Annotated in this window: 109 protein-coding genes and 9 pseudogenes (1 of these 118 only partly in view); 55 read left to right on the top strand and 63 right to left on the bottom strand. The window is 68.5% G+C overall.

The genetic code is table 11. The features are described 5' to 3' along the window. The 4 genes from AB0P41_RS32210 to AB0P41_RS32195 form a co-directional block, all read left to right on the top strand. Window positions 1-1,017 carry the 3' portion of an ATP-binding protein gene (locus tag AB0P41_RS32210; protein ID WP_356714279.1) on the top strand. It extends 615 nt beyond the left edge of the window, so only the last 1,017 of its 1,632 coding nucleotides appear in the window; the start codon falls outside the window, past its left edge; it ends in the stop codon at window positions 1,015-1,017. A 95-nt stretch (window positions 1,018-1,112) separates the two neighbouring features. Further along, entirely contained in the window at window positions 1,113-1,757 is a 645-nt protein-coding gene (locus AB0P41_RS32205) for a hypothetical protein (protein ID WP_356714389.1), read from the top strand. Between the two features lie 120 nt (window positions 1,758-1,877). Beyond that, on the top strand, window positions 1,878-2,663 hold the full coding sequence (locus tag AB0P41_RS32200; RefSeq protein ID WP_356714280.1) for a hypothetical protein: 786 nt from the start codon (window positions 1,878-1,880) through the stop codon (window positions 2,661-2,663). Between the two features lie 97 nt (window positions 2,664-2,760). Then, window positions 2,761-3,525 (top strand): hypothetical protein, encoded by a 765-nt coding sequence (locus AB0P41_RS32195; protein ID WP_365935641.1) that lies wholly within the window; start codon window positions 2,761-2,763, stop codon window positions 3,523-3,525. Window positions 3,526-3,739: 214 nt separating this feature from the next. Here the strand turns inward: AB0P41_RS32195 and AB0P41_RS32190 are convergent, their stop codons facing one another. Together AB0P41_RS32190 and AB0P41_RS32185 are read right to left on the bottom strand one after the other, a co-directional pair. Continuing rightward, on the bottom strand, window positions 3,740-5,443 hold the full coding sequence (locus AB0P41_RS32190; RefSeq protein WP_365935640.1) for a hypothetical protein: 1,704 nt from the start codon (window positions 5,441-5,443) through the stop codon (window positions 3,740-3,742). 607 nt (window positions 5,444-6,050) lie between these two features. Continuing rightward, window positions 6,051-6,389 (bottom strand): hypothetical protein, encoded by a 339-nt coding sequence (locus tag AB0P41_RS32185; protein WP_356714283.1) that lies wholly within the window; start codon window positions 6,387-6,389, stop codon window positions 6,051-6,053. Window positions 6,390-6,435: 46 nt separating this feature from the next. On the opposite strand from AB0P41_RS32185, the gene AB0P41_RS32180 reads away from it, so the two are divergent. From AB0P41_RS32180 to AB0P41_RS32105, 16 genes and pseudogenes are all read left to right on the top strand, one after another. Beyond that, window positions 6,436-7,182: a hypothetical protein gene (locus tag AB0P41_RS32180; protein WP_356714284.1), complete on the top strand. Its 747-nt coding sequence runs from the start codon at window positions 6,436-6,438 to the stop codon at window positions 7,180-7,182. 130 nt (window positions 7,183-7,312) lie between these two features. Continuing rightward, window positions 7,313-8,083, top strand: coding sequence for a hypothetical protein (locus tag AB0P41_RS32175; RefSeq protein ID WP_356714285.1), 771 nt, complete (start codon window positions 7,313-7,315; stop codon window positions 8,081-8,083). Window positions 8,084-8,178: 95 nt separating this feature from the next. Next, a pseudogene (locus AB0P41_RS32170) lies at window positions 8,179-9,967 on the top strand (TraM recognition domain-containing protein). After that, complete coding sequence (locus AB0P41_RS32165; RefSeq protein WP_356714286.1) at window positions 9,964-10,194, top strand: hypothetical protein; 231 nt, start codon at window positions 9,964-9,966, stop codon at window positions 10,192-10,194. Before AB0P41_RS32170 ends, AB0P41_RS32165 begins: the two are co-directional and overlap by 4 nt. Then, window positions 10,191-11,363: a DnaB-like helicase N-terminal domain-containing protein gene (locus AB0P41_RS32160; protein WP_356714287.1), complete on the top strand. Its 1,173-nt coding sequence runs from the start codon at window positions 10,191-10,193 to the stop codon at window positions 11,361-11,363. The genes AB0P41_RS32165 and AB0P41_RS32160 overlap by 4 nt, the downstream gene beginning before the upstream one ends. A gap of 29 nt (window positions 11,364-11,392) precedes the next feature. Beyond that, window positions 11,393-11,968, top strand: coding sequence for a hypothetical protein (locus AB0P41_RS32155; protein ID WP_356714288.1), 576 nt, complete (start codon window positions 11,393-11,395; stop codon window positions 11,966-11,968). A gap of 1 nt (window position 11,969) precedes the next feature. Continuing rightward, window positions 11,970-12,152: pseudogene (locus tag AB0P41_RS32150) on the top strand (DNA cytosine methyltransferase); the annotation flags it as partial. A gap of 115 nt (window positions 12,153-12,267) precedes the next feature. Next, on the top strand, window positions 12,268-13,167 hold the full coding sequence (locus AB0P41_RS32145; protein WP_365935649.1) for a DNA cytosine methyltransferase: 900 nt from the start codon (window positions 12,268-12,270) through the stop codon (window positions 13,165-13,167). A 93-nt stretch (window positions 13,168-13,260) separates the two neighbouring features. After that, window positions 13,261-13,869 carry a DUF4913 domain-containing protein gene (locus AB0P41_RS32140; RefSeq protein WP_356714289.1) on the top strand — a complete coding sequence of 203 codons (609 nt, stop codon included), beginning with the start codon at window positions 13,261-13,263 and terminating at the stop codon, window positions 13,867-13,869. Beyond that, on the top strand, window positions 13,791-14,636 hold the full coding sequence (locus AB0P41_RS32135; protein ID WP_365935636.1) for a glycosyl hydrolase: 846 nt from the start codon (window positions 13,791-13,793) through the stop codon (window positions 14,634-14,636). Before AB0P41_RS32140 ends, AB0P41_RS32135 begins: the two co-directional genes overlap by 79 nt. Then, entirely contained in the window at window positions 14,633-15,109 is a 477-nt protein-coding gene (locus AB0P41_RS32130; protein ID WP_365935634.1) for a hypothetical protein, read from the top strand. The genes AB0P41_RS32135 and AB0P41_RS32130 overlap by 4 nt, the downstream gene beginning before the upstream one ends. Beyond that, window positions 15,106-15,774, top strand: a complete 669-nt coding sequence (locus tag AB0P41_RS32125) for a hypothetical protein (protein ID WP_356714292.1) — start codon at window positions 15,106-15,108, stop codon at window positions 15,772-15,774. The genes AB0P41_RS32130 and AB0P41_RS32125 overlap by 4 nt, the downstream gene beginning before the upstream one ends. Continuing rightward, on the top strand, window positions 15,771-16,583 hold the full coding sequence (locus AB0P41_RS32120) for a large ATP-binding protein (RefSeq protein ID WP_356714293.1): 813 nt from the start codon (window positions 15,771-15,773) through the stop codon (window positions 16,581-16,583). Before AB0P41_RS32125 ends, AB0P41_RS32120 begins: the two co-directional genes overlap by 4 nt. A gap of 26 nt (window positions 16,584-16,609) precedes the next feature. Beyond that, window positions 16,610-17,452, top strand: coding sequence for a winged helix-turn-helix transcriptional regulator (locus tag AB0P41_RS32115; protein WP_365935632.1), 843 nt, complete (start codon window positions 16,610-16,612; stop codon window positions 17,450-17,452). 118 nt (window positions 17,453-17,570) lie between these two features. Further along, window positions 17,571-18,512, top strand: a complete 942-nt coding sequence (locus AB0P41_RS32110; protein WP_356714295.1) for a DUF317 domain-containing protein — start codon at window positions 17,571-17,573, stop codon at window positions 18,510-18,512. Between the two features lie 68 nt (window positions 18,513-18,580). Beyond that, on the top strand, window positions 18,581-19,069 hold the full coding sequence (locus AB0P41_RS32105) for a hypothetical protein (RefSeq protein ID WP_365935630.1): 489 nt from the start codon (window positions 18,581-18,583) through the stop codon (window positions 19,067-19,069). Window positions 19,070-19,073: 4 nt separating this feature from the next. Here the strand turns inward: AB0P41_RS32105 and AB0P41_RS32100 are convergent, their stop codons facing one another. Beyond that, complete coding sequence (locus tag AB0P41_RS32100; protein WP_365935628.1) at window positions 19,074-19,337, bottom strand: hypothetical protein; 264 nt, start codon at window positions 19,335-19,337, stop codon at window positions 19,074-19,076. A 220-nt stretch (window positions 19,338-19,557) separates the two neighbouring features. Between AB0P41_RS32100 and AB0P41_RS32095 the strand changes: the two genes are divergently transcribed. Continuing rightward, entirely contained in the window at window positions 19,558-19,905 is a 348-nt protein-coding gene (locus AB0P41_RS32095) for a DUF317 domain-containing protein (RefSeq protein ID WP_356714297.1), read from the top strand. A 271-nt stretch (window positions 19,906-20,176) separates the two neighbouring features. Here the strand turns inward: AB0P41_RS32095 and AB0P41_RS32090 are convergent, their stop codons facing one another. Further along, entirely contained in the window at window positions 20,177-20,506 is a 330-nt protein-coding gene (locus tag AB0P41_RS32090; RefSeq protein ID WP_356714298.1) for a hypothetical protein, read from the bottom strand. Between AB0P41_RS32090 and AB0P41_RS32085 the strand changes: the two genes are divergently transcribed. After that, window positions 20,505-20,717: a hypothetical protein gene (locus AB0P41_RS32085; RefSeq protein ID WP_356714299.1), complete on the top strand. Its 213-nt coding sequence runs from the start codon at window positions 20,505-20,507 to the stop codon at window positions 20,715-20,717. The two genes, AB0P41_RS32090 and AB0P41_RS32085, sit on opposite strands and share 2 nt — an antisense overlap. A gap of 89 nt (window positions 20,718-20,806) precedes the next feature. Next, window positions 20,807-21,136 (top strand): esterase, encoded by a 330-nt coding sequence (locus AB0P41_RS32080; protein WP_356714300.1) that lies wholly within the window; start codon window positions 20,807-20,809, stop codon window positions 21,134-21,136. A 71-nt stretch (window positions 21,137-21,207) separates the two neighbouring features. Here AB0P41_RS32080 and AB0P41_RS32075 read toward each other — a convergent pair. From AB0P41_RS32075 to AB0P41_RS32030, 10 genes and pseudogenes are all read right to left on the bottom strand, one after another. Further along, window positions 21,208-22,381 (bottom strand): annotated as a pseudogene (locus AB0P41_RS32075) (IS30 family transposase). Between the two features lie 222 nt (window positions 22,382-22,603). Further along, on the bottom strand, window positions 22,604-23,008 hold the full coding sequence (locus tag AB0P41_RS32070; RefSeq protein WP_365935625.1) for a hypothetical protein: 405 nt from the start codon (window positions 23,006-23,008) through the stop codon (window positions 22,604-22,606). A 108-nt stretch (window positions 23,009-23,116) separates the two neighbouring features. After that, entirely contained in the window at window positions 23,117-24,886 is a 1,770-nt protein-coding gene (locus AB0P41_RS32065; RefSeq protein WP_356714302.1) for a relaxase/mobilization nuclease domain-containing protein, read from the bottom strand. After that, window positions 24,886-25,554, bottom strand: a complete 669-nt coding sequence (locus tag AB0P41_RS32060) for a MobC family plasmid mobilization relaxosome protein (RefSeq protein WP_365935623.1) — start codon at window positions 25,552-25,554, stop codon at window positions 24,886-24,888. The genes AB0P41_RS32065 and AB0P41_RS32060 overlap by 1 nt, the downstream gene beginning before the upstream one ends. Further along, the gene (locus tag AB0P41_RS32055) at window positions 25,551-25,775 is read right to left on the bottom strand and encodes a hypothetical protein (RefSeq protein ID WP_365935622.1); all 225 of its coding nucleotides are present in this window, start codon (window positions 25,773-25,775) and stop codon (window positions 25,551-25,553) included. Before AB0P41_RS32055 ends, AB0P41_RS32060 begins: the two co-directional genes overlap by 4 nt. A gap of 90 nt (window positions 25,776-25,865) precedes the next feature. Further along, entirely contained in the window at window positions 25,866-26,873 is a 1,008-nt protein-coding gene (locus AB0P41_RS32050; protein ID WP_365935621.1) for a DUF2637 domain-containing protein, read from the bottom strand. Next, the gene (locus AB0P41_RS32045) at window positions 26,870-27,436 is read right to left on the bottom strand and encodes a WhiB family transcriptional regulator (protein ID WP_365935619.1); all 567 of its coding nucleotides are present in this window, start codon (window positions 27,434-27,436) and stop codon (window positions 26,870-26,872) included. Before AB0P41_RS32045 ends, AB0P41_RS32050 begins: the two co-directional genes overlap by 4 nt. A gap of 117 nt (window positions 27,437-27,553) precedes the next feature. After that, complete coding sequence (locus tag AB0P41_RS32040; protein WP_365935617.1) at window positions 27,554-28,255, bottom strand: ATP-binding protein; 702 nt, start codon at window positions 28,253-28,255, stop codon at window positions 27,554-27,556. Then, complete coding sequence (locus tag AB0P41_RS32035) at window positions 28,255-29,274, bottom strand: hypothetical protein (RefSeq protein WP_365935615.1); 1,020 nt, start codon at window positions 29,272-29,274, stop codon at window positions 28,255-28,257. Before AB0P41_RS32035 ends, AB0P41_RS32040 begins: the two co-directional genes overlap by 1 nt. Before the next feature lies 1 nt (window position 29,275). Next, a complete protein-coding gene (locus tag AB0P41_RS32030) occupies window positions 29,276-29,602 on the bottom strand; it encodes a transcriptional regulator (RefSeq protein ID WP_365935614.1) in 327 nt (108 codons plus the stop codon). 416 nt (window positions 29,603-30,018) lie between these two features. On the opposite strand from AB0P41_RS32030, the gene AB0P41_RS32025 reads away from it, so the two are divergent. Further along, a complete protein-coding gene (locus AB0P41_RS32025; RefSeq protein ID WP_356714310.1) occupies window positions 30,019-30,465 on the top strand; it encodes a Secondary metabolite protein in 447 nt (148 codons plus the stop codon). Between the two features lie 42 nt (window positions 30,466-30,507). Here the strand turns inward: AB0P41_RS32025 and AB0P41_RS32020 are convergent, their stop codons facing one another. Beyond that, a complete protein-coding gene (locus AB0P41_RS32020; RefSeq protein ID WP_365935613.1) occupies window positions 30,508-31,353 on the bottom strand; it encodes a helix-turn-helix domain-containing protein in 846 nt (281 codons plus the stop codon). Between the two features lie 341 nt (window positions 31,354-31,694). Between AB0P41_RS32020 and AB0P41_RS32015 the strand changes: the two genes are divergently transcribed. The 3 genes from AB0P41_RS32015 to AB0P41_RS32005 are packed head-to-tail and all read left to right on the top strand — an operon-like array spanning window position 31,695 to window position 34,604. Continuing rightward, the gene (locus AB0P41_RS32015) at window positions 31,695-32,240 is read left to right on the top strand and encodes a regulator component (protein WP_365935611.1); all 546 of its coding nucleotides are present in this window, start codon (window positions 31,695-31,697) and stop codon (window positions 32,238-32,240) included. Further along, window positions 32,237-33,421 (top strand): MAB_1171c family putative transporter, encoded by a 1,185-nt coding sequence (locus tag AB0P41_RS32010; protein WP_365935609.1) that lies wholly within the window; start codon window positions 32,237-32,239, stop codon window positions 33,419-33,421. The genes AB0P41_RS32015 and AB0P41_RS32010 overlap by 4 nt, the downstream gene beginning before the upstream one ends. A gap of 4 nt (window positions 33,422-33,425) precedes the next feature. Further along, window positions 33,426-34,604, top strand: coding sequence for a cytochrome P450 (locus tag AB0P41_RS32005; RefSeq protein ID WP_365935608.1), 1,179 nt, complete (start codon window positions 33,426-33,428; stop codon window positions 34,602-34,604). A 242-nt stretch (window positions 34,605-34,846) separates the two neighbouring features. Here the strand turns inward: AB0P41_RS32005 and AB0P41_RS32000 are convergent, their stop codons facing one another. After that, the gene (locus AB0P41_RS32000; protein WP_365935606.1) at window positions 34,847-35,395 is read right to left on the bottom strand and encodes a GNAT family protein; all 549 of its coding nucleotides are present in this window, start codon (window positions 35,393-35,395) and stop codon (window positions 34,847-34,849) included. A 20-nt stretch (window positions 35,396-35,415) separates the two neighbouring features. Next, on the bottom strand, window positions 35,416-36,765 hold the full coding sequence (locus AB0P41_RS31995; RefSeq protein WP_365935604.1) for a hypothetical protein: 1,350 nt from the start codon (window positions 36,763-36,765) through the stop codon (window positions 35,416-35,418). Window positions 36,766-37,152: 387 nt separating this feature from the next. Here AB0P41_RS31995 and AB0P41_RS31990 point away from each other — a divergent pair, with 387 nt between their 5' ends. From AB0P41_RS31990 to AB0P41_RS31970, 5 genes are all read left to right on the top strand, one after another. After that, window positions 37,153-37,542 (top strand): ATP-binding protein, encoded by a 390-nt coding sequence (locus AB0P41_RS31990; protein ID WP_365935603.1) that lies wholly within the window; start codon window positions 37,153-37,155, stop codon window positions 37,540-37,542. Next, window positions 37,539-38,081, top strand: coding sequence for a hypothetical protein (locus AB0P41_RS31985; protein WP_356714318.1), 543 nt, complete (start codon window positions 37,539-37,541; stop codon window positions 38,079-38,081). The genes AB0P41_RS31990 and AB0P41_RS31985 overlap by 4 nt, the downstream gene beginning before the upstream one ends. A gap of 124 nt (window positions 38,082-38,205) precedes the next feature. Next, on the top strand, window positions 38,206-38,712 hold the full coding sequence (locus tag AB0P41_RS31980; protein WP_356714319.1) for a hypothetical protein: 507 nt from the start codon (window positions 38,206-38,208) through the stop codon (window positions 38,710-38,712). Continuing rightward, window positions 38,696-39,436: a hypothetical protein gene (locus AB0P41_RS31975; protein WP_356714320.1), complete on the top strand. Its 741-nt coding sequence runs from the start codon at window positions 38,696-38,698 to the stop codon at window positions 39,434-39,436. Before AB0P41_RS31980 ends, AB0P41_RS31975 begins: the two co-directional genes overlap by 17 nt. Before the next feature lie 598 nt (window positions 39,437-40,034). Next, window positions 40,035-41,774, top strand: a complete 1,740-nt coding sequence (locus AB0P41_RS31970; protein WP_365935601.1) for a hypothetical protein — start codon at window positions 40,035-40,037, stop codon at window positions 41,772-41,774. Here the strand turns inward: AB0P41_RS31970 and AB0P41_RS31965 are convergent. Then, window positions 41,769-42,197: an NUDIX hydrolase gene (locus tag AB0P41_RS31965; RefSeq protein ID WP_356714322.1), complete on the bottom strand. Its 429-nt coding sequence runs from the start codon at window positions 42,195-42,197 to the stop codon at window positions 41,769-41,771. The two genes, AB0P41_RS31970 and AB0P41_RS31965, sit on opposite strands and share 6 nt — an antisense overlap. 44 nt (window positions 42,198-42,241) lie before the next feature. Between AB0P41_RS31965 and AB0P41_RS31960 the strand changes: the two genes are divergently transcribed. Further along, window positions 42,242-43,039, top strand: a complete 798-nt coding sequence (locus AB0P41_RS31960; protein WP_365935600.1) for a sugar phosphate nucleotidyltransferase — start codon at window positions 42,242-42,244, stop codon at window positions 43,037-43,039. Between the two features lie 43 nt (window positions 43,040-43,082). Here the strand turns inward: AB0P41_RS31960 and AB0P41_RS31955 are convergent, their stop codons facing one another. The 4 genes from AB0P41_RS31955 to AB0P41_RS31940 all read right to left on the bottom strand — a co-directional run bounded on the left by AB0P41_RS31955 (window position 43,083) and on the right by AB0P41_RS31940 (window position 46,977). Next, on the bottom strand, window positions 43,083-43,940 hold the full coding sequence (locus AB0P41_RS31955) for an alpha/beta hydrolase (RefSeq protein WP_356714324.1): 858 nt from the start codon (window positions 43,938-43,940) through the stop codon (window positions 43,083-43,085). After that, window positions 43,937-44,479 carry a hypothetical protein gene (locus AB0P41_RS31950; RefSeq protein WP_356714325.1) on the bottom strand — a complete coding sequence of 181 codons (543 nt, stop codon included), beginning with the start codon at window positions 44,477-44,479 and terminating at the stop codon, window positions 43,937-43,939. The genes AB0P41_RS31955 and AB0P41_RS31950 overlap by 4 nt, the downstream gene beginning before the upstream one ends. 1 nt (window position 44,480) lies before the next feature. Beyond that, window positions 44,481-45,176 (bottom strand): protocatechuate 3,4-dioxygenase subunit beta, encoded by a 696-nt coding sequence (locus tag AB0P41_RS31945; RefSeq protein ID WP_356714326.1) that lies wholly within the window; start codon window positions 45,174-45,176, stop codon window positions 44,481-44,483. Between the two features lie 301 nt (window positions 45,177-45,477). Beyond that, window positions 45,478-46,977, bottom strand: coding sequence for an MFS transporter (locus AB0P41_RS31940; RefSeq protein ID WP_365935598.1), 1,500 nt, complete (start codon window positions 46,975-46,977; stop codon window positions 45,478-45,480). A gap of 108 nt (window positions 46,978-47,085) precedes the next feature. Between AB0P41_RS31940 and AB0P41_RS31935 the strand changes: the two genes are divergently transcribed. The 11 genes from AB0P41_RS31935 (at window position 47,086) to AB0P41_RS31885 (ending at window position 57,179) form a co-directional block, all read left to right on the top strand. Then, complete coding sequence (locus AB0P41_RS31935; protein ID WP_356714329.1) at window positions 47,086-47,868, top strand: helix-turn-helix domain-containing protein; 783 nt, start codon at window positions 47,086-47,088, stop codon at window positions 47,866-47,868. Window positions 47,869-48,006: 138 nt separating this feature from the next. Next, complete coding sequence (locus tag AB0P41_RS31930) at window positions 48,007-48,750, top strand: response regulator transcription factor (protein WP_356714330.1); 744 nt, start codon at window positions 48,007-48,009, stop codon at window positions 48,748-48,750. 68 nt (window positions 48,751-48,818) lie between these two features. Next, window positions 48,819-50,225, top strand: coding sequence for an ATP-binding protein (locus tag AB0P41_RS31925; RefSeq protein WP_356714331.1), 1,407 nt, complete (start codon window positions 48,819-48,821; stop codon window positions 50,223-50,225). Between the two features lie 157 nt (window positions 50,226-50,382). Continuing rightward, complete coding sequence (locus AB0P41_RS31920; RefSeq protein ID WP_356714332.1) at window positions 50,383-51,264, top strand: intradiol ring-cleavage dioxygenase; 882 nt, start codon at window positions 50,383-50,385, stop codon at window positions 51,262-51,264. A 210-nt stretch (window positions 51,265-51,474) separates the two neighbouring features. Next, on the top strand, window positions 51,475-52,320 hold the full coding sequence (locus AB0P41_RS31915; protein ID WP_356714333.1) for a triphosphoribosyl-dephospho-CoA synthase: 846 nt from the start codon (window positions 51,475-51,477) through the stop codon (window positions 52,318-52,320). Between the two features lie 351 nt (window positions 52,321-52,671). Continuing rightward, on the top strand, window positions 52,672-53,046 hold the full coding sequence (locus AB0P41_RS31910) for a DoxX family protein (protein ID WP_356714334.1): 375 nt from the start codon (window positions 52,672-52,674) through the stop codon (window positions 53,044-53,046). Between the two features lie 45 nt (window positions 53,047-53,091). Next, window positions 53,092-54,042 carry an NADP-dependent oxidoreductase gene (locus AB0P41_RS31905; RefSeq protein ID WP_356714335.1) on the top strand — a complete coding sequence of 317 codons (951 nt, stop codon included), beginning with the start codon at window positions 53,092-53,094 and terminating at the stop codon, window positions 54,040-54,042. A gap of 80 nt (window positions 54,043-54,122) precedes the next feature. Next, complete coding sequence (locus AB0P41_RS31900) at window positions 54,123-54,977, top strand: SDR family oxidoreductase (RefSeq protein WP_356714336.1); 855 nt, start codon at window positions 54,123-54,125, stop codon at window positions 54,975-54,977. 151 nt (window positions 54,978-55,128) lie between these two features. Further along, on the top strand, window positions 55,129-55,593 hold the full coding sequence (locus AB0P41_RS31895; protein WP_356714337.1) for a DUF6069 family protein: 465 nt from the start codon (window positions 55,129-55,131) through the stop codon (window positions 55,591-55,593). A 130-nt stretch (window positions 55,594-55,723) separates the two neighbouring features. Beyond that, entirely contained in the window at window positions 55,724-56,215 is a 492-nt protein-coding gene (locus AB0P41_RS31890) for a MarR family transcriptional regulator (RefSeq protein ID WP_356714338.1), read from the top strand. Between the two features lie 82 nt (window positions 56,216-56,297). Next, window positions 56,298-57,179, top strand: a complete 882-nt coding sequence (locus AB0P41_RS31885; RefSeq protein ID WP_356714339.1) for a class III extradiol ring-cleavage dioxygenase — start codon at window positions 56,298-56,300, stop codon at window positions 57,177-57,179. A gap of 33 nt (window positions 57,180-57,212) precedes the next feature. On the opposite strand, the gene AB0P41_RS31880 is transcribed toward AB0P41_RS31885, so the two are convergent. Genes AB0P41_RS31880 through AB0P41_RS31860 form a run of 5 tightly spaced genes read right to left on the bottom strand, consistent with a single transcriptional unit; the run spans window position 57,213 to window position 61,839 of the window. Continuing rightward, entirely contained in the window at window positions 57,213-58,469 is a 1,257-nt protein-coding gene (locus tag AB0P41_RS31880) for an ABC transporter substrate-binding protein (protein WP_356714340.1), read from the bottom strand. A 29-nt stretch (window positions 58,470-58,498) separates the two neighbouring features. After that, window positions 58,499-59,506: a branched-chain amino acid ABC transporter permease gene (locus AB0P41_RS31875; RefSeq protein WP_365935592.1), complete on the bottom strand. Its 1,008-nt coding sequence runs from the start codon at window positions 59,504-59,506 to the stop codon at window positions 58,499-58,501. Beyond that, window positions 59,503-60,381 (bottom strand): branched-chain amino acid ABC transporter permease, encoded by an 879-nt coding sequence (locus tag AB0P41_RS31870; RefSeq protein ID WP_365935590.1) that lies wholly within the window; start codon window positions 60,379-60,381, stop codon window positions 59,503-59,505. Before AB0P41_RS31870 ends, AB0P41_RS31875 begins: the two co-directional genes overlap by 4 nt. Before the next feature lie 14 nt (window positions 60,382-60,395). Beyond that, window positions 60,396-61,043, bottom strand: coding sequence for an ABC transporter ATP-binding protein (locus AB0P41_RS31865; RefSeq protein WP_365935588.1), 648 nt, complete (start codon window positions 61,041-61,043; stop codon window positions 60,396-60,398). A 43-nt stretch (window positions 61,044-61,086) separates the two neighbouring features. Beyond that, complete coding sequence (locus AB0P41_RS31860; protein WP_356714344.1) at window positions 61,087-61,839, bottom strand: ABC transporter ATP-binding protein; 753 nt, start codon at window positions 61,837-61,839, stop codon at window positions 61,087-61,089. A gap of 289 nt (window positions 61,840-62,128) precedes the next feature. Between AB0P41_RS31860 and AB0P41_RS31855 the strand changes: the two genes are divergently transcribed. Beyond that, window positions 62,129-63,187, top strand: a complete 1,059-nt coding sequence (locus tag AB0P41_RS31855; protein WP_356714345.1) for an alcohol dehydrogenase catalytic domain-containing protein — start codon at window positions 62,129-62,131, stop codon at window positions 63,185-63,187. 193 nt (window positions 63,188-63,380) lie between these two features. On the opposite strand, the gene AB0P41_RS31850 is transcribed toward AB0P41_RS31855, so the two are convergent. The 32 genes from AB0P41_RS31850 to AB0P41_RS31695 form a co-directional block, all read right to left on the bottom strand. After that, window positions 63,381-64,046: a TetR/AcrR family transcriptional regulator gene (locus tag AB0P41_RS31850; RefSeq protein ID WP_356714346.1), complete on the bottom strand. Its 666-nt coding sequence runs from the start codon at window positions 64,044-64,046 to the stop codon at window positions 63,381-63,383. 49 nt (window positions 64,047-64,095) lie between these two features. Continuing rightward, a complete protein-coding gene (locus AB0P41_RS31845; RefSeq protein ID WP_356714347.1) occupies window positions 64,096-64,872 on the bottom strand; it encodes an enoyl-CoA hydratase/isomerase family protein in 777 nt (258 codons plus the stop codon). After that, window positions 64,869-65,600, bottom strand: a complete 732-nt coding sequence (locus tag AB0P41_RS31840) for a hypothetical protein (RefSeq protein ID WP_356714348.1) — start codon at window positions 65,598-65,600, stop codon at window positions 64,869-64,871. The genes AB0P41_RS31845 and AB0P41_RS31840 overlap by 4 nt, the downstream gene beginning before the upstream one ends. After that, complete coding sequence (locus AB0P41_RS31835; protein ID WP_365935586.1) at window positions 65,597-67,564, bottom strand: dehydrogenase E1 component subunit alpha/beta; 1,968 nt, start codon at window positions 67,562-67,564, stop codon at window positions 65,597-65,599. Before AB0P41_RS31835 ends, AB0P41_RS31840 begins: the two co-directional genes overlap by 4 nt. After that, complete coding sequence (locus tag AB0P41_RS31830) at window positions 67,558-68,325, bottom strand: SDR family oxidoreductase (RefSeq protein ID WP_356714351.1); 768 nt, start codon at window positions 68,323-68,325, stop codon at window positions 67,558-67,560. The genes AB0P41_RS31835 and AB0P41_RS31830 overlap by 7 nt, the downstream gene beginning before the upstream one ends. After that, on the bottom strand, window positions 68,322-69,851 hold the full coding sequence (locus AB0P41_RS31825; protein ID WP_356714352.1) for a long-chain fatty acid--CoA ligase: 1,530 nt from the start codon (window positions 69,849-69,851) through the stop codon (window positions 68,322-68,324). The genes AB0P41_RS31830 and AB0P41_RS31825 overlap by 4 nt, the downstream gene beginning before the upstream one ends. Window positions 69,852-70,100: 249 nt before the next feature. Further along, a complete protein-coding gene (locus tag AB0P41_RS31820) occupies window positions 70,101-71,078 on the bottom strand; it encodes an alpha/beta hydrolase (protein ID WP_356714353.1) in 978 nt (325 codons plus the stop codon). A 110-nt stretch (window positions 71,079-71,188) separates the two neighbouring features. Further along, window positions 71,189-72,067 (bottom strand): ABC transporter ATP-binding protein, encoded by an 879-nt coding sequence (locus AB0P41_RS31815; protein WP_356714354.1) that lies wholly within the window; start codon window positions 72,065-72,067, stop codon window positions 71,189-71,191. Next, a complete protein-coding gene (locus AB0P41_RS31810) occupies window positions 72,064-73,860 on the bottom strand; it encodes a dipeptide/oligopeptide/nickel ABC transporter permease/ATP-binding protein (RefSeq protein ID WP_356714355.1) in 1,797 nt (598 codons plus the stop codon). Before AB0P41_RS31810 ends, AB0P41_RS31815 begins: the two co-directional genes overlap by 4 nt. Further along, the gene (locus tag AB0P41_RS31805; RefSeq protein WP_365935648.1) at window positions 73,857-74,792 is read right to left on the bottom strand and encodes an ABC transporter permease; all 936 of its coding nucleotides are present in this window, start codon (window positions 74,790-74,792) and stop codon (window positions 73,857-73,859) included. The genes AB0P41_RS31810 and AB0P41_RS31805 overlap by 4 nt, the downstream gene beginning before the upstream one ends. 123 nt (window positions 74,793-74,915) lie before the next feature. Beyond that, a complete protein-coding gene (locus AB0P41_RS31800) occupies window positions 74,916-76,586 on the bottom strand; it encodes an ABC transporter substrate-binding protein (RefSeq protein ID WP_365935583.1) in 1,671 nt (556 codons plus the stop codon). 517 nt (window positions 76,587-77,103) lie between these two features. Further along, complete coding sequence (locus tag AB0P41_RS31795; RefSeq protein ID WP_356714358.1) at window positions 77,104-77,967, bottom strand: alpha/beta hydrolase; 864 nt, start codon at window positions 77,965-77,967, stop codon at window positions 77,104-77,106. Further along, a complete protein-coding gene (locus AB0P41_RS31790; protein ID WP_356714359.1) occupies window positions 77,968-79,074 on the bottom strand; it encodes a hypothetical protein in 1,107 nt (368 codons plus the stop codon). 32 nt (window positions 79,075-79,106) lie between these two features. Then, entirely contained in the window at window positions 79,107-80,459 is a 1,353-nt protein-coding gene (locus AB0P41_RS31785; RefSeq protein WP_356714360.1) for a CoA transferase, read from the bottom strand. Continuing rightward, the gene (locus tag AB0P41_RS31780) at window positions 80,456-81,616 is read right to left on the bottom strand and encodes a CoA transferase (RefSeq protein WP_356714361.1); all 1,161 of its coding nucleotides are present in this window, start codon (window positions 81,614-81,616) and stop codon (window positions 80,456-80,458) included. The genes AB0P41_RS31785 and AB0P41_RS31780 overlap by 4 nt, the downstream gene beginning before the upstream one ends. Continuing rightward, window positions 81,613-82,089 carry a hypothetical protein gene (locus tag AB0P41_RS31775; RefSeq protein ID WP_356714362.1) on the bottom strand — a complete coding sequence of 159 codons (477 nt, stop codon included), beginning with the start codon at window positions 82,087-82,089 and terminating at the stop codon, window positions 81,613-81,615. Before AB0P41_RS31775 ends, AB0P41_RS31780 begins: the two co-directional genes overlap by 4 nt. An 11-nt stretch (window positions 82,090-82,100) precedes the next feature. Next, a complete protein-coding gene (locus AB0P41_RS31770) occupies window positions 82,101-82,628 on the bottom strand; it encodes a MaoC family dehydratase N-terminal domain-containing protein (protein ID WP_356714363.1) in 528 nt (175 codons plus the stop codon). 46 nt (window positions 82,629-82,674) lie between these two features. Beyond that, window positions 82,675-83,364, bottom strand: coding sequence for a dienelactone hydrolase family protein (locus AB0P41_RS31765; RefSeq protein WP_356714364.1), 690 nt, complete (start codon window positions 83,362-83,364; stop codon window positions 82,675-82,677). Window positions 83,365-83,369: 5 nt separating this feature from the next. Continuing rightward, window positions 83,370-84,611: an acyl-CoA dehydrogenase family protein gene (locus tag AB0P41_RS31760; RefSeq protein WP_356714365.1), complete on the bottom strand. Its 1,242-nt coding sequence runs from the start codon at window positions 84,609-84,611 to the stop codon at window positions 83,370-83,372. A 358-nt stretch (window positions 84,612-84,969) separates the two neighbouring features. Next, entirely contained in the window at window positions 84,970-85,395 is a 426-nt protein-coding gene (locus AB0P41_RS31755; RefSeq protein WP_365935580.1) for a Zn-ribbon domain-containing OB-fold protein, read from the bottom strand. A 97-nt stretch (window positions 85,396-85,492) separates the two neighbouring features. Then, window positions 85,493-86,656, bottom strand: coding sequence for a thiolase domain-containing protein (locus AB0P41_RS31750; protein ID WP_356714368.1), 1,164 nt, complete (start codon window positions 86,654-86,656; stop codon window positions 85,493-85,495). Beyond that, window positions 86,653-87,432, bottom strand: coding sequence for an enoyl-CoA hydratase/isomerase family protein (locus AB0P41_RS31745; RefSeq protein WP_356714369.1), 780 nt, complete (start codon window positions 87,430-87,432; stop codon window positions 86,653-86,655). The genes AB0P41_RS31750 and AB0P41_RS31745 overlap by 4 nt, the downstream gene beginning before the upstream one ends. Next, window positions 87,425-88,573, bottom strand: coding sequence for a CoA transferase (locus AB0P41_RS31740; RefSeq protein ID WP_356714370.1), 1,149 nt, complete (start codon window positions 88,571-88,573; stop codon window positions 87,425-87,427). Before AB0P41_RS31740 ends, AB0P41_RS31745 begins: the two co-directional genes overlap by 8 nt. Beyond that, window positions 88,573-89,382 (bottom strand): alpha/beta hydrolase, encoded by an 810-nt coding sequence (locus tag AB0P41_RS31735; RefSeq protein WP_325747420.1) that lies wholly within the window; start codon window positions 89,380-89,382, stop codon window positions 88,573-88,575. Before AB0P41_RS31735 ends, AB0P41_RS31740 begins: the two co-directional genes overlap by 1 nt. Next, window positions 89,375-90,157: a hypothetical protein gene (locus tag AB0P41_RS31730; protein ID WP_356714371.1), complete on the bottom strand. Its 783-nt coding sequence runs from the start codon at window positions 90,155-90,157 to the stop codon at window positions 89,375-89,377. Before AB0P41_RS31730 ends, AB0P41_RS31735 begins: the two co-directional genes overlap by 8 nt. Window positions 90,158-91,243: 1,086 nt before the next feature. Continuing rightward, the gene (locus AB0P41_RS31725; protein WP_356714372.1) at window positions 91,244-92,365 is read right to left on the bottom strand and encodes a nitronate monooxygenase; all 1,122 of its coding nucleotides are present in this window, start codon (window positions 92,363-92,365) and stop codon (window positions 91,244-91,246) included. 141 nt (window positions 92,366-92,506) lie between these two features. Beyond that, window positions 92,507-92,908, bottom strand: a complete 402-nt coding sequence (locus AB0P41_RS31720) for a hypothetical protein (protein ID WP_356714373.1) — start codon at window positions 92,906-92,908, stop codon at window positions 92,507-92,509. Further along, entirely contained in the window at window positions 92,905-93,399 is a 495-nt protein-coding gene (locus tag AB0P41_RS31715) for a MaoC family dehydratase N-terminal domain-containing protein (RefSeq protein WP_356714374.1), read from the bottom strand. The genes AB0P41_RS31720 and AB0P41_RS31715 overlap by 4 nt, the downstream gene beginning before the upstream one ends. Beyond that, window positions 93,399-93,800, bottom strand: a complete 402-nt coding sequence (locus tag AB0P41_RS31710) for a zinc ribbon domain-containing protein (RefSeq protein WP_365935576.1) — start codon at window positions 93,798-93,800, stop codon at window positions 93,399-93,401. Before AB0P41_RS31710 ends, AB0P41_RS31715 begins: the two co-directional genes overlap by 1 nt. Before the next feature lie 10 nt (window positions 93,801-93,810). After that, window positions 93,811-94,926 (bottom strand): lipid-transfer protein, encoded by a 1,116-nt coding sequence (locus AB0P41_RS31705; protein WP_356714376.1) that lies wholly within the window; start codon window positions 94,924-94,926, stop codon window positions 93,811-93,813. Window positions 94,927-94,976: 50 nt separating this feature from the next. Then, the gene (locus tag AB0P41_RS31700; protein ID WP_365935574.1) at window positions 94,977-96,140 is read right to left on the bottom strand and encodes an acyl-CoA dehydrogenase family protein; all 1,164 of its coding nucleotides are present in this window, start codon (window positions 96,138-96,140) and stop codon (window positions 94,977-94,979) included. Window positions 96,141-97,165: 1,025 nt separating this feature from the next. Beyond that, complete coding sequence (locus AB0P41_RS31695) at window positions 97,166-98,617, bottom strand: SLC13 family permease (protein ID WP_356714378.1); 1,452 nt, start codon at window positions 98,615-98,617, stop codon at window positions 97,166-97,168. A 518-nt stretch (window positions 98,618-99,135) separates the two neighbouring features. Here AB0P41_RS31695 and AB0P41_RS31690 point away from each other — a divergent pair. Continuing rightward, on the top strand, window positions 99,136-99,459 hold the full coding sequence (locus AB0P41_RS31690; protein WP_356714379.1) for a hypothetical protein: 324 nt from the start codon (window positions 99,136-99,138) through the stop codon (window positions 99,457-99,459). 678 nt (window positions 99,460-100,137) lie between these two features. Next, window positions 100,138-102,276, top strand: coding sequence for an acetate--CoA ligase family protein (locus AB0P41_RS31685; protein ID WP_356714380.1), 2,139 nt, complete (start codon window positions 100,138-100,140; stop codon window positions 102,274-102,276). Window positions 102,277-102,622: 346 nt separating this feature from the next. Here the strand turns inward: AB0P41_RS31685 and AB0P41_RS31680 are convergent, their stop codons facing one another. Further along, window positions 102,623-103,513: a transposase family protein gene (locus AB0P41_RS31680; RefSeq protein WP_356714381.1), complete on the bottom strand. Its 891-nt coding sequence runs from the start codon at window positions 103,511-103,513 to the stop codon at window positions 102,623-102,625. Window positions 103,514-104,125: 612 nt separating this feature from the next. Here AB0P41_RS31680 and AB0P41_RS31675 point away from each other — a divergent pair. The 3 genes and pseudogenes from AB0P41_RS31675 to AB0P41_RS31665 all read left to right on the top strand — a co-directional run bounded on the left by AB0P41_RS31675 (window position 104,126) and on the right by AB0P41_RS31665 (window position 105,384). Next, entirely contained in the window at window positions 104,126-104,740 is a 615-nt protein-coding gene (locus AB0P41_RS31675) for a TetR/AcrR family transcriptional regulator (protein WP_356714383.1), read from the top strand. Window positions 104,741-104,903: 163 nt separating this feature from the next. Continuing rightward, window positions 104,904-105,005, top strand: a pseudogene (locus tag AB0P41_RS31670) (IS5/IS1182 family transposase); the annotation flags it as partial. Between the two features lie 52 nt (window positions 105,006-105,057). Continuing rightward, window positions 105,058-105,384, top strand: a complete 327-nt coding sequence (locus tag AB0P41_RS31665; protein ID WP_356714384.1) for a hypothetical protein — start codon at window positions 105,058-105,060, stop codon at window positions 105,382-105,384. 698 nt (window positions 105,385-106,082) lie between these two features. Here the strand turns inward: AB0P41_RS31665 and AB0P41_RS31660 are convergent. Further along, window positions 106,083-106,625 (bottom strand): annotated as a pseudogene (locus AB0P41_RS31660) (transposase); the annotation flags it as partial. A 9-nt stretch (window positions 106,626-106,634) separates the two neighbouring features. After that, entirely contained in the window at window positions 106,635-107,837 is a 1,203-nt protein-coding gene (locus tag AB0P41_RS31655) for a cytochrome P450 (protein WP_356714385.1), read from the bottom strand. Between the two features lie 289 nt (window positions 107,838-108,126). Here AB0P41_RS31655 and AB0P41_RS31650 point away from each other — a divergent pair. After that, a pseudogene (locus tag AB0P41_RS31650) lies at window positions 108,127-108,762 on the top strand (transposase). Window positions 108,763-108,958: 196 nt separating this feature from the next. On the opposite strand, the gene AB0P41_RS31645 reads toward AB0P41_RS31650, so the two are convergent. Then, complete coding sequence (locus tag AB0P41_RS31645; RefSeq protein ID WP_356714386.1) at window positions 108,959-109,642, bottom strand: maleylpyruvate isomerase N-terminal domain-containing protein; 684 nt, start codon at window positions 109,640-109,642, stop codon at window positions 108,959-108,961. 226 nt (window positions 109,643-109,868) lie between these two features. Between AB0P41_RS31645 and AB0P41_RS31640 the strand changes: the two are divergent. The 4 genes and pseudogenes from AB0P41_RS31640 to AB0P41_RS31625 form a co-directional block, all read left to right on the top strand. Further along, window positions 109,869-110,321: pseudogene (locus AB0P41_RS31640) on the top strand (GNAT family N-acetyltransferase); the annotation flags it as partial. Between the two features lie 11 nt (window positions 110,322-110,332). After that, window positions 110,333-111,014 (top strand): annotated as a pseudogene (locus AB0P41_RS31635) (M15 family metallopeptidase). A gap of 169 nt (window positions 111,015-111,183) precedes the next feature. Next, window positions 111,184-111,749: pseudogene (locus tag AB0P41_RS31630) on the top strand (MerR family transcriptional regulator). 74 nt (window positions 111,750-111,823) lie between these two features. Next, entirely contained in the window at window positions 111,824-112,390 is a 567-nt protein-coding gene (locus AB0P41_RS31625; protein ID WP_356714387.1) for a GNAT family N-acetyltransferase, read from the top strand. Window positions 112,391-113,154 lie beyond the last annotated feature (764 nt).

Below are 113,154 nucleotides of genomic sequence, written 5' to 3'. Positions count from 1 at the left end.
CCCGCCTCCGTCAGCGAGGAGGACTGGTCGACCGAGGTCCGAAAGCGCCGCCTGCTTCTCCTGGCCGGCCTGGCCCGCACCGTGCTGAAGCGCGATCTGCTGCCGATGGAGCACACCGCCCTGGATCTCGCCCTCGACCTGGTCGTCGCTGACGCTGCCGCCCGTGGCACGGTGCCCCTGCTCGGCGAGATCGCGCACGCTCTCGGCTCTCCGGAACACCTCGACCGGGCCTTCGGCCGCCAGTCGGGACACCTCGGATCTGCCGCTCAGGACCTCGCGCACGCCCTGCGCCGCCTGGTGCACGGCGACCTCAGCGGCATGTTCGACGCCCCCTCAACGGTGGCCTTCGACCCGTCCACGCCGATGCTGTCCATCGATCTCTCCCAGCTCGGAGGGAGCGGCGACGACACCGCGCTGGTTCTCGCGATGACCTGCGCTTCAGCGTGGATGGAGTCCGCCCTCGCCGACCCCGACGGCGGTAGGCGCTGGGTGATCTACGACGAAGCATGGCGGCTGATGCGGCACGTCGGCCTGCTGGAACGCATGCAGAGCCAGTGGAAGCTCTCCCGAGGACTCGGCATCGCGAACCTCATGGTCATCCACCGCCTCAGCGACCTGCTCAGCGCGGGTGACGCCGGCTCACGCGGCCGAGTGCTGGCCGAGGGACTCTTGGCCGACTGCTCCACCCGCATCATCTACCGCCAGGAGCCCGACCAGCTCGCCGCCGCCGCTTCCCTGCTCGGCCTGACCGGCGTAGAGACCCAGGCGGTATCGGCCCTGACCAAGGGCCGGGGCCTGTGGAAGGTCGCCGGTCGCTCCTTCATCACCCAGCACATCCTGCACCCGGCCGAACGCGAACTGTTCGACACCGACGCCCGCATGTCGGCCAAGGTCCGTGAGTTCACGAATACCGACGTCCTGATCCCCGTGAACCGAAGGGTGGACCCCCACCGACCTGCACCTGCAGGTCACCACAGCGTGCCTCCGGGGAGCGAACCTGCGGGAGTAGAGACATAGCCCAACGACCGGCACAGGAACAAGGATCGATCATGTCTGCTTCCTCCACTTCTCCCGCCTCCGGCGGAAACCAGCCGCCCACGGCCAACGATCCCCTGGCGTGGCGGCGGCACCTCCCGGCGCTGGCCTCAGCCGCCGCCGGCATCAATGAGGCGTGCGACGCCTGGGACGCGGTCTCGGACTCCCTCTGCGACGCGGACGGCTGGCCGCTGGACGACGAGGTGTACGCGGACGGCAAGGTCAAGCGAGACGCCGCAGCGTGGAAGCACGCCGAGGTGTTCCTCGACCACGGGCCCGAGGTGCTGGCCGGGGTCCGCGCCGCCACCGACGGCCCCGACTACGTCGAGGGACCGATCAGCGACGACCTGCGCCGACTGCGCGGAATCGACACCACCCTGGCCCGAGCGCATCAGCTTCGGCATGAGTGGGACCAGATCATGGCGCTCATGGACGGTTCACAGCCGAGCGTGCTCCACCTCTACCAGGAGCGCGCCGAGGAGCACCGCAACAGCGAGGGCTGGCACTACGCGCACGAGCTGTCCTACCAGGGCCCGGCACTCGTACGGGCCGGCGAGTACCTGGTCGGCCGGGCGGAGGCGGAACGGCCCGCGCAGACCGAACGGGCGCGCGTGGCCCTGACCCGGTCCACGCCCGGCGCCCGCAGTATTCCGCCCGCTTCGCCTCCCACTCCCCCGGTGGCCAATCCGGCGGCCCCCGCTCACCACCGCGGACGCTCCTAGCACCGAGTTACGGCAGCGCCAAACCGGCTCACCGCCGGATCCTCATGGACCACCCCCTTTCCAGCCCCCGGGCCTGCGGCTCACGCCACGGCCCCGGGCATCCGGCAACGGAGAAACCCCATGCAATCCGACAATGTCCTGGTCACCTTCGAGCGGGAGGGCTCGCACATCCGCGCGTGGATCAGCGCATCGTCCTCCCCGCCTGCGGCTTCCGAACAGGACCACCGGTACGCCACCCTCACCGCTGCCCTACGGCAGCGCGGCTTGAAGTGCACCGTCGAGTACGGGCTCAGCGACTACATCGTCCACGCCGAACTCCCAGACGGCAGTTCACTGATCATCTCGCCACCCCAGGAACCGCCCTCCGAGAACCCCGAGATCCCCGAGAGCTGGATGGCGACCCGTCACCGGTCCGCCGAGCCCGCAGTGTACGAAGTGATCTACGACTCCGAGCCCGACGGCCCCGACGCCCGGCACGGCGGCAGCGTCCCTGATCTCCTCTCCGCCGTCGACGCCCGCCTGGACCGGCTCGGCGTGCCCCCGCGCCAGGAGCGGGGGCACGCCGAGGAGCACGCCGCCGGCGCCGTGCTCCACCGCGCCGGCTTCGTCCCTGCCGCGGCGGTCGGCGGTGCGCACTATTACCGGCTGCCCTCTGCCATGACCGACCCGGCCGAACAGCGACTGGCGGCGACCCGGGCCTTCGACATGCTGCAGACCGAGGGCTTCCGGGCCCAGACACAGACGGGCAGGACCTTTCCTCCGACCTCTGTCTCGTCACGGGTGAGTGCCGCTCTCGCCTCTTCGCCGTCGGCCGGACAGCATGCGCTCCCGGCCGGTCCGCCGGCGGAGCCGTCCGCAGGCGCCGCGCCGCCACCCACACGTCCCTCGTCCACCCCCGGTCGCTGACCATCCACCGTCTCGGAGACCTTCGTGTACCGCACCGGCAGAAGCGAACCGTCCCCCGCCCACCACTGCACCCGAGCCCACCCCGGATGGATCCGTCATGCCCAGCCACTACGACGTGTTGCCCGATCTCGCCTTCGGCCACCACCCCGTCTACGGCATCGTCGCCGCGAACCCGAAGAACCTCGCGGCCAGCACGTGGATGCTGAAAGGGTTCGATTTCCACCCCATTCCGGACCAGCCGACGCTGTACGCGCTGGCCCATCAGGAACGTGACGGGCACGGCCGTACGAGCCGAGCAGTCGAGCTGCTGCGCAAGGCCGGCTACCGAGTCGACGTGGACGCCGCGCTCGATCCCTCCTTGGCACCCGAAGCAGCACCTGCCCGCAGCCGGGGCCCGCAGGGCGAGCCCGATGTCGCCTTCGCCGAACATCCGCAGCTCGGCATCGTCGCGGCCATCGACGACCGTGCCTCCGGCCTCAGCGGACTTGCCTTGGCGGAGCACGGCTGGCGGCACAACCCGATCCTGGACATCTACACGTTGCCCGTCACCACCGGCCGTGACGAGACGCTGGGGAAAGTCGCCGACGCCACACTGGCCCTGCACCGGTCCGGCGTTCAGGTCGCAGTGCACCCTTGCCTCGCCCAGGAGGTAGCAGCACGCCCCCGACCTGTCGCCGCAACGGCCGCTTCCCCTGTTCGCGGCCAGGACGCCCCCCGTGCATCTCCGGTCAGTGCCGCCGCGCTCGCTGCCAGCCCGGCCCGCGCCGGTCTCCCGGGCAAGGCGCCGGTCCCCGCCCCCGCCGCTCCCACAGCGGCGGTTCGGCCGGTCGACCCCCGTATCGCGTTCTCCCGCGACCGCTGACCCAACCTCCGTGAGGAGAAGGCCTCATGGCCGTTGCTGGCACTTCCGCCTATTACAACTTGCGGAATGCTGCCCGCCAGCCTGCCCTGGAGGTGCTCCAGAGATCTACTTCACCACCATGAAGTCCCTGCGATCTGCGTCGGGCCGCCAGCGCGGCAAGGATATTCTCCCGCGTTCGGCGATCTTTCCTCTCGCAGATAGGCGCATGAAGACATCAGCTGCGCTTAAGACGGCCTCGAACGGCGAGCACGGCGAGGCCGAGGAGTACCGGTTCGACGACCCGACTGATCATTTCGGTGTAGGTACCCCATGCCGTCAGGTTCTGCCCGCTGGAGCGGAATATGGCGGAATTCAAGACTATTCTCAGGGATTTGTCCAGCCGTTCCACACTGAAGCGCCGTCCCATCGGTAGCGTTAGCACCGGATCCGGGTTCTCGACTCGGAGCTCGATACGGCCCGCAGGTGTCGTAGTTTCGGTGACTATAGGTCGGGGTGTCGAATTCGGCAGACCGATGACCATTATCAGGACGACGGTGACGGCTACTGTGGCTGCGAACCAAACCACGGCACGAGACGCTCGCATCCCGTAACCAGAGAGGGCCCAGTAGAGGTGCAGAAGCAGGCGCTCGCCGTGGGGGATGGTAGCGCTATGGCGGCGCATCTCCATCTCGCCGTAGTAGAAGTCGGCCGCGCCGGGCTCGTCCTTGCAGTCCTCAAGGTTCTTGCGGAGCTGACGGTAGATGGAGGTGAGGGTGGCCAGGCCCGGAGGCTCGCCGCCCGGCGGGGCTGACCAGCCCCGCCGGGCGGCGGCTGGGCGGCTGGGCAGCGCGCGCCAAGCGCATTCCTCCGCGATCACAGTTCGGTGGGACCACCAGAGAGGCAGGCCGGACCGCCAGTACAGCCCTGCGGGCGGGCTGGCAAATTCCCATCGGCCCTCGCGACGCAACTGGTCGAGGTGGTGCGCTCCGGTGAACCGGCATTCGCTCATGTCGACGTCAGACAGAAGGAGTTTGGCGGCGTCGATGCCGCTCAGTGACATGATCTTGGCCATGGGCTCGTGTCGTGCGGTCATAATCTCCTGCAGTTGAAGGCCGTCCCGCTGGTACCGCTCAGTGCGCACAGTGAACGGCTGGACAAATTCCGCTTCGGATAGGTCGACCCGGGCGTGCCGGACCCCAAGCGTTATTGGCCCTTCGAAGCGGGCTCGTTTGCAACTAATCTCCGCCGCAGAGATCACCAGGGTCGCTTGCAAGGAGAAATTCGCACGGAAAAGGCTCACCCTCTCCAAACAGGTCAAGGGGCCCAGGCGCTGGGTACCTCGGAAGGCGGCAGATCCGAAGTCCAGCTCACTCGCGAAGACGGCACCGTGGGACAGGACGTCTCCTGCGAATTCGGTGGTGATGAAGTTGGCCTTGCCGTCGAAACGCGCATCCACGAGCTGGAGGTCGCCGCCGAAATTCGCACCGCTGAACGTTGCCAGTCCAGCGAAGAGAGCCTCATTGAAATAAGAATGGCTATCGAACGACGCTCCTCGAAAGGTAGTTTCGCCTTCGAACTTTCCTCGGGAGAAGTTTGCCGCGGCACGGAATCGTACTTGCCTGAAATTCACCCCGCCCGTAAATATTGCGCCGTTACACAGAGCTTGCCCAACCACAGAGATGCCATCCGCAGGGTCCCGTAGAGCGTCCAACAGCTCGGTCAGCAGTTGCTCCGTAACGGAGACGGCACGCAAGTCGAGGTCTGCGCCTGGCGCTAAGGCTGCCAGGTAGGCGGCGCGCTCTGCATCGTCCAGATGTGCGAGACAGGCGCTTCGATTCTCAGCACGGACGCCACGACATCCCACTGAATCGCTGGCTGAGGTACCCCTGCCGCAGTAGGGCCATTGAGGAGGTGCGGCGTCGGGTTCGGCGTCGGTCATGGGAAGAATCATGTACGAACAGCCGTACGCACGTAGCCACTTCGGATAACCGGGCAGGTCCGCCTCGCCGCGGATATCGAGCTGTCCACGCCTCGACCGCCGCGATCCATCTGCTTTACCCCGAGACCTCGGGCACGCTCACCCACTCCGTTGTATCGGCCCTCCCTCATGATCGTCCATCGCTCCTCCCAACAGGACGACCTCACCGAGCTGATCCAGGCCGCCACCGAGGCTGACCGGCCGAGCGAAAACCCCTACTTCTGACCGACCGGGCGCCCCGCTGCGGCGGGGCACCCGGTCTCCTTCCGCTGCCGGCGCGCTGGGGGCTCCGAGTGGCCTGCGGTCTTTACCAGCGATCTCCGGCCGGACCAAATCCCGGATTCGCTGGATTCTCTCCCTGTCGGCCCGACCATCCGGGTCCCTCTCCGTCGATCCCCTTCGAGGTAGCCGCCGTGATCGCCCATCTACAGCACGCCAGCGACACCCCCGACCTGCTTGCGTACCTGTATGGGCCGGGTGAGCGCGGCAACCACACCGGCCCCCGGTTGATCGCGGGTGACGTTCACGGAGCCCCGATCGAGCTGCTCGCCGAGCCCAGCTCGCTGCCCTACCTGGCCCATGCGCTCGACGCGCCTGTCGAGCGCCTCGGAAGCCGCGCCCCTGCACAGCCGACCTGGTCCTGTTCGGTCCGTTCCGATCCGATCCGCGTCAGCCCGATCTCACCGACACGCAGTGGGCCACCGTCGCCCGCCGCCTGGTGTCCGCCGTCGGGCTCGCCCCGGAAGAAGACCCTGACGCCTGCCGGTGGATCGCCCTGCGCAACCAGCCCCGACAGGTACACATCGTGGCCACCCTCGCCCGCGAGGACGGTGGTCTCCACACCACCTACCGCGACATCTTCCACGTGCAGACCGAGTGCCGGCGTATCGCCGCCGAGCTGGGACATCTGCCCCCCGTTCCCGACCCAGGCCCCCCGCACCAAGGAGACTCCCGTGCCTGCCCGTTCGATCACCATCACGTCCGAGTTCAGCGGCAGCGTCGTCGCCAAGGGCGCCACCGATGACCTCTCCGCCCAGCTCCTCAAGCACGCCGGCTTCCAGCAGATCGACGACTGGCACGGCCGGCGTCATCGCCTTCCCACCACCACTCCTATCGCCGACAAGGTCGCCATCGCCACCCACGCGGCTGAGATGCTCCGCGCCGCCCGCTATGACGTCGAGCTTTCTCCCTCGCTCGATACGGCTCGCACAAGCCCTCCAGTACACCCCCTCGGGCCCTACATCGCCGGAGCGGAACTCCTCCAGATCACCGACCGGATCGGGGCAGCCCAGAACGGAGCCGACCTTCAGCATGCGGTCGACCACCTCCTTCACCCCGAGCACGGTGCCCTGGAGCGCGTCCGGGAAGCGCTGGAGGCAGCGGGGGAACAGGTCAACGACCTGGATGAGGAGGCGTACGCGCTCGCCGACCGGTTCGCCTTCGCTTCGGAGTTCGTCAGCTCGGCGCAGTCCGAACTCGTCGGCTCCGAGGCCGAGCTGCGCCGTGTCGGCACCGCGTCCGAGTCCCACACCAAGGCACGGACGCGGTCCTCGGCTCTGCCCGACCACCGAGATGCTGCCCTGGCCACGTCCCCCGCAGCGGCCAAGGCCAAGGTCGCCTCGTTCCCCGGCGCCGAGGCGACGAACTCCACCACGGCCGCGCGCCCGCCACACACCTCTGGTCCGCGGCGGACTGGCTGACCCTGTCGGTCACGCCGTGAATCCGCCGCTGCTTCCTTCCCTTGCCAGATTGAGCAGTTCCCGCAGGTGGGAGCAGGCAGTGCGCGTGCTCCCACCTGGCTCGCCCCAGGACAACCACCGAGGAGGAATCGTGCCCGAGTACTACTCCAGCATCGGCGAGGCCGTCGGCGCCGCCATGCAGCACAACATCCGGCTCGCCCACCGCAACGTGGCACCCAGCTCTGACACGCCGCTGCAGGTCCGGCACCTGCCCAGCGCTTCCTCCGACCCGTACTCCGTCCGCGGGATGATCGCCCGCCTTACCGAGGACGCGACGCCCGACGAGGTGGCCGGGATCCTTGAGGAGGTCAACGGTGCGCTGGTCGGGGCTTTGCCTCAGTTGACCGAACTGGTCGCCGCTGCCGCCGACTGGACCCGCGTTCGCCTGTCGTTCGAGGATCCACATCGCAATCCCACCTTCGAGACCTGGACGCGGCTGGCTGCCGCATACGGGATGCTCCAGGACGTCTGGGAGCAGTTGGAGGTCGCCGAGGATGGGGTTGCCGCGTGCCCGGCCGAGCGGACCGATCCCTGGTACCACAAGAGGGTCAACGTCCTGCGGACCCGGGATCTGCTCGACGATGTCTTCGGCGCCAGCCCGGTCGCCGCAGCGCCTTCCGCCCAGGATCCGGACGCCGACCGCCAACGTGCCGCCCGCGCCTCCCCGCCGCCCGGCACCGCAGAAGCCCCGGCCAACCTCGTCGTCCACTCCGTCGGCGAGAACGTCGATTCCGAGACCCGGCGGCAGGCCGCCGCCCGCCAGGTCTCACCCGTCGCGGCCAAGGCCAAACCCGACACCACCGCCCCCTCGCCCGTCGCGCCACCCCCACCTGTGGCACGCCCCGCCACCCATCAGCGCTGAAACGTCCCCGTTCGACCGCCAAGGAGGAGACCGGTGAACTGCACAAGAGCCGAGCGCGCTCCGCCCCTGCCCGTTCGCACACCCTAGGAACCGCCGTGCCCTCCCCGCGTACCAGCGCGCCGTCGACCACCACCGGCTCCGACGCGCTCCTCTACCTCCTGTTCGGCGTCATCGGCGCCGCTATGGTCTTCGGCTCCCTCGCCTGGCTGACCGGCAACTTCACCAACACCCTCGTCGGCAACGGATCGTGGGCTGCGTTTCGCGCCACCGAGGCCCTGCTACACCCCGAGATGATGTGGCCGGCCCTGAGCACCACCGCGCTGCTGGTCGGCGCCCGCGTCGTGCCCGGCCTGCTCACCCTGGCCCTGATCACCACCGGCCTGGTGCTGTGGATGCGCTGGCGTTCCGGCTCCAAGTCGGGTCTCGCCCGCAAGGCCGACCTGGCACCTCTGCTGGACAAGGAGATCACCGCCAAGGCGAAGAGCCTGCGCCCGTCCCTGGGCGGCCGGGAGGGTAAAAGAGGTCGCGCCTGCTGACCGCGGCATCCTGCTCGGCACCCTCGACCCCGGTCGGGTGGAGGTCCGCGCATCCTGGGAGGACGTGATCGTCGCGATCATGGCCCCGCGTTCCGGCAAGACGTCCGGGCTGGCGATCCCCGCGATCCTATCGGCGCCCGGTCCGGTCCTGCTGACCAGTAACAAGGCTGCGAACGACGCCTTCACCGCGACGGTGGACGCCCGTGCCGAGGTCGGCACGCTCTGGACCCTGGACCCCCAGCAGATCGCCCACCACCCGCGCGAGATGTGGTGGGACATCCTGGCCGACGCCCGCGATCTCGCCGGGGCGAAACGTCTGGCCGGGCACTTCGTCACCGCGAGCGTGGACGAATCGAGCGGCTCCGACTTCTGGTCCACCGCCGCGTCCAACACCCTCGGCGCCCTGTTCCTGGCCGCCGCCAGCCACCGACGGCCGATCACCGACGTCCTGGCCTGGCTCGCCATGCCGGCCGATCGCACCCCGGTGGACCTGCTCACCGACGCCGGCCACGACGCGGTCGCCGCCCAACTCCAGGGCACCGTCTCCGGCGCGACCGAAACACGTGACGGCATCTACGAGACGGCGCGGCAGTACGCGAGCTGCCTGCTCGACCCGGACGTCGCCGCCTGGGTCACCCCGAACGAGGACCTCCCCGAGTTCCAGCCGTTCGCGTTCGCCACGTCCCGCGACACCCTGTATCTGCTGAGCAAGGACGGCGGCGGCAGCGCGAGCGCGATCATCGCGGCGGCGGCCGACGCCGTGATGCGCGCGGCCGTGATCGTCGCCGAGCGCTCCGGCGGGCGGCTCGACCCGCCTGCCTTGTGCGTCCTCGACGAGGCCGCGAACGTGTGCCGCATCTCGGATCTCCCGGACCTGTACAGCCACCTGGGCAGCCGGGGCGTCATCCCCATGACGATCCTGCAGTCCTACCGGCAGGGCCAGCGGTGCTGGGGTGAGGCCGGCATGGACGCCCTGTACTCCGCCGCCACCATCAAGATCATCGGATCGGGCATCGATGACGCGGACTTCGCTGACCGGCTCAGCCGTCAGGTCGGTGACCACGACGTCCAGACCACCTCGGTGTCCACCAGCGAGAGCGGCAAGTCCACCTCGGTCAGCATGCGCACCGAGCGGATCCTGCCGCCGGACGCGATCCGCGCCCTGCCCAAGGGGAAGGTGCTGCTGCTGGCTACCGGCATCCGGGTCGCCATGCTCAATCTCAAGCCCTGGTACAAGGAGCCCTTTGCCAAGGTGGTCGGCCCGGCCTCCGCCCGCGCCACGAAGGCGATCACCGAGCGGGCCCTCGCGAAGAGCATCGGCCAAGAGGACTTCGGGCTGTCGGCATGAGCGCGCCCACGCCGCGTCCCGGGCGACTGCCGCGCTCGCCGGTCGTGCTGCGTGACGGTCAGTGGTGGTTGGTCAGCGGGGCCGGGTCGATCCTCGCCACCGATCCCGCGTTCACCAGCAGGCTGGACGCCTTCGCCACGGCGGTAGCCGCCGCCGACCAAGCAGTCGCCGATCTCCACGCCCGGCAGAACACCCCCTCCAGTTCCGACGCAGGAGGTGCGCGATGAACCCGCTGCTGGGTGCGGAGCAGGCACTCCTCGGCGCCGTGCTCCTCGACCCGGGTCAGCTCTCGCACCTGGACTGGCTCGCACCGGATCACTTCTACCGTCCGGTTCACCAGGCGCTGTTCGCCGCGCTGCGCAAGCTCCGAAGCGACGGCCACCCGGCGGTCGGAGCTGACGGGCCGGTGCCCCTGTCATGGGTGACCGACGCGGCCAAAGAGGCCGCCCTGCACGTTCGAGGGCTGACCCCGGTCTACCCCCACACCCTGATCCAGGCATGTCCGCGACCCGAACATGCCCCGGTGTACGGCCGTATGGTGCTGGAGGGGGCGATCCATCGCACCGTGGCCCAGCACGCGATCCGACTCCACCAGGTGGCTCGGGCCGACGCGTTGCAGGGGGAGGTCGAGGGGGCGCTGCGCTCGGCGGATGTCCTGACCGGGGTGCTCACCGATCTTGCACGGCGTTGGGGAACCGACCCTCGCCCGGTCGTGCCAGCCTCTGCACCGGCCACTGCCCCGGCCGCCTCGCCGCCCCTTCAGGCCGACCAGGTCGCCGAGGACGAGCGGCTCCTCCTGGCCGTCCTCGCCGAGCAGCCAAGGGCCATGGACGAGGTCGTGGCCTGGCTGCGGCCGGAGGACTTCGTCGACCCGACCCACGGGCGCCTCTACCGGTGCCTCGGTGCGCTGCACCACCGGGGCGAGCCCATTGACCGGATCACCCTGCTCTGGGAAGCCCAGCGGCGTGGTCTGCTGGCCGACGGCACCCTGTCGGGCGAGCGGCTGACCGCCCTCTGCGACGGCGTGGGTGCCGGCAGCGCCGAATGGCTCGGGGAACGGGTGATGCGCTCCTCCCTCACTCGTACCGCAGCCGCCTCCGCGCGTGCGGTGCGCGCTCTGGCCGAGGACGAAGCCCTGGTACCTGGCCGGTTGATCAACTACGCCCTGCACGCCCTCGGCCCGCTCGACGAGGTGCGCGTCCGCTGGGAGACCGCGAACGGCAACCCGGCACCGAAGACACCGTCTTCGGCGCGCGTGCCGGACGGGCCACTACCGGCCCGGGTGCGCGCCGCCCTCGCCCGGAGCACGCCGCGCCCAGTCCCGGCGTCCTCGGTCCGTCCCGGCTCCGCACCCACCCCCTCCGCCCCCAGGCCGCCCTCGCGCGGTCACAACTGACAACTCCTTGCTCTCCTTCTGGACATCACATGAACAGCACCCCCAGCTCTGACATCCGTGCCATGCGCGCCACGGCGTCGGCCCTCGACGCCCAGCGTGGCAAGCTTCCCGTTCTCGAAGATCCTCATCACTCGCCCGACGTGGTCGACGTTGCCAGGCAGATCTCCGAACTCGGTGAGCTGATCACCGATCTGGGCAACGAGGTGCGCTTCAGTGCCTCCCAGGAACCCGAAGCCCACACCGCCAAGGTCATCACCGGCTTCGCTGCCACAGTGCGGCCCACCGGTCAGGCGGCGTCCGCCCTCGGCGAGGTCGCCCGCCAGCTCTCCTTCCTGGACCGGACCGAGCACCTGCGCAACCAGCCCGACGCCGACGACGCGCGGGAGGCCGCAGTGCACGTGATCAACGACTCGCTCAACACGGCAGACATGGCGCTGCGCGAAGCCGCCGACTCTCTTCGTGCCGCGTCGGCAACCGTTTCGCCTCCGTCCGTGCGGCTCCGCGCTGCTCTCAGCCGGTCCGCGGCTGCCCCTTCTGTCGCGGCACCGCCTCCCGCCGCACAGACGGCAGCAGTTCCTGCGGGCGTGGTCCGACGGAGCCGGTGACATGCCCCCCCACGTCGTGCGCCCTCCGCTGATCGGCTCGCTCTGCTCCGGGTACGGCGGGCTGGACCTCGGTGTGCAGTCCGCTCTCGGCGGCACGCTGGCCTGGCACGCCGAGGTGGACCCGAACGCCTCGCGCATCCTGGCCCGCCACTGGCCCGGCGTCCCCAACCTGGGCGACATCACCACCGTCGACTGGTCCGCGGTCCCCCGGGTGTGCGTCCTGACGGCGGGCTTCCCCTGTCAAAGACGTCTCGGTCGCCGGCCGTCGCGCCGGACTCAACGCCCAGACCCGCTCCGGGCTGTGGCTGCACGTGGCCCGTGCGGTCGAGGCCCTCCGACCCTGCCTGGTTGTGATCGAGAATGTGCGCGGCCTCCTCACCTCCCCCGCCGGTTCCCCTGGCGACGTGGAACCCTGCCCGTGGTGTCTGGGAGACACCCCAGGCCAGCCTCCTCTGCGGGCACTCGGTGCCGTACTCGGATCCCTGGCCGACCTCGGGTACGACGCGAAGTGGCTCGTGCTTCGCGCCTCCGACATCGGGGCCCCACACCGACGCGAGCGGACCTTCCTCGCCGCCTGGCCCGCCGGAGACCCTGCTCAAGACGCCGACCAGCAACATCGGCAAGAACGGCGGCTCGCAACACCCGTCGAAGCGGAAAAGCGGGGGACACGGGCCGAACCTCGCCGACGAGGTGGAGTGGCTGCTGCCAACCCCGAAGGCGTCGGACGGGACCAAGGGCTCGCCGAACCAGCGGCACGGCAACGGGGACATGACCCTGCCCAGCGCGGCGGCATCGCTGCTGCCCACGCCCAAGGCCAGCGACACGAGCACCCCGGGCTGCCGCCCGGGGAAGGGGTGGCGTCCTCCCTTGTCGGCAGTGGTCCTGCCGCTCTGGACGGAGGAGTCGCCGGAGGCCGAGGAGCGGACCGGCGATGGGGGCCGTACGCAGCCGCGATCACCCGATGGGAGAGGCTCACCCGTCCCGCGCCCGCGCCCACCGATGCGGCCGGGCGGCTGCGCGCCGGTTTCGTGGAGTGGATGCAGGGTCTGGCCCCGGGCTGGGTCACCGCCACCCCGGGACTCGGGCGGCCGGCGCAGCTCACCGCTCTCGGCAACGGCGTCGTCCCACAACAGGCGGCTCAGGCTCTGCAGTTGCTTGCACCACCCTTCCCGCGCTGTCCTCGCTGCGCGGGCGGGTAGCGCTCCACTACCGGATTTTCCCAGCCGGGCCAAGCCGCTGTTTCTCCGGATCCTCTCGGATATGTCGCCGTCTCACAGATGGAGCACGCCTTCATGTCCGACACCAGCCCGACCACCGCCCCCGGCCCCGAGCCGTTCCGCGTCACCGACGAAAACCTCGATGACCTCGCCAGCACCCTCGCCAAGACCATGGCCGAGGTCAGGCAGCACGGCGTCATCCTCGACCGCCTCGGCTCCGAGCCCGAACTCCTACCCCCTGCTAACCAGCAGGCGGACGGTGCTCCGGAAGCCGGGGCGGCCGGCCCCGAGCAGGCCGACGGCCCCGCCTCGGTGTTCATCGTCGCTCTGGGCGGCGAGACGTACGCCACCGAACTCGCCGCCCTCAGCGACTGGGTGAACTACCTCTTCCTCCCGATCTACGGCCGGGAGATCAGCACGAGTCGTCCGTGGTGCGCGCAGTGGCACGAGCACCCCGAGGCGGTCGCCCGGCTCCACGCGCTCTGGCTCGCCTGGCAGCAGTTCACCGACACGGAGGCCGGTCTGTCCGGCCCGTCGACCTGGCACCGCGACCATCTGGACCAGACGCTGGCGCACCTGCGTGCCCCCGACGGGCCCTTCGCGGCGTGCACGACGAACCCGAACCGCCCCAACCATCGCGTGCTGGCCACCCCGGCACCCGAGCAGACAGGGCCGGCGGCATGAGCGACGTACTCGACTTCCATCTTGACGATCTCGCACCGTCGGACGCTAGTTCCGAGTTCGCGGAGCGAGACTTCTGGGCCGGCGACGTTACGGTCCTGGCTGAACACCACACCCCTCCCGATGGCTCCCACAGTTTCGTCGTCGCTCACGACGGATCGGTCGCCTGGGGTGCACCGGGTGAACCGCAAGTAGCAGCGATCAAGGTCGGGCGGGACCTCAGCCTGCACACGTTCACCTTCGAGCTGACCTATCACGCCACAGTGGCCTTCGCCCAGAACTGGTTGATCAAGCGCGGGTGCCCGCCCGAGCAGATCAACCAGACCGGTGGGACCCTCCTGAAGCCTGCCGATGACCTCACTCTCCAGGTCGAACACCAGATCCGGGAGTCGGGAACTCGGTATGAAGTGCTCGGCAGCCAAACCTCGGACTTCAACCCGTGTGAGGCGTGGACGCTCACCCGGAACTCCGCCGCCGATCAGGCACCGATCCGTGTCTTCCTCGAAGAGGGCAACTTCAGCACCCACACGTACACGATGCGCGAGGGCGCCTACGCCGACATCGGTGCAGCCCAGACCTGGCTGGATGAGCGCAGCGGTCCGCTGCCCGAACCGCCGGAGTACAGCGATCACAACGGCGCCGTGGTCCGGGCCCGCATCGCTCAGATCGCCCTCGCTCGGTCGTCCGGTGCCTCCACGACACCGAAGACGGATCCCGACGGCCCCCGCACCAGCCCAGTGCAGCGCCCGGTACAGGGGAGGCTGCTGTGAGCCGCGCCCGCTTCGCCTTCGCCGCACACCCCGACGCCATCGCCGACCTGCGGGAACTCCCCGACACGATCCGTGATCTGGCACTGCTGGAACTGCAGAACCTGGTGCACGGCAGCGACGACTGCCTGCCGTTGAAAGGCCGCCTCGCCGGCTTCCACAAGGTCTATGTCGACCCTTCCGTCGCCTATCGGATGGTCATCCAGTTCCGCCCGGCCCCGCCGACCTCGGCCCACAAGCGCGAGGTCTATCTCGTCGCCGCCGGCAGCCGGCAGGACTACGCGGTCTACCGCTCAGCCCACCTGCGCACCGGCCCTCAGCAAAGCATCGAGACCGACGCTGCGACCCAGGCCCGCGTACAGGCCGCCCGGTCCCGGTCGACGCTCAGCGTCGACCGGCCGACAGCGGGCCCGGCAACTGCTCCAACACCAGCCCCAGCCCCGGCAGCCGCTCCCCGAAAGGCCCCCCAGCGATGACCACTGACCGCGCACCCCTGACCTGTACCGAGCTGGCGGATCTTCTCACCGATGCCGCGCAGAGCGTCTCCGGCATCCTCACCGCCGAGTACCCCACCGCCGCCGGCTGCTCCTACCTGCACCCCGTGCTGGGCCCGCTGTCCGCCGGCCCCCGGGTGGTGGGCGAGCTGAACGACCGGCTCGAAGGGTTCGTCGCCGCCGAGCCACGCCCCGCCACACCGGCGGGCCTGTTCACCCTGGCCTCCTACGCCTCCGCGCTGGGGTGGCTCGTCGAGTCCTTCGCCGAGCTGACCGTCTCGGTCGACCAGATCTGCACCCGGGTGGGTCTCCCCACCAAGTCCCCTGGTCCGGTCGTCGCCGCCTCCGGTGGCGCCGAGCAGGACGACACGTTCGACTTCGCGTTCAGCGCGCTGGAGCTGGCGGCGATCCGCACCGCGGCCCAGGCCGCCGGCCTCGCCCCGGGCGACTACGTCGAGGTCCTGTCCCAGTCGCTGCTCGCCGCCTCCCGGTTCACCGACGCCTGCATGGAGATCTCCAGCGGCCTGCTCGAAGACGCCGCCTACGTCCTTGACGAGGCAACCGACCACGCCTGGATCGGCGACGGACCGGACAGCCTGCCCACCCTGGTCCGCTCCCTGCTCGCCCGGATGGAGACGCCCCGGTGAACCCCTACGACCCGAACATGCACCCCGGCACCCACCTCGTCTCCGAGACACTCGGCGTCTCGGAATTCAGCGCGCTCAACACTACGCATCACCACGGCGGTCCGCTGCACCAGGCCACAACGCGGATGGTCGGAGCCGCATACGAACTTGACAAGTGGCATGACCGGGTGACGGTCACGGCCAAGGACGCTCTCCGGCTACTCGAACCCGTCGGGCGCGGTGAACTCGGCGGTGCTCGCGTCTCATACGCGATCCTGCGGACCACAGTTCCGAAGCTCGGAGAACTCCTCACCCAGCAGGATCGGGCCTACGACCAGCTCTTCGAAGCCATCTCCGCTTACCAACTCCTTCTGCCCAGCACCGAGCGCTCGGCGGCGAAGACCCCCGAGCCGAACCGAGAACAGGGTTTCAGCCGGGACGACGGCTGGGCCATCGCGGGTGATCGCCAGCTCACGGCTCTTCAAGCCGTCGAGGCCGGCGGCCTTCGGGTCCGCCTGACCGGGATCGGTGACGACCCCTACCTCTCGGACGGCACGGACCGGCGCCCCCAGCCGCTGGCCGCGACCATCCAGCGGCTGGTCGCCGACGGACTGCTGCACCAGGACACCAGCGAGAACCCCTACCGGCCCGGCCAGCTCCTCTCGCTCACACCGCAGGGCGAGACCGCCCTCCGTGACGCGCGTACGGCGCCGCCACGCGTGTCGGCCGCCCTCCGCCGCAGCAACAATCCCGCGGGCCCCGGCCCCCTCGCCGACTCAACCGCCGCGCCCGTCGCCACGGCGCTCGGCCAGCCCTCCCGCACCCGCTGACCCCCTTCCAGAAAGGACGCGCTCCCATGCCTGACCCTGTACAGCCTCCCGTCTTCTCCATCGGCTCGATCGATGCTCAGCGGGTCGAAGACGCGCTTTCCCTGATCGGGCCGAAGTGGACCGCCTGGTCCGCGATGACCCTGGCCCAGGAGAGCCGCCCCATGCGGGTACGCGACGTCGCCGCCCGGCTCCCGTTCATCAGCGAGCAGTTCGTCAGCAAGCGACTGGCCACGATGCACGCTGACGGGCTGGTCACACGGCCCGACGACCGTCGAGGTGCCCCGTACCAGCTCAGCGCCCTTGGCACGTCGCTGGCTCCTGTCCACCGCACCATCTCGGACTGGTCCCATGCCTACCTGTCGCTCGGACAGATGGCCGAAGCCGAACGTGTTGAGGACGCCCTGCGCCGTCTGCATCTTCGGCAGTCGACCGCCGTGAGCCAGGTCCTCGACGCGGGCGGTCCGATGCGGTTCGTCCACATTGCCGAGGAGGCCGGCCTGGACAACAGCTACGCCCGGCAGCGTCTCCTGCGGTTGCAGGCCGACGGCCTGGTCACCCGCACAGGTCCGCGTCACGGCGACCCCTACGTGCTGACCGACGCCGGCCAGGCGCTGGGAGCCGTCTACGCGAGCGTCGAGCACTGGAGCAGCCCCATCGCCGAGCGGAGGACCTCATCGTCTCCGCGTCCCGTCGCGGCGGCCGTGCGCACCTACCCCAACGTCCCGCTGTCGGTGGACGGTGCCCGGACCGCTGCGGCCCTGCGCCGCAGCACTGCCGCGCCGAACGCCCTGTTCAGCCACGCACCGCAGCCACAGCCGCGGGTGCCGGCGGCCGTAACCATCCAGCCGGCACCGGGCCGGGGTCGGTGACCAAGGTGGTGAGAGCCAGAACCGTTTCGCCGCTGCCCCGGCGTCCACGTGCGCGCCAGTCATCCGTTCTGCTGCGCAGGCGGGCGCGTTCCCCTCCCCCACTTCCGGAGCCTCGCCCATGCACGCCCCTGATGTCCCGTACCTCTACCAGGAGGTACTGGTCAGTCCTATGTACCTGGCCGGGACCGGCGGGGCCGGAGACGCCGGCTTCGCACCGGTTACTCACTGGCCGCACCACGCTCTCGGCGACACTCCTTGCCAACTTCTCGTCACCAGCCCCGACCACCGCATCCGGATCGGCTGGTTCGGCGACGACTTCGAACTGTGGAAGATCAACGCATCTGAGGACGCCCTCTCCGCACCCCGCTGGAGGGCCACCTTCAACCACCTCACCCCGCCCGAGATCGTCGCCGGCCTCACCACCGCTCTGGCCCGCGACTACGCCGAAGCAGACGCCTATGACGACAACGCCCCTTTCCTCGCCGCCCCGTCGCTCTACTGGGCCGACGCCGTCCGGCCGCTGACCGACGCCGGCTGGACACGCGACGGCGGTGCCGAACGTGGCACCGTCGAGATCATCTCCCCTGACCGGCAGGCGGGTGTCCTGATCGACAACCGTCTCTCCGGCTGGGACGAGGAGACCGTCACCCTGTGGGCCGGTCCGCTGGGCTGGGGCACTCGGGCGGAGGCGGTCTTCACAGCTCGCACCCCCTCCCACCTGATCGCCGCGACGGCGGCCGTCATGGCGGATTCGGGCCCGGTGATCCGTGAACGCCACCAGATCGACCGCAGGTTGGAGCACCTGGTCACGCTGGCCCCGGTCGGCCCGACCGCCGGCCCTCAGGTATCCCGCGCTCCGACCCCTCTCGACGTGCGTCGCACGGCGGTCACCCAGGCCGTCCACCGCGCCACGAGCGCCCCGCGCACCGCAGCCGACCTCCGGGTCATGGCCGCGCGCAGCCGCACTGCGTCTTCGGCACAGAGCGGGCCGAGCAGCCTCGCGCCCGCAACCGCCGCCCGGCCCCCGGCCAGCTCGCCGGCGCTACGACACGGCCGCTGACCCCGCCCCGCACCTCTCCGGGACCGCCCACCCAATCGAAACCGTCCTTGTGCAAAGGGAGTTCCGCCATGCCCACCGCCACCATGCTCGACCAGGCCACAGCCATGATCGAGAAAGCCTGGGGCCAGCCCATCGAAGTCCTGGAAGTCCTGGCGGTCCGCCGTCCTTGCGAGGACTCGCTTCTGCGCGCGGCCATGCACACCCGTACAGCCCTGGCCGTCACCGACAACGCGGTGGCCGTTCACCAGGACCGTCTACACGCCCTGACCCGGCGCGGGTACGTTCCGGCTTTCTACGAACTGGACCGGATCACCGAATCGGCAGTCAAACTCCGCGTCGCCCACTCGGAGAGTCATACGTACGTCCAGGCGATCAGGCGCGTGGTCGAAGCCCGTGAGGCTGCCGCGCCTGCGTACCGGGCGCCGGCGGATCGCCTGGCCCAGGCCGCTGTCGCCCGCTCCGGGCACGCGCCCAACACCCCGGGCCAGATACCCGACCCGCCCGCTCCTTCGACCGTCGTCGGGCCGCCGACGCCCGCTGCGGGGCCGCGTCGCTGAACGGTCAGGCGAGATCGTCGCGGTGGGCGTCCTCGGTACGGGGGCCCACCGCGCGGGCCAGCTCCTCCAGCGTCAGCTCGACACGCAGGCCGTCCGTTGTTCGGCGCTCCACCACCGTCTCCTCCTCCAGCCACCTGTCGGGCTGTGCGCCGACGCCCCACTGGCCGTCGGCGACCATCGCTATGTCGCCCACGGTCCACGGCCGCCCGGCAGCGCGGATCTTGCGCTCCAGCCCGGATCCGTCCCAGTGGCTGCTCGCCTCGGCCATCCCTGCTCCCCCTTCGGTCCTGTGCGGCCCGCCGCCGCAACCCAGGTACGACAACCGTGTTCACCTATCCATTCCCCCGGCCTGCGGCCACCCGCTGGCGATCTCCAATTCGCCCACGGCAGACGTTTCACCCGGGGAAACGACTACGCACTTCGGCATGGTGCATGTCAACGTACGGGGGTCGGGAAAAACCGCAGGTCAACGAAGGAATCATCCAACCGTGAACACCTCCGCCACCCTCCTGCCCGCCGTCGTCCGCCCCGCTGTGGAAGACCGCCACTGGCTCTCCGCCGACCACTGCGCCGCCCCGGTGCTCGACCTCCTCGACGGCCTCGGCTGGGTGATCGTCGATACCCCGGAGGCCAACGTCCACGCGACCAGCCCCGACGGCCGCGTCTACGTCGGCTGGCTCCCGGAGGACACCACCGCCTGGAAGCGCGGCATCGTCTGGCACGTCCGAGTACAGCCCGCCCATGGCGACGCCTGGGTCCAGGAATTCGGCATCCACACTCCCTCCGAGGCCGTCGCCGGATTCCTCGCCGCCCTCGTCGCCCATTCCTCCCGCTGATCGCTGAACCACTGGGGCGGCCGGTACCGGCCGCCCCGTTCACCGGCGTGCTCGTCCGCCCGACAGGGGGTTTCGTCCCGTGAGCATGCTCCTGGCCACCCGCCCCGGCTTACGCCGTAAATGCACTTACGCCCGCCGCTGCTCCTGCTACTACCTGCCCGGCCAGTACGGCCGCCGCACCAAGACCATCCGCCGCCGTGCCCCCCGCCGCGCCGAAGCGCGCCTGTGGCGGCGCGACCTCACTGAATGACCGTGTGCCCCACCCCACCCACTAGGAGCTGCCCACCATGTCTTCCGCGCCCCGCTCACCAACCACCACGCCGACGACACTCTCTGCCCGGCAGACCACAAGCACACCAGCTCCGGCAAGCCGCTCCACCCCGACTGCCCCGGCCGTGCGTATACCAAGGCCGTCTGCTCGTGCGGCGACTGAGAGAAGAAGGATTGCGGCAAGGGCTACGTCAACGAATGCCGCAAGCGGCATCTCGCCGACCACGCCCAAGGGCCGGACGTCCTCCGCGACCTGCCCCGCCTCGACGCCTTCTGACGCGCCGCTGTCGGCCCGGCCCCGTCTTCCCGTACCGCTCTCGGAGGTTCCCATGCCCCAGTACCTGACCGTCGGCCACCTGCTCCGCCAGCTCCAGGGGCTCGACCCCAACCTGCCGGTTCGCCTCGCCGTCAACCCAGACTTCCCCTTCGCCCACTACGTGGGAGCCGACGTCGTCGTCCGGGACGGCACGGCGTTCATCGCCGAGAACGGCCAGGAGGGCTATCTCCCGGCTGGGGCCCGCGATGCCCTCGCCTGGGCCTGACCAGTTCCCTCAACACCACGGAGGCTTCCATCCCGTCGCGATCCCACCCTTCGCCCGTCCTTCCGCTGCACAGCCTCGCCGTGCGCCCCATGCCGGACGGCGTGCACGGCGCTCTGGTCCGGCGTGTATCCGCCCGGCCCGACGGCCCGCTCGACATCACGTGGCTCGCCACCGGAACACACAGACTCCCCCTCGGCCGTATCCGTCTGCACTGGGATCCCGCCCCCCTCACCGGCTGGGACGTCACCGCCCACCTGGGCTTGGCCACCACCGAGGTGCTCCTCGCCTCCTGGCCCGCCGCCCCGGACGACTGGCCACGCCTGGTCCGTCCGACCCTCCATGAGGTGACCGGCCTGTGCGCCGCCCTCACGTTCGCCACCAACGCCCTCGACCTCTCGAACCATCTCGCCGAGGTCTGACCGAGAACCGCAAAAGGCCGCCCCATGCCGAGGCGGTTTCTAGGGGTCGTTGCAACACGTGGTCGTGTTGGTCAGGCCGCGAGCAGTTTGTGCAGGCGCTCGGCTGGGGTTTCCCAGCCGAGCGTTTTGCGTGGGCGGCGGTTGAGCTGGTCGGCGACGGCGGCCAAGTGCCCGGGATCGTGGACGGACAGGTCGGTGCCCTTGGGGTAGTACTGCCGCAACAGACCGTTGGGTGTTCTCGTTCGAGCCTCTCTGCCAGGGACTGGCTGGGTCGCAAAAGTAGACCGGGATGTTGGTGGCGAGGGTGAACTCGCCATGCCGTGCCATCTCGCTGCCCTGGTCCCAGGTCAGTGACCGCTTCAGCTGGACGGGCAGAGTCTGAGCGGTCGATGTCAGGGCGGCGAGGACGGCTTCGGCGCCGTGGTCACCCGGCAGGTGCAGGAGCATGACGTAGCGGGTGGCGCATTCGACCAGAGTGCCGATCGCGGACTTCCCGTCCTTGCCGATGATCAGATCGCCCTCCCAGTGGCCAGGCAGGGCCCGGTCCTCGATCTCAGCGGGCCGTTGGCTGATCATGACCATCGGGGTGGTGAAGCGGGGCTGGCGGCAGTTGGCCTGCCGTTGGGGCCGACGACGGGCCCGCCCCGAGCGCAGGGCTCCGGCGAGCTCGCGTCGCAGTTGGCCTCGGCCTTGGACGTAGAGCGCCTGGTAGACGGTCTCGTGGACCACGTGCATCTCCGGCCGGTCGGGAAACTTCTGCCGCAGAGCCTGGCATATCTGCTCCGGGCTCCACTTCTCGTCCAGCATCGCCTGGACGGCGTCCCTCAGCTCCGGGTTCTGGCTGATCTTGCGTGGCTTGGGGCGGGGCCGGCGGGCGTCCGCGCGGGCCTGTGCCGCGTGCGGGCGGTAGTGCCACTGGTCGCGTGTGCCGTCGGTGCGGTTGCGGCGGATCTCGCGGCTGATCATGGACAGGCTGCGGCCCAGCTCGGCGGCGATCGCCCGCACGGTGGCCTTCTCCCGCAGGCGGTCCGCGATGTGAATGCGTTCTTCCTGGCGCAAGTACCGCGAGGACGCAGAGGGCGGCACCACCGTGGTGATCGGTGGTGCCGCCCCGCTCTTGCCGGACGGGTTGCGTCCGTTACTCCATCGCTGGCCGGTGCGTCGGTTGACCCCGAGGATCCGGCAAGCCTCCCGACCGCTCACACCCTGCTGCATGAGCTGGAAGTATGCCGCCCGCAATGCCATCGAGTCGGTCCACAGTGACGCGGCCTCTGTGGAGGAGGCGATCCTGCACGCAACGGGTCCACGGCTGGTACGAGGGCCACATCCAGGGTGAGGACGAGTGCCCTGGCTGTTCCTTTCGGGGCGAGCTGCCGAAGAACACCAAGCGCGGCTCACACATCTGAAACGCCGAGGAGCGCCACCGGTTCGTCGGTGGCGCTCCTCGGCGTTTGATTCCTTGCTCCTCTACTTCAGGTAGGTGCCGGCGAAGGAGCCGTCGAATCCGAGCGCGATCAGGCATTGCTCGATGGTGGGATAGTTCGTGACGTCCGGGCTGTCGATCAGGGCGTCGAAGTCGGCGCGGCTGATCTCGGGTTCGAGCCACTGGTTGCCGCACCGGCAGCGGATCCAGACGTTGCGGCCGTGGTTGATGAGCAGCCAGTCGCGTCGGGCCCGGCAGGCCGAGCACATCGCCGGGATGCCGCCGAGGGCCAGCTCGTGCGGGTGGCTGAGGCAGCGGGTCGCGTTGGGACCGGTTTGCTGCCGTGTCTCGTACTGGAGTTGCAGCAGGGGGTCGGTTCCGGCGGGGAGGACGGTCGGTACGGGGGCCGGCTTCGTGGTGTGGTCGGTGGTTCTGGGCACGAGCGTCATCTCCCGGTCGGGGGCTTCCTGTTTTCATCCGTAACAGCCAGTGGGTACGGCTGTCCAGGCATTTCGTGGCGTCCGGACGGTCGATGGCCGGCCTTCCGGAGGCGCTGGTCAACGGCGCGGTGGGCGGCTGCGCGGGTCGGGGGCCGCAGGGCGCGGTGGCGCTGCGGGGGTGTTCCGTTGGTTGGTGCGGTTGGCCGAGGTCTTCGCCGGGCGGATGCCGGCCGGCGGGCGACGGGGAGCTTCGCCGGGGTGGGCGGGGAGCTGGGCGAGGCGGCGAAGGCGCCACACCAGGACGTCGTTCACGTCCTCGGCAGTGTCGAGTTCTCGCATGGCGATGGCCTGCCGCAGGAGCGCCTCGGGGTCGTGGCCTGCCTGCTCGGCCTGGGCGAGGGTAGCGACCAAGGCGTCGGTCCTTGCCGGCGTGCCCTCTGCTTGTACGCCCGGTTTCGGCAGAACCGCACGGAGGGTGGCCTCGTGCGTCCGGCGTTGGGCCTCGGGGAGGGCACGGCCCTGGTCGTGCAGCACGCGCATCGGCGTGGCGGCGGCCTGGTGGTAGGCGGTTCGCAGGTGCGTGGCGGCCTGTCGGGAGGCGTGGGCCTGCTGGGCGTGGCCGCGGGCGGAGTGCCAGTGGGCGGCGGCGAGGGTGACCAGGACCAGGGTGGAGAGGAGCATGGCGGTGGTGCCGCCGTCCTCTCCCCGGCCGAGCGCGCCGCCGGCCTGGACGATGCCCCGGGCGGCCGAGCGGAGCGCCCGGGTGTCGGCGCGTTCGGCGCGGACGTGGCTGCGGGTTGCCCGCTCGAAGGCTCGGGCTGCGGCAGCCAGCTCGGCGCGGGTGGCGGCCGGGGAGGTCTGGGCGACCGCGTCCAGGAGTTCTCCGACGCCCACGAGCTGGGCGGCGGCATTGTCGTCGCCGTCGTCGAGGAGGCCGGCGGCACGCTCGGCGATGCCGGTGGCGCTGCGTCGCTCGCGGGCGGGCGGGGACCAGTCCGCCCGCCCGTCGGCGGCCGGAGGCGCTGCCTGCTCGACGGTACCGTCGGCCAGCCGGAGGCGGATCTTCGGCAAGGAGAGGTCGGGGGACAGTTTGGAACCCGGGTACCAGACCGGCTCGCCATGGCGGTTGCGGTCGCCGGGGAGGGCCACGTTGTAGCCGAGGGCGTCGCCGGACGGGGCGTGGCGCACTTTGACCCGCAGGCCCGCTTCGTGCAGCCGGGTGAAGAACTCCTTCTCGTCGTCGGCTCCGGCGAGGGCCTGGCGGACGGCTTCGCGGAGCGTCTCGCGGGAGGTTTCGGGTCGGCCGGTGCGTTCGGCCTTGAACTTTTCGGCGCTGGTGGGCTTCTTCGCTGCGGTGCCGTCGCCGGCGTTGAGTCGGCGCAGGCCCATCTCCTTCTCGATGCGGCGGCATTCGGCCTGGGCCTTGTTGAAGTCGTAGTTGAGACGTGGGTTGCGCAGGTCGCCGCGTACGAGGGTGGCGACGATGTGGATGTGGTCTTCCGCGTGGCGGACGGCGATCCACCGGCAGCCGTCGGGGTCCCCGTCCGGGGCGATGCCGGTGGCGTGAACGATGCGCTGGGCGACGGCGTTCCACTCCTCGTCGCCGAGCCACCGGTCGCCGGGGGCGGTGCGGACCGAGCAGTGCCAGACGTGCTTGGCGGGCGCGCGGTCGCCGGCCTGCTTGACCCGGAGGTCCAGGGCGGCGGTGAGCCGGGCGAGGGTGACCTTCGGGTCGGGGTCGGGGCTGGTGTCGCGGCCGGGGTCGGGGGCGAAGCCGTCCCAGGAGCCGACGAGGTGTGCGTCGGTGTGCTCCTCTCGTCGTCCGGGGCCGTACAGGTAGATGAGGAGGCCGTGGGTGCGGGAGCCGCGTCCGATGTCGGGAACCATCACAGTCGCCGGGTCACCAGGTCGTTCGCCGCGTCGTCGATACGGGCGAGAAGTCCGGTCAGCGTGCCCATCGCGTGTTCGAGTTCGCCGGCGCGCGGGTGGCCGCCGCTGTTGAGGACGAAGGCGATCTGGTTGATGTTGTTGCCGATGCGGGCCAGCGCGGTGCGCAGGGCGGCGAGTTCGTCGATGGCTGTGTCGAACTGGTCGTTGCTGTGCACGGCAGCACGTCCACGGGCGGCGGTCAGACCGGCGGTGGCGAGGAAGCGGGCGACGGTGACGCCGCGCTTGGTGGCGGCGTCGGTGATCTCGGCCTTCTCGGTGTCGGAGAGGCGGGTGGTCGTCTTACGGGTGCGCTGGCTCGGGTTGCGGCTGCGGCGGCGGCGCGGTGCGCGGTCGGGGAAAGCGGGCGTGCTCGGGCTCGGCGGCTCGTGGTGATCGTCGCGGTCGGCTTCTCCCCCGGTGACCGGCGCCCCCTGGTGCCGGTTGCCCGGCTGGTCCCCGTGCGCCCTCGCTCGGGGACCAGCCGGGCTTCCCCCGCCACCCTGGGCGGGGGCAAGTGCGTACGACGGGCCGTAGGACCGTCGTACGCGATAGCTTGCTCCGCCAGGAGCCGTCGTGGGGTCGCGCTGCTGTCCGGCCGTGGTGGCCACCGGGTCGTTGGCGGTCACCGGTGCGTCTCCGGGTTCTGCTGACGGATTTCGCGGACGAGTTCCTCGATCCAGTCCATGGCCAGGACCGGGTGGTGCAGAGTCCAGGGGCGAGTGTCCCGGGTTCGTTGCACGGTCCAGGTGTTGTCGGCGCCGGTTTGGGCGTGGTAGAGGTGGCCTCGCTGGTGCAGGACGGTCAGCAAGGAATCGACCTCGGCAGATGTGGCCGGGTGGGTGCGCATGCGGGGGCTCTCCGGTTCGCTTCGGAAGGATTTGGGGAGCGGGTGACCGGTCGGGGTTGCCGGTTCGGTCACCCGCTTTGTGGTGGCCGGTCAGTTCCGGGAGGAGGCGACCGGCTGTCCGTGCTGCTCGCGGAGCTGGGCCATCAGGGCGGTCAAGGTGTCGCTGGACAGCGGTATCTGCTGACCTCGGATCGCCTGGGCGACCACCTTGCGGGTCAGCTTGTCCTCGGCCCTGACCGCTGACCGGGCGATCTTCAGCAGCTCCTCGGTGTCCGGGTCCGGGCGTCGGTCACCGGCTGTCCGAGTGCCCCGGTCGGTGACCGCCTCGTTGCGGGCCGGTCGGTCTGTGACCGGCGGCACCGTGTCCGACTGTCCGGGCAGGTCAGCGGCCTTGTGCGGCGTCTCATGGTGCCCGGTGACCGGGTTGCCGCTGCCCGCCGGTGCCCTGTCCCCGGTCAGTGGCCGAGGGGTCGGGGTCTGCTTGTCCAGCGACAGTCGCGGCCGGTCGGTCAGGGCAGTGACCGGCTTCCCCGCCCTGACCTGACCGGACTCCCGCCGCTCCTGACCGGGCTGGTCAGTCCGGGTGACCGCGATGCCCTCGGGTCGGTCAGCCTGACCGACATGACCGCGCTGACCGGCGGTCTGCCGGTCGCTGACCTTGACCGGCCTCCGGGCGATGAGGATGTAGAGGTGGACCGCCCCGGCCAGGGCGAGCGGGGCGATGGTGGACAGCACCGCGACCACCGTGTCGCCGAGCCGGAGCCCGGTGCCGGTGACCGTCTCTTCGTTGAGCCTGACCGCGTGGAGGGCGTTGGCCCAGATGCTGGCGGCGGTGGCCGTGCCGAAGAGGGCCCAGACGTAGAGCCGGGCGCGCAGCGGTGCGTCGCGCAGGACCAGGAGTGCTCGGACGCCGTAGGCGATGAACCCGTCGATTACTAGGGGGAAGAGGTAGGTCAGGAAACCGCGGACGTGGATGGCGCCGGCCATCTGCTGGAGGGCGTCGTAGGACAGGGCGCATCCCGCGCCGCCCAGGGCGATGACGACCGCGCGGTCCCAGCCGGAGATGTGCGCCGCCTTCGGCGCGCTCGTGGCGCTCATGCCGCCGTCCCGAAGTCGTCGCGGTCCAGGCGTTTACCGTCGGTCGCGGGTGACGGGATGGTCTCCGCGTTCTGCGGCAGGTCTCGGTTGCGCAGGGCGCGGCGGATCTCCCGGTACAGCTTCTGGGCGTGCTCCTCGGTGATCTTCAGGAGCCAGGCCAGGCGCTGCTCGGTCACTCCGTGGCGGTAGGCGGCGTGAACGACTGCGCGCCGCTCCGCCGTGGTGAGGTGGACGTCGCGCCCGGCGATGGTGGCGTTGACGCGACTGTAGTCGAAGCGGTGGGCGAGCTTCTTGTGCAGCGGCTTGCGTTCCTCCTCGGTCAGTCCGCCCCGGATGCCGTCCGTGTCGCCGCCTTCCAGCGCGGCGTCCAGGCAAGCTCGGCGCACCGGGCACTGGCCGCACAACGACTTCGCGGCGGTGATCTTGTTGGTCTCGTCGGGCTCGGGGAAGAAAATCTCGGGGTCCACCGGGTTGTACTCGGTGCTCTGGCAGACAGCCTCGTTATGCCAGTTGTGGTCGCCAAGGACGCGGTGGGGGGCAGTGGCGATCTTCGTGGTGGTCACGCGGGGTGCTCCGATCGCTCTCCGCGCGCAGGGGCGTCGGCGGAGAGGTGCGCTGGGTCGGGAAGGTGCTCGGGGCGGCGCGCGCTGGGCGCGCCCGGCGGGGCGGCCTGCGGCGGGTCAGGCGGCGGCGCGGTAGCGTCTGCGGTCGACGTCTTCGAACTCGACCCGGGTGGTCATCTGTGCGAGCCGGGACGCGACCCTGTCGCCGAGGTAGGCCCGGAAGTCGCTGATGCGCAGGTTGGTAGTGATCAGGGTCGGGAGCTCGTAGTTGTACCGGCGGTTGATCAACCGATAGGTGATCTCCTCGGTCCACTCGCTGGCCTTGGCCGCGCCGAGGTCGTCGATGATCAGCAGTGGGCAGCGGCTGACAGCCGCCAGTTCCCGCTCGCTGTCGACCCCGGGCCGAGGGCGCAGGTCGGCGTACAGGTCGGCGGCGGTGGTCGCGCGCCAGCGCACGCCGACTCCGCCCTGCACCAGCAGCCGGACCGCGCCGTACGCCTGGTGAGTCTTGCCCGCGCCGACGACCCCCGCCATCAGCAGGCTGGGCCCGGTGGCGACCTGCCGCCGGGCACCTCGGCTGGGGACGACGGCCGCCTCGGCGACCTCCCGGACCCAGGCCAGGACCAGGGGGTGGTCGGCGATGGCAGCCCGGTAGCGCGGGGGCATGCCGGCGGACAGGGCGTCCAGCGGGGAGAAGGGCTCGGGCTCGTCGGGCGGCTCGGCGGCCGGGTCGATGTTGCGGGCAGCCAGGATCCGGGCCATACGGTCCAGGGTTCCCTCGTTGGCGAGGGTCTGCGGTTCGCGGGTACGGGTGCGCATCACAGCTCCTCGGCGTAGGCGGTGGCAGCGTTGGCCGGGTTGGTCCACGCCTGGTGGGCGGGCACGTTAGGCCGGATTCCCGGCCGGGCCAAACCGCCGGAGCGGACGTTCATGGCCTCGTTGACCATGCTGGTCAGCACGCTGGGGTGCTTGGGGTTGGCCGCGAAGTTCTGCAGCCCGGCCCGGATGTGCTCCGGCGCGATGCCCTCGCCCAGCAGCTTCTTGGTGATCCGCCCGAGGTGCCCGATCACGTCACTCGGGGGGCGCTCGTCGCACCCGGCGACGTACGCCCCGACGAGGTCCTTGGCGGAGACGCCGGCTGCGGGCGCTGTGCGCCCCGTAGGGATAAGAGATCCAGGATCCAAGATCCTAGATCCAGGCGCCGAGCCTTCGGAGAGGCTTCGGGGAAAGTTCGGGGAGTCCTCAGGGAATGCCCTCTGACCTGCGATTTTCGCGTCTTGGCGACTAGGGACGCCGACCATGTCGTCGAAGGCACCCTGCTGAACCGCAGGTGCCTGCTCGGCGTGGCCGCGAGGTGTCGCGGCGGGCTGCGCGGGCAGCTCGAGGGCTCGGGGAGGGTTCGGCGAAGCCTCGGCGAACCCTCGGGTAGGGATGAGCGACTCCTCGACCCGCTTGGTGCAGGTCCCCCTGCAGGTCCCGCACCGGTCGGCACAGTGGTGCTGCGGGCAGGAGGGCAGGCGGGACTGGCTCGGCTTGTCGATCTTCTGGTGCGCCGACCAGGTCACGATGTGGAGGTAGCGGCGGCCGTCGCAGCCGGTGTACCGGCAGATCAGACCGGCGGTGGCGAGCTGGTGAAGGTCGTCCTCGACGTGGACCGAGGTGTGCTCGGCGCGCAGCGGCCAGAGCAGCCCAGCGATGATCGCGGCGTTGTCCCGGTGGCGACCGTGGTCGTCGGCTTGGGTCAGCAGGCCGAAGAAGGTGCGCTCTGCCTCGACGCTCACTTCGGCGAGCGACTCGGAGACAAACGCCTCCGGCTTGATGGTGCGTATCCGCGCCATGTCAGCGGCTCCTACCGTCGGCGACCAGGTCGCTGCAAGTGAATGCGACGCGCTGGATGTCGAAGGTGTGCGGCCAGGTCCAGTCCGCGTCCGGCCAGACCCGCAGTATCCAGCGGGCTGCGACTGTCGCCGTCGTCCGGCTCACCTCCAGGGCCTTCCCGCCCTCGTCCCGGATAGCGGCACGCGGGTGGGGCCACGCCCGGCTCGGGTCGGTAAGGCTGACTCGGATCGTGACCGCGCCCGGGATCATCTCTGCGAGCTGAGAAGCGAGACGGTGCTGTCGTTGGGTATCCGGGCAGGCCGGGTTGACGCTCGGCGTGGCGAGCATGCGATACTCCGTCGTTCGTAGGAATGTTGGTGCGGCGGTTCTCGTGCAAAAGCCCCGCCGCCCGCGAGATGTGAATCGATGCCCCTCGGGGTGTCGGTCCGGTGCCCTGGGAGTTGGTAGCTCCCGGGCGCCGGTCTCCTTCACCCGTGCGCGTTCATGGCTCGTCTGGGCACATCGCCCCTCCTCTCTGGCTCGTGGTCCGTTTGTGCGGGACCAGGACCATATGGCGACCTCTGTCACAAGTCCAGCCTCTTCATACGCCCTGACCTGGGGTTGAACACCACACTGGATGAACTTGAGTGCCAACGTACACCGCAGTTGCGCCTCCTCGTCAACTGCGATGGCGGTAGCGCGACGCCGCCGACCATGATCACCACTGAAGTGGATACGATGGTGGTCATGACGAAGGGCTGGAGATGACCGAGGGGAACGAGCGCACCTTTGCGGAGCTGCTCGACTACTTGTTCCGAACGGTGCACCCCAAGGGGCGCAGTCCGTATACGTACGCGGAGGTATCGCAGGGCATCCGCGACACATCAGGCGTAGCCATCTCCGCAAGCGCCATCCAGCAGCTTCGAACCGGGACCAACACGAACCCGAAAATGCAGACCATCCGGGCGCTGGCCGGGTTTTTCGGGGTGAGTCCGGGCTACTTCTTCGATGAGGCGGAGGCCGAACGCCAACGTGCAGAGATCCAGGTGGTTGCCGCCATGCTCGATCACGGCGTGCGCCGGGTCGCCTTGCGCGCCAATGGGCTCAGCGCGTCCAGCCTGAGCATGCTGAACACCGTGATCGACCAAGCCCGCCGCCTCGAAGGCATGCCGGACGAGGCTGATGAATCAGGCCTGCTCGACGACGAGTGAGCACTCACGTACCTCTCCCGCAGGGCAGATTCCCCCTGCCGATCAGGAGCGGGCACTCTCTCTGTCGACCTCCATCAGCACGACCACCCGGAGGCGGTCGCTACGCATGGGCCGTAAGGCGACGATGCGAACCGCGACCTCCCGGCCTTGGTGATACGGAAGTCTGAGCCGGCGCAAGTCGCCGTGCGAATGCTCGGTCATCTCGCGACGCCCCCACATCTCCCGCACCTCCGGAGATTGCCCCAGGATGTCGCGCTCCAGTTCTCGCAAAGCCGCGTCCTCCGGGTGATGCGCGCGCTCATACCGAATCTGCCCCAGGAAGGGGCGCGCCCAGTCCTGTTCCCAGTCCACGAGTTGTTCGCGCGCCTCTGGCTCCAGAAGCGCCCACTTCATCTGATTGGCCTGACGGGCAACCCAGGGGAACCAGTCAGCCAAGGGTCCGTTGTAGCCAATCACGTTCCACGCGAGATCCGTGGCGAATGCGGGGTTGGGGACCTGAGCGTCTAAGAACCGCTGAAGTAACTCCTCGTCCACCTCCGTCGCCCGGCCCGCCTCCGGCGCGACGGCAACGGCCGGAGGGTGGCCGAGAGCCCTCAGGTACAGCGCCCGACGCTCCGCGGGACTCAACTCAAGAACCGATGCAAGCCGATCAAGGAAGTCGGACGAGTACTGGGCTTCATTGCCGCGCTCCAGCTCGCGATACCAACGCTCACTCACCCCTGTCAGGCGGGCAACGTCACGCTGCGTCAGCCCTTCACTCCGGCGCCCCACGGACACCAGGCCTGGAATGCGTCGAGGGTTTGCGCGCTTCCGCCACGCCCGCAGGAGCTCGGGCAGGGACTCCCCGGCGGGTTCACCGCCCTCGACCGGCCCACCCCGAGAGTCCATGACGTGAAACTAGAGGCCGCCACGGGTGATGTACACCACGACGTGCCCAGAATTCTCAGCAAATGATCACGGTCAGTCATTCAGCGTAGTCAGACATAACGGGTAGTCAATTCTTCAATTATTCATTGCGGCGCACTCCGCACCCCGAGATCGCGAGCGGAAAACCCCTTCGATGGAGCCCGAGAGGTAGACCCCCCGCACCTCCGAAGCACTGCGCGCCTCACCCTTTGTGACCGGAATTCCGAGTTCCGGGAAGTGTGAGTTCCGCCTTCCGCTTGGCATCCTCATCGCTGTCACTCATGAGTGAGTTGGCGCACCGCCGAGGTTGAAGGGGAACTTCCATGCCCTTGTCAGAAATCGACGTGAGTCGACTTCGCGCATCATGTGAGGAGCAGGTTGACCTTCTGCCCCTGCCACACCGCTTCAGCACCCGCGATTTGCGTGACGCGATAGCTGATCTCCGCGGCAAGCCGATCATCCTGGCGCCGTTGCGTACGCTCGGCGCAGTCGATGCGCCCTGCGGGATAAGGATCGAAACCCCGTCGGTCGACCTCCTCTATTACGAGGAAGGCACGTCAGTCCACCATCAGCGGCATATCCTGACCCACGAGCTGTGCCATGTGTTCTACGACCACCCAGGGAGTCTGGAGGTCGACACGAACACGGCACGGATCCTCGGTGTGAACCCCACGCTCGTCACACGCATGTCCGGGCGTACGAGCTACTCGACGGCAGACGAACGTGAAGCGGAGATGATGGCGACAGTCATCCGCCAGCGCATCTACCGCGAGCGCGAATCCCCTTCTCTACGGCCCAAACAGGGACCGGACAGCTGGGACGCACTTTTCGCCCAGCCCATCAGGAAAGGGCGGTTCCGCTCCCGATGAATGCTGTCTTCCTCGGCGTGGCTTGCCTGCTCGCAGCGGCTGCCGGCTACTGGGTGCTCGGGCGAGGCACTCCTCGTCCGACCGGCACGTGGGCCATGGGTGCGCTCCTCGGATCGTTCGCCTTGGCCTTCGCCTCCTACGCCCCGCTGTTCGAGGACGCTGCCGAGTCGGTCGTGCCGCACGTCGCACGGTTGCTCAGCAACAGCGCCTCGGTGGCGGCAGCCACGGCAGTTCTGGCCGTATCGTTCCAGCTGAACCTTGAACCTGCAGAGGCCCAGCGTCGTATTCGCCTGCGTCTGTTTCTCCTCACCGGGGCAGTCTTCGGCATGACCATCCTGTTCGCTTACGAACAGATGGCCCACCGCTCTCCGCGGGCGTACGCGCTCTATCTGCTCCTGTACATCTCCTACCTAGGCTTCGCCGTCGTGGACTTCTTGGTGCAGTCCGTGCGTCAGTCGAAGACAACGCGTCGCAGCAGCGTGCGCATCGGCCTTCGGTTGGCAGCAGCGGGCTGTGGATTCGCGCTCGTCTACTCGGCATACAAGCTGACGCGGCTCGTCGATCTCGGCCTGGGCCTACACCTCATCCCCGCCCACTCGGAATGCTCGTCGCTCTTCACGATGCCGTGTGTCTTCAGCGTGACATCGCCGGCACTCGCCGTTCTGCTGATCTGTCTCGGCCTCACCTTGCCCGCTGTGGTCTACCCGCTCAGCCAGACCCGCCGACGTCGCTGGGAGGCGCAGTCCTTCGAGGCGCTCGGTTCCCTCTGGCAGGATCTTTCGGCTGCGATGCCCGAGATCGTCCTGAGCACCGCGAACGACGCCCAGGGCTCTTCGAGCGACTCGGACTTCTTGCTTCAGCGGCGGGTCATCGAGATCAGTGACGGCAGCCTCGCCCTGCGGGCATACCGACCCCGTGCTGTGCAACAGGCGGCTCAGGATGCCTTCGGCACTGGGACGGAAGAACGTGCCGCAGCAGTCGAGGCGGCCGTCATGAAGGCGGCGCTGGCCGGATTGCAGTCGGGCCGACTCGCTGAAGATGTCGCCCCGCCGGCTGCGGAGGCCGCCTCCCGAAAGGATCTGCAGGCGGCCACGGAGTGGTTTCTCCTGGTAGCCGATGCCTACGTCAACCGTGTCGGGCGTGTCAGAGACGATGGCCGGCCAGAACTAGTTGGAGCCTGAGAGCATGACCGACCCGACTCGGGATCCCCGCTTTCTCCAGGATCCGTATCCCACGTACGCAGCCATGCGGTCCACGTGTCCAGTGCAGTCCGTGCACGCAGGCTCCGACGGGCGGACCAGTTACCTGGTCACCGGCTATGCGGAAGCCCGGGAGGCCCTCACTCACGCTGGGCTCTCGAAGGACACAGCGGTCTTCTTCGAAGGCAAGGAGTCACAGCGTCGGCTGCATCCTGCGGTGGCGCACACCATGCTGGCCAGCGACCCGCCCCAGCACACCCGGCTGCGCAAGCTGGTGACCAAGGCTTTCACGACTGGAGCCGTTGCAGAGCTCCGTCCATTCATTGCCCAGGTCACCGAAGAGCTGCTGCATCAGTGGCCCGTCGGCGAATGCTTCGACTTCGTGGCCGACCTCGCGGTACCGCTGCCGGTCATAGTGATCTGCGAGCTGCTCGGAGTTCCGGAGGAAGACCGGACCCATATCCAACGATGGTCCGGAGAGCTGTTCGCTGCAGGAAAGCCGGACGTCATCGACACGGCCTCCCACGCCGTGGCGGACTACATGACGGGCCTCATCGCCGCCAAGCGCCTGAACCCCGGCAGCTCTCTTCTCGACCGGCTCATTTCGGCTCGTGACGGAGACGATCAGTTGAGCGAGGAGGAACTAGTCTCTCTGGCAGTGCTGCTGCTCGTGGCCGGACACGAGACCACTACCAACTTCCTCGGGAACGCCGCCCTGGCGCTACTTCAACGCCCAGCTGCACTCGATCGCCTTCGGGAAAATCCGGACGAAGTCCCGGCTGTGTTGGACGAGCTGCTTCGGTTCGATTCCCCCGTCAGTACAGCGACCTTCCGGTTCACCACGGAGGCCATCATGCTCGGCGATACCCATATCCCCGCTGGCGTCCCGGTGCTGGTCGCTCTTGGAGCCGCGAACCGAGACCCGGAGCAGTTCTTGTCGCCGGATCTGCTCGACTTGGACCGGGACGCCGCTGCCCATCTCAGCTTCGGCCACGGCATCCACCGGTGTGTCGGCGCCCCGCTGGCCAAGGCCGAGGCGGAGATCGCTCTGCGGATGGTCTTGACGCGGTTCCCCGAAATGCGGCTTGCTGCACCGTCTGATCGACTGGAGTGGCGGCAGACCCGTCTCGTTCGAGGGCTGGCATCGCTTCCCGTCCTGGTATAGCCGCTCCGAGAAGCACGCAGGAGCAGCCACCCGATAAGCCATCGGCGCATACGCCGACGTGAGCCGTCTCGAACTGCGCCAGCATCGCCCTCGCCACTCAGTAGACCCGCCTCCTCGCTCGGCGCGCAGAAGTCATGCGTCTGAGCGCCGGGCGAGGAGAGTGCCTGCTCGCGAACAAATCCAGCGAGATGGGCCGGGCAAAGGTACGGCCCGCCGCTCCCGGCCTGCTTCGTACGACGTGGTTACGCAGTGGCCCAGTCGTCCTCGACGATCGCGTGCACCACCGAGTCGCGCCACTTTCCGGCTCTCTCGATGTGCTGCCGGATGATGCCCTCCTCTACCATGCCCGCCTTCGCCATGGTCCTTGCCGACGCCTCGTTCAGAGGCGATCGTGCACCCCAAATGCGGTGAAACTTCAGATCCTCGAAGCCAAGCCCGAGGAGGAGGCGTACCGATTCAACCCCGTACCCGATTCCCCAGACCTTGGCGTTCAGCGCGAAGCCGAAGGTGGCGCCGCGGGGCTGGTGTGGATCGGTCGCTATGCGGCCGAACCCAATCAGGTCACCGCTCTGGCTCTCGACGATTGCGAGGGCGTACTCAATGCGAGGTGACGCGCTGGCCGAGGCGACGGAGCGAGCGACAATCTGACCTACCTGTGCTCGCGTCCGCGGCTCGAACGACATGTGCTTCGTCGTCTCGCGGTCTCCGTAGATCGCGAGAATGGCGTCCACGTCATCGATGGTGAGTTCGCGAAGTTCCAGGCGCTCGCTGGAACGGCTGATCGGGTGCATGCAGGGACTGTATCCCGGCACTACCGAGGCAGAGCAGGGCGAGAGGGCTCAAACATCCCGATCTCGGTGCGCAGGTCGCTCGCCAGTGGTGTGGTGCCCATGGAGTTGCGGCCGAGCGCGCCCCTCACCCGCTCGGCGGACCTGACGATCCCGTTGTTCCTCAGGCCCGGGGCCAGGTCGAGGACAGGCCGGATCGCCGCTGCTGCACCGTCCAGGTCCTCGGCGTACAGCCGGACGAGAGCCAGGTTGCACTGCGAGCCGGCGAGATCGCCGAAGGCCCAGTGCGACTGCTCGCGATCGCTGAAGCCGCGCACTGCCTCCTCAGCCCGCGCCGCGAGTTGGGTGTCGCCGTGGCCGAGGAGCACTTCGGACTCGACCACGTAGTAGAGCTGCTTCAGCTCCGGGTAGGTGAGCAGGCCTCCCAGTGCGTCCAGGTCATCGGGCACCACCTGTTCGCGAAGAATCTCTGCCCTCTGGTTGGCTGCGCGTACGGCCTCTTCGTCGCCGAGGAGCGCCGCGGCGCGGGCCTCGAGTCCGGGGAGCCACACGCTGACCGTGCCCCTCTGGCTGGGGGCATGGGTCGCCCCCTGCCGGGCGTAGTGCAGGGCGTCGTCGGGCCGGCCTGCCCAGTAGGAGATGAGGGACTTGAGCCCGTCAACCACGGACATCAGGCCCGTGTGCTCGGTCTCCTTCGCGCAGAACGCGGCGACGCGGGCCTGCTGCAGGGCGACCTTGGACTCACCCATGTCGTGGGAGCCCTTCGCCATCAGGAAGGTGAGCACCGTAGCCATGAAGTGCAGGTCCCTGAGCTGGGAGGGGCGAGCTCGTCCGCCTTCGAGGATCCGGAAAGTGTCCTCCTGTGCGTTGGCCAGGTCCTCCCAGATCTCCGACAGGGGGATGCGGGGGTACAGCTCCACGATCCGGGCGACCTCGTCCTGGAGGAAGCCGAGAGCTTCGTCGCCTACCTGGTTGCGTTCCGCACCCAGGGCGAAATCCATTGCGCGTCGTGCTGCCATTACGCCCGTCCTTTTCATCTCGTGCATGGCCAAGCCGGTTTCGGCCGGACTTTCTGCGCGTGACGTGCCGAACAGCGGGGAGAGCTCCGGCACCGTACCGTCCGAGACTTCGGTCCACAGCTGGTCGATGCTGTAGCCCAGGAGGCGTACCAACACCCTCCGGGCCTCCCGTTGGGGTCTGCGGGTGCCGTAGTACCAGCCCTCGAAGGTTGCCTTCGCCGGGGTGAGAGTCGCGATGGCGGGGTTTTCTTCGAACGCCGCCAGCTCACGCGCAGCCTTCTTGAAGTAGGGCAGAAACGCTGCGAGGTCGCGGATCTCACGCTGGTCAAGCAGGTACCGGAGCAGCGTTGGCATGGTCTCCCTCATCTCCTGCTCGTTTTGCATGTCACTGACGTCGACGATAGAGCGCCGCCCTCAACAAATTGCCCTGGAACCAACGTACTTAGCGGCACCGAGGTAGGTCCGAGGAACGTGCGAGGTTCGGCGTCAACCTGCGTGCGCCTTCCGAGGGAGAGACGGGGCTAGGTATGGAAGCCGGGCGTCGTCAGGCTCGTACTCGTCCTTGCTGACAGTGCCGGTACGAATCATTCGCGTAATCAGGGAGTCCCTGTGTCCATCGAGACCGCACGGCCGCCAGCGCACCCGGACGGTGCGGCGGATCGCTGCTTACCGGTTGGCAGCCGACCGACGCCTTCGTCGGACCCCTTGCCCAGCTCCCCAGTCGATCGCGAGTGGAGCAGGGTGTTCCGGCTCGAACCCGGTGCAGCACTACTGGCGCGCCTACACGCCCGGACCCGACTGACGATGCTCCGATGGCCGGGGAACCGCGAGTCCGCCACGCAGGTCGTCGGCATCCTCATCGGTAATGCCGTCAAGCATGCCGACCTGGGCGCGCCGCACGATGAGCGGCTCCTGCGGCTGAGACTCGCCATTGCGGAAGACCACGCCCTTCTGATCGATGTCGAGGACTCTCTCCCCGAGTTCCGTCACTTTGAGCGGGCGCAGGCCGGCGAGATCGGTTGCGGGCTTTGGACGGTGCGCCGTCTTGGGGGTGCTCTTTCCTGGCACCTGCGCGAGGACGGTGGCAAAGCTGTCCGTGTACGCCTCGTCCCGGGCCTGGTGCAGCCGTGATTACCTCGACCGTTCCGCCGGCCCAGATCGCCGTCGCGATGATGCAGCACCTGGTCGAGTCCAGCGGGCCGGCCCGCGAGCCGACTGCCGATATGGCGGACCTCGCCGAAGTGATCCGGACACTCCTAGCGGTGGAGGCCAGGCGCGATGCGCGCGTGCGTCTCGGCGGCAACCTATTCGATGTCGTCATCACCGGTTTCAGTCCCCGGGCCCGCGCAGTCATCGACCGCATGGACGAGCAGCAGAACGGCTGTGGGCCGGTCATCGAGGACCCCGACGCCGAATGGCTGTACTGGCTGGTCCCGCCCGGATCCTCCGCCCGCTGGGAGCCCCACGAGTACGCCGTGTGCCTGGGCGCACCGCACACGATCACCCTGCCTTCCCTGAGCCGCGCCTCACCTCCAGGCCCGTACTGGCTCCGCCCGTCCGCGAGCGACCGCCTTGTGCCTCTCCAACCTCTCCGGAACGCCCTCGACGTGTGCCGCCCTGAGCCAACACCGCACGCCGCACTCGCGGCACAACTCGGCTTGACCCCCTGAACTCCGTGCTCGCCGACGCCGTCCCCCTGGACGTGGGCGAGCACGGACCCCCGCCCTGGTGCCGGCCCCCGAACCGGCTCCGGCACCAGGGCCCGCCCTGTGCAGAGCTGCACCGGAGGATGCTGTGCTGGAGATCGTCCCCGCCGACGAGATCGACGACGACTGGCCCCACTACGACCGCGAGGTACCCCGTCGACGCTTGAGTGCCGGCAGCCGACTCGCAGCCCTGCGCCGCAGCTTCTTCGAGAGCGCCGTCTCCACAATCGCACCGCACCGCCCCATCAGGGTCTCCACGTACGTGCTGGCCGCGCCCGGCATCGACATCGACGCCGAGCACGCTCTCCTCGGTGAGTTCGCTGCGGGCCGGAACTGGCGAGTGCACCGCGAACGCTTCACCGACCGAACACCTGGCGGCCCGACGCCGACCGACATACGGCCCGAGTTCAACCGGGCCTGCCGCCACGCGGGAGCCGGCTTCGTGGACGGCATCCTCACGACCAGCCGCCAGGCCATGCCCACCGCAGACGTCGCCTACGAGCACTTTCTGCACTGGTTGCACGACCGGCGCGCCTTCATCGCCTACGGAGAACTGACACTCGGGAGGAACCGTGAACATGCCAGCAACGGCTGACAGCATGCTTCCGGCCCGGGACCGGGTTCAGTACTACTGGAACGGCCTACACGTCCCGTTCGTCGCCCCGTGGAGCCATGAAACGGCCCTCCACCCCCAGGTGATCCGCGCCTCTTACCGCGGGGTGTGGGGCATCGGCTACCTCGACGAGCTGGAGGTCGCCGACCGGCGGCACGGCGCGCTGTGGGTGCGCCGGGCAGTCGCGCGCGGGAAGGGGATGCCGGCACTCGCCGGTGTGCACCCGATGCGCCAGCGCCAGGCGATGGCGCACCTGCTGTGCCAGGTCTGCGGCAACAGCACGTTCGACGAGCGCTGGCAGCTCTGGGGCGAGCGGCACCTGTTCCTCATGCGTGCTCTCGACCCTGGGCAGGTCATATTGGAGGCGGAAACGACAGACTCACCCCCCGTCTGCCTCCCGTGCGCGCTGGAGTCCACCGAGGCGTGCACGCACATCCGGCAGGGATGGACTGCCGCGCTGGTCAAGGACGCCCGGCCGTGGGGAGTCGCCGGTGTCCTGCACGATCCGGCAACGCTCGAACCGAAGCTCGACCCCCAGAAACGGCTGATCGAGCGGCCATTCGGCCACAAGGAATACGCGTGGATCAACGCCGCCCGCGAACTTGTACGGCTCGAAGGCGTCACGCCCGTCGACCTCCACGAACTCGCCGCAGAGACGGCGTCCGCAGGTATCAAGATCACCACTGCGGGCACGGACGAAGGCTGACGCGATGACCACCGGCGAAGACTTGGATCGGGTGCCGCTCGATCCGGTCTCCATCGTGCGGTACGCGGCCAACCTGATTGCCACCGGTCGAGTACCGCCGTCTTGTGGGTGCCTGGACTACGAGGTTGCACCCGAGCTGCAGGCCAGGGTCCTGGCCCTGCCGTCGGACACCGGCGGGGACGACTACATCAGTCGGTCGAGCTGCCCGTTGCCCCCGAACCACTGCGGCCCGCACTACGCGTGCCTTCGATACCTCGGCGGGGATCAGGTCGCGTGGCTCAAATGGCTCGGCCCCCTGAGCGCTGTCGTTGTCCTGGCCGACTGCGCGCAGTCACCCGAACCCGACTGTGCTTGCCCGCTGTTCGCCGGGCACCACGGCCCCTGCCCTGTTGTCCCCCCGGAGCCTGACGTGCGGCTGCCACCGCCGTGGTGACCGATGGGTCAGTACCCCGCCGGCCGCGCTGCCGAGATTCGAGGAGCCCATGTTCCGACGCGCATGCCAAATAGCAGTCTTCCTGACTGCCGTCGTCCTCATCATCACCGCAGCGTCCATCAAGCCCGTATAGCTTCCGGCACCTTCGAGTCTCCTGGAGGACGAATGCTCACATCTGATCTAACGGCCTTTGCCAGACGGGTGGCCGCGCTCAACGGACAGCACGAACCCGGTGGCCTGGCGCCCACGGCGCCGGTGCTGGCCCTGGGGACCTTCGAGCGCGTCGGTTCGAACTGGCTGTCCGACTCGTTACGCGCAGAGATGCCCCAGCACAACGAACCGTTCCGACAGCAGCTGAGCAGAAAGCACCCGACGTCCCCGCACAACCGCGTCCCGCTTGAACTGACAGGGGGCGCCTGGCTCGGTGAGCTCGAGCTGCACCACTTGGCCTGTGCACTGAGCGATCTCTACGGGTATCCACGGCACCTGGTCAAGGAGACCAACCTCTTCTTCTCCACGGACACCACGCTCACGCTCTTGCCATACTCTCCGGTGCTGGTCCTCACCCGTGCTCCGGTTGGGGTGGCGTCCAGTTTTGCCCGCGGACGCCTCTGGAAGCGCTGGGGCTACAGCGAGCGATACGCCCAGGTCGCAGTAACCGCACGCACTGCGCGGTGGCGCAAGGAGTTCGAAACGCTGCTGCCGCAGGACGACCCCGAGGAACCCGTAGCGCTGGGGCGCCTCATGGCCGTGAACGCGTTGCTGCTCGCCCGCGCTCTGAACGGACGCGAGTACACCGTCGTCTCGTACGAGCAGCACGTCAAGGACTCCACGGGGGCTCTGGGCCGGATCGCCGACCTGATGAACGTCGACCTGCCGGCCAATGAGCAGGTGCGGCCCACCGGCCCCACCGCCGCGGACTCCACGTTCGCAACCAACAACCACAAGAACGAACTCATCGCCAGCCTGGACCGTCACACTGCGGAACTGGTGAGCAAACACGCCAGCGACGCCCTCAGCCGGGCAGCACAGACTCTCGACCCGCAGGTCACCGCGACTGCTGCCGAATGGCTGGCTGGAGACGACCTGTACGAGCTGCACGAACCGGTCGCGCGCCCCCGCCAGGCTGCACGGCCAGCCGCAGCCGGGCAGAAGGTACCGCCCCCCAGCTACTGCCCGATGGCCGGTGTGTCCTGGCGGAACACACTGGTCACCAACAGTGAAATGGCTGACCTGCTCACCATGCTGCACGCAGCCGGGATGCCGAACACCCAGTGCGGTACAAACCTCCTGCTGTGCCCGATGCCGCACGGGCGCGGGAGCCGGCTGCGCTTCGACTCCAAGGGGCGGCGATGGCTGGTAAGTCCCGGCTTCGAGGCGCACCCGGCGTACTGGGTCACGTGGGTGGGAGCAGCCGTCATGGCCGCCTGGTCCGGGGCACGCCTGCCCACACGAGCTGAAGCGCTGGAGGCCAGCCTAGGAGCGCCGCCGGCACGGAACAGCGACTACGCGATCGGGGATGCGTCCTGCGTCGTCGAGCCTGGCCTCGGCGCCGGTCAGGTCCACCACCTGGTGGGGAACCTTCAGATCTGGTGCAGTGACGGCCCTGCCCAGGACGCAGACCTCCCCGAGCAGCGCTTTCTGTTCGGCGCGGCATGGAACACCCCGGGCACCAGGGCAGCGGTCACGGCGGAGCGGTCGAGGTACCTGCTGGGCTCCTCGCGTGGTGTCGGTATCCGCCTCGTGCGTGACCACGACACCACTCAGGCAACCGGGCTCGGCGCCTGGGAGCTGGCGCACCGCCTCAACGACTGGATTGACGACCTCGGCGGTCCAGCTCGCTCCCTGGGGGAACTGGACCACCGTTTGGTCACCGCACTGACTGCGACCGCGCCAATCTCATAGGCCGATTGCGGACTTGGGGCCCATGTACGAGCCGGCCCCAGGAAAGTTCTCCTGGCACAGCTTCACGAACATCTCGCTGAACCCCACGCCAGGCAGGTCGTCGAGCTTGACGAAGGCGACCTGCCGGATGGGGCGTGTATCCGCGCCCTCGGTAACGACCCCGATCTGCCCGCCGATCCGCCGGGCCTCGAAAGTGACGTGAACGACATGAGCCTTGACGTTGTCGCACAGGTACAGCAGCCGCCCGACCTCGACCTCGACGCCGGTTTCTTCTCGCATCTCTCGAACCAAGGCTTCGGCCAAAGTCTCGCCCTCTTCGACCTTGCCGCCCGGCAGGCTCCACGACCGCTTGCTGTCCGTGTCCTGGTCCAGGAGCAGGATCTCGTTGTCCTCGATGACGACGCCCGTCACACGTGTATGCATCCCCAGACCGTAGCGCCTGCCCACAAGGGCAAAGGGGATCTCCGATGAATGAACGACCCACCGCGGTTGTCATCGCTGCCGGAGGTCTCGGCACCCGCGTGTCGGGCTGGTCTCCATTTCTGCCCAAGGAACTACGCCCGGTCCAGGGGCGCCCCGGCCTCCTTCACGTGCTCGAGGAGGCCGCCAGACTCGGGGCCGATCGCGCGGTGGTCGTGCACCACCCGTACTACGCCCCGCTCATCGACTGGACCAGGCAGGTCCTCGCCCCTGGCGCCCAGGCCCGATACCGCCAACTCGCGCACCAACCGGCCGGCCATCACCCGCTCACCGAACGCATGCAGGTCGACTTCATTGCTCAGCACGGCCGCTACGCCGACATCACCTCCGCCCTCAATGGTGCCGAACACCTGCACGCCGGAGACATCTGCTTGGCCTTCGCTGACAACGTCGACCCCAGCCACTTGGCCCTCTCGGCACTCATGGCCGCCGCTTCCCCGGGCGCCCCGGCGGTGCTCGCTGGTCCGTTCAACCTTCAGGACGCCAGCAGTCACGGGGTGATCATCTGCACCGGCACAGGACCGGAACGAACCATGACGGCGCTGGTCGAGAAACCTGATCCCGTCCGCGCCGCGCAACTTGTCGCCGAGCATGGGCCGGAGAACCTCCGCCTGCTTCAGGGCCGCGCCCGACTCACTCCCGAGCTGCTGCGCTACCTGACCGCATCAGTGCGGCACACGGCCTCGGAGCCGAAACTGTCCCTCGCTCTCGCCGACTACGCCCGCCATGACGCGGTGGGTGTAATCACCAACACCAGAACCATGATCGATCTCGGCATCCCCTGACGCCGTCGAACTGGCACGTAACAGTAGGTCGAAGCCCTGCCCCTTAGGTGTTCTGTACGGCCACGTTGTCGCCTTCCGTCTGTGGACACGCATCGCACCCTTCGACGGTGCGGAGGAACGCGAGAAGAGCACCGTTGAACCGGTCCGGCCGTTCCCAGGGGATGGCGTGGCCCGCGTCCGGCACACTCACGTATTCGGCGCGTGGCAGCCTGGAAGCCGCCAACTCCATCAGCGGGGCCGGCACCAGCAGGTCGGCCCCGCCGCCCATCACAAGAGCCGGGGCCCGCAGTTCGCTCAGGGCGGCCCAGTTGATCTTGCTGACGGTGGGTTGCAGATGGAGTCCCTTGGGGCGCGCCGACTGCGCTATCCGGCGCCATGCCTCGACGCCCGAGGGATCCTCGGCGCGGTAGCTCGGCCCGAGCTCGAGGATTTCCGGCGGGAGCTCCGCCGAGTGCGGCACGCCGACGCGGGCCAGCGCCGCACGCCACGGCTCGTCGGAGACGCCGAGGATGCTTGCCGCCACGGTCAGCGAGCGGACCAGGTCCGGGAAGGCCAGTGCGAAGTCGACGGCGTAGATGCCGCCTCCGGCGGCGCCGACGAGGTGGATGCGGCTGAGCCCGAGGGCGTCGACCAGTGCTTTCAGGTCTTCGGCCGCCGGCACCGGGTGGTCGCGGTCCGCAGGCGTGGACCCGAGGTGGCCGCGCCGGGTGTAGGCGATGGCGCGGAAACCGGCGTCAGCCAGGGCCTGGCGCTGCGGGGACCACGTCTCCGCCGTTCCGGTCGCGGGATGGAGCAGGACGACGGCCGGCCCCGGCCCGCCGGTGTCCCAGTAGGCGAGCTCGCCGTTCGGGATCACGGCGACGTCGTCCGTGCCGGCCGCCGCGGCTTCGATCGGCCTCACTCAGCGTCCCCGAGGAGACCGGGCCAGCCGAGGAAGGTGGTCTCGGCGTCGCCGGCGAGATGGATGTCGAACTCGTAGCCGTCGTCAGCGGGGCGGGCGAGCATCGTGGCGCGCTGCTGTGGCGACAGCCGCACGAGCAGCTCGTCGCTGTCGTTGGCCTCGTCCGGGAAGTAGAGGCAGGTCACCGCCGGCCGGATCATGCTGCCGACGGTGACCAGCAGCGTCAGGTGCGGCGCTCGACCGGACGGGACCACCGGCTTCACGGTGGTGATCGAGTACGCGCCGTCCAGGCCGGTGAAGGTCCGCGTCAGGCCCTCCGGCTGATTGGTCTCGATCATCGACATCGGAGCCGGCCTGCCCTGCCCGTCGAGCACGCGCCCTCTGAGGGTGAAGCGGACGCGGTCGTCGTCGGGCTCCACCGCAGAGCACAGCGGCATACCCAGCGTGAAGTACGGGCCGAGAATGGTGCGCGGGGTGCGGACGAGCCGGTCCGTCGTGGGAACCTCCGAGCGGTTCCCGGCATCTGCAGTCGTGGTCATCTCAGTGCTCCGCAGGGGTCGCGTGCATACCGCCGAGGACGATGTCGAACCGGTAGGCGAGGGCGATTTCAGGGATGGCGGCCTCCCAGTCGAGGCGGGAGATGAGCCGCTCGCGAGCCTTCTCGTCGGGAATGGTGCTGACGACCGGATCGCGGCCGATGAGAGGGTCGCCGGGGAACAGCATCTGCGTGACGTGACGCTCGGTCAGGCCACCGCCGGACAGGGAGAGATGGAGGTGCTGCGCACGCCATGCCTCCCGATGGCTCGCCCAGGGATAGGCGCCCGGCTTAATGGTCTTGAACGAGTACGCGCCGTTCGCGTCGGTGAGCGTACGGCCCGCGCCCGTGAAGTTCGGGTCGAGCGGCTTCGGGGTCCGGTCGTGGTCGTGGACGTACTTGCCCGCGGCGTTCGCCTGCCACATCTCGATGAGCATGTCACGTACGGGACGCCCCCAGCTGTCGGTGACCCGGCCGTGGACAATGATCTGCTCGCCCATGGGCACACCGTCGTGCTGCGACAGGAGGTCGTTGTCACCCGCCTCGACCTTGCCGTAGCCGTAGACGGGCGCCGAAGCGTCGATCAGCCGCGAGGGGACGATGGCCAGTGGCTTCCTGGGCGTCCAGATCTCCGCTTGCTGCTGAAGTTCGGGCACCGAGAACTCATCCGGCATCTTGAAGTTCCATGGCTCGGTATACACGCGCTCACGCGCTCCTTCCTGCTCCGTCAGGCCGACGGGTGCCCGTCGGTTCCAGGAACTGGGACCAACGAGGTTGATGGGGTGAATGGTTGTGTCAAGGGGGCTGGCTGGACCCGTGTCTGGGTCTCCTCCTGGACCGGTTTCGCTTCGGCTGGCCGTGTAAGTCCACCTTTGCCGATCTACCTGAGACCCAACTGAAATGAACAGTGGCCCGGAGGGTGCGGTCGGCAGCTCCCGGTTCCGTGCCCGGGGGCAGGGAAGTCCACAGGGGGCCCGTACTTCTCTTCCCGACCCGGCCACGTCACATGTGGACGACAGGGGCGGCGTCCGGGTCCTGCACCGGGGCGCCGCGCCGGAAGAGCAGGCCGCAGATGACCGCCCCGGCGACGAAGAGGACGGCGGACCACAGGTAGGCGGTGGAGTAGCTCTCCAGGGCGGACTGTCCGATCACCTCAGGGGTGACCTCCTTCCCAGCGAGGTAGTCACTGGCAGCGCTCGCCGCGAGGGAGCTGAGCAGGGCGGTACCGATGGATCCGCCGACCTGCTGCATGGTGTTGACGCTCGCCGAGCCGACACCGGCGTCAGCCGGGTCGATGCCTGAAGTGGCGGCACTCATGCACGGGGCGAGCACCAGGCCGAGGCCGAGAGCGAAGACCAGCAGCGGAGGCAGGACGTGTGCGGCGTAGGTGGAGCCGGCGTCCAGTCCGGTGAGCCAGATGAGACCGACAGCCGCCAGGACCATTCCGACGGGGACCATCGGCTTGGGACCGATGCGGGGGTTCAGGACGCTGGTTGCCACGGTCGAGACCACCATGAGCACCCCGACCATCGGCAGGAACGCCAGACCGGTCTTCAGCGGCGAGTAGTGCAGCGTCTGCTGGAGGTAGTACGTGAGGAACAGGTTCACCCCGAACATGCCTGCCGCGGAGATGAAGATTCCGACGGAGGCGGCACCCCGGTCGCGGTCCAGAAGGACCCGCAGGGGCAGCAGCGGGTGCGCGACCCGCGCCTGCAGCCAGGCGAACGCCGCGATCAGCAGGACACCGACCACCAGGAAGCCCCAGGTGCCGGTGGCACCCCAGCCATCCGTCTCCGCGTTGGCGAACCCGTAGACCAGTGCGAAGAGGCCGACGGTCACCGTGAGGGTGCCGGGCACATCGATCTTCACGCCCCGCTCCCGGCGGTGGCGCGGCAGCAGCACCATGGCACCGACGAAGGCGACGGCGGCGAAGGCCAGGTTCACGTAGAGGCACCAGCGCCAGCTGAGGCTGTCGGTCAGCACGCCGCCCAGCAGAAGACCGACACCACCGCCCGCACCGGCGACCGCACCGAAGATGCCGAACGCCTTGGCCCGCTCCGCGGCGGTGGTGAACGTCGTCGTCAGCAGCGCCAGCGCCGTCGGGGCCAGCAGCGCACCGAAGACACCCTGCAACGCGCGCCCGGTCACCAGGACGCCGAAGCCCGTCGCCGCGCCGGCCAGGGCGGACGCTGCGGCGAAGCCGGCCAGACCGATCAGCAGGGTCATCTTGCGGCCGATGAGGTCAGCTATCCGTCCGCCGAGCAGCAGCAGGCTGCCGAAGGCCAGGGAGTAGGCGGTGACGATCCACTGCCGGTTCTCGTTCGAGAAGCCGAGGTCCTGCTGGGCGGACGGCAGCGCGATGTTCACGATCGTGGCATCCAGGACCACCATCAGCTGGGCGATCGCGATGACCGCCAGGATCAGCCAGCGCCGCCCGTGGTGTGGACCGGCGGCCCGATGTTCGGCCTTCGGCGGGCCTGTATCTGTCGAAAGGACACTCACAACGTCTCCGAACACGAGGAAACCAAAATGGAGAATTTTCTCCAGTTACAGATTCCAGGGTAGCAGTATGCGGAGACCCCATCTCCGGTTAGCGAGTAGAGTGGGGCCATGAGCCGCAGTGACGCCCCCGTTCAGCCCGCCGGGAGTCCGTCCCGCGCCCGCCCCCTCCGGGCCGACGCGGAACGCAACCGGCAGCGCCTCATCGCCGCCGCCCATCAGGTTTTCGCCGAAAGGGGGCTGGAGGTCACTCTCGATGACATCGCCCGCCACGCGGGCGTCGGCGTCGGCACCGCCTACCGGCGCTTCGCCGACCGCGAGGCTCTGATCGAGGCCGTCTTCGACAGCGAGGTACAGCGCATCGTCACGATCGCCGAACAGGCACTGCGCCACGAAGACGCCTGGGGCGGCCTGGTCGAATTCCTCACTGCCGCCGGCCGGGATTTCGCCGAGGACCGCGGACTGAGAGAGGTGCTCCTCGAAGGCACGCACGGTGCGAAGCGAGTCGCCGCCTCACGGAATCAACTCACACCCGCAGTCGGCGCCCTGATCACCCGCGCCCAGCGGGACGGCTCGCTCCGCGACGACTTCGAGGCGACCGACCTCCCTCTCATCCAGCTCATGATCGGGGCCGCAGCCCAACAGACCCAGGCCATGACGCCGGGCATCTGGCAGCGGTACCTCACCCTCATCCTTGACGGTCTGCGCACCGAGAGGAACGCCCCGAGCCCTCTGCCGCACCGCGCGCTGACGCAGGACGAGTTCGACCAGTCCGTACCCAGGACGATCCAGCCCCGGCCGCCGGCCGCCGCCACCCCGGCAGAACCACCGGCCGGCCACGGTGCGCGAAACCCGAACCGCGACGGACAGACACCTCCGGCACCGGAGAGGTGAGGGGGCCCGACGTCAGCCACAGTGTGACCGCTGAGACCAATCCAGCGATTACGCCCCCGTACCGACGTTTGAGACGTAAGGGCACCAGACGTAAATAACTGAGCAAATGGGCGGTCACCGTACGCTTGGGAGAGTTGCATGATCACCGTGCCTCACGGAGGTGCTGGGCAGGGCGGCACCATCCGCGTGCTGATCGTCGATGACGAGCCGGAACTGTCGGAGGTGTTGGCTGTCTCCGTCGCCGATGCGGGATGGCAGCCTTTCACCGCGGAGGACGGGCATGGTGCCGTACGGCTCGCGCGCGAGTGTGACCCGCACGTCGTGGTCCTCGACTGGATGCTGCCCGACCTCGACGGCCTGAGCGTCCTGCGGCGGCTGCGGTACGAGAACGCGGAGTTGCCCGTTCTCATGCTCACGGCCCGGGACGCGCTCGGGCATCGCCTGGAGGGCCTGTCCGCGGGTGCGGACGACTATGTGACCAAGCCCTTCGCCCTCGAGGAAGTGCTGCTGCGGCTACGCGGACTGCTGCGTCGCTCAGGGGCGGGCAACAAGATGCCATTTGCCGACGGTTCCGTGCGGAGGCTGGGCGATCTGGTGATGTCCGAACGAAGCCGTGAGGTGTGGCGGGGTGCGACACCTGTCTCGCTCACAGCCAAGGAGTTCGACCTGCTGTGGTTCCTGATGGGCTCTCCCCGACGGGTGTTCAGCAAGGCGCAGCTCCTCGAACACGTCTGGAACAGCTCGTTCGACGGTGCGGGAAACCTCGTCGAGGTGTACATCTACGGCCTGCGCTCGAAGATCGACAAGGGCCGGACCCCGATGATCCGGACAGTGCGCGGAGTCGGTTACGTGATCCGGGGAGCGGACGACGGGTCATGCTGACGTGGCTCGGCCGGCGAGCGAAAACCCGCACACGTGGCAGAACCCTACGGACGCGCCTGGTCCTCTCGATGTCCGCGCTGTTGGCCACCGTGTGCGCCGCCATGTCGTTCACGACGGTGTTCACGCAGAGTGAGTATTGGCGCGCAGATCTCGACCAGCGTGTCACCGAAGCCGCCGAACGGCACCAGGCGGCCTTGCGCCTGCGGACGGGCGGTCTCACGTATCTGGGTTTCCTCGGGCTGCCCGGCCAACCGGTCGGAACTCTCGGGGCCCGGATCGACTCCTCGAAGCATGTGCCCGCCGCCGGTGTGGTGACTGGCGAAGGCAGCCTGCGCAAGCTCTCCACCGCGCAGCAGGAGGCTCTGAGTGGGATCGCTGTGGACGGCTCTCTGCATACCCGCGTGGTTCCCGGCCTCGGTGAGTACCGGCTGACCGCGGTGGGCGACGACGGGGCTTCGGTGATCACGGGGCTTCCCACAGCCGACGTACAGCGCATGACGGGCCGCCTGGTGGTGGCCGAGGCGGTGATCGCCGGGCTCGGGCTCGCAGTTGCGGGCTGTGTCTGCGCGGTGGTGGTGCGGCGTCAGCTGCGCCCCCTCGGCAGGGTCGCCGCCACCGCCGCAGAGGCCGCCCGGGTGCCCCTGGACCGGGGGGAGGTCACGGGGCTCAGCCGCGTTCCCGCACACGACACCGATCCGGGTACGGAAGCCGGTCAGGTCGGCGTCGCACTCAATCACCTGATCGACCACGTGGAGACGTCGGTCGCAGAAAGACAGCGTACCGAGGAGCTCATGCGCCGCCTCCTCGCGGACGCCAGCCATGAGCTCCGTACCCCGCTGGCCTCTATCGCCGGGTACGCCCAGCTCATGTCGGCCGGGACCGGGAAACTCGACCCCGCACTGGCCTGGCGTCGGGTCTCCGCGCAGTCGGCGCGCATGACGGCGCTGGTGGAGGACCTGCTTCTGCTCGCTCGCCTCGACGAAGGCCGTCCCTTGCACAGGGGCGACGTGAACGTGGCGACCCTGGTCGCCGAGGCGGTGTGGGACGCCCGGGCCGCAGGAAGCGATCACCTGTGGCAGGTGGTCCTCCGCCTCGACGCCTCCGTGACGGTCGACGGCGACCAGGCCCGCCTGCAGCAGGTACTGGCCAATCTGCTGACCAACGCACGGGTGCACACCCCAGCCCGGACGAAAGTTACGGTCACCGCGGAGGCCACCGCCACTCGGTGCGTCATCCGCGTCCATGACGACGGCCCCGGCATCCCCACCGCGGACCTGCCCTCCATTTTCGGACGCTTCACCCGAGCCGACGACTCCCGCGCTCGCACTGCCGACCGGAAGGGCGGGACCGGTCTCGGGCTCGCCATCGCCTCCGCGATCACCGGGGCGCACGGCGGCCGGATCGAGGTACGCAGCGAACAGGGCGACACCGAGTTCACCGTACTGCTGCCGCTGACCCGGCAACCGCCGCAGTAGGACGACACAGAAGGAGGCGGTCCCAGGACCCCGGCGTCAGCCGAACAAGGCGCCCCGGAGCAGAGTCCGTTTCAGTTACGCCTCAGGTGGGTCCGCAATAGTGAGCGTCCACGGCCGGTCGAAGCGAACCAGCCCAAGCCGAAAGGATCCGTCGAGGATGACCCAGGACGGTGCGCGGCACAAGAGGAACACGTCACGTCGACAGGTGCTCGTCGCCGGAGGAGCCGCGATCGCAGTGGCCGGCGCGGGCGGCGTGCTGGCCACGAATGCTCTCGCCGGGGAGGAAACACCGGTCGAGGTGAAGGGATCGAAGCCTTCAGCCGGGGAAACCTGCTACCGGCTGAACACCGAAGCCATCGAAGGCCCCTATTACATCGATGCCGACAAGATCCGGACGGACGTCACCGAGGACAAGGAAGGCGTTCCGCTGACCCTGGTCATCAAGGTGATCGACGCCGAGACATGCAAGCCGCTGCGGAACGCGGCGGTCGACATCTGGCACTGCGACGCGCTCGGCATCTACTCCGGGTACGAGAGCATGGGTTCCGCCCTGCCCCCCGGCATGTCCCCCGACAACCCGCCCGCGTCCGGTGACCTGCACCTGGAACCCACCGACAACGAACGGTACCTGCGTGGCACCCTGCGTACCGACCACACGGGCAAGGTCCGGTTCACCAGCATCTTCCCCGGCTGGTACGAGGGCCGTGCCGCACACATCCACACCAAGGTGCACACGGACGGAACGTGGACCAAGGGCGGCTACGAGGGTGGCCGCACCTGCCACACCGGCCAGCTCTACTTCGAGGAGAAGGCTGTCCTGGCCGTCGCCGAGGTGAAGCCCTACTCGACCAGCACCGTCGACCGCGTCACCCTCACCGAGGACACGGTCTACGACGACAGCGGCGCCACGGGCGGCCTGCTCACCCTTCGCTACGACAAGAAGCGGATCACGAAGGGCGTCACCGCGTCGATCACCGTGGGCGTGGACCCGGAAGCCACCAACGACGGGGACATCCCCCTTTCGCCCCCCTCGGCGTAGGACGTGTTGCGGCGTGACCCGGCGGGCCTCATGGTCCGCTGAAGGCAGCCAGGATCCGCACGGGGCGGGCACAGGAACCGACCGGCCGCGAACCGACCGGACCGCCTGCGCCCGCCCTCCCGCATACGCCCCGAGCCGAGCAGCGCCCCGCCGAGGTCACGCTCCCGACGCGGCGGGGCCATCCGCCCTCCCGACTCCTTCCGCAGGGACATGACCAAGTACCACGACGAGCAGCTCGCCGACATCGCCGTATCCGCTCTGACTGATCAGCTGACCCTCGCCCCGAAGCCCGGGCTGGCGGACCCCCGTGATCTCGCTGCACGCACCACCCGCAAGGACCACCGAGCTCTGCTCTGGACGGCGAAGGCGCTGACGCCCGGGCTCGCGGCGATGGCTGCCGCAGCCCGCCGCACCGGAGAGCCGACGCCTCTGCTGCGCGAGGAGCTGGGCGCTGTCGGACGGTGCACCGAGCACTCGGCGGATCTGGCCGGGGGTGGCCACCGGGGTGCCCTGTGGACGCTCGGCCTGCTCGTCGCGGGCGCCGCGCTCCTCCCTTCCGCGACGGGAACCGAGGTCACCGCAGCCGCCAAGCGCATCGCCGCGCACCCTGACCGGAAGTCCCCCCGTCGGCCCTCGCACGGTTCGGCTGTGTCGGTGAAGTACGGGGCGGCGGGCGCCCGGGGCGAGGCACGCGCCGGCTTTCCCCACGTGCTCCGTGCGCTCCAGGCACTTGACGCCTCCCGGAAGGCGGGCGCCACCGAGACGCACGCACGGCTCGACGCCTTGCTGACCGTGATGTCGACCCTGCGCGACAGCGAACTCCTCTACACCGCCGGGCCCGGGGGCCTGCGCCACGTCCACGCGGGTGCACGCGCTGTCATCGACGCGGGCGGCACCGCCGCCCCCGCCGGCGCCGAGGCACTCGCGGCCCTGGACGCCGATTTGCACGCACGGGGCTGGAGCCCGCGCGGCAGCGCGGCACTTCTGACCGGAGCCCTGTTCCTGGACGCTCTGCCCTCCCTGACCCGGACGAGGAACGCACCCCCTCGGGGCTGACCACGTTGCCCGCCGCCGGGCAGGACGGCCGACGCAGGCCGCCCCGGCGCCGTGAACCCCGCCCGGGCACACGCGCGCGACCTCCCCGGAGCCCGATCCGTCCCCCTCCCCCGGCGCACCCATGGGCTCGATCTGAATCGCCGCCGAACCTGCAAACCGGGCTGAACCCACCCGGATGGCAGTAATACCGCTGCCCTGTCCGCGCTCAGGGGCCCCTGCTCCGGCCTCTGTGAGACCACCCCCGAAGATCACTTGATTCCTCAAGTAAACACGGCACATTTTCGCTTGACGCTTCAAGTGACTCGTTCTATTGTTACTTGAAAGCTCAAGCAATCACGGAGGCCCGTCCCCATGAACGTCACTCTCTGGATCATCGCGAGCGTCCTGGCCGTCGCGTTCCTCCTCGCCGGCTTGATGAAGGCGGGCCAGCCGAAGGAGAAACTGGCAGCCTCCGGCATGGCCTGGGTGGGCGACTTCTCGTCCGGCGCAGTGAAGGCCATCGGTGCGGTGGAGGTACTCGGAGCCCTGGGCCTGATCCTGCCCGCGGCCCTGAACATCGCCCCGGTCCTGGTGCCGCTGGCGGCCACCGGGCTGGCGATCACCATGCTCGGCGCCGCGGTCGTCCACGCCCGCCGCAAGGAGAACCAGATGATCGGCGCAAACGTCGTGCTGCTGATCCTGGCCGCCATCGTGGCGTGGGGAAGGTTCGGGCCCTACGCCTTCTAAGGTCGCCACAAACCACCCGTAACACCCAGATCCATGGAGCCTGTCATGCGCGCATTCAACGTTCCCGAGTCCGGCGCCCAGCCCGTCGTCTCCGACCTGCCCGTGCCTGAGGTCACCGATGGCGCCGTCCTGGTACGAGTGAAGAGCGCCGCCCTCAACGCCATCGACAAGACCCTGGTCGCAGGCATGATGGCCGAGATGATGCCCCACCTCTACCCGCTGGTGGTGGGACGGGACGCCGCTGGAGTCGTCGAGGCGGTCGGGGCAGGCGTCGACCACGTAGCGGTGGGTGACGAGGTCATCGGACACGTCCTGCTCGCCCCGCCGATCCAGGCAGGCAGCATCGCCGAGTACGCACTGATCCCGGCCGCCGCGGTAGCGGCCAAGCCGGCCGGCCTGGATTTCGACACGGCTGCGGCACTGCCGCTCGCCGGCACTGCCGCCCTCGCGTCCGTGGACGCAGTCGAGGCCGCGGAGGGCCAGGCGGTCCTGGTGGTCGGGGCCACCGGGGGCGTGGGCTCGTACGCCGTACAGCTGCTCGCCGCCCGCGGCGTCACCGTCGTCGCCACCGGAAGGGCCGCCGACAGCGACCGGCTCATCGGCCTCGGTGCGGCGACGGTGGTGGACCACAGGTCCGGGACGCCGATCGCCGATCAGGTGACCGCCGCCTATCCGGGCGGGGTCGACGCCCTCATCGACCTGGTCGCCTCCAGCCCCGACGCCCTGCCCCTGAGCGCCGTGCGCAAGGGCGGCAAGGTCACCAGCACCCTGGGTGCCGCAGACGAACAAGTCCTCGCAGCGGCCGGGCTGACGGGCAGCAACATCATGGCTTCTCCCCTCCGGGAAGCCTTCGAGCCGCTGGCCGCCCTGGCCGCGGCGGGCACCTTGCAGGTCGACATCACCAAGGTGTTCCCCCTGGAACAGGCCGCGGACGGCCTCGCGGCCCTCAGCGCGGGCGGCACACGCGGCAAGATCGTCATCCACGTCGCCGACTGAACCGTCCCGACACCACCCCGTCCGCCTCCGGGCGGAGCGGTCGGCGCTAGCCGGCCGAAGAACCGAAGTAAGGAATACCCATGATCGTCGTCACCGGTGCCACCGGCCAACTCGGCCGCCTCGTCGTGGAAGACCTCCTCACCCGGGTCCCCGCCGAGCAGATCGTCGCGGCCGTCCGCACCCCCGCGAAGGCCGCCGACCTCGCCGAGCGAGGCGTCCAGGTCCGCGAGGCCGACTACGACCGCCCCGAAACGCTGACGAACGCCTTCGAGGGCGCGGACAAGATCCTCCTGATCTCGGGCAGCGAAGTCGGCCGCCGCATTCCGCAGCACCAGGCCGTCGTCGACGCCGCCAAGAACGCCGGCGTCAGTCTGCTCGCCTACACCAGCGTCCTGCACGCCGACACCTCCACGCTGCCCGTCGCCCCTGAGCACAAGGTCACCGAGGAAGCGATCAAGGCCAGCGGACTCACCTACAGCCTGCTGCGCAACGGCTGGTACAACGAGAACTACGTCCCCACCGCCGAGCAGGGCGTGGCCACCGGCACCATCATCGGCAGCGCCCACGGCGGCCGCGTCGCCGCCGCCTCGCGCGCCGACTACGCCGCCGCGGCGGCCGTCGTCCTCACCGGTGACGGCCACGACAACACCGTCTACGAACTGTCCGGCGACACCGCCTGGACCATGGACGACCTCGCCGCCGAAATCACCGCAGCCACCGGAACGAAGGTCGTCTACCAGGACCTTCCGGCCGAGGAGCATGCCAAGGCCCTGGCCGGAGCCGGCCTGCCCGAGCCCGTCGTGGAGATGCTCGTATCGATCGACGCGGGTACCGCCGACGGCCAGCTGGCCGACACCACCGGCGACCTGGCCCGCCTCGCCGGCCGGCCCACCACCCCGGTGCGCACCACCATCGCCGCAGCGACGGGCAACTGAGCGCGTCACGCGGCATTTTCCGCCCGTCCTGGAGACGCCTGGATCAGGACGGGCAGCCCGGCCCGGGCGATCGCCTGCCGGTGCCTCTCATCCATCAGGCGGACCATGGGGCGAGCACGACCGCCCGCCCCCTCATCCAAGGAGCTTCCCTGTGTCCACGTCATCTTCACTTCCCCCAGCGTCCACGGTTCCCGTCCGCACCCAGCCGGGGCCGGCCGCTGTCGCCGGGTGGCTGATCGCGGGCATCGTGGCCGCAAGCGTCCTCAACGAGGTGATCGCTCTCCTCTCGGTCGCAGCCGGGGCGTCGGAGGACTTCCAGCCCCTCCAGCCGGGGTCGTTCATCTCGTTCACCTTCCTCGGCGTCCTCATAGGCGCGGCAGGCTGGGCCGTGGTCCGGCGGCGGTCAGCCGATCCCCGCGCCCTGTTGTCCCGCCTGGTCCCCGCGGTCGTGGTCATCTCCTTCATTCCCGACCTGATGATGTTCTTCAGCGACTACAAGGCGCACGCCGACGCCGCCGGGATCATCGGCCTGATCGTGATGCACATCGCGGTCGCCGCGGTGGCGGTGCCCGCGTACCACCGCGCTCTGCCTCTGAACGCCGCACCCCGAGGCTGAACCGCGGCCCCCGACCCCCGCTCGCCGGCGGGGAGTCTCCAGCACAGATCCGCCCATCCGCGGATTCGGAGGTACGCCGATGAACGACGCATCCGCCATAGGATTTGAAGCAGCAAATTATCGTGGGGGTATGGACACCGACGAACCTCGATGGCTGGACGATGACGAACAACAGACCTGGCTCGCCATGGTCACCATGCTCGTCAGCCTCCCCGCCGCGCTGGACGCTCAGCTGCAGCGCGACGCCGGCATCTCCCACTTCGAATACCAGGTCCTCGCCGGCCTCTCCATGTCACCCGAACACACGTTGCGGATGAGCGATCTGGCCGACTTCGCCGAAGCTTCCCTCTCCCGCCTCTCCCACACCGCGAAGCGTCTGGAGAACAAGGGCTGGCTCACGCGCAGCCCCGACCCCGCGGATGGCCGCTTCACTCTCGCCACCCTCACCGACGCCGGCTGGGACAAGGTCACCGCCACCGCTCCCGGGCACGTCGAGGAAGTACGCCGCCTGCTCATCGACCCCCTGACCAAGGCGCAGTCCAAGCAGTTGCGTGAGATCAGCCGACGCGTCACCGACGCCATCGACCCCCAGCGCACCTGTCCCCGGATGCCCACCACCTGACCGGCCCCGGCCTGCGGCGCACGGCTCACCCACCGACACCCCGACGACACACCCGCATCCGCGCCCGACCCGGAGGCCGATCATGCCCGACGTGCTGAATCCCGAGATACCCGCAGGCGCATTCGACGCCTTCCTGCCCGACGCCCTGACCCGGGCCGCCACCCAGCGGCCCTGGACTCCCGCCGACGGCCCCCTGCCGGCCCTCTACATCAGCCACGGCGCTCCGCCGCTCCTCGACGACGGTCAGTGGCTCCGCCAGCTGTTCGACTGGACGCAGTCCCTGCCGCAACCCAAGGCCGTCGTGATCGTCTCCGCGCACTGGGAGGACGCGCCGCTCATGCTGTCCGCCCCCGCGGCCAGGACCCCACTGGTGTACGACTTCGGCGGCTTCGCGCCCCGCTACTACGAGATGCAGTACGCCACCCCGGACGCTACGGGGCTCACCGCCCGCATCGCCGCGATGATGCCCGACAACGAGCCGCTCTACCAGCACCCTTCCCGAGGGCTGGACCACGGTGCATGGATCCCGCTGATGGCCATGTACCCGCTCGCCGACGTCCCGGTCCTGCAGATGTCCATGCCCACCCACGACCCCGATCGCCTGCTCGAACTCGGCCGCCGTCTGGCACCTCTGCGCAACGAGGGCATCCTCGTCGTGGGCTCCGGCTTCATGGTTCACGGACTGCCGTACATCACGCGCGAGATGATGGCCCACGGCACCGTGCCCGGTTGGTCCTCCGACTTCGACATGTGGGCCGCCGACGCCCTCGCCCGCGGCGACGTCGGCGAACTCGCCGCCTATGCCGGCCGCGCACCCGGGATGCCCTATGCCCACCCCACCCCGGACCACTTCCTCCCCATCTTCATCACGTTGGGCAGTGCGGAGAACCCCGAACAGCCGGCCCGGACAGTCATCGACGGTTACATGGCGGGTCTGGCGAAGCGCTCCTTCGAGATCAGGTGAGCCCACCCGGTCCCGGGAACGGCGGAGCGGCGCTCAGTCCAGGTCCGGCTCCCGGCCGGCCAACAGCGGCGGGTAGACAATGACGCGGGTGCCGTTCTCCTTCCACTGGTTGAAGACGGGCTGAGCGCCCTTGATGGATCCGTCCTTGTAAGCGATTCCGTCCGGCGCGGTCGGCAGGTAGTGGTAGGCGCTCCCGGGCGCGATACGAACCCGGGACATGGCCGCGTTGACGTCCTGCGGGCGGGCCGAACCCGCCTCCTCCAGCGCCGCCTGCACGATCCGCGCCGTCTGGGCGCCGATCACGAAGTGCTGGTCGAGCGGAACGTCGGTCCTGCCTTTCGCCTCGGCGAGCAGCTTCTGCAGACCCGGCAGGCCGGCCGACGGGTTGAACAAGGACTCGCTGACCGTCCGGTGGGCCAGTGTCGCCCGGGCGGCCCGTGGGCCGAGCGCCTCCCACACGCCCGGATCGTCACAGCCGCCGATGCCGCACAGGAAGACGGGTTTGTCGTACTGCAGGTTGTACCGGGCCTGGTGGAACAGGATCCCGTCGCGGTCGTACAGCGCGGACACCACGACGTCAGGGTCGGCCGCCCTCACCCGCAGCATGGTCGGGGTGTAGTCGTCGGTCTGCGGATCGACCGCGATGGAGTCCTTCACCACGTAGCCGAGCGCCGTCAGCCTCTTGTCCGCCGCCGCCGACGCGGCCTTGCCGTAGTCGTTCTGCGGATAGGTGATCACGACCGTTTCGAGATCTTCGCCCTGGTCGTCGACGAGGTGGTCCACGAAGTCGCCGTAGGCGGCCCCCATCTGGGTCGCCTCCACGCTCACGATGTAGAACGACCGGTCGCCGTAGACGCCGGTCGTCTCCATGGCGATCACCGGCATGCGCGCCCGTTCGGTGACCGCGGCCGTGGCGCTGGCCTCGGTCGAGCTGATCGGGCCGAGGATCGCCGACACACCCTCCTTGTCGATCATGCGGCGGGCCTCGTGGGCGGCGTCGTTCGGCTTGCTGGCGGAGTCGCCGACGACGAGTTCGATCCGGCGTCCGCCGAGACTGCGGATTCCACCCGAGGCGTTGATGTCGTCGACGACCATCTCGATGCCCGCCACGGCGCCGTTCCCGTACGCGGCCAGCGCGCCGCTGCGCGGCACGACCACGCCGATCTTCACCGGGCCGTCACTGTCGGTGTAGCCCGCCGCGGTGCACCCGGCAGCCAGCGCCATGGCAGTCAGGGCGGCAAGGCCGTTACGCAGCGCGCGCAGGGCGGGGCGCGGCACAGTGGTCTTCATAATTTCCTCCCTGGATACGGGCGGGGGCGTCACGCCGCCCCCTGGGACGCGGTACGGGCCGTGGCGCGTCCGCGCACGGTGCGCCATGCCTTGCGGAGGACGTCCAGAAGTCCCTCACGGGCGAGGACGATGACCAGGACGACAGCGGATCCGTAGACGAAGGTGTGGGAGCCCGGCGGGAGAACGCCCCCGAACTCCTCCCTCAGCACGTTGCCCAGCAGCACGAGCACGGCGGCGCCGAGTGCCGGCCCCCAGAGGGTGCCCATGCCGCCGACTGCGGCGAACAGGATGACCTCGATCATGATCTCGGGGCCGGCCAGCTCCTGCGGATCGATGAACCCCAGATACAGAGCATAGGCACTGCCTATGAGCGAGGTCAGCGCCGCGCTGATCATCATGGAGTGGAGCTTGACCCGGAGCGTGGAGATGCCGATGGCCGAGGCAGCCCGTTCGTTGTCGCGTACGCACCGGTACGTGTAACCGGAGCGGGTGACCATGAGGGTCAGGGCCACGCCCAGGCACAGCAGGGTGAAGAGGAGGACGAGCATGTAGTAGCCGGTGTAACTGAGCTGGAGCATCCAGAAGCTCTCGCCCCCGGTGAAAGGAATCGGGAACCCGGCCGGTCCGCCCAACCGGTCCGAGGCCAGCACGCACAGGAGGCCGATCTCGCTGAAGGCCAGCGTGATGAGCGCGAACGCCAGACGCGGCAACTGGAAGCGGGCGGCGGTCCAGGCGATGGCGAGGCCCAGCACCACCGAGAGCGCGCAGCCGATCGCCATGCCCAGGAAGGGCGAGATCCCGTTCACCGAACAGACCGCCGCGGCGTAGGCGCCGCAGCCGATGTAGATGCTGTGCGTGAACGCGAACTGGCCGGCCATCCCGCCGACGATGTTCCAGGCCGTGCACACGCCGACGAAGAACAGGATCTCGATGCCCTGGCTGATCACGTAGTTGCTGGGAAAGACCAGAGGGAAGGCCAGGCCGACCACGGCGACCAGTACGAGTACGACCAGGTCGGTTCGTTTGACACGGTTCACGCGCGGGCACCCCCCGCGGCGATTCCGAGCAGTCCCTGCGGGCGCCAGAGCACGACGGCGACGAAGACGAGGAACGGCAGCATCAGCGCGAGTGACCCGGACAGGTAGACCTGCCCGCAGGCGGTCGCCACGCCTATGAGCACGCCGCTGACGAAGTTTCCCATGAAGTTGCCCATCCCTCCGAGGATCATGATCAGGAACGTAGTGAGGGTGTACTGCAGTCCGCTCGACGGCATGAAGGGCGATGTCGAGGCCAGCGCGACACCCGCGATGCCCACGATCGCGATGCCGACCGCGAAGGTGCGTGCCTCGACCTTGCGGATGCTGATGCCCATCGCGGCGGCGGCAGTGCCGTTCTGGTGCACGGCCCTGACGCTCCGGCCGAAGTCGGTCCGCGCCAGCAGCAGGAAGAAGCCGACCGCGAGTACCACGGACAGGAGCGCCGCCACCACCACGGCAGCGGGCAGACGAATCACGCCGATCTGGACCGTACGGTCGGACAGGAACGAGTCGACGCGTTTGACACTGCCGCCGAACACGACCAGCAGCAGGCCCTGGAGGGCGAAGGACAGGCCGAGCGTGAGCTGGGCGACGACCAGGACGTGTTTTCCTTTCAGTGGCCGGATGAGGATGCGGTGGGTGGCCAGTCCGATCAGGTACATCGCGGATACGACGGCGAACAGCGCCACGTAGGGGTCGAGGGAGAGCCATGACTGCAGGGCGAAGGCGAGGTACATCGCTGCGACGAGGAAGTGGCCGTGCGCGAAGTTCACCACACCGGAGACGCTGTAGATGACGTTCGCGCCGAGTGCGACCAGTCCGTAGGTGGCACCCAGAAGGACGCCCTGGGCCAGTGCCTGGATGAGGAGTTCCATATGCAGTGCCTCCGTCAGGAAATGCCGAGGTAGGCGGCGGTGACGCGGTCGTCCCGGGCGAGACTCGCGGAGTCCGCGTCGAACACCACGCGCCCGCGTTCTAGGACGTAGCCACGCTCGGCGTGAGCGAGCGACACCTTGAGGTTCTGCTCGATCACGAGGATCGCCAGGCCCTGCCGGTGCAGTTCGGTGAGGGCGGCGAAGACCGTCTGGACGATCTTGGGCGAAAGGCCCAGCGAGGGCTCGTCGAGGATCAGGAGCCGGGGTCCGGCCATCAGACCGCAGGCGATGGCGAGCATCTGCTGCTCGCCGCCGGAGAGGGTGCCGGCGCGCTGCCGGGTGCGCTCCTCGAGCCGGGGGAACAGTTCCATGACGCGTGCGGTCGTCTGTTTCCGATCCGTCCCCTTGCACACGGCGCCACCGACCATGAGGTTCTCGGCAACCGTCATCTCCGGGAACAGTTGGTGCCCTTCGGGAACCTGCACCATCCCGTGGCGGGCGAGTTCGCGCGTCGAGCTCCGGGTGACGTCCTCGCCCCGCCAGTGCTTGGTGCCCGAGCGCAGCGGCACCAGACCGGTGAGCGCGTTGACGAGTGTGCTCTTGCCGGCGTTGTTGGAACCGACCAGGGCGACGAATTCGCCTTCTCCCACAGTGAGTGACACGTCATCGAGCACGGTGGTCCCGCCATAACCGGCGGTCAGTCCCTCAACTTTCAGCACCGGAGCCCCCCAGATAAGAGTTCTTGACACGCTCGTCACGCAGGACCTCGCCGGGGTCACCGGAGGCGATGAAGCTGCCGAAGTCGAGCACGACCAGGCGGTCGGCCAGCCGTGTGACCACTGGCATGACGTGCTCGATCAGGATGAAGGTGACGCCCCCGCGCCGCAGTGACTCGATGGCGGTGATGGGTGTTTCGACTTCGGCCATGGTGAGCCCGGCCATCACCTCGTCCAGCAGCATCACCGAGGGGCGCATGACTATGCACCGGGCGATCTCCAGGAGCTTCCGGTCCGGGAGGGACAGCTGGTCGGGGCGCAGGGCCGCGCGTGGACCGAGCCCGAGTTCATCGATCACCCGGGCCGCCTCCTGCTCCGCCCTGCGGAGCTTTTCACGGCTCAGCGCCGCGGCTGTCAGTGTCTCCGCGACGGTGAGGCCCGGGAAGGACTGGCTGTCCTGGAAGCTGCGCACGAGTCCGGATCGGGCCAGCGCGTCGGGTGGGCTGGCGAGAATGGATCTGCCCTGGTAGATCACGTCGCCGCTGGTGGGCGGCAGGAAGCCGCTCATGATGTTGAGCAACGTGGTCTTTCCGGCGCCGTTGGGACCGATCACCCCGAGGATCTCGCCCTCGTCCACGGTGAAGGAGACGTCGGTCAGGGCCCGCAGTCCTCCGAAGTCACGGGAGACCCCGTCGACGCGCAGGACCGGCGCCGCTGGTCGTGCTGGTGCTTGTGCGGTCATCACCTGTCCGTCCTGTGAGGGCACCACCGCCGGAGCGGGTGCCGACGCCGGGCCGTCGGGAAGCGCGGCCCGACAGTTTGATGGACCATCCGGTACACAGATTAGGCATGGGAACGGTGCCAGTGCCCGATCAGGTGGTCAAGGGGTTGCGCCATCCGAATTGCCCACCAGGGCCCGACCAGAGGGGCGGCGGGTGACAAAGCGCCCACCTTGCGGACCGAGAGCTTGACACCTGACAGCAGATGCGATTCTTTGGACTGATCGTTATGTAAAACCCTGGGAGGTTCACGTGCAGGCGTTGCGATGGCACGGGCGCGGAGACCTGCGTCTGGAAGAGGTCGGCGAGCCGGGTGAACCGCCCGCCGGCTACGCGGTGGTCGAGGTCGCCTTCTGCGGAATCTGCGGTACCGACCTGCACGAGATCAGCCACGGGCCGAACATGATCCGCACCGGGAAGCACCCGCTGACCGGGCAGGCCCCGCCGGTGACGATGGGCCATGAGATGAGCGGCCGTGTTGTCGCCCTGGGCGGCGAACGCCCCGGCGTCGGGATCGGGACACGGGTCGCCGTGGACCCGTGCGTGGCGTGCGGCGAATGCCGCTGGTGCCTGCACGGCGAGTACCACATCTGCGCCAAGGGGGGCTCTGTCGGTCTGGCCTCCGACGGCGGTTTCGCCCGCTACGCCACCGTCCCGCTGCGCGGTCTGCACCCGGTCCCGGACGGGGTGAGCGACGAGCTGGCCGCCCTGGCGGAGCCGCTCGCCGTCGGTCTGCACGCCGCCACCCGGGCCGACGTCGGCCCGGGTGACATGGTGCTGGTGCTCGGCGCGGGCCCCATCGGCATCGCTGCGATCCTCGGCGCCCGGATGGCGGGTGCCGGAGCGGTCTACGTCAGCGAGCCGGCCACTGCCCGGCACGCGTCAGCGCTCGCCGCGGGCGCCACCGAGGTGTTCGACCCCACCACCACCGACGTGCGGCGCGAGGTGTTCATCCGCACCGGCCGCGTCGGCCCGGACGTCGCGATCGACGCCACCGGCCGTCCCGACGCCGTCGACCTCGGTCTGCGCAGTCTGCGCCGCGGGGGGCGGATGGCGGTGGCCGGCATCACCGAGGCCGCGCTCTCCATCGACGTGCGCCAACTCGTGCTCTACGAACGGAGCTTGTGCGGCTCCCTCGGCTACAACTTCGACATTCCCCGCGTTCTCGCTCTCATGGCCGACGGCCGGCTCGACGCCTCCTGCCTCCTGACCGGCGTACGCCCGCTCTCCGAGGGCGTCGCGGTCCTCGACGAGCTGGCCGGGCGGAACCACGACCACCTGAAGGTACTACTGACCCCCCTCACGAGCTGACGGAGCCCTCGCTGGTTCGACGGCCCGCGCTCCGCCCCTGCCCTCCTGCCGCTGCCGACCGCACCGGGGCAGCAGGAGCAACGACAACGACCCCGGGCTCCACCCCTGCCCGGGGTCGTTGTCGTTGTCGCCGTCGTGTCGTTTCTGTCGCCACCACCACGCGCCGAACGCGCGGCCCGAGCGACACGGGCGGTCAGTCCGCGGTGAGAGCACCGCGGACTTCTGCCACGCTTTGCTCCAGCTTCTCCAGCGCCTCGCGGTCTGTGGCGAGTCCACCGAAGAAGGTGCGGCAGTACTCACCCGAGAGGTGGGCGGCGGTCCAAGCGGGTCCTCTGGTACCGGCCCACTGGTATGTGTGGTTGTGCAGGTTGAGGAACTGCAGGGCCGCCAGGCGGGGGTCGGTGCGGCGCAGAGCGCCCTCCTCTATGGCCTCCTCCAGAAGACCCTGAAGGAGCCATTCGAACTCACGGCGCTGACGAACCAGCCGCTTGCGGTTGGTCCCGGTGAGGTGACGGTAGTCGTGCTCGTAGACCCAGATGTGGTCGAGCCGGGACAGGATCGCCTCGAGGAGCGCCTCGGACAGCAGCCGCAGACGGACCAGCGACGGTGCGTCGAGGGCGTCGATGACCCGGGCCCGCTGCAGAAGGGGCTGCAGGACCCGGTCCTGGATCTCCACCAGCAGCTGTTCCTTCGAACCGATGTAGTGGTAGAGGGCGCCCTTGCCCAGGCCCACGGCCTCACCCAGCTCGGCGATTCCAGTGGCCGTATAACCCTTCTTCGCGAACAGACTCGCGGCCTGGTCGATGATCTCCTGACGCCGGCCCTCGAAAGCCGGGCCATGGCCCGGGGGCCTCGCCATGCTGGTCCTCTCCTGCGGTCGATTCCTCAGGGGTCAGTGTAGGCGCTGCTCACTCGAACTCGGCGTGCCCCGGACCGTGCTCAAGGAAGGAGCGCATTCCCCGGGCCCGGTCCTCGGTGGCGAACAGCCCTGCCAGCAGGGTGCGTTCGAGGGCGAGCCCCGTGGAGGTGGCACCGGCGGCCTCGTCGACGGCTTGCTTGACCGCGCGGATCGCGAGCCGCGGGCCCCGGGCGAGCCCACGGGCGTAGTCCGTCGCACGGGCATGGACCTCCGCTGAGGGCAGAACCTCGTCCACGATGCCCAGTTCCAGCGCTTCGGCGGCCCGGACCCGGCGGCCCGTCATCATCAGTTCCTTGGCCCGGCTGCGGCCGACGATCTCCGTCAGCCGCTGGGTGCCGCCGGAACCGGGCATGATGCCCAGCTGCACCTCGGGGAGGCCGACGACCGCGTCCTCGGCGGCGACGCGGTAGTCGGCACATAGGGCGAGCTCCAGTCCCCCGCCGAGCGCGTATCCGCGCAGCGCGGCGATCACCGGCTGGGGCAGCTCGGCGATGGAGGTGAACACGCGCTGCAGGCGCGCGTTCCACTCCAGGATCTCCGGGTAGTCCATGGCGGCCAGGCCGGCGATGTCCGCGCCGGCGGCGAAGGCACGCTCGCCGCCGGCGAGGACGACCGCGCGTACCGTCGGGTCCGCGGCGATGTCCGCGACGGCGGCGGCGAGGGCCTCGCGCAGTCCGGTGTCGATGGGGTTGAGCGGCGGCGCGTCCAGCCACACCGTGGTCACGGCTCCGTCGCGCTCCACACGCACCGGTGTACGGGAATTCATGGACGCCTTCCTTCCAGGAGATCGACCAGGGCGTCGAGCGCGGCCACCACCGTGTGACGGTCGGCGTCCGGCCCTCCCTCGTACGCGAGTGCCGCGACAGTACGCACGGCCATGACGTGCCCGCCCGCTCCGTCGGGCAGAGCGGTCACGGCAGGCCGCGCGGCGCCCAGGGTGAGCACTCCGCGCCCTGGCGGCCCCTCGCCTCCCGCCAAGGAGGTGACCCGGCTGTCCGACAGGTCGACGAGGGAGAGCACGTCCGTACCCCGCGGTCCGGCTTCCGGGTCGCCGAGCCGGGCGTACACGCCGTCGGCCGACAGGGTTCCGGGGTCGGCGATGGTGTCGGCGTGATCTCCGTGGACGACCCGGAGCAGGCTGGAGTCACTCATCAGCCCTGCGTGCCGCCACACGCGTACCAGCGCCTCGGCCACACATGCCGTACGCCGCAGGGAGTCCGCGCCGGTCCGGGAGGTGAGCGACGTGAGGTCCACCTGGGCAGCGGCGTGCAGCGGTGGCGAGGTGGGCGGAGCCTCCGGTACGTCCGGGGTCCGCAGTGCGTCCAGGTCCGCCGTGGTGATCCGGCGTCCGCGCGTCTCCGGCCCGTCCAGCCGGATTCCGCGCTCCGCTGCCAGCCGCCGGACCCATGGGGTGGCGACCGCGCGGTGGGCGATACCTTCGGCCGGAGGGGCCTCGGGCTGGTGTGCCGCGGCCGGCGCGCGCTGCTCGGTCATCGGGACTCTCCCCCGGCCACTCGTCGCAGCGCCCCGGCGATCGCGTCCTGATCCGGCAGCCACTCCTTCTCCAGGGGCGGCGAATACGGCGCGGGCATGGCGGGCGGGGCGACACGCACCACGGGGGCGTCCAAGTGCCAGAAGCCCTCGTTGGCGGCGAGCGCGGCCAGCTCGGCACCCACTCCGAAGTCCTGCACGCCCTCGTGGGCGACGACCAGCCGATGGGTGCGGCGCAGCGAGTCCAGGACCGTGGCCCGGTCCAGCGGTGCCACCGTCCGCAGGTCGATCACCTCCACGTCGATGCCCTCGGCGGCAACCACCTCGGCTGCGGCCAGCGCCTCGATCAGCATCCGGGAGTAGCTGACCAGGGTGATGTCCTTGCCGGGCCGCACCACGCGGGCCTTGCCGATCGGTACCAGGTGGTCCGGGGCGGGGCGGGGGCCCTTCTTCCCGTACAGCAGCCGGTTCTCCACGAAGACGACCGGATTGGGGTCGCGGATGGCCGCCCGCAGCAGCCCGTAGGTGTCCGCGGGGTTCGAGGGCATCACCACGGTGAGCCCCGGGACGTGGGCGAGCATCGCCTCGAGGCTCTGGGAGTGCTGGCTTCCCGAGGAGCGTCCGGCACCGAACTGGGTTCGCACGACCAGCGGCATGGAGGCCCTGCCACCGGTCATGAAGCGCAGCTTGGCGGCCTGGTTGACGAGCATGTCCATGCATACGGTGATGAAGTCCATGTACATCACCTCCACCACCGGCCGCATGCCGGCCATCGCGGCGCCGACCGCGGTGCCGACGATCGCCGACTCGGAGATCGGAGTGTCCCGCACCCGGCCGGGGAATTCGTCGGCCAACCCGCGGAAGAGCCCGAAGACGTTGCCGCCCTCACCGACGTCGATACCCGCGACGAACACGTCCCCGTCGTGGGTGAGTTCGTAACTGACCGCCTCGCGCACCGCGTCCATGGTGCGGAAGACGGGGCCATCCGCCGGGGCGGGTTCGGGCAGTTCGGGCCGCTCCGCCCACACGTGGTCGTGGAGGCTGCCCGGCTCGGGGTACGGAGCCTTGCGTGCGCTGGTGACGGCCTCCTCGATCTCGCGAGCGATCTCGGCGTCCACCTCGTCGGCGGCCCGGGCTTCGATCCCGGCCTCGGCCATCCGGGCGCGGGCCAGGATCAGCGGATCGCGCCGCTTCCACTCGACGAGTTCGTCCTCGGTCCTGTACCGCTGCGGGTCGCCCTCGTAGTGGCCGTGCCAGCGGTAGGTCTCGGCCTCGACGAGAACGGGACCGTCACCCTGGCGCAGCCCCGCTGTCAGGCCCTCCATCAGTTCGGCCACGGCGATGACGTCGTTGCCGTCGACGTGCGCGTAGCGGATGCCGTAGCCGGCGGCACGGGCGGCGAGGCCGGCCCGGTGCTGGTCGGCGGCGCGGGAGAACTCGGAGTAGTTGTTGTTCTCGCAGAAGAACACGATGGGCAGGTCCCATACGGCGGCCAGGTTGACCGCCTCGTGGAACATGCCCTGGGCGACGGCGCCGTCTCCGAAGAACGACAGGGCAACCTGCCCCTCGCCGCGCATCTGTGCGGCGGTCGCGGCCCCCACGGCGATGGGGATGCCGGCTCCGACGATGCCGTTGGCGCCGAAGACTCCGCGCTGCGGGTCGGCGATGTGCATGGAACCACCGCGACCCCGGCAGGTGCCGGCGTCGCGGCCCATCAGCTCTGCGAACATGGGCTCCACGTCGAGCCCCTTGGCCAGGCAGTGCCCGTGGCCGCGGTGGGTCGAGGTGATCGCGTCGTCGTCGCGCAGATGCCAGCAGGCGCCGACCGCGGTTGCCTCCTGCCCGATGGACAGGTGGACGAAGCCGGGGATCTCTGTGTCCTTGTACAGCTTCGAAGCCGCCTGCTCGAACTGCCGGATGCGTGCCATCCGCCGGTACATCTCAAGGCGCTCGTCGTTGCTCACCATGCGGTCCATCCCCCGTCGACGGTCAGTGTGGAGCCGGTCGTGTAGCGGGAGGCGTCACTCATGAGGAACACCACCGCCCCGCTGAGTTCGTCCGGGTCACCGGTGCGGGCCATGGGGATCGCGGACTTGACGCGCTCGGCCCAGGTGTTGTTGCTCATCAGAGGCTTGCTCAGTTCGGTGTCGAAGTAGCCGGGGGCGAGTGTGTTCACACGGACGCCGCGCTCGGCCCACTCCACGGCGAGGGTGCGGGTAAGTGCCTCCACGGCCCCCTTGCTCGCGGAGTAGGCGGCGAGCCGCCCGAAACCCGCGGTGGCGTGCACGGAGCTGACGTTGACGATCGACCCACCGCCCTGCCCGAGCATGATCCGTCCGGCCTCACGGCAGCAGTAGAAGGTGCCCGACAGGTTGACGTCGAGAATCCGGGACCAGGTGGCGTCATCGAGCTGCTCGCTGCGGGTGAAGTCGGGACTGATACCGGCGCAGTTGACGAGCCCGTCGAGGCGTCCGGCCCGCTCGACGACGGCGTCCGCGGTGGTGCGGACGGCGTCGGGATCGGCGACGGAGAGCGGATGCACGTCGATCAGCCCGCCATCGGCCTCGAGTTCGGCGGCCAGGCCGTCGAGGTCGTCAGCCGTACGGGAGGACACGGCGACCCGGGCGCCGGCCCGGCTCAGCGCCACAGCCATGGCGCGGCCCAGTCCCTTTCCCGCGCCGGTGACCCATACGACGCGACCGGTCAGGTCAAAGGGGTGTTCGGTCATGCCTGGTCCTCGTTCCGGCGCAGCTGGCGCTTCAGCACCTTGCCCGAGGGGGTGCGGGGCAGCTCCTCGATCAAGGTGACGTGCTTGGGAACCTTGAATTTGGCGAGCCGTCCGGCGCAGAACTCGGCGACGTCGGCCGCTGTGAGCGTGGCACCGGCGCGCAGCACCAGGAAGGCGTGGGGCACCTCGCCCCACCGCTCGTCCGAGCGGCCGACGACCGCCGCCTCGACGACGTCCTCGTGCTCGTACAGCACGCGTTCGATCTCGGGGGTGGCGATGTTCTCGCCGCCGGAGACGATCATGTCTTTCTTGCGGTCCTCGATGTAGAGGAAGCCGTCGGCGTCGAAGCGGCCCATGTCGCCCGTGCGGAACCAGCCGTTGACGAACGACCTCTTGTTGGCCTCGTCGTCACGCCAGTAACCCGAGAAGACCTTCGGGCCGCGTACCAGGACCTCGCCGATCGTGTCGGTCGGAACGGGTTCGCCGCGCTCGTCGGCGACTCTCACCTGGTTGTGCGGGAGCGGCCGGCCGACCGAGCCGAGTTTGTCGTGCATATGGGCGTACGGCACGAAGGTGTCGCTGGAGACGGTCTCGGTCAGTCCGTAGGCGTCGGCGAACCACACCCCGGGAAAGCGCTCGAGGACCGTGCGCAGCCGCGCCTCGGGCATCTTCTCGCCGCCGGACAGGATCAGGCGGATCGAGCTGACGTCCTTGCGGGCGAGCTCGTCGGGCAGTTGCAGCACGGAGTTGACCATGGCCGGCGCCATCCAGACGCTGGTGGCGCGGTGCTCTTCCACCATCCCGAGAAGGCCGGCCGCGTCGAACTTGCGCTGGAGCACGAGGCTGCCGCCGGCGTGCAGCGTTGCCAGGCCGCCCATGTCCAGGGCTCCCACGTGGTACAAGGGGCCCGCGACGACGGTGATCTCCTGGTCGGTGAGGCCGAACTGCACCATGAGCCCGAGGTTCTTCCAGGCCAAGTTGCGGTGGCTGATGCACACTCCCTTGGGCCGGGATGTGGTGCCCGAGGTGTACATGAGCCGCTGCAGGGCGTCCCCCGGCACGTCGGCGACCGGTACGCCCTCGCCACGGTGTGCGGTGACCAGCGCCTCGTACGGGAGCCACGGCGAGGCAGGTGACTCGGCCGCCGTCGTCAGGCGGGCTCGGACCGCCGGGAGCCGCAGCCCGTCGAGCGCGGCGGTGAACTCCGGGTCGGCGATGAGCACCTTGGCCTCGCTGTCGGCCAGGATGTATTCCCACTCGGCGGGTGCCAGCCGGTAGTTGAGCGGCAGGAAGGCCGCCCCGAGCCGGTTGACGGCGTACACGAGTTCCAGGAACTCCGGGCAGTTGTACAGCAGCATTCCCACGATGTCGCCGCGGCGGACGCCCAGGTCACGCAGTCCTGCCGCCAGCGCGTTCACACGCTCGTGCAGGGCCGTGTTGGTCAGGGTGCGGGCGCCGTATGTGAGCACGACCTTGTCGGGCCGGTGCTCGGCCTGATGGTCGAGCGTGCTGGCGAAATTCTCCATCTCGCTCCTCGTCGGTCATGCGGAGACCCGGCACGTTTAATGGACCGATTGGTCAACAGAACCGTAAGGTGAAGCCGAGCTTCTGGCAAGAGTCGTTCCACTGCGCGAAGCGCAACGTTGGCGGCACTCCCGATTTCGGCCGACCGTTATCGTGTACCAATCGGTCCACCATAACGGGACCAGGCACCCCACCGAACGCGAGGTGCCTGGCACGAATGGAGCCGCCGACCGGTCCGTCACACGGCGGGATCAGCAGCGGGCGCCCTCCGGGAACCGGGCACCCGCCAGGAACTGCAGGATCTTGCGGTTGAAGGCGCTCGGCCGCTCCCAGTGAGGGGTATGACCGACCTCGGAGAACGTGAGCGAACAGGCGTTGGGCAGGTGCTTGAGCACCTGCTTCATCATGGGTGGCGGCATGTACAGATCCGCGTCACCCGCCGTGAGCAGAGTTCTCGTCCTGAGGGTCCTCAGCATGTCCCAGGTGACCCCGTGGGCCAGGACCGGCAGCGGTAGCGCCAGGCCGGGGCGGGAGCGCTCGGTGATCTCCTCCCACATGCGGAGACCTTCCGGGTTGACCGCGCGGTAGGCCGGGCTGAGCTCCTTGAAGGAATGCGGAAGGGCGCCGAACTCCGGCGGCCGTAGCCGGGTGAGAGTGTCGGCGAAATCGGGCTCCTCGATGCCCATCTGACTGTTGGCCAGCACCAGACTGAGCAGCCGCTCCGGGTAGGAAAGCGCGAAATCCGTGGCGACGAAACCACCAAGTGCCGCACCGACCAGATGGAACCTGTCCACCCCGAGGTGGTCGGCCAGCATCCTCAGGTCATCCGCGGCCGACGGATCCGCGGTGGCCGCGTCCGACGACCGGTAGTGCCCACGCCGCGAGTAGGCGATCACCCGGTGTCCGGCCCTGGTCAGCGCGGGCTGCTGGTAGGGCCACGCCAGTGCGCTCCCGGTGCCCGCATGGGAGAGGATGACGGGCGATCCCTTGCCGCCGGTGTCCCAGTACCAGAGCGCTCCGCCGGGGACCTCCACGAACCCCTCGGTCACCGGCAGCTGTTCCGGGATCGGCTCGGGACCCTCCGGGTCACCGTGCCCGCCTCGTTCAGCGGTGGCCGCCGACGCGGCCGGTGCCAGGGCCCCGGCCGATGCCGCCACCCCGGTGGCCAGCATCGCGCCCTTGAGGACGAGGCGTCTGCCCGGAATCTCCCCTGAATCCAATTCTGGCATCTTTCTGCTCCTTCGCTGTGAGATCGGGAGGCCGCATCGGCCGTGAACCCGGCATTTCCCCCGGGCGGCTGCCGGCCCGACACGGCCGGGCCGATGCACGCCGGGGCCGGTCAGCTTGCGGCGTCGACAACCTCGGCGTGCCGTCCGCCCTGCCTCTCCAGCAACTGCCGGCGTTCGGCACGCCGGGCTCGCTGGGCAGCCGGGTCGGCCACGGGCGCGGCCATCAGGAGCCGCTGGGTGTAGGCATGCTGCGGATCCCCCGTGACCTGGGCCGCCGGGCCCAGTTCGACGATTTCCCCGTGCAGCAGCACGGCTATCCGGTGACTGATGGCACGCACCACGGCAAGATCGTGGGTGATGAACAGATAGGCGACCCCCGTCGCCTCCTGGATCTCCTTGAACAGCGTCAGAATCGTCGCCTGGGTCGACATGTCGAGCGCGCTCGTCGGCTCGTCACAGACGACCAGCTTGGGGTCCAGTACCAGGGCTCGGGCAATCGCGATCCGCTGGCGCTGGCCGCCCGAGAACTCGCGGGCCAAACGTCGCCCCGCGTCGTGCGGGAGGTGGACCTGGTCGAGCAGACGCCTGACGACGTCGCGTCCGGCCTTCTCCCCGTCGGCCAGCAGTGGCTCCGTCAGAATGTCCTCGATCGTCATGGCGGGGTTCAGTGACGAGTAGGGATCCTGGAACACCACCTGGAGGTCCCTCGCCCGACGGCGTCGTTCGGTGCGGGAGAGCGTCGAGATGTCCCGCCCCTCGAAGACCACCCGGCCACCGGTCACGGGAGCGAGGCCGAGCAGCGCCCGCCCCAGTGTGGTCTTGCCGGACCCGGACTCCCCGACCAGGCCCACCGTCTCGTGCTGACGGATGTCGAGGGACACTCCGTTGAGGATCGTCACCGGCGGCGAACGAAACCCCTTGGTCGGATAGCTGACGTGAAGGTCCTGGACCGACAGGAGCGGTGCGGGACCGGCGACGGAGTTGTTCACACCTCGCTCCCGACCGCGAGCGGCTTCCGCATCTCGGCACCGTCGAGAGTGGAGCTCAACAGCATCTGTGTGTACTCGTGCTCCGGAGACGTGAACAAGTCATTGGCAGGGCCGCACTCCACGATCCGTCCCGACTGCATCACGCTGACCTTGTCACAGATGTCAGCCACGACACCGAGGTTGTGCGTCACGATCACCATGCCGAGCTCCCGCTCCTGCTGTAGGTTCCGCAGCAGGTCGAGAACGTCGGCCTGCACCGTTACGTCAAGGGCTGTTGTCGGCTCGTCCGCGATGATCAGCTCCGGGTCGCCGGCCAGCGCCCCGGCGATCAGCACACGCTGCGCCATTCCGCCCGATACCTGATGGGGATAGAGGTCGAAGACACGGGCGCAATTCCTGATTCCCACGCTGTCCAGGAGTTCCAGCAGCTGCTCCCTGGCGTCGCGCCGGGACACGTCCTTGACCGCCCGAAGGCCGTACGTCAGCTGCTGCCCGATCGTGAAGGCGGGATCAAGGTTGCTCAGCGGCTCCTGGGGCACGTAGCCGATCCGGCGCCCTCGAACCGCCCTCACTCGCTTCGGCGCTGCCAGGAGGTCCTCTCCCTGGAACTCGATCGCTCCGCGGAAAGTTACCGCCTCCGGCGGGAGGATGCCGAGAATGGACAGGGCGACCTGTGACTTCCCGGATCCTGACTCCCCCACGAGCCCGTGGATCTCACCGCGTTCGACCGTCAGGTCGACTCCGTGCACGACGGCCTTCGCCGTCGTCGTCGAGTCGGGGTAGCCGACGGCCAGGTCGCGCACCCGCAGGAGCGGGGGCCGGCCGCCCTCCACCGCTTCCGCCGGTGACTCCGAACCGCTGACCTGCTCGGCACGCAGTCGCCGGACCACCGAGGGGGCGAGAGCGGTGGGCCTGTTCGCGGAGGACTGCAGGGCGTCACGAACGACGTTGCCCAGCAGGACGAGGCACAGCGTGCTCACACCGATCAGAAGCACGGGCCACACCACCGCGACCTGGTTCAGGTAGATGTTGGTGAACGCGTCCTGGAGCATTCCGCCCAGGGAGGGCTTGGACGGATCGCCCAGGCCCAGGAACTCGAGTGCCGACTGAATGCCGATCCCCGACGCCACGACGAAGGAGCTGTGGACGATGATGGGGCCCCGGACGGCCCGGAGGATGTGGCGGGCGACGATACGCCCGTCGGAGAGGCCGGCGACCCGTGCCGCGTCGACATAGAGCTCGTTCCGAATGCTCTTGACCGACGACCGGACCAGCCGGAAGTACGACGGCGCGAGCAGAACCCCGTAGACCGCCATGGCGACCATGATGTTCGGTCCGATGACGGTGTACAGCACGATCAGCAGGACGATGCCCGGCAGCGCCAGGAAGACGTTGGACACCCAGTCGGCGAAATCGTCGAGTCGGCCGCCGAAGTAGCCGGCGAGCAGGCCGGTGATCCCGCCCAGGACCGAACTCACGACGAGCACCACGAGGCACGCCAGAATGGTGCTGCGGGTGGCGAACATGAGCCGGCTCAGGATGTCCCGCCCCGTGCTGTCACCACCGAGGAGGAAGTCCCCCCGGAAGGGCCCGTCGTTCGTCACCTCCAGCCGCAGAAGATTCGGGTCGAAGGGTGCCAGCCAGGGTGCCGCCAGCCCGAACACCAGGGCCAGGACAAGGATCAGGACCGTCACGAAGCCCACGGGGCTGCTCAGCACCCGGCGCCAGAGCGCGCGCCCGGCCACGCGGTCGTCCGATTGCGGAGCAACCTGATTGGACATGGCGTCACTCATGACAGCCTCACCTTCGGATTGATCCAGGCGTTCAGGACATCTGCCACTATGTTCACGACGAGGACGAGCAGAGTTCCGAAGACGACGACGCCCATCACGGACGGCAAATCACCGGCGAGGGACGACGTTATGGTGAACTGGCCGACGCCGGACAACGCGAAGACCTGCTCGATGACCACCGCTCCTCCGACCAGGCCGATGGTCTGCACCGACAGAATCGTCAGTCCGGGTGCCGCGGCGTTTCGCAACGCGTGCCGGAGCACCACCGCTCGCTCGGACAGACCGCGCGAGCGCAGGGTCCGGATGTAGTCCTGCTTCAGGGTGTCCACCATCGCCCCACGGAACTGCTGGGCCGAGCTGGCGACCATGTGGATCACCAGGGCGGAGACGGGTAGAACCAGTGACGCCGCCCAGCCTTCGGGACTGACGCTGAAGGGCATGTAGCCCGTCGCCGGGAAAACGGGAAGTGCGATGGCGAACAGGAACATGAGCGCGATGGCCACGAGAAAGCTGGGCAGGGCCACCGCGCTGCCGGCGATGAACTGCAGCGCGCGGTCGATCCACCCTCCCTTGACCGCGGAGAGGACGCCGATACTGACACTGAGAAGCGACGTGAACAGCAGTGCGAGAAATATGATCGAGAGGGTGACGGTTACGCGCGAACCGAGGAGGGTCACCACCTCCTCGCCGGAATTGAAGCTCTCGCCCAGGCTTCCGGTCAGCAGGTCGCCGAGCCACTTGACGTACTGGGTGAGAACCGGCTGATCCAGATTCAGTTGAGCTACCCGGCGTGCCACCTGCTCATCGGTGGCCAGCTCACCGAGGTTGTTGCGCACGGACTGTTCCCCGTTCGAGAAGACGAGGACAAAGGTCACCAGAGTGACGGTAATGAACAGGACCAGCCCAGAGACGAGTTTTCGCCCCACATACATCAGCATTGCGACCTCGCGGCAATCTTCGAACGAGCGGTACGGACCATGTCACCCTGTGAGGAGCCGAGCGGGGCTGCCGGCCGGCGCGACCTGTGGGTCCTGTCGGCCGGCCGCACGGCTTTGCTACTTGAAGGCGAAGAGCGGGGGCGTCGTGCCCAGCGTCCCGGTGATGGTGGTGGAGCCGTTGAAGGCCCAGGGCGAGTCCGGGTTACCGAAAGGCGCGAACCACGCGTTCTCGACCAAGAAGCGGTTGATCTGCTTGTAGATGTCCGCCGCCTCGTCCCCGTCGGCGACTTTCCATTTCTCCAGCAGTTTGGTCAGCCCTGGATCCGCACTGTGGTAGGGGTTGAAAGCACCCTTCGGGCCCAATACGTTCGAGACCTGCTCCGCCTCGGGGTTCACAGGCATCTTGTAGACGAACATGGGAAACTCGCCGCCAAGGATGCGGGGGATGGACTCCTGCCGCGGCACGGAAACTACTTTGGCGCGAATATTCAGCTCGGCGAGTTGCTGCACCGCGATGGCACTGTATTCGTCATTGTAGTGATCAACCTCCGGCAGTACGACGCTGAAACCATCGGCATAGCCGGCTTCCTTCATCAGCTTTCGCGCGGCCTCGATGTCGTACGGGTAATACTTGAGGAGGTCCTCCTGATACGCAACACTGGGAGGACCGTAGGTTTGGCTGTTTGCTTTGCCATTACCGTTCCAGATGCCCTCAGCAATCGCCGGCCGATCGAACACCATGTTGATTGCTTTCCGCACCCGCACATCCCCGAGGGCGGGAATCTTCGCGCCGGCCCGGTCCAGGAAGAACAGCCCGCTCCAGAGATTTTGGAAGCTCTTGACATGCAGGCCCGACGACTTCGCCCGCTCGATACTTCCGAGTGAAATCTCGGCACCGTCGATCTGCCCGGTCGACAACGCATTGAGCTGCGCCGTCTCGTCCGCCATGACGAGGAATTCCAGCTTGTCGTAAGCGAAGTCGCCAGGGTTCCAGTAGTCCGGGTTCCGGTTGAAGACGAGCTTGCTCCCGGTCACCGTCTCCCGGGTGTTCAGCACATACGGGCCGCTGCCGACCGGCTTGGTCGCCAAGGTCGGGGAATCCATCGACGCCGGGCTCACCAGCTGGCCCGAGGACCCTCCGAGGTAGCTGATCAGGGCCGGATTCGCCGCCGGCAACGTGAGGGTGAGCGTCAGATCGTCCACCACTCGCACCTTGACACCGCCCAGCCGGAGCGAGTCCGACCCGCCCCCGTCGCGGAAGCCTTCCAGGCTGAGCTTCGCGGCCTTCGCGTCGACAGGCGCTCCGTCTGTGAACTTCATGCCCTCACGCAACTTCAGCGTGAGCAGCGTCTTGTCATCGTTGTAGGAGTATTTCTCCGCGGCATTGGGTGTGACAGTTCCGTCGCTCTGCGTCCGCAACAGAGTGTCGTAGACCGGTCGCCATTCGAGACCGGTGTGCCCGGCACTGATTTGTTTCCTCCAGTCCCATCCTGGAAGCGTGTTCTCGAGCGCCAGCCTCAGAACACCGTCGGATCCGCCCCCGGAGCTGCCGACGTTACTGCTGCCACCCCCTCCGCATGCAGAGAGAAAAAATAGCCCGCCTACGACCAGCCCGGCCGTCCCACGCAAACCGCGCGTAGGTGACGATGCGGGGAACCACCAATTGCGCGGCACGCGCCCACCTCCATGAGTCACGGTGAGAGCGTGCACTACTGCCTGCTCTCCGATGGAGCCAACCATCCAGTTGATGAATGCGTCAATGGAGGGCGACAGGTCTGTTACATTCACGTTATCCCTTAGGCCGGGTAACGATCAGAAGCGGCGCCTCAAGGTCGCGGCGCCCTGAATCTTGATGACCCTGCCACCTCGCGGGTCTTCCATGGCGATGCATCAGGGATCGTTCCCGCAATTCGACAGACAGACCATCGAGGCCGCAGGCTGCCACCGAGACCTGGGATGCGGACGAACCGATGACGTCCAGGAATGTACCGGCCGGTACAAGCGAGGCACTCCTAGCGCCCGTCGGGGGGTGTCCCGGCCCTCGGCGCAACGGGCGCTCCCGCTGCGAGGCGCAGCATCGTCGCTGGAGGGTGCGGAACCGAGCCGTGACGCTGGAGCCGGCGGCCACGGGACCGCTCGTCGGCCGCCCTTCAGCCATCGCTCGGGCTGGATGCCGCGGACCTTGCCGTCCCGGCCGCCCGGCACCGGTTTCCTCTTGGCTCACCGCAGCCCGGGTCACGGCCGGGAGCCCCGCACCTCCAGCTCCTCAGGAACGGGGCGGGGGTGTGCCCGGGGCTCCCAGCGCTCAGGGCCGTGGCATGGCCAGCAGCGCAGAGCACACCGCCGGTTCCTCGAGGATCAGATGATGGTGTGTACGAGGGACCGAGACCATCACATAGGGGGCCGACGACTCCTCGGAGATGTGCTGAGCTGCCTCCTCGTGAAGGTACTCACTGTGCTGGCTGAAGATCCACGTCGTGGGAGAGGGGACCCGGGAGACCACCCGGTCGAGGACCGGATCCTTCCAGTCGCCCCGCACGGCGGGGTCGCTGCGCCAGGTCCAGCCGCTCGGGGTCTCCGTCATACCGGCGTCGAGCAGCAGCCGGGTGAGCTCCGGCGCCGGCAGGCTCTGCTCCGGCGCCAGCCGGAATCGCGCGGCCAGCTCCTCGCGGTACCGGTAGTACCGCCGCGGCTGCGGTGGCCGACGCAGGGGGGCACGCGTACGCAGTCCCTGCGGGTAGGCGTCGAACACCACGAGATGGTCCACGAGTTGCGGATAGGAGGCAGCCATGACCGACGCCACCACTCCGCCCATGCTGTGCCCCACCACGGTCGCGGGGGGACCGGCACGGCGGACCACGGCTGCCACCTCGTCGGCCCAGGTCTGCCAGGTGTAGCGGCTGCGGTGATCGCTGCGGCCGTGACCGGAGAGTTCGACCAGGACCACATGCCGGTCCCTCGCGAGGAACGGAACCATGCCCGCCCACCAGGCATGGTTCGCCCTGCTGCCATGGACGAGAACCAGGGTGCTCGCCTCCGGGTCACCCGCCGTCCACACGGCGACCCGCGCCCCGGCGACGTCCTCGAACGACAGGCGGAGCCCGTCCACGGCTCCGCCCGGTGCCCTCCACGTGACGCCGACGCCGGCGCTCGCGTCGATGTCGGTCACTCAGCCGGCCGAGCGGTCGCCGGGTGAGGGGATCGGCTCTTTCCACGGCCGGGTCTGGTGCTCGACGACCGCGGGCCCCAGACGGAAGTGCTGGGCTTCCTCATGGGTCTCGACGAGCGGCAGATTGGCGTCGTAGTACTGCTCCGGGGACAGCGGAAGGGGACCGGCCTTCGACACGTGCCCGGGGGACAGCCTGCCCAGTACACCGTCGAGCTTGTGGACGAACCCGATCAGACGGTCGAGGTCGACCCCGGTCCGGATGCCCATGGCGGTGCACATCATGACGACGTCCTCGGTCGCCGCCATGCCGGTCGCCCGGCCGTTGCCGCAGTAGGGGCAGCCGCCGATGCCTCCGGCCGTCACATCGAAGCTGACGTCGAAGGTCTCGTCCAGGGCGTTGATCGTCGCATACGTGCTCGGCAGTGCCATGCCGCGTCCGTCGTGCAGGTGCTGGGTGACACGCCGGATCTCGGGCCATTCCGCACGGACCGCGGCGATGGTCTCCTCGACCCAGTGCGGCATGCACCAGCTCATCGGGTCGGCGAACGCGACCGCCGTGACACGGATGCCCGCCGCCTGCCAGGCGTCATGCTGCCGCCGGAGCATCGTCATCCGCTGCTCGGTGGTGAAACGGCCTTCGAAGTTGGATCCCCAAGCGGCCCCGATCGATATCCGGCCCTCCGAAGCTCCCGCGTCCACGGCGCGCTTGATGGTCCGCTCCCAGCCGGCGATCTCGTCGTCCTGGCTCCGGTTCGCGTTGCGCCGGATGAACGTGTCGCACAGGTGCGCGCCGGTCGAGAACCCGGTCTTGCCGGGCAGATCCAGCCAGGGGAACTCGGCCGCTCGGTCCAGCCCACGCTGGTTCATCGCCAGACAGTAGTAGCTGGGGCCTTCCACCGGCTCGAAACGCCGCAGGACCTCCTCGATCCTGGCCATCTGAGGCGTGTAGCGAGGGCTCACGAAGGAGCCCACGTTGATGGCCGGCAGGCCGCACTCGGCGAGTTCCTGCAGGAGTTCGGCCTTCACGTCGACGGGGATGTCCACCGACTCGATCTGCATCCCTTCGCGCATGACTTCTTCGCGAAGCTGTACACGTGGGTATCCCATGTTCTTGTTCTCCTCGTACTGATTCGCCTGCGTCACTCTTCGTCGACGTGCGGTCGTACCTTGTCCAGTACGTCCTTCACGTCCACCGCGATTTCGCGGTACACACCTGCCTGGACGAGCGAGTCGAGGTCCAGAGGACGCGGCGGCTGGACTCCCAGCGGTGCGTCGACCACCACCGCCTCGCGTCTCAGCGTCTCGATCTCGGCCGCAGGCATACCCAGCGAGCTGAGCACGGTCTCGTTGTCCTCACCGAACAGCGGCGCACGGGCGCGGCTCATGACCGTGGAGGAGCCGGCCCAGACGAATGGTGTCCCGGGGAGAGGCAACGTCTCGCCTCTGACGTCCACCCAGTCGAAGAACTCCCGGTGCCGGAACTGCCCGTCGAGCAGCAGGTCGCGGACCGCGGCCACCGCCGATGCCGCGACGCCGTGGCTCTGAAGGGTCTCCGCCGCCTCGTCCGGCGTCTGCGTCATCGCCCACGTGGCCAGACCGCGGCCGAGTTCCGCCAGGCCGGGATCGTCGTCGGAGAGATGGTCACGCACGATGCCGGCCACCCGCAGCCGGGCTGCGTCGTCCTCGACGGCCACCGCCACCCACGCGTCGTCACCGCGGCAGGCATAGACGTCGGACAGGAGCGTGTCCGCCTCGGCGTTGCCCTCACACGTCGGCTGTTCGGTGCCGGCCTGTGCGGCGATGAGCGCCTCGGGAATGACAGCGGGCCCGAGTTGGTACATCGCCAGGTCGATCCACTGGCCCTTCCCTGAGTCATGACGCTCTTCGAGTGCCGCGAGAATCGCGTAGAGGCCGGTCCACGCCGCCAGGAAGTCCGGGTAGGACTGCCCGACCTTCCGCGGCTTCTCACCCGGGTAGCCGGAGTACGCCGTGAGCCCCATGGTCGATTCCAGCGAGGTGCCCTGCGCCTTGAAGCCCGACCACGGCCCTGAGGCGCCGTACCCCGTGTTGGACAGCATGATGAGCCCAGGGTTGCTGGTCGCCAGGTCGGCGTGGGTCATATCCCACCCGCGCATCACGCGTGGTGTGAAGTTCTCGACGAGGATGTCGGCCGTGTCCACCAGCCGGCGGAGCACCGACCTGCCCGCCTCCTGCTTGAGATCCAGGACGAGCGAACGCTTGCCGCGGTTGAGACTGTGGAATGTGCCGGACCAGTTCCAGCCATCGTCACCGGGCTCGTTGCGGAGGTAACGGCCAAAGCCGCCGCCTCGGGTCTGGTCCAGCTTCGACGGCGGCTCGATCTTGATCACTTCGGCGCCGAAGTCGCTGAGGATCCCGCACATGTAGGGCGCGGCGAACACCGCCGAAAGATCGACGACGCGGAGCCCTTCCAGCGGTCCGGGAGCGTCTGATCCCACTGCTTCGCGGCTCACAGGACACCTGCCTTGGGACGGGAGACGAGTTCCTCGTTGTGCTCCCCGACCTGGGGTGCTTCGCGCCGGACGGTCGTGCCCGTGTGCGAGAGGGAGGCGAGGGTCGCGGGCATCCGCCAGGGGCGGCCGTCGAGCGTTCCCGGCATGGCCCGGAACACCTCCCGGGCACCGAGGTGCGGGCATTCGAGGAGCTGGTCGGCCGTCTGTACGAAGCCGGCGAGCAGTCCTTGGGCCGAGGCCCGCTCGAAGAACTCGCGCGGCTGCTCGTTCTCCAGTGCCGACCGGAAGATCTCTCCGACGGCCGCCGCCCGTGTCGCGCGCCCTTCGGACGTCTCGTACTGCGGCTCGGCCAGGCGCTGGTCACCGATGAAGTCCGCGAAGACACTGATCGGGGTGAGGGAATTGACCTGCGCGCTGACGTACCCGGATCCGGCGGGGAGGGGATCGCCCGAAAGAGGATCGACGACGGTGGGACGGCGGGTGGAGACGGCCCCCAGGAAGGTGTACTCCGGGATCGTCATCACCAGCTCCGAGGCGACGCACTCGACCATGGATATGTCGATGACGGTTCCGCGGTGCTGCCGTGCGCCCAGGAGGGCCGCCTCGGCGACGTATGCGCCGGTGAGGCCCGCCTGGAAGGTGCTCTGCCGGAGCCCGCGCCTGAGCGGGGAGCGCTCCGCGTTGCCGCTGAAGGACAGCAGGCCGCCCGCGGCTTGCAGGACCAGGTCCGTCGCCTTCCAGTGCGCCTTGGGTCCGGTGATGCCGAACGGTGTGAGCGTCTCGATCACCAGGCTGGGATGGACCTCGTGCAGCGAACCCACGTCGATGCCCCAGGTGGCCAGCTGATCTATGTCATCACCGATCAGGAGTATGTCCGCCGTCGACAAGAGGTCATCGAGCACGCCTTGGTCCGTACCCGGATCCAGCGACACCCCCCACTTGTTGTAGTTCAGATACTCGAAGAGGGCGCCCCGCTCCTCGCCGTCATCGGTGCGGTAGTACGGAGCCTCCGAACGGGTCGGATCCCCTTCCGGTGTCTCCACCTTGATCACTTCCGCCCCGAGGTCCCCGAGCAGCCGGGCCGCCAGCGGGGTCGCGAGGCCGACGCCCAGCTCGACGACACGCACGTCGTCGAGCGGGGCCTTGCGCGTACTCATGACGCGGGGAACGGGTACGGAACCGCCGGACCGCCCTGAAGGGGCAGGACGACGGTGGCCGAGCCCGGGGTGCTCTGCCGGCCCTCTTCGTTCCGTATGCCGATCTCGAGCTTCGCCGTGCCGTAGCCGTCCTGCTCCGTGAGGTCCGTGACCCGGCCCCATGCGTGCAGGGTCGACCCGACGACGTCCATGGCGCGGAACTGGAAGCTGATGCTGCGCAGCCACCCCTCCGGTTCGGCCCACTGACGCACGGCCTGGACCAGGAAGTGCTGCTTCCAGCTGCCGTTGATCAGCAGGTCGGGAAGCTTGTCGTGCTCGACGGTGAACCGCTGGTCGTAGTGGATCCGGTGCCAGTTCTCGATGCTGGCGGACCAGCGCATCAGGTGCGGCTCGCGCAGGGGCCCACGTACGAGTTCGGGTATCTCGTCGCCGACGGTGAGCTTCTCGAACACCACGGGTGCCGAATTCGTCATCGTTCCTCCTGTCATCGGTAGATCAGCGAACTCGTGGTGACGGTCAGAACGTCGCCGTCCTGGTTCGTGTAGGTGGTCTGGACACGAACGATCACCATGGGGTCTCCGCTCCGCGACTCACGTTCGGTGAGGCCGGCGTACTTGGAGCGCACGGTGATGACGTCGCCGATCCTCGCGAGCCGGAAGAACTCCGCCTCCGTGCCTCCGTTCAGCAGGCGCTTGAAGGGGAGGTTCAGAGGGGGCAGACCGTTCTGACGGCCGCCCTGGGTGCCGTCGCCCTCCGGATCTTCCTGGAAGCTGTCGAACGGGTCGGGCCCGCCCGGCGGACGCCGCAAGCCGTGCATGGGGAAGAGCGGGGGTGCCACCACCTCGCCGTACTTCGACGCGGCTGCCGACTCGGGGTCCCAGTGCACGGGGTCCGGCTCCATGACGCCGTGCACGAAGCGACGGAGCATCTCCTCGGACAGCGGCAGCGCCGCGGTGCGGGGCTCGGACTCGACGCCGATGAGGGCGCGCATCTCGTCGGTGATAACTGTCATCACAGACCACTTCCTTCTCGAACGTCCACAGACTCGGTACGGCGGCTCATCGCACGTGCCGCTGGAGGAATTCGACCGCGCGGGACCACGCGAGCTGTGCGGCCTCGGGGTCGTACGTGCCGATGAGGTTCTCGTCGTTCAGGAAGGCATGGCCGGCCTGGTAGACGTGCATCTCGGCCGGTGCGTCGCCGACGGCCTGGAGCTGCTTGAACAGGCCCTCCACGGCCTCGACCGGGATGCTCCCGTCCTGCGCGCCGTAGTGGCCCTGGACCGCGCACGAGATGGAGGAAGCGATCGCGGCGTCCTTGGGCATGCCGTAGAAGGGCACGGCCGCCGCCACGCGGTCGGCCCGCTCGGCGGCCAGACCGAGAGCGAACCCACCACCCATGCAGAAGCCGATCACCCCGGCCTTCTCCGACGTCACGGAGTCCTGCTCGAGCAGGAAGTCCACGGCACCGGACAGGTCTCGGGTGGCACGCTCGACGGGCAGGGAGATCAGCATCTCCTTGGCCTCGGCGGCGTCGTGCGTCGTCGGCCCGCCGTACAGGTCCGGAGCCAGGGCGACGAAGCCCTCCCGGGCGAGCCGGTCGCAGATGTCCGCGATGTGGGTGGTGAGCCCCCACCACTCCTGGATGACGATGACCCCGGGTCCGGACCCGCTTTCGGGGACCCGGAGGTAGCCGTGAGCCGTGTTCCCGTTGCTGGGAAACGTTACGTTCTGTACAGACTGTCCCACTGTGCTCAGGCCTCCCAGACCGACTTGCCCTGCTTGAACAGCGCGCGCGCCATCAAGATCCTCTGAATCTCATCGGTGCCACCGCCGATGCGGCCGTGGCGAAGTTCGCGGTAGAAGGTGGAGATCGGCATCTCGAGGGTCTCGCCGATCCCGCCCAGGACCTGCATGATCTTGTCCATGGAGCGGTGTCCCCAGTTGCCGCCCATGTACTTGGCCATGGCGGCGAGGTGCCGGACCTCTTCGCCGGCGTCGTAGCGGGTGGCGGTCTCGTAGGAGATGGCCCGGATGCTCTTGAGGTCCATGAACACGTCGACCAACATCCACTGGATGGCCTGCCGTTCGCTCAGAGGCGCACCGAACGTCTCGCGCGACTTGGCCCATTCGGTGGCGATGTCCAGCCCACGTGCGAGGCGGCCGCAGGCCAGGGACCCCCGGGTGAGACGGTCCTGGATGGCGAGCCATTCCTGGCCCAGGCCGAAGCCGTAGCCGACCTCGCCGAGGACGCGCCCGGCGGGCACGTAGACGTCGTCGAACCAGACGTGGTGCTGGTGGCCCTTGCGCACGAGCCAGGTCTCGATCGGGCTCGTGGAGATGCCCTCCGCGTTCCTGTCGACGATGAACATCGTCATGCCGCCCCGCTGCCGCTTCTCCGGGTCGGTCACGGCCAGCACCAGCAGGTAGTCGCAGTTCTCGACGCCGCTGATCCACATCTTCTCGCCGTTGATCCGCCAGCCGTCGCCGTCCGGCTTGGCGGTGGTGCGCATGGAGTTGCCCGGGTCCGATCCGGCCCCCGGCTCCGACTGTGCGAAGCAGAAGCGCTTCTCACCGCGGATGGACGGCAGGAGGAATTCCTCCTTCTGCGCTTCGGTGCCGCGCATCAGGGGCAGCATCGCGTTGGAGCGGGGGAGCTTGACCACGCTGCGGTTGAGCTGCTCCGCGACCACGACCTCGCCGAGGGCGCCGTACCCTCCGCCGCCGTACTCCTCGGGGAGTCCGATCGCGTAGAGACCCGCGTCCTGGGAGACCTTCTTGAGGTGGGCCCAGTCTTCTGCCGGCAGGGAGCCGTCGGTCTGGCCCTCGGTGGCGCCTTCCTTGCGCACCCCCTCGTCCAGCCACTTGTTGGAGAGGAACTTCGCTTCGAGCGGGAAACACTCACGCTCGACGATGTTCTTGGCGTGCTCCTTCAGCTCGATGAGCTCGGGCGGCAGCAGGAAGGGTGCTGCCGGAGCGGAATACTTGACTGGCATGGTTCCTCCGGTAGGGGCTTGCTGACGGTGGAGTGGCTGTGTGCGTCACGGCGTCGACCGCGTCGGTGGCGAGGCCCAGGGCTGTCTCCTCGCACGGTGGACCACTGCGTTCGAGTCCTTGGCGAGCGCACCGACTCGGCGGGGGCTCTGCCCACGGGACAAGGTCCCGGCATCGTGCTGATCGCCCTGGAAGGAAGAGTTCGGTCTGTGCCGGCACCCCCACCAGGAGAGTCGTCGCGGGAGATTTTCGGCCGTACGGCCTCCCTCGGCTCGCAATCTTCGACCAACTAGTTGGTTAAGTCAATGTCCTGTCGATTCCGCGGAGGGCACTGGACCGTTGAGGCGCGGAACTATCTGTTCATCGCTCCGAGGGGGCGAAGCGGACCAGTGCGGTCCCCTCCCCCGTGTCGTCGAACACCGCGCGTACCCGGAGCCCGATCCGTACGGACTCGGGGCTGCAGCCGACGATGTTCGTCATGACGCGCGGCCCCTCGTCCAGCTCGACGTAGGCGAGAACGAACGGGTTGGCCTCGCGGTAGTCGCCTTCACCGCGCCTGCTGATGGAGAAGGTGTAGATCTCCCCTTCTCCGGATGCCTCGGTCCATCCGATGTCGAGCGATCCGCACCCCGTGCAGATGCCCTTCGGATACCAGATGATCGTGGCGCAGGCGGCGCACTGCGGCAGCAGGAGCGTGCCTTTCGCAGTTGCCGCCCAGAACTGCTCGGTCTCGGGAACGACCGTCGGTGGTGGGGCCGGAAGGTGCGGATAGCTGCCTTCACTCACTGGTCGACCTTCCTGGTACGGGCGCTCTCCGGCAGGGATGTGCGCGTCGGAACGCCGGTCGACGGGGGAACCGGCAGGTACGGCCCGGCAGGACGCTTCATGCGTCCTCCCGCCCGAGGATGAGTGTGGAGCTCCCCATACGGGACGAGATGCGCCCGCCGGAACCGTGGGCGAGAGCAATCTCGCAGTCCGGAACCTGCACTTCGGGGTTGGCCTCGCCACGAAGCTGGCGCACGGCCTCGATGACCTTCGTCATCCCGCCCTGGTTCACGGGATGGTTGTTGGACAGCCCGCCGCCGTCGGTGTTGAACGGCAGCCGCCCGGTGGGCGAGATCAACCCGCCGTCCATGACGAAGTTGCCTCCTTTGCCCTTCTCACAGAAGCCGAGGTCCTCGATGGTCTCCAGCACCGTGATCGTGAACGAGTCGTAGATGGAGGCGTAGTCGATGTCGGCGGGTGTCACGCCCGCTTCCGCGAAGGCCTTCGGCCCGGACCACACCGCTCCCGTGTACGTGACGTCCACGCGCCCGTTCATCGTGTGCTTGGGCGCCTCACCTTGGCCGAGGACCTTGACGCAGGACCGGTCCAGGGTCTTCGCGATCTCCGGGCTCACGACCACGAGGGCTCCGCCGCCGTCGGTCATGACGCAGCAGTCCAGGCGGTGGAGCGGATCGGCCACCATCGGGGATGCCAGGACCTCCTCGACACTGACCTTGTCCCGCAGACGCGCGTTCGGGTTGAACTGCGCGTGGTGCGAGGCCGCTACCTTGATCTCCGCCAGCTGCTCGCTCGTCGTCCCGAACTCGTACATGTGACGGCGTGCCGCCAGCGCGTAGTTGTTGGCCGTGGTGACGCCGTACACCTCTTCGAAGGCGCCGTGCGGCGTAGCCCCCGCACGCGACGGAAAGCGCATGCCCGGAGCGGGCCTGGCGTGACCGCCCAGCGTGATCAGCGCGACATTGCACTTGCCGGCGGCGATCGCGGCGGCGGCGTGACCCACGTGGACGAGGTAGGAGGAGCCTCCCGTCAGGGTGGAGTCGATGTAGGAGACGTTCAGACCGAGGTATTCGGCGAGTGTGATGGCACCGAGCCCGTGCGGCTCGACGGTGAAGTAACCGTCCACGTCACCGAGCGTCAGCCCGGCGTCCGCGAGGGCGCCGACGGCGACCTCCGCGTGGATCTGTGCCACCGACCGGTCGGGGATCTTGCGTCTGGGGTGCTCGTAAGCCCCCGCGATGAAGGCTTTTCCTCGAATGCTCATCGCAGGTCCGTTCCCTCCTGTTGTGCCTTCGCCGACTGCTGCGTCTTCGCCGACGAGGAGTTTTTGGCCAGGACCCCTCTCGTCATCCGCTGCTCGCACCACTGGACGATCTCGTCGCTGCCCTTCGCCGACGAGCACGTCCGCAGGAAGGCTCGCGCGTCGTCGAGCACCTGCGCGGGGAGCTCGGCCAGCCCGTCGAGGAGCGCCACAGCGGCGTCCTCGGCCGCGCCGGCAGCGGCGGTGTGCGTCACGAGTCCGGAAGCGAACGCGTCGTCGAGCGAAGCCCGTCGTCCCGACAGCGCCAGGTCGACGACGGCCCCCGGCCGCATGCGCTCCACCAGGTACGGCACGACGCCGAGAGGGAAGAAGCCCAGGCCGGCTTCGGGGAGCCGGTACCGCGACTCGGCCGCGCCGACGGCGTACGTCGCTGCCCCGACGAGGCCGAGACCGAGGCCCACGGCCCAGCCCTCGACCGCCGCCACGACGGTGGTGTCGCAGTCCTTGACCGTCCGCAGCATGACCGCGGACGGGTTGTCGGAGTAGGTCCACCCTTCAGCAGTGGTGTCGCTCGGGTCACTGAGGTCCGCTCCGGCACAGAAGGTGCCGCCCGCCCCCGAGAGGACGATCCCCGTGCAGGATCCGTCCGCGTCGAACCCGCGGATCCCCTTGGTGATGTCGGCGGCCATGGCCGAGTCGATGGCGTTCCTCTTGGCCGGGCGCTCGATCCTGATCAGCCCGATGCTGCCGACCCGGCTGATCGAGACCCCGTCAGCCATCGCGCTGCCCGGCCGCGCCCGCCGGAGCCAGGCCGAGCTCCGCGAGGATCTCTTCGGTGTGCTCACCCAGGCGGGGAGGCTTCTTCGAGAAGGTCTCGTCCACGGAGGGAATCGGCGAGCCGGGGACGGGGAACTCGCCCTCGCCGGACAGGTCCGGGACGGTGCGTAGCATGTTCCGGACCTCGAGGTGCGGATCGGCCACCACCTCGTCCATCGTGTGGACCGCGCTGCTGGCGACTCCCACGGCCCGCATCTGCTCGACGACGTCGGAGACCGTGTGCTTCGAGGTCCACCCCTCGATGAGCGCGTCCAGCATGTCCCGGTGCTGCAGCCGGTTGTCGGACTCCGGGGTGTCCCCCATGTAGTCCAGCAGCTCCGGCTTCCCGATGGCCCGTGAGACCCCCTGCCACATGCGGGCGGTGAGGGGGGCGAGATAGACGTACCCGTCGCTTGCCCGGTACGTGCTCGCGTACGACCCACGGACCCTGCTGCCGATTCGGGTCAGCGTCTTGCCCTCCTTCAGGACCTCACTGAATCCCGTGGCGTGGAAGGACATCAGGCAGTCGAGCATGCTGAGGTCGATGTACGAGCCGTGCCCCGTGTTGTGCCGCTTCAGCAGTGCGTTGTTCACGGCCAGGGCGGCCCACAGCCCGGTGAGGTGATCGGGAACGAAGACGCCCGAGAGCATCGGGGCACCGTCGGGTTCACCCGTCAGGTCCATCAGCCCGGACATCGCCTGGATCACCCCGTCGAAGGCGGGGATGTCGCGATAGGGGCTGTCCTGCCCGAAGCCGGTGATGTGGGCGTAGACCAGGCGCGGATTGATCTGCGACAGGCGGTCGTAGTCGAACCCCAGACGGGCGGGCACGCCGGCTCCGAGATTCGTGACGAAGACGTCGGCCGTCTCGATCAGGGCATGGAGCGTCTCGATGCCCTTCTCCGACTTGAGATCGACGACGATACTGCGCTTGTTCCGGTTGAGCGTGGGGAAATAGCCGCCTCGGTTCGATCCGGCGGGGCTCTCCACCCTGATGACATCGGCACCCTGATCGCCCAGGAGCTGCGTGCAGAACGGGCCCGCGATGAAATGCTCGACGGTCACGACGCGCAGGCCCGGCATGGAGGCGTTCTGCTGGGACATCAGTTTCCCCCTCGCTTGGCTGCGCTTTCCGGACGAAGTTCTCCGACCCAGCCCTTGAACGCCTCGACGAAATCGGGCATCTCCTGATTCGGATAGTGAGCGATTCCGTCGATGCTCTGGAACCGGGCGCCCGGGATCTGATCGGCCGTGGCCTTCAGCCCTTCACCGAACGAGTCGCCTCCGGAGATCACATACGTAGGGCAGCTGATGTCCGGCAGCCGTGACCACAGATCGTGCTTGCCCCAGCCGATGAGGTCGGAGCGGGTGACGTGCCAGTCCTCGCGGCAGTGCATCGTCGCGATCATCTCGGCCGTCGCGGCCGGCACATCGCTGCCGATGAGCGCGAGGTTGGAGAAGTACGTCTGGTCACGCACGCTCGGCGTGCTGGAGTCCTCCGGCGTACGCCACTTGCTGCGGCTGACGGGAGAGACGGGGCACTCCATGGCCACGACCGCCTCCAGGGATTCCGAGGCCTTCGCAGCCATCTCCAGCACGATGCGGCCACCGATCGAGCACCCGAGGAGGTACTTGCGTCCGGCCCCCAGCTCGTCGAGGACCCGCAGACACCAGTCCGCGTAGTACGGAATGGAGGTGATGGGCCCGTCGACCGCAGGCTCGGACCTGCCGTGCCCGGGCAGGTCCACGACGACGACGCGGTATCCGAGCGCAGCCAGACCGTCGATGTTGTTCCTGTACTGGACACCGCTCTGTCCAGCCGTGTGGACGCAGAGGAGTGTGTCGTCGCCGTCACCGGCGACCTCCACGTATCCGAGTCGCCCGTCGATGTTGAGGTAGCCGGCCTTATGCACGTGACGCCTCCTTGGCGACAGCGAGTTGCGCCTCATCGACCATCAGCATGACGGCCTTGAAGATCCTCAAGTACTGGAAGTTGTTCCCTGTGGACCTGAACTGGTTGCTCTGCGTCCGCTTGACGAAGTCGTTCTGCGACGACGAGAGCAGATCGGTCCACGCACGCTCACTGCCGCCGACCGTGAAGGTCGGACCGTCCAGCGACTTCTTGGCGACCTCGACGATCGAGCCCCGGTAGATGCGGAACTCCACCTGCTCCTCGCCGGCCCGGACGCCGACGGCCCCGTCGAAGGTCTGAACCGCGGAGGCGAAGGCCTCATTGGCCGCCAGACCGGCGGCGAGGTGTTTGCCCCAGGCCACGGTGCCGACGTCCCAGGCGACACGGGAAGCCGAGTCGTCGTCCTGCACCTCGGTCCCGGCCGGCGCGTCCCACACGACGGACGCGCTCTCGACCACCTGACCGTCGGCATCCAGCAGCCGGACGTCCTGATGCACCCGGCCGCGCCCGCGCTTGCGGGCCGGCTTCCACCGCGTCACGGTCCTTTCGACGCGGGCACCTTCCGATCGGGGCCGGGCCCCCTGCTCCCACTGCACACCGGTCAGCACCGCGTCGCGGACGGGAGGTGCCTGGTTGATCGCCGGCAGCAGCTGGGGCAGCGCCCCGCCGGATTCCGGCGAGAAGGCGGCCTCCGACACCATGCCGACCCGGATGTCCTCGAAGCCACGGGCACCCTGCTGGGCCCCCTTCTCGGCGGCATTCTCAAACGCGCTCACCGACGCCACCCCTTTCCACACTCATGACGTTCCTCACCGAGCGGAGACTCCTCGCGTACCGACTCATAGCTGGTTTCACCATTCCCGGACGGCTCCGGCCGGAGCACGCGTCCGCCGCTGTCTGCCCGTATCGGAGCGAACAGCCTTCCTTGCAGGCATCCACGCCGATTCCTCGGTTCGTTCGGCGCGAACCCTGTTATGCCGCTGGGCAACACAGGCGTTGGTGTTGCGCGGATCACTCTTTCAACCAACCATCTAGTTGGTAATTCGTCAATATGGTCGGCGGAGTGAATGACGGCGGCATGCGGGGCGAGGGCAGCAGCCAACAGCACGCCCATGGACGGCAGATGACAAGCTGCCCCGACAGGCGGGAAACGGTCGCGGGGAAGCACCCGGGCGGGCACCACCACCCGCGCTCACCCGCACCCGGGCGGGGGCGCCGGCCCACAGGGCGCTGACGCGTACGCGCCGCGTCTCAGGCCGACCGCCTCATACCGTCACCTCATCGACGCCTGAGCCGCATCCGGCGTCCTGGGCCACTCCGAAGTCGTCTGTCCGGAGAAGATCTTCGGGCTGGGCTCCGCCCGCGTGCCGACCGTCGTGGGGCGGCCGCATGCCCGCGAGCTGCCCGTCGCTCGGCAAGGCCATGCTCGCCCTCAGCGGCCGGGGAGGCCCTTGGCTGCGCCTCTTCGGCTCAGAGCTGGTCCGGCGGGCACCACGCGCCCGCACGGCGCCCGAGGGCTCCTCGCTGAACTCCGCAAAGCGCGCGCCGAGTACGTCGGCACGACAATGAGGAGGAACTGAGCGGACTGATCGGCGCCGCATCCCCAGCCCTCAAGGAGGGGCAGACGACCGATGCCGTCTCTTTACCTGGCCCCCTGGACAGAGCAATCTGTTTGTTGCGTGCACCGCCAAACGCCGCACCGCGGCAGCTGTCACGCGGTCAGCACCTGAGCCGGTACCGGCCCGATGCCCCTCGGGTCGTCGGGTCGTCGGGTCGTCGGACGGGACGAGGAAGGCGCCACCGCGGTCGGCCCTCGCGGTGACGCCTTTCTTTGTGCCGCAGGTTGCTGCGGGGCAGCGGGCTCAGCCGCTGACGGACTCCCCCACCGCTTCGTACGCGTCCACCATGTCGGCGAGCATCCCGTGGATGACGTCGGCGACCCGGCGCGTACCGGGCATCAGGCCGACGGCCTGGCCGACGTAGTAGGAGTCCAGCTCCTTCGCACGCTCGTTCCCCGCATCGGCTGCCCGGGAGATCTGCTCGAAGGCGTTCTCGCTGATCATCCCCTGGAAGGGCATCTGCAAGGGCTGGACCTCCGGGTGAGCGTCCCACTCGTTGTGCCAGGCGCTGCGGAGCTGGCGTGCCGGCTTACCGGTTCGGGTCTTGGACCGGAGCGTGTCGGAGGAAGACGCCTGCGCCATCTTGGCCTTGACCGTCTCGTCCACCTCGCTCTCGGCGGTCTGCAGCCACACGGATCCCGTCCAGACACCGGCGGCGCCGAGGGCGAGCGCGGCCACGACCTGCCGGCCCGTGGCGATGCCGCCGGCCGAGAGGACCGGTACGGGAGCGACCGCGGCGGCGACCTCGGCGGTCAGCACCATCGTGCCGACTTCACCGGTGTGACCCCCGGCCTCGTACCCCGTGGCAACGATGAAGTCGGCACCGGCCTCGATGTTCCGGCGTGCGTGCCGCACGGTCCCTGCGAGGGCTCCCACGATGATGTCCCGCTCCTTGCAGCGCGCCATCACCTCGGGCGCCGGCGGGCCGAGCGCGCTGACGAGGAGCCGGATCGGGTGCTGCAGGGCGACGTCGATGAGGGCTGCGACGTTCTCGGGCCGCGTGGCGGAGCCGCGCCAGTCGGCGACGTCGTAGCCGGACGAGTCGTCGGCGAGCACCTCGTACCGGTGCAGCATCTCGTCGACGAACTCCACGTGCGTGTCCGGAATGAGGGCGCGCAGCTCGTCAGGGGAGTGCTCCAGGCCCGACTGCTTGAAGGGCATGAGCAGGTCCACGCCGTACGGCTTGTCGCCCACCTGCTCATCGATCCAGGTGAGCTCCTTCTCGAGTTCCTCCGGGGAGAAGCGCGTTCCGCCGAAGACACCGACTCCGCCGGCGTTCGTCACCGCGGCGACGACGTCGCGGCAGTGACTGAAGGCGAAAATCGGCAACTCGACGCCGAACATTTCAGTGATGGCAGTACGCATGTTTGTTCCTCACAAACCAATCGCATGGAAGCCGGGGTCGAGCAGGTCGCGATCCCGGAAGAAGTCGGTGGGAGTGTGTTGTGGGAGCGCCGGAGTCAGGGGGGCTGGAGCATGCGGATGACGCCTCGGACCCGTGCCGCCTCACCGCCGGGCGGCCGCCGTCACGCGGCCGTGGGTGGCCTTGGTGCCGTCGGGCAGTTCGACCCAGATCTCGGCCTCCGGCGTGGCGCCGCCGGTGACGACGACGCCCCCGACGAGAAGACGGATGCCCGGCATGACCGATGTCGTCGTGCGGTAGGTCATCGTGTCGACCCGGCCCCAGGGCGCCACCCAGTCCGCGCACAGCCGCATCAGCCAGCTGCCCATGAGCGGCCCCTGGACGAGAACGTCGGAGTAGCCCTCGACCTCGCGCGCGTAGGGCGCGTCGTAGTGGATGCGGTGTGGGTTCCAGGTGATCGCCGAATAGCAGAACAGCTGGACGGTGTCGGGGGTGACCTCGAAGGAAGGCAGGAGATCGCCCGTTGCGACGGTCACATCACTCATCGAAGGATCCTCACGTAGCGCTCGCTGACCACCAGATCGCCCGTAGCCTCTCGGCGGTACTCGAGGTCGTAGCCCACGAAGACCAGCGGCCCCGAGCGTCCGCTCTTCTCCTCCATCGAGCCGATCCGCTTGGTGAGCCGGATCTCGTCACCGGCGAGGATCGGCTGGTGGAACGCGGTGGACGACTCCCCCGCCATCCGCCGCTGGGCGGCCACGGGAGGGGTCATGTCCTCGCTGCCGCCGTCCTCGGCCAGCTCCTGGAGCGGGATCAGGTTCGGGACGGAGTGCCGGATGACGAGATGGAAGCCCAGGGGTGCGACCACATCTGCGTGGCCGGCCTTGCGAGCGGCCTCCAGGTCGAAGTGGACCGGGTCGGTGATGCCGACCGTGTGGGCGTACTGGGCGATCTGCATCCGCGTGACCTGATAGAGCGGGAACGTCTGTTCACGCCCCAGCCAGGTGCGTGCCTCGTCGGTGAGCAAGGAATCCATCACGCCACCTTTCCCTTGCCGGCCGGTCGCCACCTGGGCTGTGGGCTGCCGTCAGGTGAGGGCTCGACGGACCACGCGAACTCGTCGCCGACGCGGAGACCGTCCGGTTCCGCGTCGAGGTGGCCCACGAGGCGGATCCGGGCGTCGGTGTACTCCAGCACGCCGACGGCGTACGGCACCTTGTCCTCGAAGCCGGGCAGCTTCGTGCGTGCCACTACAGTCCAGGTGTAGAGCGAGGCGGTGGGCGGCAGGCGCACCCAGTCGACCTCGAAGGAGCGGCAGTCGGCGCACGCCGGCCGCGGCGGCCACTGGTACCGGCCGCAGGGCGTGCAGTACTGGCCGCGCAGTTCGCCCTCGGCGAGCCCGTCCCGGTAGCCCTTCAAGTCTTCGCTCTGTGTCATCGGCTCCTCCTCAGGCCTTCGTCAGTACGGCGAGCGCGCCGTCGCCCATGTCGCCCCAGCCGGTCAGGGCGGCCACGCGGGCATCGGCGACCTGACGCTCGTCCGGCGCCTGGTGACGGAGCTGGCGTACGCACTCCACCAGGTGGTTCATACCGGTCAGGTGACCTTCGGACAGCAGACCGCCGTGGGTGTTGACCGGCAGGCTCCCGCCCGAGCCGATGTTCCCGTGGAGTACGAAATCGCCGCCCTCGCCACGACCGCAGAAGCCCGCCTCCTCGATCTGCTGGATGACCTCGAAGGTGAAGCAGTCGTAGATATAGGCGAGATCCACGTCCGCCGGCGTGATGCCTGCCTGTCCGAACGCCCGGGGTGCCGCCTTGGTCAGGCCGGTGTCGAAGATGTCCCACCGTCCGGCGATGTCGTCCGCCGAGTCCGGGTGTCCCTCGGCGATCCCCTCGATCCGCACGGCCGGTGCGCGGCAGTCCGCCATCCGGTCCTCGCGAGCGATGATCACGGCCGCGGCGCCGTCCGTCTCGAGGCAGCAGTCGTACTTGAGATAGGGGTCGGCGATCACCGGAGCACTCAGGTAGTCGTCCATCGAGAGCTTCCGGCCGTACATCTGGGCGCCCGGATTCCGCTGGGCGTTGTCCCGCATGGTCAGGGCGACGGTGCCGAGTGCCTCCCGCGTCGTGCCGAACTCGTGCATGTGGCGGCGGCAGGCGAGGGCGTACCACTGTGCGGGGGTGTTCATACCGTGCGGGTACTCGAGCTCGCGGCGGTACGCCTGGCCGGTGAGCTGGCGGACCCGCTGGTCGATGCGGGTGGCCGAGCTGCCGTTGCGTGCCACGAAGACCGCGACGTAGTCCGCCTGACCGCTCTCGACGGCGAGAGTCGCCAGCCGGAGCCCCGCCAGACTGCTGGCGCCGCCCATGTGCGACACGGCGGTGAAGCGCACATCCGCGCTGCCGAGGACCGGGATGACGTCCTCGGCCGTCACCGAGTCGGGGTACGGGACGAAACCGTCGATCAGCGACGGGGCGATTCCCGCGTCGTCGGCGGCGGCGGTCAGCGCCTCCAGCGCGAGACGGGTGATACTGCGGCCGCTGTTGCGGGAAAGCTCGGTCATACCGATCCCGACGACGCAAGCCTTGCCTGATCCGGATGCCATCGTGGCGCCTACCTCTCCGTCGTTCCGCGCAGCAGCTTGCGCGCGATGACGTTCTTCTGGATCTCGTTGGTGCCCTCGCCGATCTCAAGGATCTTGGCGTCGCTGTAGAACCGCGAGATCGGGGTCTCCCGCATGAAGCCGTAACCGCCGTGCAGCTGCAGGCTCGCACTGGCGACCTTGTTCGCCACCTCGGATGCGTGCAGCTTGGCCATCGCGGCGGCCATCGAGAAGTCCCTGCCCCTGTCCGCGAGCCATGCGGCCCGGTAGACCAGCAGTCGCGCCGTCTCCACCTGTGTGGCCATCTCCGCCAGGCGGTGGTGTGTCGCCTGGAAGTCGGCGATCCGCCGGCCGAACTGCTCGCGCTCGACGACGTACGCGAGAGCGAGTTCGAGGGAGGCTGCGGCGAGGGAGAGGGAGAGGGCCGCGACGCTGATCCGTCCGGGGTCGAGGACGGAGAGGAACTGGCGGAGGCCTGCTCCTTCATCACCGATGAGGTGCTCGTCCGAGACCCAGCAGTCGTCGAAGATCAGCTCGCGGGTGTCCATGGCATGCCAGCCGATCTTGCGCATCGGCTGGCCGACCTCGAAGCCCTCGGTGCCCTTGGGCACGAAGATCACTCCGTAGCGCTTGGAGCCGTCCGCGTTCTCCCCGGTGACCGCCAGCACGCTGACGCCGAGGCTGATCTCGGTGCCCGCGTTGGTGATGAAGATCTTGTTGCCGTTGAGCACCCATCCACCGTCCCGGCGCTCCGCACGCGTGCGGATCGAGGCGGCGTCCGAACCGGCGCCGGGCTCGGTCAGGCCGAAGGCACCGATGTGCGTACCCTCGGCGAGAGGCCGCAGCCAGTGCTCCTTCTGCTCGTGCGTGCCGAACTTGGCCAGGGGCAGCGTGGCGATGGTCGAGTGCGCGTTCCAGGAGGATGCCACCGACTGGTCGGCACGGCCGATCTCCTCCATGGCGGCCACGTAGGCGACCAGGCCGACGTCGATGCCGCCGTACTCCTCCTCGACGAGCATGCCCATCAGACCGAGGCTGCCGAGCTTCTGGAAGACCGGTGCGGGAAATTCCTCGAGTTCGGACCACCCCGCCGCATACGGGGCGATCTCCTTGGCCGCGAAGTCGCGGGCCAGCTTCTTGACGGCGAGAGCATCCTCGCTCAGGTCGAAGTCCATGTCAGTTCTCCTCGGACGAGAGCAGGATCTTGAGTTGCCGTGAACGCCGTCGGCCGGTTCGGAAAGGTCGCAACCGCGCCCGACAACGCGTGGGACGGTGAGCAGACAGCTCGGGCCCGGCCGGCCGGAGGCGATCGGGCCGACCATGCCGGCGTACCGAGACGCGGACGCGCGGCCCGCAGTCTGCGCGATCCCGGCCCGGGCACCGGCCTGGGTAGGCGGCGCAGGCCCGGTGCGGAACTCGCATCCGCCCTCCTCAGAGTTTAGTGAACCGGTCGGTCCAAAGAACTCCATAACCGTGGCCCTTGTCAAGCGGGTCGGCGCAACCTGCCGGAAGCACGTCGGTTCTGCGCTTCGGCACCGACCGCCCCAGTCCATGGGACGATCGGCTGCGACTTCGCCCGGCGACGGCGGACAGTCGTGCAGCATGACGGTGAAGGACCCACGCGGATCAGGTACGGCTCCGAACCCGCTCCACCTCCAGGAGGCATCACGAACGGGAGCGGCGCTCCGGCGGAAACGGTCGCGGTCGTCAGCGGTGGCACAGCATGCACCGGCGTGCGCCGGGTCGCCGTCTGCGATTTCGCCCAACTGCACGGCCTCGCCCGCGCCGAGCGCCGGGAGGCTGTGCAGCACCACGGTCGGCGCACCGCCGCCACCGTTCCAAAAAAGTCCGCCCCCGGAGCGTCCGCACACCGATGGTGGAGCGACCGCCACGACCTCCAACTCGAAGGCGTAGGCAAGATGCGCCCGGCCGACACCGCACACACCGCGATGGACCCCGACACCACCGACGGCTGCCCGTTTGTCGTGTTCACACACCAACTACGCGATCGGTGCCGTGGGCGCTCGGAAAGCTCACCATTCCGGAGACGAACGAGGGCTGTACGCAGCGGCGTTGACGCGTTTGCTCCAGCGAACTTGCCACTCAGCTGCGCTACCCCGCGAGGGAGCGCACCCACTTGCTGGGGAATGCGCTTCTCCACAGAATGCGGACATACTTTGAAGGCAGAAATGCCTTTGTACTACCTGAGCAGCCACACGGGAAGAGCAATGGCGGCCCATACAGCTGCCGGAGCCAGGACAACCATTACTCCAGCATACTTCATCAGGGACTTCTGGTACTTCGGCTGATGCGCCGGTTCCGCGGCGCCGAGGATCACGGCACCGTAGAAGGAGAACGGGCTGATGTCCACGACCGTCGCACTGATCGCGATGGCCGCCGCGATGAGCGTGGCCTGAATGCCACTCAGACCCAAAGGTTCCAGTACGGCCATTCCGATGGGGATTGCTATCGCAAGTGTTCCGATCGAGGATGCGAAGGTCGAGATGATGGCGCCCAGGTAGCAGACCAGCAGGAGTGCCACCAATCCGGACCCGACGGATTGCAGAGCGTCGGCAATGTAAGTCATGGTGCCCATGGCCTCCAGCACCGCAACGAACAGCAGCATTCCGCAGATGAGCGTCACCGCCGACCACGAGACCCTGTCCAGGGCGTCGGACCGCATCTTCGAGGGGTTCATGAGAGCCAGCGGAATCGCGATGAAGAGTGCGGTCATCGCGAGGTCCGTCTTGAAGAATCCCACGCAGGAAATGAAAACGACGATCCCGGCCAGTGAGATCAGATGGCTCGGAGTCGGCTTCAGGTTTCCGTTCCGAGTCCGCATCTCGACTGTCGAAGAAGAAGGCGTCGTCGTCGGCGCGGCAAGCGTGGCACTTCGGGAAGACGTGCTGAGTGGCGCGTCGCCGACCCCACCACGAACACTTCCGCCGGACGTCGACGTGTCGGCCGACTCACCCGTGTGCATCACACCTGCACCGTCCTCGCCTTCGGCTGCCGCCGGCTGATCGGCAGGGTGACCCTCGTCCGTGTGCCGCCGCTTCAGGAGTTCCTTTCCGCCGACCAGATAGAACCCGACTGCAGCGATGACCGTGTTACAGAGGAAGGCAGTACCGAACAGCTCCCAGGCGTCGTAGTTGTATCCCGCTTTCTCGACGATCCCCCTCACGATGGCGGAGTACGGCGTCACGGGCGAGAGCCCGCCGGCTTGCGTTCCGTGAACGATCATGATCCCGGACAGCAGAGGGCTTATGTGGTACCTCTTCACGAAGACTGCCCCCATGCCCGCAAGAAGCGGCAGCGCAGCCGGCCCCATGGAAGTCATCACCGCGGCCAGGACGAACAGCAACCAAGGGATGAGGGCGACCCGGCCCCTGACTCCGGCAATCGCCAGCCCGACGAACCAGTCGACAGTGCCATTCAGCCGGACGATGGCGAGGAGGAACATCAGAGAGACCACGAGGAGGAACATGTCCCCCGGGAAGAGCGCGGTCAGCTCTTCCGGGGGGAGGTCAGCGACCGTGATGCCGAGGATGAACGCGGCCGCAGCACCAAGAAGGCCGAGGTTCACGTTCATCGTGGTGCCGATGACGAAAACGCCGATCGCTGCGAAAATCGACCATAGCTCTGGGGACATGTGAGGTTCCTTTTCTCGGCAAAATGCCAGCAAAAAATGGAGCTCGTTCAGAGAAGCGCGAAGCGTTCGGCACCACCGCCCACGGCCTTGCCGAGATTTCGGAACTTTCTGCGGGACCGGGCCTGCCCGAGACATGGGCCGATCGAGGCGATCCGGAATCCGTCAGCGGCGTACGTGGACGAGGACGATCATGTGGGCGGAGGCGGTCTCCACCATGGACATCGAGGCCGGACTCCCAGGCCACCGATGATTTCGGTGATGTAGCGGTTGGGGATCGTGGTGCCCATATCGCCCTCGGCGCCTACCGGGCGCCTGGGTGACCGCAGGACAGAGGGGCGAGCAGTGCCTGCCAACCCCCGCCCAGGTGGCATTACTCTGTCCCACGCTCGCGAAGCCAGGCTCGCGGACGGACAAGTAGCCCAGGGTCGAGATGGGCGCAACGCCCTCGGAGACGTGGGCAAACAGCGTCCGGGCGCTGTGCGCGGCCCGACTACCCAGCCATGCCGGCAAGGTGGGACATGCCCACTGCATCGATCCACGGCCCGTTCCTCGGGCCTGAGTCAGCCGACGACGTCAAGGCGACGCCGGACGCTGTGAAGGGAGCAGGCAGTGGTGCGACCGTGCACCACGACGTGATCGAGCCCGTCCCTGTCGAAGTCGGCGACGTCCCGGTGATCGTTGCCGAGGACCTCGCGAAGGCGACGGTCTCGGCATCAAGGTCTTTGACCACATCACTAATACTCATGTCCGTTTCTCCCCCGGGCCTCACCGACTCGGCACCCGTGAAGCCCTGGCCTGATCTATCGGAGCGTTTCGCTGACCGACCGGTACATTGGCGCTAAATGTGAACGGACCCTGTTCGCTTTGTCAATGGCCTTGCGCCGCTGGGGCACGTAGACGCCAAAACCTCCCCGGGGCGGTGGCTTTACCGGGTCAGGCAACGCGCCGCCCGACCGGCCGTGCGCGGACACCGGCTCCATCAGGCAGTTCTTCACGCAGGTGCGGGGAGCTGCGGTCCACCTTCGACCTCACGTCCGGTCCGCGAGATGGCCTGGCGTCCGCACGAAATATGAGGGTGTCGCCGGAAGGCGGTCGCCCTGCGCGAAGCGGAGCACCGGCAGGTGAGGTTCTACGGGTGGAGGGAGTTCACATACCGCACCGTATCGGGAGCGGGCCCGCCCAGCTGCCCCCTTCAGCGGCTCGAGGCGCGTCCCGCCGCGCCGCCGGGTCGGCTCGGCAGGGAATGGCCGAATCGCTCCGGCCGAAGAGCAGTTGGCCGACGCCGCGTGGACACTTGCGACGATGACCGTGACACCGCCTGGTCAGACCTTCGCTGCTGGGACCGATCGATCTGTGCGCCGTAAGCCGACTGCCCGGCTCGAGCCTCATCGAGTAGTGCGCCCACGCACCGGACCGCTTGACAGAAGCGATATTCAAGAGTTTCTTGGACCAGTCAGTCTACTGAACGACGCATCGTGCTTAGCAGGCGCACGACGCGGGAGCGCATGGAGGACAACAGCATGACCGCGCCGGATGCCGCATCGCCCCAGGGGCGGGTCGAAACCGACTTCAGCCCACTGCTCGCACCGAAGTCGATCGCCGTGATCGGGGCGTCCGACAACCCGAAGAAGCTCTCGGGCCGGCCGATCGCGTACATGAAAAAGTTCGGGTACGCCGGACGCATCTACCCGGTGAACCCCACTCGCGAGATCGTTCAAGGACTGCCGTCTTACCCCGACGTCCGGGACATCACAGACGACGTCGACGTCGCGGTCATCGTCTCCCCTGCCGGCCTCGTGCTCGATGCCATCCGCGGCTGCGTGGAGAAGGGCGTCCGATTCGCGCTGATCACCGCGTCGGGCTTCGCCGAGGCAAGCGCCAACGGCGCGGCCCTGGAGCAGGAGCTGGTGCGACTCGTCGCCGGCAGCGACCTCCGGATGATCGGTCCGAACTGCCTCGGCATGATCGGGGTACGTGACGCGGCGGTGCCGACGTTCGCCTCCGTGTTCGAGGCCGACAACCCGCTCCGCCCCGGCGGTGTGGCCTTCGTGAGCCAGTCCGGCGCGTTCGGGACGTTCATCCTGGGCGACCTGCAGGCTTCGGCCATCGGCATGTCGCACTACTTCAACACAGGTAACGAACTGGACGTCACCGTCGGCGAGATCCTCTCCGGCCTTGTCAAGGACGAGCAGATCCACACGCTGCTCGCCTACTTCGAAGGCATCTCCCGCGGCGAAAACCTCCTCGAGGTCGCCCGGGACGCCCATCGCGGCGACAAGGCGATCCTGGCGGTCAAGAGCGGCCGGTCCGAGGCGGGCGCCCGGGCCGCCTCCTCCCATACCGCGTCCATGACCGGCGACGACAAGGTCTTCGATCAGCTGATGCGCGAGGTGGGGGTGATCCGCGTGCACAACCAGGAACAGCTGCAGGACGCCGCGCAGGTTTTCGACGCCCGTCGGAAGCCGCGCGGCCGTCGACTGACCGTCCTGTCGATGTCCGGCGGCGGCGCCGTCATGGCCGCCGACACAGCGAGCGACTTCGGCCTCGATGTGGCGCCGTGGGAGCCGGAGTGGCAGGAGAAGCTGGCCTCCCGGATCCCGGCGTTCGCCTCGCCGCGGAACCCGGTCGACCTGACCGGCTCGATGATCACCGATCCCAGCCTGCTGCGGACCGCGCTCGCGACAGCGATCGAGTACCCCGGCACCGACATGATCGTCATCGTGCTCGGCAACGCGGACGGCTTCGCGGATCCCGTCATCGAGGCCGTCTCCGAGCTGTACAGGACGACGGACCGGCCCATCGTGTTCTCGTGGACCGGAGGCACCGGCGAGCCGCGCCGCCGCCTGCGTGAGCTCGGAATTCCCTGCTTCACCGACCCGACCCGAGCGGTGGCCGCTCTGGGCGCTCTCGCCGACCACGCCCTGCGCCGCCGGCTCCCTCGTCCCGAGCGGCCCATCGGCATCGACGAGCAGGCCGCCCGGGCCGTCATCGCAGCGGTCCGCGCCGACGGACGCCGCACGCTCGACGAGGCGGAGGCCACCGCTCTCGTGGATGCCTACGGGATTCCGACCTCGCCGTCGGCCATCGCCACATCCGCCGCCGACGCAGCGGCTGCGGCCGCGTCGCTGGGCGGCCGTGTGGCGGTCAAGTTGCTCAGCAACACGATCACCCACAAAAGCGATGTGGGAGGCGTACGCCTGAGCCTCACCACTCCTGAAGACGTCGGCCAGGCGGCCGAAGAAATCCTGGAGTTGGGCCGCCGGCACGGCGAGCCCCAGCCACGGGTTCTCATCCAGCAGATGGCCAGCGGCGACGTCGAGCTGATGCTGGGCGCGCGGGTGGACCCTGCCTTCGGCCCGGTCGTCGTGGTCGGGCTCGGCGGCATCTTCGTCGAGGTGCTGGCCGACACCCGGATCGCGTCGGCCCCGTCCGACAGAGCGCACGTCGAGCACCTTCTCGGCTCCCTCCAGGGGGCAGCGCTGCTACGCGGCGTCCGCGGGCGCCCGGCCGTCGACACGGCCGCTGCCGCGGCGGCCGCGGAGCGGCTTTCGTGGCTGATCGCCGATCTGCGCGATGAGATCGCGGAGGTGGACATCAATCCCGTTCTGCTGCGTGCGTCGGGCGCTACGGCCGTCGACGCCCTCATCGTCCTGCGCTGACGTGCGGGCCTGTGCCGGTCGATGGCCAGTCCGGCAGTGTTGGTGGGCCGAAAGATCCGCTCCCATGGATGAGAAGAGAAGGATTTCGATGTAGTGCTCCAGTGCTCTTCGGGTGTGCTCATTCCTCGAAGCCGCCCGCGATGCCATGGCGAGCAGGGCGAAATCCTCCGCGGTCTCGCTCTCTTCGTCGTTCGCGGCTGTGTCGAGGATCCGGGGCGCGAGCATGCCCACGACCTGCGCACCGCCCGACCCCTAACCGTGCACGAGCTCGTAAAGGTTGTTGCGGAAGGGTGGGTATGGGCAGGTAATAGTGCTTTTTGGCTGTTTGACCTGGTGGTTCAGTCTGTCATGGCGAGGCTGAGCATTGTGGCGACGGCTTGGACGGCGTGGTGGAGGCCGTCGCCCCTTCTGGCGGCAGTCGCGGAGGATTCCAGTTCTTCATCCGGGCGAAGGTGTGCTCGACCCGGATGCGGCGTGAGGAGTGGGCCTTGCGCCGGCGCTCGTGCATCTCCTCGTACCAGCCCGGGGCATTCTTCTTGCATTTGCGGTGCGGGGGCGTCACGACGCGTCCGCCGGACTGGGCGCCGAGGCCTTGATAGCCGACGTCGGCAAGGATCTCGACCGCTGGACCGTCAGCCAGGAGCTTGTCCAGCCCTGACTCGCGGGCATGGGTGATGTCCGCGCAGCTTCCGGGCTTGGTCGGGTTGCAGAACAGCAGCCGCCCGTCCCCGTCGGTGAACACCATGGCCTTCACAGCGTTCTGTTTGTTCTTGCCGGCGATGAACTTGTCCCGGTCCTTGCGGTCGACGGCCGGGCGGCGAACTCGGATTTCGGTGCCGTCGATGATGCCGGTCTTCCCGGTCTCGCCGAGGTGGTCGACGACCTCTGCCAGGGTTCGCAGCCGCACGTCGGCGCTGATGGTGCGTCCTCGCTCGGCGAGCAGGGGCCTTGCCTCGCCGACGGCCCGGGTGAGAGTCGAGCGGTCCACGCCGAACCAGCAGGCCAGCACAACATGCGTGACCTCGTGACGAAAGTGCACGAGCGTGGCAAGGAGCCGGTCGATGAAGACCATGCGGTGCTTCGCACCAGCGGTTACCGCACGCTCCCGCGGCCGGGACGCAAGCCTGGCCTGGTGTCGCTCATGCCACAACGGTCCCACCTCGGCAACGAGTTCAGCGATCACCACGGCCGACAGACCCGTGATCCTTGGGTCGCTGATGATCGCTGTGCGCGTCACGTTCCCCACCACACGACCATGATCGACAATTCAGAGGTCGAGTCCCGCCGCTAACCGTGCACGAGCTCGTTAGACGCCGGCGGCGCCTCCTGTCCCTTCTCGGCCACGTCGGTGACCCGGCCCTCGGAGACACCTCTCGTCCTTCGACTCAGCCGTCACTCCATCGGTGGCCACTCCGAAACGCTCCGTGAGCCACGAGAGGTCGGGAGCGGTGCGTGGACAGAGATACACCTCTTCTCCCGATGTGGAACCGCCTTGGGTGCGCCGTTCATGGCCAAACGGGTCGGACACAGCTCCCCACCCGCGCGGCTCACTCGGGCGCATGCGGCTCTCCGAACGGCCTGTCTTGCGGAGCCACCACCACCGCTGGGGAGCCCCCTACCGCCGGACTCACGAAAGAGCGGGATAGCCATTACGGTCGGCTTCTCTCAACTGATAGGTTACTTTCGATTGCAGAGCACCTCCCTCCTACGCAACGCCACTTGCAGCCGCAACCACACCTCACAAGGAAGGCCCTCAACGTACCATTCAGAAAATGAGGGTAATACCCAAGTATCAAATCCCTTAGGAACACACACCACAGGGGTGACCAACCATAATGGAGAGTCTTACATGAAAAATTCTGAGGATGACCCGATCGGGCCTCGCCGCGACAGGATCTTGGCGGTTGCTGCAGAAGAGTTCGAAAAAAAGGGGTTTGCGGGGGCTCGCATCGACGAGATTGCACGCCGCTCCAACGTCAATAAGCAACTTATTTATTATTACTTCGAGAGCAAACGTGTTTTGCATTCCAAAGTTATGGAGCATGTCACTATCCGCGCACTCGAGGAGACCCACTACGAATCCGACGAATCATACGTGAAGTCAATCCAACGCTTGTGCGCGGCAAGCTTCTCAAGAATCCGAAATCGCTTGTACCGGTACTGGCTGTGGGAAGCAGTGGAAAGTTTCGATCAGGGCGGAATCGCACGTCGGGACGAACGCCAGAGCCACTACAAGAAAAGGGTCGACCATATCCGCAAGGGGCAAGTCGACGGAGAGATCGACCCGGATATCGACGCACGCTTCCTGCATCTCGCCATCACAGCGATCATCAGCTTCCCTCATATGACGCCTCACATCGCTTCCCTCGTCACCGGCCTGGAGTCTGACGATCCGGAGTTCAGGGAAGGCCAGCAGGAGTTCCTCGAGCAACTCATGCAGCGCCTGCGTCCCCCGAGCGCCTGACGAAACCCTGACGCTTGCGCCGGGTGACAAGATGACGGGTAGTTCGCCGTCAGAGGGACGGCGTAGTCGACCAGCTCGATGGACTCCTGCGACGGCTGGCCCTGAAGGCCGAGCTCTGCATCCTCGACGCCAGAGCATCTAGGCCTCAGCCAAGGTGTCCGCAGCCGGCCAGGACATATACGCGGGCAAGAAGACCGCGGGCCGCAAACGTCACATCGGCGTTGACACACTCGGCCTTCTCCTGGCCGTGCTCGTCACCGCCGCCAGCGCCTCCGACAATATCGAGGGCATCCACCTGCTTTCGCAGCATCCAAAGCGTGGCCGACACCGACTACTGCACCAATGTAATCGATCACGGCGCCTGCCTCGGAATTGACGTCGAAGTCACCCGCCGCGACCCGTACATTTGGGATTCAAGGTGGCTGCTGAGTCGTGGAGCGAACCTTGAGGAGCCGCAGGCTCACCCGAGAATCGACTCCGAACTGGAAGTTTTCATGGCCTCCGGGCGAGCACTGACCCGCGCCACCCTCGCCGCTCATCGCCTGGGGCACGCGGTCATCAATGACACGCGCCGCTTCTCGGAAATCCTATGGTCAGACTGCGACGTGCCGACTTACTGGACCCGCACAGCGTCTTGTTCATGACACCACGAACAAGACCAAACCCCTTCTTCGCAGGCCGTCGGCAGCACCGGCAACCGCCAGATCAGCAGTCCGCGCACATCGCACTCCCCACAGACGGATCCTCACACGCCGGCAGGGTCCGTCCCAAGGGACTGACATCACGCCCCGGCCAGGGCAAGGCACTGCGTAGAAACGGTTGAAGCCCTTGCCGAAAACCCAGAGGCGATGATCATGTTCCGGAAATCAACGTCCTCCACCCGTTTCACTATGGGCTGCCCCTCTAATACCTGATGGTTCAGCGCGCGGCATCAGATGCGGTGCATCGCAAGGCGGAGGGACGCCCGAATACTGGATGCATTCGAGCGTTCCGACAACGGTGGGGGTCCCCCCGTGCCGTTGAGGCTACGGGGGGGGGGAAGGCGCCGTAGCCGGCTGTTTGGTAAGGAGCCGGTTCGAGGGAGACGCGGTCGCTCTCGAGTGCGGCCCGTCGGGTTCAATGCGGTATGGGGAATGCTCTGTGGGACCGGCTCTCGGTCGAGGTGCGGGCGGAGGTGGACTGCCTAGTCTCGGGCGGGCGGAACGTGCAGGCCATCGCTGTGATGCGTGAGCGTGTCGGTCTGCCGACGCCGGGTCTGCATGAGTGTGTTGATCTGGTGAATCAGCGATTCAAGGTACTGCGGCAGGGGCCGACGAACTCGTGTTGAAGCCGTGCGCGGTGGTCATGCGTCGCGCCAGTTCAGGGTCGATTCGCGGGTGAGTCTGCGGCTCATGAGGTTGATCGTCGCGACCTTGATCATGACTTCGGAGCGGTGGGGGTGGCTCTCGTAGTCGCGGGCGAGGCGGTGGTGGTGGTGGTGGTGCATGAGTTAGTCGAAGGTCCGCTCGACAACCCAGCGCCGCGGAATCACCTTGAAGCCATTCTGGGCAGGGTCGCGGCGGGTTACTTCGACGTCGATGCCGAGGGTGGCACCGTGGTCGATGGCCTTGGTGCCGTAGCCGGTGTCGACCCACGCCTTCGTGACGCTGGGGTGGCCTTCGGCGATCTTCGAGAGCAGATGGATACCACCGACGTTGTCGGAGACGCTGGCGGCGGTGACCAGTACTGCCAGTAGCGAGCCGGCGGTGTCGACGCCGATGTGGCGTTTGTGGCGTGCAATTTTCTTGCCCGCGTCGATGCCCTGGCTGGCCGCAGGCACATTGGCCGAGGTCTTGACGCTCTGGGCATTGAGGACGCAGGCACTCGACTCGGCATCGCGGCCTTCGTCGGCGTTTCAGCTCGTCGTGACCCGGAGCGGCAGGTTTGTCCACCCGCGCAGGCGGCCGGCGGTTTCCGTACCCGGCCCCGCGAGGGCGATCTCCGTGGTCCGGGCCAGAAGTTCTTCCAGCGCCACTCGCATCTCCAGACGGGCCAAAGGAGCTCCGAGGCACTTGTGAATGCCGAAGCCGAACGCCATATGGTCGTTGCGCTGCCTGTCGATGATGCAGGCGCTCGGGTGCTCGAATGCCTCGGGGTCACGGTTGGCCGCACCGTAGTGGAGGTCGACCTTGTCGCCTGCAGCGATCGTGCGGCCGTGCAGTTCGACGTCTTCCGTGACCGTGCGGGCGATCGACTGCAGTGGGGTCTCGATGCGGAGGAACTCCTCGACCGCGCTCGGGATTTTCTCCGGGGTCTGGCGCAGGGCCACCTGGATGTCCGGGTTGGTCGCCAGTCGGTATATCGACGTGGCGAGCGCGTCCGCGGTGGTCGCGTGTCCCGCCACGAACAGCTGGACACCGATCTGGAGCACTGTGTCGTCGCTCAGCGGCTCACCGTCGACCTCTGCTGCCAGGACGCCGCTCAGCAGGTCGGTCTCGGGATCCAGAGGCCGGGCCCGCCGTTCTGCGATGACGTGAGTGATGTGCGCTGCGAAGACCTGCTCGATCACGGCGTTGACCTTCTCCGGGGCCCAGCCCATGCGTTCGAAGCCGGCGAACTGCTCGACCAGCTCGGTGTAGGCGGAGTCAGGCAGGTTCAGCAGAGCGGCGAGGGCCCGTGCCGGGAAGGGCTGGCAGAAGCCGGTGATGATGTCGCCTTCGCCTGTCTGGAGCAGAGGTTCGAGGTGCTCGACGGCGTATCCCCGTAGCGTCGGCTCCAAGCGGTCCATGGCATCTTTGGCGACGTAACGGTTCAGCATACGCCGGTACTTGGCGTGCTCAGGCGGATTGAGCGAGATGGGGATCTGGTCGGCGAAGTCGGGCCACTGGATGATCGGTGCCCCGGAGGCGTACGTGGCGGGCTTGCGGGCCGCCTCCCGGACGTCGGCGTACCGGGTCAGTGACCAGTAGCCGCCGTGGTCGTCGGTCCAGGCGACCGGGCACTGATCGTGCAGGCGCTGATACGCGGCGAGTCGCTGGACCGAACGACCTCCCCGGAGTTCCGAAGGGGCCCAGTCGGCGGCACGGCTCTGACTATCGTGCTTCTCTTCATCGGTCATGCCCGGATGCTAGGGGCGGTCAAGTGTGACGACTAGATGTTTGACACAGATAGTTGAAATCCGTCGGTGTGGTGGCTCGATCGCAGAGGAGGCCTCCTGGGGCGGCACACAGGAAGCGCCTCCCGTCCGGGCCCGCGGCAGGGCCCTCGATGAGGGATATCGCCCCAGCCAGGTGAACGTTTCCACCCACGCCTCAGCCCGCAACACCCCCTACAGGAGAAATACCCATATCGCAGCCTCGTGCCACACGTTCTAGCGCTCGATGATCTTGGTCGGCAGGGTGTCCGGCGTGCGTGCTGATCTTGTTCCTGATCACCTGTGGGAGCGGGTGGCCCCGCTGCTGCCACCCGCCCCTGAACGGCGCCACCGCCACCCGGGGCGACTGCGGATTCCCGACCGAGCGGCCTCGCCGGCGTCATGTACGTGCTGCGGACCGGTGTCGCGTGGCGCGATGTCCCCGCGGAGACCGTGAGCTGTTCCGGTGTGACGGCCTGGCGCCGGCTGCGGGACCGGACCGAGGCCGGCGTCCGGCCCCGCCTGCACGCCGCCCTGCTGACCGAACTGCGCCGCGCCAACCTGTTGGGCATGGACGACTGCTCCGTGGACGGATCACACGTCCGGGCCGTCAAAGGGGGCTCACGTCGGCCCCTCGCCCGTCGACCGTGCCCGCCCCGGCTCCCCCCGGCGCTTGTATGCGGACCGGGGCTACGACTTCGACAAGTACCGCCGCATGCTGTGGAAGCGGGGCATCCGGCCGCTGATCGCGCGGCGCGGGGTCGCTCACGGTTCCGGACTGGGCAAGGTGCGCTGGGTGGTCGAGCGCACCTTCGCCTGGCTGCACCAGTCCAAACGGCTCCACATCCGCTACGAGCGACGCGCCGATCTCCATCAGGGTCTGCTCGAACTGGCTTGCAGCCCCATATGATGCCTGCGGACCTCATCCTGAGACGATCAGCTACGCCGTGGAGCGCGAGGCCGCGGGTGAGCCTGCGCGAGTAGTCGACCGCGCCGCGCCGAGCGCGGTCCCGGCCGCCCCGCTCGACCTGCCCGCGTGGTGCCACATGACCGGCCACCACTACCTCGGCGCGGTCTTCGACCCAGACCGGTTTGTGCACGCCAGATCAGCCCAGGGCGAGCCAGCGGATGCCGAGCCGTTCGACCTGTGCGGCCTCCGCTGCGTCCAGCGACTCCCGGCCGGTGGCCTTGCGCAGGAAGTGGGGAGGGCTCCACTCCAGCTTGTCGGCCGCCGCGGCGTGCTCCGCGCCCAGGAGCAGCTCCGTCACGGCGTCACCGGCTGCGGGGGTGAGCCAGGCTTCGCGTCCGAGTGCGTCGGCCAGGTCGAGGCCGTGGACGGCGACTTCCACGACGCGGGTGAGGAGGAACTCCGACAGGAGCATGGCGTCGCCGTGGCGGGTCCGCACGGTCCGGCCGTCTGGTTGGGCCCGGCACAACCGGTCGACCCGCCGCCAGGTCGCGGCGAAGTCCTCGGCGAAGGCGGCACCGTGTGCCGGCCGTGCCGCACGGTCCTGAGCCAAGGCGATCCGCTTCCCGTTCGTCTGCGCCGAGAAGCGGTCGTCGGGGCGGTAGTACTCCACTGCGGAGATCTCCGCCTCGCCTGGTTCCGGCGCGTCCAGCATGGCCGGAAGCCAGTCGATCACCACGCATACGTGCCCGAGCAGGTCGCGCACGGTCCAGGGAGTGCAGCGCGTCGAGAGGTCCCACTCACCCTCGGACAGTCCGGCCACGGCGTCGCCGAGAGCTCCGCATTCGAGCTGAAACGCTTCGAGAACCTGGTCGTGACCCACGCCGTGTCGCCTTCCGTCCGTTCACTGTCCCACGCTCGCTTCGCCGTCCCGCCGGTTCGGCTCCGCACGCACTTCTCAGATCATCGACACGCGTGTCGAAGCGGTGCCGGTTGCAGACCGCAGGAAAAAGATCGCCGGCCAGCAGCCAGGCTGTTGCGCCGATCGCTTTCACGGGGCGTGCGATAGGTTCCCCAGTCATGACCGAATCCGGAACCTTCGTCTGGCCGTCGAGTTGTTCGCCTCGCCCGAGGTGGGCACCTACATCGGCGGCGCCCGGCCCCGCGACGAACTCGATCGCGCGATGCCCGAAGTGCCGGACCGACGTCCCGGCTGTTTCGTGGTCGAACGCGACGGAACGATGATCGGCATGATCACACTCGATCCCCGCGGTGCCGAGCGCCGGGGGCACGTCCGCCCCGAGGCCGGGGACGCCGAGCTCGGTTACCTGTTCCTGCCCTAGGCGTGGGGACATGGTTACGCCTTCGAGGCGTGCGCGGCGCCACTCGACTGGTGCACCAGCACGTGTCCTGGCGAACCCGTGGTGCTCTCCACCCAGAGCGCAGACGACCGGGCGATGCGCCTCGCGGCGAAGCTGGGCTTCACCGAGGTCGAGCGGGTCGAGGAGTACGGCGCCGAACAGTGGTTCGGCGTGCGGCCCCCGGCCACGCCGGCCGGATGAGGGGAGCCGCCATGACCGGGATCGCGCTGATGTCGGATCCGAAGGTCGTCGCCATACCCGTGGTCGAGTCCGGCGAACGCCTCGTGGACGTCCGTGTCGGCGGCCGTCTGCTCGTCGCCACCCGCAAACAGGACCCGGCGGACGCCCTCGCCCACCTGCGGGAAGGCGTGCTGGAACGGCTGCTTACCGCGCAGACGATGCTTCCGGCAGGCTTGCGGCTGCTGTTCGTCGAGGGCTACCGGCCGCCTTCCCTCCAGCGGGAGTACTTCGAGGAGTACGCCGGCCGACTGCGGGCCGCCCACCCTGGCTGGTCCTCCTATGAGCTCCACTCGGCGGCGAGCAGGTACGTGTCACCGCCCGACATCGCTCCGCACAGCGCCGGCGCGGCCGTCGACCTCACCCTCGCCGATGCCGACGGGCACGAGCTGGACCTGGGCACGCGCATGAACGCGGACCCGGAGGAGAGCGCCGGCGCCTGCTACACCCACGCCCCGAACATCAGCGAGAAGGCCCGCGCCAACCGGAAGCTGCTGGGCACCGTCCTCACGGCCGCGGGACTGGCCAACTACCCCACGGAGTGGTGTTCCCAGTCAAGTTCTTGTGTTCAAGCGTAGGAGGTCCTTCGGGGACCGCTACTGGGCCCTGCTCACAGGAAAGACCGAGGCCCTCTACGACCCCAAGGAACTCGGCTAGCCCAGCTGACCGGCCAGACCTCCTGTTCCGGCCCGGGCAGCACACCGGCGGCGAGCCGCCCGCCCCGGTCCGGCAAGAGGAATTGTCAAGACTCGTGAATGAGGAGTGGTTGCCTGCCGACAGGCGAAGGACTTGAGTCTCCCGTAGGGGGAGACACAAAGGTGGGGACATGAACGGCGACACGCTCTACTCGATCGGCGAGCTGGCTCGACGGACCGGTCTCACGGTCAAGACCATTCGGTTCTACTCCGATCGCGGAATCGTAGCGCCGACCGACCGCAGCCCGGCCGGCTACCGCCTCTACGGCATCGACGCCGTCGCACGCCTGGACCCTCGTGCGTACCCTGCGCGAGCTGGGACTGGACCTCCCCACGATCCGCAAGGTCAGGACCATGCGGCCGAGCAGCCCCGAAGCGACGTGACGGCCCCGCGCCGCGACATTGCCGCAGCCGTCCGTGACCAGGCCGGTACGGCCCTGGCCGCCGGCATCGACCCGGCCTCCCCCAGGCCGATCCCATCGTCGCGCAGTTCACGGCGTACTACGCGCACCTCCTCGGCCGCGACGACATCGGGCTTCGCCACCGGCTGGCGACTCGGCTGGAGAGCGTGAACGACCCCCGCAGGGAGCGATACCTCCAGCTGCTCGCAGTGGTCAACGGCTGGCCGACCCCGGAGAGTCTGGCTCCAGTGTTCGACTGGTCTGTCCAGGCTCTGCGCGCCCGGACACAGCAATGACGGGACGGTCACAAGGCGGCATGGGACGGACGCGGCCGGCGTCGGGTGAGAACGCCGCCACACATGATCGGCTGATGAGTGTCCCGGTCGTACTTCTGGTGGCCGCGTCGCCGGTCTTTCCCGCTCTCGTTCTTCGCCCCTGGCGCATGGAGGACGTCGCCGCATTGGTCGAGGTGAGCCGGGATCGGGCACTGCGCCGGTGGGTGAGCTCTGTCGTGGACACCGATGCCGACGGGACACTCTGGGTACAGGCTCAGCAGCTGGGCTGGGCAACGGGGGACCGGTTCGGCTTCGCCGTCCTTGAAGCACAACCCGGTTCAGTTCGCGAACAGTTGGTGGGCAACGTGGTCCTCAAGGGGGTCACCTCCGGCAAACCGGCGGCCGAAGTGGGCTACTGGACCGCGGCGCACGCTCGCGGGCGGAGGGTGGCCTCCCGCGCTCTGGAGGCACTCACCAACTGGGCCTTCGACACCTTCGAAGCCGACGGGCTGGAGCGTCTCGAACTCCTGCACCAGGTGGACAACCCAGCATCGTGCCGGGTTGCACAGAAGAGCCGCTATGACTTCGACACCATTTTGCCCGCCGCACCGCCCTCCTTCCCTCGCGATGGCCACCTGCACATACGGCGCGCGATTGCCTGAGATCCTCCCGGCTTCTGCGGATCGGCTGAGGCTGCTCACGCCGAGAGGGGCTCGGGACGTTCGACAAAGTGGCCGCGTTCGGAGCGCGCCCCAGCACGGACCAGCGGCTTTCCCGCCGAGCACTGTATTCATCTGTGGGGAGGGCGAGCCGGTCCTACCGAATGGCGGAATCCATCCGGCTTCTGTGGAGCGGTTGCCGCTGGGGTTCCAAGGGCGGGGTGAACATCCAGCCGTAGTGCTACTACGCGCGGTGTGGCCTGTTGACCGAGCCGGAACGCAGCAACGGAGGCCACCGTCTGTACGGCGAGGAGACCTCCGCACCGGCTCCGTTCGTAAGCAGGTGGCAGCAGTGGGGCCATCCGCTCCCCCAGGTCGTCAGGAACAAGGTCAGCACGCACGCCGGACACCCTGCCGATCAAGATCACCGAGTGCAAGACCTGCGAATCAACCCATTCTGAAACGATCAGTTGGACGCGGTCTCTCTCGCTCTCCACGAGGTCTGCGACAGCGATCCCGGCTTCGGCGTCTCAGAGCATGGCGCAGTCCTCGCTTGATCTCTTCGTGCGGAGGGTCGGGCCGTCCCGGTTCTCAGACCGATGTCTTCACCGACTCCAGGAGCAGCTGGGACACGTCGACGACCTGGATGGATTCCTTCGCCTGGCCGTCGTTCTTCTTGCCGTTGACCGAGTCGGTCAGCATGACGAGGCAGAACGGGCAGGCGGTGGAGACGATGTCCGGGTTGAGGGAGAGGGCTTCGTCGACGC

It is taken from the genome of Streptomyces sp. NPDC079167 (assembly GCF_040686735.1).
Taxonomy (GTDB): Bacteria; Actinomycetota; Actinomycetes; order Streptomycetales; family Streptomycetaceae; genus Streptomyces.
This window is presented reverse-complemented; position numbering and strand designations above follow the sequence as displayed.

Bases quoted from the DNA above. Each gene is read 5' to 3' on its own strand.
- AB0P41_RS32165 (WP_356714286.1), top strand. From the start codon at position 9,964: ATGAGCGCGCCCACGCCGCGTCCCGGGCGACTGCCGCGCTCGCCGGTC.
- AB0P41_RS31710 (WP_365935576.1), bottom strand. From the start codon at position 93,800: ATGACACAGAGCGAAGACTTGAAGGGCTACCGGGACGGGCTCGCCGAG.
- AB0P41_RS32035 (WP_365935615.1), bottom strand. From the start codon at position 29,274: ATGGCGCGGATACGCACCATCAAGCCGGAGGCGTTTGTCTCCGAGTCG.
- AB0P41_RS31780 (WP_356714361.1), bottom strand. From the start codon at position 81,616: ATGAGTACGCGCAAGGCCCCGCTCGACGACGTGCGTGTCGTCGAGCTG.
- AB0P41_RS31625 (WP_356714387.1), top strand. From the start codon at position 111,824: ATGAGTGTCCCGGTCGTACTTCTGGTGGCCGCGTCGCCGGTCTTTCCC.
- AB0P41_RS31915 (WP_356714333.1), top strand. From the start codon at position 51,475: ATGACCAAGTACCACGACGAGCAGCTCGCCGACATCGCCGTATCCGCT.
- AB0P41_RS32085 (WP_356714299.1), top strand. From the start codon at position 20,505: ATGCCCCAGTACCTGACCGTCGGCCACCTGCTCCGCCAGCTCCAGGGG.
- AB0P41_RS31745 (WP_356714369.1), bottom strand. From the start codon at position 87,432: ATGGCTGACGGGGTCTCGATCAGCCGGGTCGGCAGCATCGGGCTGATC.
- AB0P41_RS31995 (WP_365935604.1), bottom strand. From the start codon at position 36,765: ATGCCAACGCTGCTCCGGTACCTGCTTGACCAGCGTGAGATCCGCGAC.
- AB0P41_RS31890 (WP_356714338.1), top strand. From the start codon at position 55,724: ATGGACACCGACGAACCTCGATGGCTGGACGATGACGAACAACAGACC.
- AB0P41_RS31750 (WP_356714368.1), bottom strand. From the start codon at position 86,656: ATGAGCATTCGAGGAAAAGCCTTCATCGCGGGGGCTTACGAGCACCCC.
- AB0P41_RS32200 (WP_356714280.1), top strand. From the start codon at position 1,878: ATGCAATCCGACAATGTCCTGGTCACCTTCGAGCGGGAGGGCTCGCAC.
- AB0P41_RS31965 (WP_356714322.1), bottom strand. From the start codon at position 42,197: ATGCATACACGTGTGACGGGCGTCGTCATCGAGGACAACGAGATCCTG.
- AB0P41_RS31920 (WP_356714332.1), top strand. From the start codon at position 50,383: ATGACCCAGGACGGTGCGCGGCACAAGAGGAACACGTCACGTCGACAG.
- AB0P41_RS32070 (WP_365935625.1), bottom strand. From the start codon at position 23,008: ATGACGCTCGTGCCCAGAACCACCGACCACACCACGAAGCCGGCCCCC.
- AB0P41_RS31705 (WP_356714376.1), bottom strand. From the start codon at position 94,926: ATGACCGAGCTTTCCCGCAACAGCGGCCGCAGTATCACCCGTCTCGCG.
- AB0P41_RS31910 (WP_356714334.1), top strand. From the start codon at position 52,672: ATGAACGTCACTCTCTGGATCATCGCGAGCGTCCTGGCCGTCGCGTTC.
- AB0P41_RS32100 (WP_365935628.1), bottom strand. From the start codon at position 19,337: ATGGCCGAGGCGAGCAGCCACTGGGACGGATCCGGGCTGGAGCGCAAG.
- AB0P41_RS32065 (WP_356714302.1), bottom strand. From the start codon at position 24,886: ATGGTTCCCGACATCGGACGCGGCTCCCGCACCCACGGCCTCCTCATC.
- AB0P41_RS31950 (WP_356714325.1), bottom strand. From the start codon at position 44,479: ATGACCACGACTGCAGATGCCGGGAACCGCTCGGAGGTTCCCACGACG.
- AB0P41_RS31810 (WP_356714355.1), bottom strand. From the start codon at position 73,860: ATGAGTGACGCCATGTCCAATCAGGTTGCTCCGCAATCGGACGACCGC.
- AB0P41_RS31930 (WP_356714330.1), top strand. From the start codon at position 48,007: ATGATCACCGTGCCTCACGGAGGTGCTGGGCAGGGCGGCACCATCCGC.
- AB0P41_RS32155 (WP_356714288.1), top strand. From the start codon at position 11,393: ATGAACAGCACCCCCAGCTCTGACATCCGTGCCATGCGCGCCACGGCG.
- AB0P41_RS31715 (WP_356714374.1), bottom strand. From the start codon at position 93,399: ATGGATTCCTTGCTCACCGACGAGGCACGCACCTGGCTGGGGCGTGAA.
- AB0P41_RS32080 (WP_356714300.1), top strand. From the start codon at position 20,807: ATGCCGGACGGCGTGCACGGCGCTCTGGTCCGGCGTGTATCCGCCCGG.
- AB0P41_RS31845 (WP_356714347.1), bottom strand. From the start codon at position 64,872: ATGAATTCCCGTACACCGGTGCGTGTGGAGCGCGACGGAGCCGTGACC.
- AB0P41_RS32185 (WP_356714283.1), bottom strand. From the start codon at position 6,389: ATGTCCCAGCTCGGCGGCGATACGCCGGCACTCGGTCTGCACGTGGAA.
- AB0P41_RS31870 (WP_365935590.1), bottom strand. From the start codon at position 60,381: ATGGAACTCCTCATCCAGGCACTGGCCCAGGGCGTCCTTCTGGGTGCC.
- AB0P41_RS31770 (WP_356714363.1), bottom strand. From the start codon at position 82,628: ATGACAGTTATCACCGACGAGATGCGCGCCCTCATCGGCGTCGAGTCC.
- AB0P41_RS32105 (WP_365935630.1), top strand. From the start codon at position 18,581: ATGCCCACCGCCACCATGCTCGACCAGGCCACAGCCATGATCGAGAAA.
- AB0P41_RS31900 (WP_356714336.1), top strand. From the start codon at position 54,123: ATGATCGTCGTCACCGGTGCCACCGGCCAACTCGGCCGCCTCGTCGTG.
- AB0P41_RS31775 (WP_356714362.1), bottom strand. From the start codon at position 82,089: ATGACGAATTCGGCACCCGTGGTGTTCGAGAAGCTCACCGTCGGCGAC.
- AB0P41_RS32125 (WP_356714292.1), top strand. From the start codon at position 15,106: ATGACCACTGACCGCGCACCCCTGACCTGTACCGAGCTGGCGGATCTT.
- AB0P41_RS31935 (WP_356714329.1), top strand. From the start codon at position 47,086: ATGAGCCGCAGTGACGCCCCCGTTCAGCCCGCCGGGAGTCCGTCCCGC.
- AB0P41_RS31725 (WP_356714372.1), bottom strand. From the start codon at position 92,365: ATGCGTACTGCCATCACTGAAATGTTCGGCGTCGAGTTGCCGATTTTC.
- AB0P41_RS32010 (WP_365935609.1), top strand. From the start codon at position 32,237: ATGAATGCTGTCTTCCTCGGCGTGGCTTGCCTGCTCGCAGCGGCTGCC.
- AB0P41_RS32115 (WP_365935632.1), top strand. From the start codon at position 16,610: ATGCCTGACCCTGTACAGCCTCCCGTCTTCTCCATCGGCTCGATCGAT.
- AB0P41_RS32030 (WP_365935614.1), bottom strand. From the start codon at position 29,602: ATGCTCGCCACGCCGAGCGTCAACCCGGCCTGCCCGGATACCCAACGA.
- AB0P41_RS31690 (WP_356714379.1), top strand. From the start codon at position 99,136: ATGCCCACTGCATCGATCCACGGCCCGTTCCTCGGGCCTGAGTCAGCC.
- AB0P41_RS31790 (WP_356714359.1), bottom strand. From the start codon at position 79,074: ATGGGATACCCACGTGTACAGCTTCGCGAAGAAGTCATGCGCGAAGGG.
- AB0P41_RS32195 (WP_365935641.1), top strand. From the start codon at position 2,761: ATGCCCAGCCACTACGACGTGTTGCCCGATCTCGCCTTCGGCCACCAC.
- AB0P41_RS31740 (WP_356714370.1), bottom strand. From the start codon at position 88,573: ATGTCCCAGCAGAACGCCTCCATGCCGGGCCTGCGCGTCGTGACCGTC.
- AB0P41_RS31905 (WP_356714335.1), top strand. From the start codon at position 53,092: ATGCGCGCATTCAACGTTCCCGAGTCCGGCGCCCAGCCCGTCGTCTCC.
- AB0P41_RS32020 (WP_365935613.1), bottom strand. From the start codon at position 31,353: ATGGACTCTCGGGGTGGGCCGGTCGAGGGCGGTGAACCCGCCGGGGAG.
- AB0P41_RS31840 (WP_356714348.1), bottom strand. From the start codon at position 65,600: ATGACCGAGCAGCGCGCGCCGGCCGCGGCACACCAGCCCGAGGCCCCT.
- AB0P41_RS32090 (WP_356714298.1), bottom strand. From the start codon at position 20,506: ATGGGAACCTCCGAGAGCGGTACGGGAAGACGGGGCCGGGCCGACAGC.
- AB0P41_RS31970 (WP_365935601.1), top strand. From the start codon at position 40,035: ATGCTCACATCTGATCTAACGGCCTTTGCCAGACGGGTGGCCGCGCTC.
- AB0P41_RS31960 (WP_365935600.1), top strand. From the start codon at position 42,242: ATGAATGAACGACCCACCGCGGTTGTCATCGCTGCCGGAGGTCTCGGC.
- AB0P41_RS31850 (WP_356714346.1), bottom strand. From the start codon at position 64,046: ATGGCGAGGCCCCCGGGCCATGGCCCGGCTTTCGAGGGCCGGCGTCAG.
- AB0P41_RS31820 (WP_356714353.1), bottom strand. From the start codon at position 71,078: ATGCCAGAATTGGATTCAGGGGAGATTCCGGGCAGACGCCTCGTCCTC.
- AB0P41_RS31675 (WP_356714383.1), top strand. From the start codon at position 104,126: ATGAAAAATTCTGAGGATGACCCGATCGGGCCTCGCCGCGACAGGATC.
- AB0P41_RS32005 (WP_365935608.1), top strand. From the start codon at position 33,426: ATGACCGACCCGACTCGGGATCCCCGCTTTCTCCAGGATCCGTATCCC.
- AB0P41_RS32140 (WP_356714289.1), top strand. From the start codon at position 13,261: ATGTCCGACACCAGCCCGACCACCGCCCCCGGCCCCGAGCCGTTCCGC.
- AB0P41_RS31720 (WP_356714373.1), bottom strand. From the start codon at position 92,908: ATGAGTGATGTGACCGTCGCAACGGGCGATCTCCTGCCTTCCTTCGAG.
- AB0P41_RS31835 (WP_365935586.1), bottom strand. From the start codon at position 67,564: ATGGTGAGCAACGACGAGCGCCTTGAGATGTACCGGCGGATGGCACGC.
- AB0P41_RS31860 (WP_356714344.1), bottom strand. From the start codon at position 61,839: ATGACCGCACAAGCACCAGCACGACCAGCGGCGCCGGTCCTGCGCGTC.
- AB0P41_RS32190 (WP_365935640.1), bottom strand. From the start codon at position 5,443: ATGACCGACGCCGAACCCGACGCCGCACCTCCTCAATGGCCCTACTGC.
- AB0P41_RS32110 (WP_356714295.1), top strand. From the start codon at position 17,571: ATGCACGCCCCTGATGTCCCGTACCTCTACCAGGAGGTACTGGTCAGT.
- AB0P41_RS31805 (WP_365935648.1), bottom strand. From the start codon at position 74,792: ATGTATGTGGGGCGAAAACTCGTCTCTGGGCTGGTCCTGTTCATTACC.
- AB0P41_RS32015 (WP_365935611.1), top strand. From the start codon at position 31,695: ATGCCCTTGTCAGAAATCGACGTGAGTCGACTTCGCGCATCATGTGAG.
- AB0P41_RS32160 (WP_356714287.1), top strand. From the start codon at position 10,191: ATGAACCCGCTGCTGGGTGCGGAGCAGGCACTCCTCGGCGCCGTGCTC.
- AB0P41_RS31925 (WP_356714331.1), top strand. From the start codon at position 48,819: ATGTCCGCGCTGTTGGCCACCGTGTGCGCCGCCATGTCGTTCACGACG.
- AB0P41_RS31695 (WP_356714378.1), bottom strand. From the start codon at position 98,617: ATGTCCCCAGAGCTATGGTCGATTTTCGCAGCGATCGGCGTTTTCGTC.
- AB0P41_RS31685 (WP_356714380.1), top strand. From the start codon at position 100,138: ATGACCGCGCCGGATGCCGCATCGCCCCAGGGGCGGGTCGAAACCGAC.
- AB0P41_RS31830 (WP_356714351.1), bottom strand. From the start codon at position 68,325: ATGACCGAACACCCCTTTGACCTGACCGGTCGCGTCGTATGGGTCACC.
- AB0P41_RS31825 (WP_356714352.1), bottom strand. From the start codon at position 69,851: ATGGAGAATTTCGCCAGCACGCTCGACCATCAGGCCGAGCACCGGCCC.
- AB0P41_RS32000 (WP_365935606.1), bottom strand. From the start codon at position 35,395: ATGCACCCGATCAGCCGTTCCAGCGAGCGCCTGGAACTTCGCGAACTC.
- AB0P41_RS32050 (WP_365935621.1), bottom strand. From the start codon at position 26,873: ATGAGCGCCACGAGCGCGCCGAAGGCGGCGCACATCTCCGGCTGGGAC.
- AB0P41_RS31975 (WP_356714320.1), top strand. From the start codon at position 38,696: ATGCCAGCAACGGCTGACAGCATGCTTCCGGCCCGGGACCGGGTTCAG.
- AB0P41_RS31655 (WP_356714385.1), bottom strand. From the start codon at position 107,837: ATGACCGATGAAGAGAAGCACGATAGTCAGAGCCGTGCCGCCGACTGG.
- AB0P41_RS32055 (WP_365935622.1), bottom strand. From the start codon at position 25,775: ATGCGCACCCACCCGGCCACATCTGCCGAGGTCGATTCCTTGCTGACC.
- AB0P41_RS31885 (WP_356714339.1), top strand. From the start codon at position 56,298: ATGCCCGACGTGCTGAATCCCGAGATACCCGCAGGCGCATTCGACGCC.
- AB0P41_RS31760 (WP_356714365.1), bottom strand. From the start codon at position 84,611: ATGCCAGTCAAGTATTCCGCTCCGGCAGCACCCTTCCTGCTGCCGCCC.
- AB0P41_RS32040 (WP_365935617.1), bottom strand. From the start codon at position 28,255: ATGCGCACCCGTACCCGCGAACCGCAGACCCTCGCCAACGAGGGAACC.
- AB0P41_RS32025 (WP_356714310.1), top strand. From the start codon at position 30,019: ATGACCGAGGGGAACGAGCGCACCTTTGCGGAGCTGCTCGACTACTTG.
- AB0P41_RS31880 (WP_356714340.1), bottom strand. From the start codon at position 58,469: ATGAAGACCACTGTGCCGCGCCCCGCCCTGCGCGCGCTGCGTAACGGC.
- AB0P41_RS31700 (WP_365935574.1), bottom strand. From the start codon at position 96,140: ATGGACTTCGACCTGAGCGAGGATGCTCTCGCCGTCAAGAAGCTGGCC.